111 protein-coding genes and 1 tRNA gene (2 of these 112 cut by a window edge) are annotated in these 114,660 nt (G+C 63.0%); 47 read left to right on the top strand and 65 right to left on the bottom strand.

Features of this window, described 5'->3' with window-relative positions:
• The 4 genes from H292_RS27045 to H292_RS0110165 all read right to left on the bottom strand — a co-directional run.
• Positions 1-1,040, bottom strand: partial view of an MFS transporter gene (locus H292_RS27045; RefSeq protein ID WP_051127740.1) — the 5' portion only. The gene continues 268 nt to the left of window position 1, outside the view; 1,040 of the gene's 1,308 nt are visible here — the first part of the coding sequence; it begins with the start codon at positions 1,038-1,040; its stop codon lies off the left edge, out of view.
• Positions 1,041-1,417: 377 nt separating this feature from the next.
• Positions 1,418-2,455 carry an alcohol dehydrogenase catalytic domain-containing protein gene (locus tag H292_RS0110175; RefSeq protein ID WP_027498727.1) on the bottom strand — a complete coding sequence of 346 codons (1,038 nt, stop codon included), beginning with the start codon at positions 2,453-2,455 and terminating at the stop codon, positions 1,418-1,420.
• Between the two features lie 117 nt (positions 2,456-2,572).
• Entirely contained in the window at positions 2,573-4,012 is a 1,440-nt protein-coding gene (locus tag H292_RS0110170) for a GntP family permease (RefSeq protein WP_020111342.1), read from the bottom strand.
• Between the two features lie 137 nt (positions 4,013-4,149).
• Complete coding sequence (locus H292_RS0110165) at positions 4,150-5,205, bottom strand: 2,3-butanediol dehydrogenase (RefSeq protein WP_020111341.1); 1,056 nt, start codon at positions 5,203-5,205, stop codon at positions 4,150-4,152.
• 509 nt (positions 5,206-5,714) lie between these two features.
• Between H292_RS0110165 and H292_RS28735 the strand changes: the two genes are divergently transcribed.
• Together H292_RS28735 and H292_RS28565 are read left to right on the top strand one after the other, a co-directional pair.
• The gene (locus tag H292_RS28735; RefSeq protein WP_155949785.1) at positions 5,715-6,776 is read left to right on the top strand and encodes an alcohol dehydrogenase catalytic domain-containing protein; all 1,062 of its coding nucleotides are present in this window, start codon (positions 5,715-5,717) and stop codon (positions 6,774-6,776) included.
• Between the two features lie 121 nt (positions 6,777-6,897).
• The gene (locus tag H292_RS28565) at positions 6,898-7,245 is read left to right on the top strand and encodes a helix-turn-helix domain-containing protein (protein ID WP_269210582.1); all 348 of its coding nucleotides are present in this window, start codon (positions 6,898-6,900) and stop codon (positions 7,243-7,245) included.
• A gap of 1,121 nt (positions 7,246-8,366) precedes the next feature.
• Here the strand turns inward: H292_RS28565 and H292_RS27040 are convergent.
• The 12 genes from H292_RS27040 to H292_RS0110090 form a co-directional block, all read right to left on the bottom strand.
• The gene (locus H292_RS27040) at positions 8,367-9,140 is read right to left on the bottom strand and encodes an IclR family transcriptional regulator (RefSeq protein WP_231383807.1); all 774 of its coding nucleotides are present in this window, start codon (positions 9,138-9,140) and stop codon (positions 8,367-8,369) included.
• 105 nt (positions 9,141-9,245) lie between these two features.
• Complete coding sequence (locus H292_RS27035; protein ID WP_037188186.1) at positions 9,246-10,736, bottom strand: 2-oxo acid dehydrogenase subunit E2; 1,491 nt, start codon at positions 10,734-10,736, stop codon at positions 9,246-9,248.
• A complete protein-coding gene (locus H292_RS0110135; protein ID WP_020111335.1) occupies positions 10,718-11,074 on the bottom strand; it encodes a muconolactone Delta-isomerase family protein in 357 nt (118 codons plus the stop codon). Before H292_RS0110135 ends, H292_RS27035 begins: the two co-directional genes overlap by 19 nt.
• Before the next feature lie 10 nt (positions 11,075-11,084).
• Positions 11,085-13,079: an alpha-ketoacid dehydrogenase subunit alpha/beta gene (locus tag H292_RS0110130; protein ID WP_020111334.1), complete on the bottom strand. Its 1,995-nt coding sequence runs from the start codon at positions 13,077-13,079 to the stop codon at positions 11,085-11,087.
• Between the two features lie 328 nt (positions 13,080-13,407).
• The gene (locus H292_RS27030) at positions 13,408-14,169 is read right to left on the bottom strand and encodes an IclR family transcriptional regulator (protein ID WP_051127739.1); all 762 of its coding nucleotides are present in this window, start codon (positions 14,167-14,169) and stop codon (positions 13,408-13,410) included.
• Between the two features lie 88 nt (positions 14,170-14,257).
• Positions 14,258-15,316: an NAD(P)-dependent alcohol dehydrogenase gene (locus H292_RS0110120; RefSeq protein WP_020111332.1), complete on the bottom strand. Its 1,059-nt coding sequence runs from the start codon at positions 15,314-15,316 to the stop codon at positions 14,258-14,260.
• A 70-nt stretch (positions 15,317-15,386) separates the two neighbouring features.
• Complete coding sequence (locus H292_RS27685; protein ID WP_020111331.1) at positions 15,387-16,391, bottom strand: hypothetical protein; 1,005 nt, start codon at positions 16,389-16,391, stop codon at positions 15,387-15,389.
• Positions 16,388-17,323, bottom strand: a complete 936-nt coding sequence (locus H292_RS27020) for an SMP-30/gluconolactonase/LRE family protein (protein WP_020111330.1) — start codon at positions 17,321-17,323, stop codon at positions 16,388-16,390. The genes H292_RS27685 and H292_RS27020 overlap by 4 nt, the downstream gene beginning before the upstream one ends.
• Positions 17,320-18,495, bottom strand: coding sequence for a mandelate racemase/muconate lactonizing enzyme family protein (locus H292_RS27015; protein ID WP_020111329.1), 1,176 nt, complete (start codon positions 18,493-18,495; stop codon positions 17,320-17,322). Before H292_RS27015 ends, H292_RS27020 begins: the two co-directional genes overlap by 4 nt.
• Positions 18,479-19,252, bottom strand: coding sequence for an SDR family NAD(P)-dependent oxidoreductase (locus tag H292_RS0110100; RefSeq protein WP_020111328.1), 774 nt, complete (start codon positions 19,250-19,252; stop codon positions 18,479-18,481). The genes H292_RS27015 and H292_RS0110100 overlap by 17 nt, the downstream gene beginning before the upstream one ends.
• A complete protein-coding gene (locus tag H292_RS0110095) occupies positions 19,249-20,367 on the bottom strand; it encodes a Gfo/Idh/MocA family protein (RefSeq protein WP_231383805.1) in 1,119 nt (372 codons plus the stop codon). The genes H292_RS0110100 and H292_RS0110095 overlap by 4 nt, the downstream gene beginning before the upstream one ends.
• Before the next feature lie 132 nt (positions 20,368-20,499).
• Positions 20,500-21,483, bottom strand: coding sequence for a sugar phosphate isomerase/epimerase family protein (locus H292_RS0110090; protein WP_020111326.1), 984 nt, complete (start codon positions 21,481-21,483; stop codon positions 20,500-20,502).
• A gap of 682 nt (positions 21,484-22,165) precedes the next feature.
• Here H292_RS0110090 and H292_RS0110080 point away from each other — a divergent pair.
• The 3 genes from H292_RS0110080 (at position 22,166) to H292_RS27010 (ending at position 24,939) form a co-directional block, all read left to right on the top strand.
• Complete coding sequence (locus H292_RS0110080) at positions 22,166-22,573, top strand: GntP family permease (RefSeq protein ID WP_231383810.1); 408 nt, start codon at positions 22,166-22,168, stop codon at positions 22,571-22,573.
• A gap of 175 nt (positions 22,574-22,748) precedes the next feature.
• On the top strand, positions 22,749-24,128 hold the full coding sequence (locus H292_RS0110075) for a sugar porter family MFS transporter (protein ID WP_155949783.1): 1,380 nt from the start codon (positions 22,749-22,751) through the stop codon (positions 24,126-24,128).
• A 565-nt stretch (positions 24,129-24,693) separates the two neighbouring features.
• A complete protein-coding gene (locus tag H292_RS27010; RefSeq protein ID WP_020111322.1) occupies positions 24,694-24,939 on the top strand; it encodes a hypothetical protein in 246 nt (81 codons plus the stop codon).
• 451 nt (positions 24,940-25,390) lie between these two features.
• On the opposite strand, the gene H292_RS27005 is transcribed toward H292_RS27010, so the two are convergent.
• From H292_RS27005 to H292_RS0110045, 4 genes are read right to left on the bottom strand one after another with little or no spacing between them, the layout of a single operon-like run.
• The gene (locus tag H292_RS27005) at positions 25,391-25,867 is read right to left on the bottom strand and encodes a GlcG/HbpS family heme-binding protein (RefSeq protein WP_020111320.1); all 477 of its coding nucleotides are present in this window, start codon (positions 25,865-25,867) and stop codon (positions 25,391-25,393) included.
• On the bottom strand, positions 25,864-26,619 hold the full coding sequence (locus H292_RS0110055) for an SDR family NAD(P)-dependent oxidoreductase (RefSeq protein WP_020111319.1): 756 nt from the start codon (positions 26,617-26,619) through the stop codon (positions 25,864-25,866). Before H292_RS0110055 ends, H292_RS27005 begins: the two co-directional genes overlap by 4 nt.
• A gap of 39 nt (positions 26,620-26,658) precedes the next feature.
• The gene (locus tag H292_RS0110050; RefSeq protein ID WP_020111318.1) at positions 26,659-27,426 is read right to left on the bottom strand and encodes an SDR family NAD(P)-dependent oxidoreductase; all 768 of its coding nucleotides are present in this window, start codon (positions 27,424-27,426) and stop codon (positions 26,659-26,661) included.
• Between the two features lie 30 nt (positions 27,427-27,456).
• Positions 27,457-28,176 (bottom strand): SDR family oxidoreductase, encoded by a 720-nt coding sequence (locus H292_RS0110045; protein WP_027498724.1) that lies wholly within the window; start codon positions 28,174-28,176, stop codon positions 27,457-27,459.
• Between the two features lie 168 nt (positions 28,177-28,344).
• Here H292_RS0110045 and H292_RS27000 point away from each other — a divergent pair, with 168 nt between their 5' ends.
• On the top strand, positions 28,345-29,013 hold the full coding sequence (locus H292_RS27000) for a GntR family transcriptional regulator (RefSeq protein WP_020111316.1): 669 nt from the start codon (positions 28,345-28,347) through the stop codon (positions 29,011-29,013).
• Between the two features lie 106 nt (positions 29,014-29,119).
• On the top strand, positions 29,120-29,980 hold the full coding sequence (locus tag H292_RS0110035) for an aldo/keto reductase (protein WP_051127738.1): 861 nt from the start codon (positions 29,120-29,122) through the stop codon (positions 29,978-29,980).
• Between the two features lie 98 nt (positions 29,981-30,078).
• On the opposite strand, the gene H292_RS0110030 is transcribed toward H292_RS0110035, so the two are convergent.
• Positions 30,079-30,957: an AraC family transcriptional regulator gene (locus H292_RS0110030; RefSeq protein ID WP_037188183.1), complete on the bottom strand. Its 879-nt coding sequence runs from the start codon at positions 30,955-30,957 to the stop codon at positions 30,079-30,081.
• Positions 30,958-31,083: 126 nt separating this feature from the next.
• Here H292_RS0110030 and H292_RS26995 point away from each other — a divergent pair, with 126 nt between their 5' ends.
• Positions 31,084-32,436 carry a DHA2 family efflux MFS transporter permease subunit gene (locus tag H292_RS26995; RefSeq protein ID WP_020111313.1) on the top strand — a complete coding sequence of 451 codons (1,353 nt, stop codon included), beginning with the start codon at positions 31,084-31,086 and terminating at the stop codon, positions 32,434-32,436.
• Between the two features lie 192 nt (positions 32,437-32,628).
• Here H292_RS26995 and H292_RS0110020 read toward each other — a convergent pair whose 3' ends face one another.
• Positions 32,629-33,300: a FadR/GntR family transcriptional regulator gene (locus tag H292_RS0110020; RefSeq protein WP_020111312.1), complete on the bottom strand. Its 672-nt coding sequence runs from the start codon at positions 33,298-33,300 to the stop codon at positions 32,629-32,631.
• Between the two features lie 170 nt (positions 33,301-33,470).
• Between H292_RS0110020 and H292_RS0110015 the strand changes: the two genes are divergently transcribed.
• The 7 genes from H292_RS0110015 to H292_RS28105 all read left to right on the top strand — a co-directional run bounded on the left by H292_RS0110015 (position 33,471) and on the right by H292_RS28105 (position 41,888).
• Positions 33,471-35,132, top strand: a complete 1,662-nt coding sequence (locus tag H292_RS0110015; protein WP_020111311.1) for a bifunctional fumarylacetoacetate hydrolase/alpha/beta hydrolase family protein — start codon at positions 33,471-33,473, stop codon at positions 35,130-35,132.
• Between the two features lie 25 nt (positions 35,133-35,157).
• Positions 35,158-36,462 carry a metal-dependent hydrolase family protein gene (locus tag H292_RS0110010; RefSeq protein ID WP_020111310.1) on the top strand — a complete coding sequence of 435 codons (1,305 nt, stop codon included), beginning with the start codon at positions 35,158-35,160 and terminating at the stop codon, positions 36,460-36,462.
• An 89-nt stretch (positions 36,463-36,551) separates the two neighbouring features.
• Positions 36,552-36,827 carry a WhiB family transcriptional regulator gene (locus H292_RS27850; protein ID WP_037188180.1) on the top strand — a complete coding sequence of 92 codons (276 nt, stop codon included), beginning with the start codon at positions 36,552-36,554 and terminating at the stop codon, positions 36,825-36,827.
• Between the two features lie 205 nt (positions 36,828-37,032).
• Positions 37,033-38,895: a beta-glucoside-specific PTS transporter subunit IIABC gene (locus tag H292_RS0110005; protein WP_020111309.1), complete on the top strand. Its 1,863-nt coding sequence runs from the start codon at positions 37,033-37,035 to the stop codon at positions 38,893-38,895.
• Between the two features lie 13 nt (positions 38,896-38,908).
• Complete coding sequence (locus H292_RS0110000) at positions 38,909-40,321, top strand: glycoside hydrolase family 1 protein (protein WP_027498722.1); 1,413 nt, start codon at positions 38,909-38,911, stop codon at positions 40,319-40,321.
• A gap of 11 nt (positions 40,322-40,332) precedes the next feature.
• A complete protein-coding gene (locus tag H292_RS0109995) occupies positions 40,333-41,187 on the top strand; it encodes a PRD domain-containing protein (RefSeq protein WP_020111307.1) in 855 nt (284 codons plus the stop codon).
• 606 nt (positions 41,188-41,793) lie between these two features.
• Positions 41,794-41,888: transfer RNA gene (locus H292_RS28105), tRNA-Leu, on the top strand.
• A 217-nt stretch (positions 41,889-42,105) separates the two neighbouring features.
• On the opposite strand, the gene H292_RS0109990 is transcribed toward H292_RS28105, so the two are convergent.
• On the bottom strand, positions 42,106-43,635 hold the full coding sequence (locus H292_RS0109990; RefSeq protein WP_020111306.1) for an MFS transporter: 1,530 nt from the start codon (positions 43,633-43,635) through the stop codon (positions 42,106-42,108).
• A 52-nt stretch (positions 43,636-43,687) separates the two neighbouring features.
• Here H292_RS0109990 and H292_RS26985 point away from each other — a divergent pair, with 52 nt between their 5' ends.
• Positions 43,688-44,341, top strand: a complete 654-nt coding sequence (locus H292_RS26985; RefSeq protein WP_020111305.1) for a winged helix-turn-helix transcriptional regulator — start codon at positions 43,688-43,690, stop codon at positions 44,339-44,341.
• A gap of 79 nt (positions 44,342-44,420) precedes the next feature.
• Here H292_RS26985 and H292_RS0109980 read toward each other — a convergent pair whose 3' ends face one another.
• Together H292_RS0109980 and H292_RS26980 are read right to left on the bottom strand one after the other, a co-directional pair.
• Positions 44,421-45,263: an SDR family NAD(P)-dependent oxidoreductase gene (locus H292_RS0109980; protein ID WP_020111304.1), complete on the bottom strand. Its 843-nt coding sequence runs from the start codon at positions 45,261-45,263 to the stop codon at positions 44,421-44,423.
• Entirely contained in the window at positions 45,260-46,198 is a 939-nt protein-coding gene (locus tag H292_RS26980) for an alpha/beta hydrolase (protein WP_020111303.1), read from the bottom strand. Before H292_RS26980 ends, H292_RS0109980 begins: the two co-directional genes overlap by 4 nt.
• A 73-nt stretch (positions 46,199-46,271) precedes the next feature.
• Between H292_RS26980 and H292_RS0109970 the strand changes: the two genes are divergently transcribed.
• On the top strand, positions 46,272-46,898 hold the full coding sequence (locus H292_RS0109970; protein ID WP_020111302.1) for a TetR/AcrR family transcriptional regulator: 627 nt from the start codon (positions 46,272-46,274) through the stop codon (positions 46,896-46,898).
• 51 nt (positions 46,899-46,949) lie between these two features.
• On the opposite strand, the gene H292_RS0109965 is transcribed toward H292_RS0109970, so the two are convergent.
• The gene (locus H292_RS0109965; protein ID WP_020111301.1) at positions 46,950-47,573 is read right to left on the bottom strand and encodes a TetR/AcrR family transcriptional regulator; all 624 of its coding nucleotides are present in this window, start codon (positions 47,571-47,573) and stop codon (positions 46,950-46,952) included.
• 232 nt (positions 47,574-47,805) lie between these two features.
• On the opposite strand from H292_RS0109965, the gene H292_RS0109960 reads away from it, so the two are divergent.
• The 4 genes from H292_RS0109960 (at position 47,806) to H292_RS0109945 (ending at position 53,015) form a co-directional block, all read left to right on the top strand.
• Complete coding sequence (locus H292_RS0109960) at positions 47,806-49,440, top strand: MFS transporter (RefSeq protein WP_027498721.1); 1,635 nt, start codon at positions 47,806-47,808, stop codon at positions 49,438-49,440.
• A gap of 35 nt (positions 49,441-49,475) precedes the next feature.
• Complete coding sequence (locus tag H292_RS0109955) at positions 49,476-50,477, top strand: NAD(P)/FAD-dependent oxidoreductase (protein WP_020111299.1); 1,002 nt, start codon at positions 49,476-49,478, stop codon at positions 50,475-50,477.
• Between the two features lie 110 nt (positions 50,478-50,587).
• Positions 50,588-51,808 (top strand): low temperature requirement protein A, encoded by a 1,221-nt coding sequence (locus H292_RS0109950; protein WP_020111298.1) that lies wholly within the window; start codon positions 50,588-50,590, stop codon positions 51,806-51,808.
• A gap of 133 nt (positions 51,809-51,941) precedes the next feature.
• Positions 51,942-53,015 (top strand): alkene reductase, encoded by a 1,074-nt coding sequence (locus tag H292_RS0109945; protein ID WP_020111297.1) that lies wholly within the window; start codon positions 51,942-51,944, stop codon positions 53,013-53,015.
• 105 nt (positions 53,016-53,120) lie between these two features.
• On the opposite strand, the gene H292_RS0109940 is transcribed toward H292_RS0109945, so the two are convergent.
• From H292_RS0109940 to H292_RS0109920, 5 genes are all read right to left on the bottom strand, one after another.
• A complete protein-coding gene (locus H292_RS0109940) occupies positions 53,121-54,146 on the bottom strand; it encodes a methionine synthase (protein ID WP_027498720.1) in 1,026 nt (341 codons plus the stop codon).
• A gap of 26 nt (positions 54,147-54,172) precedes the next feature.
• Complete coding sequence (locus H292_RS0109935; protein ID WP_020111295.1) at positions 54,173-55,144, bottom strand: putative oxygenase MesX; 972 nt, start codon at positions 55,142-55,144, stop codon at positions 54,173-54,175.
• A gap of 231 nt (positions 55,145-55,375) precedes the next feature.
• Positions 55,376-56,329: a LysR family transcriptional regulator gene (locus tag H292_RS0109930; RefSeq protein WP_019663369.1), complete on the bottom strand. Its 954-nt coding sequence runs from the start codon at positions 56,327-56,329 to the stop codon at positions 55,376-55,378.
• Positions 56,330-56,505: 176 nt separating this feature from the next.
• Positions 56,506-56,796 (bottom strand): winged helix-turn-helix transcriptional regulator, encoded by a 291-nt coding sequence (locus H292_RS0109925; protein ID WP_020111294.1) that lies wholly within the window; start codon positions 56,794-56,796, stop codon positions 56,506-56,508.
• Positions 56,793-57,197 (bottom strand): VOC family protein, encoded by a 405-nt coding sequence (locus tag H292_RS0109920; protein ID WP_020111293.1) that lies wholly within the window; start codon positions 57,195-57,197, stop codon positions 56,793-56,795. The genes H292_RS0109925 and H292_RS0109920 overlap by 4 nt, the downstream gene beginning before the upstream one ends.
• Positions 57,198-57,706: 509 nt before the next feature.
• Here H292_RS0109920 and H292_RS28560 point away from each other — a divergent pair.
• Together H292_RS28560 and H292_RS28555 are read left to right on the top strand one after the other, a co-directional pair.
• Positions 57,707-57,910 (top strand): hypothetical protein, encoded by a 204-nt coding sequence (locus H292_RS28560; protein WP_020111291.1) that lies wholly within the window; start codon positions 57,707-57,709, stop codon positions 57,908-57,910.
• Positions 57,911-58,282 carry a hypothetical protein gene (locus tag H292_RS28555; protein ID WP_020111290.1) on the top strand — a complete coding sequence of 124 codons (372 nt, stop codon included), beginning with the start codon at positions 57,911-57,913 and terminating at the stop codon, positions 58,280-58,282.
• A gap of 28 nt (positions 58,283-58,310) precedes the next feature.
• Here H292_RS28555 and H292_RS0109905 read toward each other — a convergent pair whose 3' ends face one another.
• Together H292_RS0109905 and H292_RS0109900 are read right to left on the bottom strand one after the other, a co-directional pair.
• Positions 58,311-59,153 (bottom strand): alpha/beta fold hydrolase, encoded by an 843-nt coding sequence (locus H292_RS0109905; RefSeq protein WP_020111289.1) that lies wholly within the window; start codon positions 59,151-59,153, stop codon positions 58,311-58,313.
• On the bottom strand, positions 59,140-59,787 hold the full coding sequence (locus H292_RS0109900; RefSeq protein ID WP_020111288.1) for a TetR/AcrR family transcriptional regulator: 648 nt from the start codon (positions 59,785-59,787) through the stop codon (positions 59,140-59,142). Before H292_RS0109900 ends, H292_RS0109905 begins: the two co-directional genes overlap by 14 nt.
• Positions 59,788-59,895: 108 nt before the next feature.
• On the opposite strand from H292_RS0109900, the gene H292_RS0109895 reads away from it, so the two are divergent.
• Entirely contained in the window at positions 59,896-60,954 is a 1,059-nt protein-coding gene (locus tag H292_RS0109895) for an aldo/keto reductase (RefSeq protein WP_027498719.1), read from the top strand.
• 76 nt (positions 60,955-61,030) lie between these two features.
• A complete protein-coding gene (locus H292_RS0109890; protein ID WP_027498718.1) occupies positions 61,031-61,630 on the top strand; it encodes a dihydrofolate reductase family protein in 600 nt (199 codons plus the stop codon).
• A 37-nt stretch (positions 61,631-61,667) separates the two neighbouring features.
• Here the strand turns inward: H292_RS0109890 and H292_RS0109885 are convergent, their stop codons facing one another.
• A complete protein-coding gene (locus tag H292_RS0109885) occupies positions 61,668-62,162 on the bottom strand; it encodes a MarR family winged helix-turn-helix transcriptional regulator (RefSeq protein ID WP_020111285.1) in 495 nt (164 codons plus the stop codon).
• A 112-nt stretch (positions 62,163-62,274) separates the two neighbouring features.
• On the opposite strand from H292_RS0109885, the gene H292_RS0109880 reads away from it, so the two are divergent.
• Positions 62,275-62,703 (top strand): Rid family hydrolase, encoded by a 429-nt coding sequence (locus tag H292_RS0109880; protein ID WP_020111284.1) that lies wholly within the window; start codon positions 62,275-62,277, stop codon positions 62,701-62,703.
• A gap of 15 nt (positions 62,704-62,718) precedes the next feature.
• On the opposite strand, the gene H292_RS0109875 is transcribed toward H292_RS0109880, so the two are convergent.
• The gene (locus tag H292_RS0109875; protein ID WP_143545033.1) at positions 62,719-63,957 is read right to left on the bottom strand and encodes a PP2C family protein-serine/threonine phosphatase; all 1,239 of its coding nucleotides are present in this window, start codon (positions 63,955-63,957) and stop codon (positions 62,719-62,721) included.
• A gap of 128 nt (positions 63,958-64,085) precedes the next feature.
• Complete coding sequence (locus H292_RS0109870) at positions 64,086-64,499, bottom strand: ATP-binding protein (RefSeq protein WP_020111282.1); 414 nt, start codon at positions 64,497-64,499, stop codon at positions 64,086-64,088.
• A 130-nt stretch (positions 64,500-64,629) separates the two neighbouring features.
• On the opposite strand from H292_RS0109870, the gene H292_RS0109865 reads away from it, so the two are divergent.
• From H292_RS0109865 to H292_RS0109825, 8 genes are all read left to right on the top strand, one after another.
• Positions 64,630-65,001: an STAS domain-containing protein gene (locus tag H292_RS0109865; RefSeq protein WP_019663381.1), complete on the top strand. Its 372-nt coding sequence runs from the start codon at positions 64,630-64,632 to the stop codon at positions 64,999-65,001.
• Between the two features lie 95 nt (positions 65,002-65,096).
• The gene (locus tag H292_RS0109860; RefSeq protein WP_019663382.1) at positions 65,097-65,462 is read left to right on the top strand and encodes an STAS domain-containing protein; all 366 of its coding nucleotides are present in this window, start codon (positions 65,097-65,099) and stop codon (positions 65,460-65,462) included.
• A 313-nt stretch (positions 65,463-65,775) separates the two neighbouring features.
• Complete coding sequence (locus tag H292_RS0109850) at positions 65,776-66,444, top strand: HAD family hydrolase (RefSeq protein WP_019663383.1); 669 nt, start codon at positions 65,776-65,778, stop codon at positions 66,442-66,444.
• Positions 66,445-66,475: 31 nt separating this feature from the next.
• Complete coding sequence (locus tag H292_RS0109845) at positions 66,476-67,690, top strand: sedoheptulose 7-phosphate cyclase (protein WP_020111281.1); 1,215 nt, start codon at positions 66,476-66,478, stop codon at positions 67,688-67,690.
• Positions 67,683-68,513, top strand: a complete 831-nt coding sequence (locus H292_RS0109840; RefSeq protein ID WP_026347484.1) for an O-methyltransferase — start codon at positions 67,683-67,685, stop codon at positions 68,511-68,513. The genes H292_RS0109845 and H292_RS0109840 overlap by 8 nt, the downstream gene beginning before the upstream one ends.
• A gap of 6 nt (positions 68,514-68,519) precedes the next feature.
• Positions 68,520-69,812, top strand: coding sequence for a hypothetical protein (locus H292_RS0109835; protein ID WP_020111280.1), 1,293 nt, complete (start codon positions 68,520-68,522; stop codon positions 69,810-69,812).
• A complete protein-coding gene (locus H292_RS0109830; RefSeq protein ID WP_020111279.1) occupies positions 69,812-70,837 on the top strand; it encodes a D-alanine--D-alanine ligase family protein in 1,026 nt (341 codons plus the stop codon). The genes H292_RS0109835 and H292_RS0109830 overlap by 1 nt, the downstream gene beginning before the upstream one ends.
• Positions 70,834-71,598, top strand: coding sequence for a TauD/TfdA dioxygenase family protein (locus H292_RS0109825; RefSeq protein ID WP_020111278.1), 765 nt, complete (start codon positions 70,834-70,836; stop codon positions 71,596-71,598). The genes H292_RS0109830 and H292_RS0109825 overlap by 4 nt, the downstream gene beginning before the upstream one ends.
• An 18-nt stretch (positions 71,599-71,616) precedes the next feature.
• Here H292_RS0109825 and H292_RS0109820 read toward each other — a convergent pair whose 3' ends face one another.
• Positions 71,617-72,003, bottom strand: coding sequence for a YciI family protein (locus H292_RS0109820; RefSeq protein ID WP_019663389.1), 387 nt, complete (start codon positions 72,001-72,003; stop codon positions 71,617-71,619).
• 179 nt (positions 72,004-72,182) lie between these two features.
• Between H292_RS0109820 and H292_RS0109815 the strand changes: the two genes are divergently transcribed.
• The 3 genes from H292_RS0109815 (at position 72,183) to H292_RS0109805 (ending at position 75,580) form a co-directional block, all read left to right on the top strand.
• Entirely contained in the window at positions 72,183-74,213 is a 2,031-nt protein-coding gene (locus tag H292_RS0109815; RefSeq protein WP_231383803.1) for a sensor histidine kinase, read from the top strand.
• A complete protein-coding gene (locus H292_RS0109810; protein ID WP_019663391.1) occupies positions 74,210-74,815 on the top strand; it encodes a response regulator transcription factor in 606 nt (201 codons plus the stop codon). Before H292_RS0109815 ends, H292_RS0109810 begins: the two co-directional genes overlap by 4 nt.
• Before the next feature lie 111 nt (positions 74,816-74,926).
• The gene (locus H292_RS0109805; RefSeq protein ID WP_020111277.1) at positions 74,927-75,580 is read left to right on the top strand and encodes a DNA alkylation repair protein; all 654 of its coding nucleotides are present in this window, start codon (positions 74,927-74,929) and stop codon (positions 75,578-75,580) included.
• 45 nt (positions 75,581-75,625) lie between these two features.
• Here H292_RS0109805 and H292_RS0109800 read toward each other — a convergent pair whose 3' ends face one another.
• The gene (locus H292_RS0109800) at positions 75,626-76,546 is read right to left on the bottom strand and encodes an ABC transporter ATP-binding protein (RefSeq protein WP_020111276.1); all 921 of its coding nucleotides are present in this window, start codon (positions 76,544-76,546) and stop codon (positions 75,626-75,628) included.
• 301 nt (positions 76,547-76,847) lie between these two features.
• Here H292_RS0109800 and H292_RS26970 point away from each other — a divergent pair, with 301 nt between their 5' ends.
• A complete protein-coding gene (locus tag H292_RS26970) occupies positions 76,848-77,699 on the top strand; it encodes a GntR family transcriptional regulator (RefSeq protein WP_020111275.1) in 852 nt (283 codons plus the stop codon).
• 73 nt (positions 77,700-77,772) lie between these two features.
• On the opposite strand, the gene H292_RS0109790 is transcribed toward H292_RS26970, so the two are convergent.
• The 12 genes from H292_RS0109790 to H292_RS0109735 form a co-directional block, all read right to left on the bottom strand.
• Positions 77,773-79,101 carry an NtaA/DmoA family FMN-dependent monooxygenase gene (locus H292_RS0109790; protein WP_020111274.1) on the bottom strand — a complete coding sequence of 443 codons (1,329 nt, stop codon included), beginning with the start codon at positions 79,099-79,101 and terminating at the stop codon, positions 77,773-77,775.
• Positions 79,098-80,294 carry an NtaA/DmoA family FMN-dependent monooxygenase gene (locus H292_RS0109785; protein WP_020111273.1) on the bottom strand — a complete coding sequence of 399 codons (1,197 nt, stop codon included), beginning with the start codon at positions 80,292-80,294 and terminating at the stop codon, positions 79,098-79,100. Before H292_RS0109785 ends, H292_RS0109790 begins: the two co-directional genes overlap by 4 nt.
• Positions 80,258-81,694 carry an MFS transporter gene (locus tag H292_RS28550; protein WP_442978559.1) on the bottom strand — a complete coding sequence of 479 codons (1,437 nt, stop codon included), beginning with the start codon at positions 81,692-81,694 and terminating at the stop codon, positions 80,258-80,260. The genes H292_RS0109785 and H292_RS28550 overlap by 37 nt, the downstream gene beginning before the upstream one ends.
• Before the next feature lie 26 nt (positions 81,695-81,720).
• Complete coding sequence (locus H292_RS0109775; RefSeq protein ID WP_020111271.1) at positions 81,721-83,010, bottom strand: NtaA/DmoA family FMN-dependent monooxygenase; 1,290 nt, start codon at positions 83,008-83,010, stop codon at positions 81,721-81,723.
• Entirely contained in the window at positions 83,007-84,449 is a 1,443-nt protein-coding gene (locus H292_RS26960) for an MFS transporter (RefSeq protein WP_155949782.1), read from the bottom strand. The genes H292_RS0109775 and H292_RS26960 overlap by 4 nt, the downstream gene beginning before the upstream one ends.
• A gap of 95 nt (positions 84,450-84,544) precedes the next feature.
• Positions 84,545-85,834, bottom strand: a complete 1,290-nt coding sequence (locus H292_RS0109765) for an NtaA/DmoA family FMN-dependent monooxygenase (protein WP_020111269.1) — start codon at positions 85,832-85,834, stop codon at positions 84,545-84,547.
• Between the two features lie 34 nt (positions 85,835-85,868).
• Positions 85,869-87,182, bottom strand: coding sequence for an NtaA/DmoA family FMN-dependent monooxygenase (locus H292_RS0109760; protein ID WP_020111268.1), 1,314 nt, complete (start codon positions 87,180-87,182; stop codon positions 85,869-85,871).
• Between the two features lie 30 nt (positions 87,183-87,212).
• Complete coding sequence (locus H292_RS0109755; RefSeq protein WP_020111267.1) at positions 87,213-88,520, bottom strand: NtaA/DmoA family FMN-dependent monooxygenase; 1,308 nt, start codon at positions 88,518-88,520, stop codon at positions 87,213-87,215.
• Positions 88,521-88,679: 159 nt separating this feature from the next.
• Positions 88,680-90,338 (bottom strand): ABC transporter substrate-binding protein, encoded by a 1,659-nt coding sequence (locus tag H292_RS0109750; RefSeq protein WP_020111266.1) that lies wholly within the window; start codon positions 90,336-90,338, stop codon positions 88,680-88,682.
• Positions 90,339-90,555: 217 nt separating this feature from the next.
• Complete coding sequence (locus H292_RS0109745; RefSeq protein WP_020111265.1) at positions 90,556-91,419, bottom strand: ABC transporter permease; 864 nt, start codon at positions 91,417-91,419, stop codon at positions 90,556-90,558.
• Positions 91,420-92,472, bottom strand: coding sequence for an ABC transporter permease (locus H292_RS0109740; RefSeq protein WP_020111264.1), 1,053 nt, complete (start codon positions 92,470-92,472; stop codon positions 91,420-91,422).
• Positions 92,469-93,296, bottom strand: coding sequence for an ABC transporter ATP-binding protein (locus tag H292_RS0109735; RefSeq protein WP_020111263.1), 828 nt, complete (start codon positions 93,294-93,296; stop codon positions 92,469-92,471). The genes H292_RS0109740 and H292_RS0109735 overlap by 4 nt, the downstream gene beginning before the upstream one ends.
• A gap of 385 nt (positions 93,297-93,681) precedes the next feature.
• Between H292_RS0109735 and H292_RS0109730 the strand changes: the two genes are divergently transcribed.
• A complete protein-coding gene (locus H292_RS0109730) occupies positions 93,682-94,974 on the top strand; it encodes an NtaA/DmoA family FMN-dependent monooxygenase (RefSeq protein ID WP_019663393.1) in 1,293 nt (430 codons plus the stop codon).
• Positions 94,975-95,015: 41 nt separating this feature from the next.
• Here the strand turns inward: H292_RS0109730 and H292_RS26955 are convergent, their stop codons facing one another.
• On the bottom strand, positions 95,016-95,414 hold the full coding sequence (locus tag H292_RS26955; protein ID WP_020111262.1) for a hypothetical protein: 399 nt from the start codon (positions 95,412-95,414) through the stop codon (positions 95,016-95,018).
• Complete coding sequence (locus H292_RS0109720; RefSeq protein WP_019663395.1) at positions 95,415-96,665, bottom strand: GGDEF domain-containing protein; 1,251 nt, start codon at positions 96,663-96,665, stop codon at positions 95,415-95,417.
• A 181-nt stretch (positions 96,666-96,846) separates the two neighbouring features.
• On the opposite strand from H292_RS0109720, the gene H292_RS0109715 reads away from it, so the two are divergent.
• Positions 96,847-97,596 (top strand): GntR family transcriptional regulator, encoded by a 750-nt coding sequence (locus H292_RS0109715; RefSeq protein WP_019663396.1) that lies wholly within the window; start codon positions 96,847-96,849, stop codon positions 97,594-97,596.
• A 9-nt stretch (positions 97,597-97,605) separates the two neighbouring features.
• Here H292_RS0109715 and H292_RS0109710 read toward each other — a convergent pair whose 3' ends face one another.
• The 6 genes from H292_RS0109710 to H292_RS0109685 form a co-directional block, all read right to left on the bottom strand.
• Positions 97,606-98,919 (bottom strand): MFS transporter, encoded by a 1,314-nt coding sequence (locus H292_RS0109710; protein WP_020111261.1) that lies wholly within the window; start codon positions 98,917-98,919, stop codon positions 97,606-97,608.
• A 256-nt stretch (positions 98,920-99,175) separates the two neighbouring features.
• Entirely contained in the window at positions 99,176-99,874 is a 699-nt protein-coding gene (locus tag H292_RS0109705; protein WP_019663398.1) for a phosphonatase-like hydrolase, read from the bottom strand.
• Positions 99,871-101,025 (bottom strand): TIGR03364 family FAD-dependent oxidoreductase, encoded by a 1,155-nt coding sequence (locus H292_RS0109700; RefSeq protein ID WP_019663399.1) that lies wholly within the window; start codon positions 101,023-101,025, stop codon positions 99,871-99,873. The genes H292_RS0109705 and H292_RS0109700 overlap by 4 nt, the downstream gene beginning before the upstream one ends.
• A gap of 276 nt (positions 101,026-101,301) precedes the next feature.
• The gene (locus H292_RS0109695) at positions 101,302-102,588 is read right to left on the bottom strand and encodes a competence/damage-inducible protein A (RefSeq protein ID WP_020111260.1); all 1,287 of its coding nucleotides are present in this window, start codon (positions 102,586-102,588) and stop codon (positions 101,302-101,304) included.
• A gap of 26 nt (positions 102,589-102,614) precedes the next feature.
• Positions 102,615-104,102: a HAMP domain-containing sensor histidine kinase gene (locus tag H292_RS26950; RefSeq protein WP_020111259.1), complete on the bottom strand. Its 1,488-nt coding sequence runs from the start codon at positions 104,100-104,102 to the stop codon at positions 102,615-102,617.
• Positions 104,099-104,782 carry a response regulator transcription factor gene (locus H292_RS0109685; protein ID WP_037188172.1) on the bottom strand — a complete coding sequence of 228 codons (684 nt, stop codon included), beginning with the start codon at positions 104,780-104,782 and terminating at the stop codon, positions 104,099-104,101. Before H292_RS0109685 ends, H292_RS26950 begins: the two co-directional genes overlap by 4 nt.
• A gap of 142 nt (positions 104,783-104,924) precedes the next feature.
• Between H292_RS0109685 and H292_RS28545 the strand changes: the two genes are divergently transcribed.
• Positions 104,925-105,368 carry a hypothetical protein gene (locus tag H292_RS28545; protein WP_231383802.1) on the top strand — a complete coding sequence of 148 codons (444 nt, stop codon included), beginning with the start codon at positions 104,925-104,927 and terminating at the stop codon, positions 105,366-105,368.
• 88 nt (positions 105,369-105,456) lie between these two features.
• Entirely contained in the window at positions 105,457-105,615 is a 159-nt protein-coding gene (locus H292_RS28395) for a hypothetical protein (RefSeq protein ID WP_019663404.1), read from the top strand.
• Positions 105,616-105,620: 5 nt separating this feature from the next.
• Here H292_RS28395 and H292_RS0109675 read toward each other — a convergent pair whose 3' ends face one another.
• The 5 genes from H292_RS0109675 to H292_RS0109655 form a co-directional block, all read right to left on the bottom strand.
• Positions 105,621-106,082 carry a hypothetical protein gene (locus H292_RS0109675; RefSeq protein WP_020111257.1) on the bottom strand — a complete coding sequence of 154 codons (462 nt, stop codon included), beginning with the start codon at positions 106,080-106,082 and terminating at the stop codon, positions 105,621-105,623.
• 16 nt (positions 106,083-106,098) lie between these two features.
• Positions 106,099-106,881 (bottom strand): twin-arginine translocase subunit TatC, encoded by a 783-nt coding sequence (gene tatC / locus H292_RS0109670; RefSeq protein WP_020111256.1) that lies wholly within the window; start codon positions 106,879-106,881, stop codon positions 106,099-106,101.
• Complete coding sequence (locus H292_RS0109665; RefSeq protein WP_019663407.1) at positions 106,878-107,096, bottom strand: twin-arginine translocase TatA/TatE family subunit; 219 nt, start codon at positions 107,094-107,096, stop codon at positions 106,878-106,880. The genes tatC and H292_RS0109665 overlap by 4 nt, the downstream gene beginning before the upstream one ends.
• Positions 107,097-107,131: 35 nt before the next feature.
• Entirely contained in the window at positions 107,132-108,145 is a 1,014-nt protein-coding gene (locus tag H292_RS0109660; RefSeq protein WP_020111255.1) for an intradiol ring-cleavage dioxygenase, read from the bottom strand.
• Between the two features lie 147 nt (positions 108,146-108,292).
• Complete coding sequence (locus H292_RS0109655; RefSeq protein WP_019663409.1) at positions 108,293-108,928, bottom strand: hypothetical protein; 636 nt, start codon at positions 108,926-108,928, stop codon at positions 108,293-108,295.
• A gap of 247 nt (positions 108,929-109,175) precedes the next feature.
• Here H292_RS0109655 and H292_RS0109650 point away from each other — a divergent pair, with 247 nt between their 5' ends.
• Complete coding sequence (locus H292_RS0109650) at positions 109,176-109,751, top strand: dihydrofolate reductase family protein (RefSeq protein WP_019663410.1); 576 nt, start codon at positions 109,176-109,178, stop codon at positions 109,749-109,751.
• A gap of 17 nt (positions 109,752-109,768) precedes the next feature.
• Here H292_RS0109650 and H292_RS0109645 read toward each other — a convergent pair whose 3' ends face one another.
• Positions 109,769-110,545 carry an SDR family NAD(P)-dependent oxidoreductase gene (locus tag H292_RS0109645; protein ID WP_026347487.1) on the bottom strand — a complete coding sequence of 259 codons (777 nt, stop codon included), beginning with the start codon at positions 110,543-110,545 and terminating at the stop codon, positions 109,769-109,771.
• Positions 110,546-110,673: 128 nt separating this feature from the next.
• Here H292_RS0109645 and H292_RS28390 point away from each other — a divergent pair, with 128 nt between their 5' ends.
• The 4 genes from H292_RS28390 (at position 110,674) to H292_RS0109625 (ending at position 113,572) form a co-directional block, all read left to right on the top strand.
• The gene (locus tag H292_RS28390; RefSeq protein WP_020111254.1) at positions 110,674-110,811 is read left to right on the top strand and encodes a hypothetical protein; all 138 of its coding nucleotides are present in this window, start codon (positions 110,674-110,676) and stop codon (positions 110,809-110,811) included.
• 136 nt (positions 110,812-110,947) lie between these two features.
• Complete coding sequence (locus H292_RS0109635; RefSeq protein ID WP_020111253.1) at positions 110,948-111,919, top strand: hypothetical protein; 972 nt, start codon at positions 110,948-110,950, stop codon at positions 111,917-111,919.
• Between the two features lie 9 nt (positions 111,920-111,928).
• The gene (locus H292_RS0109630) at positions 111,929-112,540 is read left to right on the top strand and encodes an NUDIX hydrolase (protein ID WP_020111252.1); all 612 of its coding nucleotides are present in this window, start codon (positions 111,929-111,931) and stop codon (positions 112,538-112,540) included.
• Between the two features lie 96 nt (positions 112,541-112,636).
• A complete protein-coding gene (locus H292_RS0109625) occupies positions 112,637-113,572 on the top strand; it encodes a sensor domain-containing diguanylate cyclase (protein ID WP_019663415.1) in 936 nt (311 codons plus the stop codon).
• A 1-nt stretch (position 113,573) separates the two neighbouring features.
• Here the strand turns inward: H292_RS0109625 and glsA are convergent, their stop codons facing one another.
• Positions 113,574-114,660, bottom strand: the 3' portion of a protein-coding gene (glsA, locus tag H292_RS0109620) for a glutaminase A (RefSeq protein ID WP_020111251.1). Its footprint extends 107 nt past the window's final position; the window shows 1,087 of its 1,194 coding nt (coding positions 108-1,194); its start codon lies beyond the right edge, outside the window; it ends in the stop codon at positions 113,574-113,576.

Genomic DNA, 114,660 nt, shown 5'->3' with positions numbered 1-114,660 from the left:
ATGAACCCGGCGAGAGAGATGCCGAAGGCGATGCCGGCGAGTAGCGCAACGGTGTAAGAACCAGTCCAGGCTGGCAGGTAGTAGAGACCGAGGATGCTCACGCCTGCGCAGACCGCGCCGAACCACCGGACGGTACGGACCCATCCCAAACGGTCGCCCATCATGCCGAACACGACATTGAAGGGGATGTTGGCGGCATAGATGACAGTGGTCAATATAAGCCACCGGGACAGCCCGAAGCCGAACTGTTCCGCAAACAGCACGGGAAAGAAGACGAACGAGCCGTACTGCGGCGCCGTTGCGATCATGCGGACGGTGACAGCACTGAGAACCCGGGGACGGGTCGCGATCAAGCGCAAACCGAGGAACAAGATGTCGAATGGTTTGGCGTCGGGTTCGGCGAGCCTGGACCGACCGGTTTTCTCTTTCACGCCGAACAATGCGAGCAGGCCACCGAGGACGACCAGGCCGACCGAAAGCCACAACGTGTTGTAACCACCGATGAGGGGGATCGTGCTGGACGCCACCAACGCTCCGAGCGTCGGCAGACCCGCGGTGAACATGACGTAGAACCACCCAATGGCTGTCGCGAGCCGACGTCTGTCAGCGACCGCCGCGATCCACACAAGGAATCCGAACGCAAACAGGGGGTATCCAAGACCGCGGAATGCGTAAGAGACAAACAGGACGACCTCGTTATCCCCGGCGACACCGAATGTCAGAAAGATCACCTCGAAGAAAACCCAGGTGGCGAAGCCGATCGTCATGACCCGCCTGGGTCCCCATAAGTCGGAGAGTGCGGCGGAAAGCCAGGAGGCAAATGCGACCACGATTCCGTACATGGCGACGAGAAGTCCCACGCGTTCGGTGTCAAGTCCGTTGTTGTCGCGCAGGAATGGCGCGAGGAAGTTCGATTCGACGCCGTCACCGATCATGAATAGGAGCAGGCCGAGATACCCGAACAGTAGGGGGCGAGGTAATCCCAATCGGTGCCACAAGGTTGTAGCGCCGTCCTGGGCCGGCTGAACAGATCTGGTCATTTCACGTTCCTCTGGGAATGCCAAAGTATGGCGTGGGTGCGCCCTACGGTGGGCGGGTGTGGTTGATGCGTAGGGGTGGTCACTACAGCAGCTGTGTGCGGGCTTGAGGGAGTCGTACGGAGCCCGATGAATTTCGGTGTTCGCGGCGCTTTCTGGATCCGGGGGACGATCGTACGAGGAACTTGGCACTCTTTTTGAGAGTTACATCGAGACTTGATGCAGTCCCCCGGTGTCTAACTCGACCATCGATGCGCTTGGTGATGTGGTTTTCGGACTTGGGGGCAGGATGTGCCCGAACCTGTTCAGGATGTGGCGACGATTTGCATTCAGACGGCGCGCCACGTCGTCTTGCCACCGGTCACGTTGTCGTGGGTGAGTTACGGCCAAGTGATGGTTGTTTTTCCGATACTGCCGCTGGCGAAGTCGGCGACAGCAGCCGGCGCGTCTTCCAAGCGACAGTGAACTGTGAGAATGGGGTCGAGATCGAGTCCTAGTTTCACCGCATCCGCGACAGCCTCCATCATCACCGGCATGCTGAAAACGAACGACCCCTTGATCGTCGACTGTCGCATGATCACGTCCGTAACTGGATCGATGTCGTACCCTGGCCCAAATCCGACCAGCACGACAGTGCCCCAGACTTTCGCGATGCGTGACGCCGTCCGGCGGCCATGAATGTTTCCTGAAGTGTCGATCACCGAATCCACACCGTCGGGTGCGATGGAAGCGATATCGAAATCGTTGGAATCGTGGCTCTCGAATCCGAGATCTGAGGCGAATTTCAAGCGCTCAGGAACCGGATCTATCCCGAATGCGCGGACCCCCAACGCTTTCGCCCAAGCCAGGGAAGCAAGTCCCACCGGCCCGAGGCCGATGACAGCGACAGTCCCGCCGAGCGGGATGTCAGCCCGACGCAACGCTTGATATGCAGTTGAGGCACCACAGGCTAGAAAGGCACCCGCTCCGAAACTCAGCTCGCTGGGAAGAGGCACGCAATCCCGTGCCTCGACGATTACTTTGTCCTGGTAGCCGCCGTCTCGGTCGAGCGAATATACGGTGTTGTTCTGGCAATGGTTGTCCCACCCTTTTCGACAAGACAGGCAGTTGCCGCAACCCGAGTAATGTTGCACGGCTATTCGGTCACCCGGCTTTAGATGGCTGACTCCCTCGCCTACGGCCTCGACGATGCCCGCGATCTCATGGCCGGGAGTCGTTGTGTGCTTTCGAGGTTGAGTATGGGACTCCATGGCCTCCGCCGAGATGTGGTAATAGTGCAAGTCGCTCCCGCAGACTCCCTCTGCCTTGACGTCGAGCAACACTTCCCCAAGGCGTGGTGACCTGACTTCTTTTTCAACCAGAGCCATTTCGGACAGCCCTGTGAAAATCGCGGCCTTAACTAGCTGGGTTTCGGGCATAATTGATACTTCCTTTAGGTTCGTGCGAAGGCGGAGACTCGATCAGTCGAACGAGACCATGCTGTGCCGGGTGAGGACAGAGTGCCGCTGCAGATTTTGACCAGCGGGAGCTGCAGATCAGCTTATGATCGTGAACAAGACAGCTGCTACTGCGAAGCTGACGACCGACAGCACGGTCTCCAACACTGTCCACGTTTGCAGTGTCTGCTTGACGGTCATGTTGAAGAACTTGGCGATGATCCAGAAACCGCCGTCGTTGACGTGGCCGAGGATGATGGATCCGGCGGCGATCGCCATGGCGATGAGGGCGATGGCGATCTGCGAGTAGTCCTGTTCGATGACGAGTGGTCCAACGATGCCGCCGGTCGTGACGATGGCAACCGTCGCGGACCCCTGTGCGATGCGGAGTGCGCAGCTGATGATGTACGCGAGGACGATGATCGGTAAGCCTGCAGCCGACATGGTGTCTGCGAGCGCGGTTCCGATTCCGGTGGCCGAAATAACCTTGCCGAAGAACGCGCCCGCGCCGACGACGAGGAGCAGCATGCCCACCGGTCTTAGCGATTCACCGGTCAGCGTGGACAGTTCCTGCACAGTCGATCCGCGGCGGATACCGAGGATGTAAAAAGCGATAAGAACCGTGATGAGCAAAGCAACTGCGGGCGTTCCGAAGAACGTCAGGACCTGAAGCAAATCGCCCTCGCCCAGCAATATGTTGCCGAAGGTTGCACCGAGGATCAGTACGAGCGGCACCGCGATGATGGCACCGATGGTGGCGACGGACGGGGGTGTGGTGACCACAGATCGTTTGGTTCCGACGGCGATGCCGCTCGAGCCCTGTGGCCCGTCGGTGGGGGCGTCGTTGATGAAATCCGGGGGTACCTCGACGAAGATTCGTTTGCCGATGTAGCTACTCCACAAGATTCCTGCTGCCAGGAACCCGGGGATGCCGCAGACAAAGCCCATCAGAATGAGCCAGCCGAGGTTGACCTCGAGGAGGCCGCCGAGCGCGACCGGACCGGGGTGCGGGGGGAGGAATGCGTGGGTCATGGACAGACCGGCGAGCATGGGCATCGCGTAGAGCACCAACGATTTTCCGCCCTGTCGTGCCGCGACGTACACGAGCGGTGCGAGGACGAAGATGCCGATATCGAAGAAGACCGGGATACCGAAGATGAGGCCGAGCAGACCCATGGCCAGCGGGGCACCGCGATCGCCGAAGACACCCAGCAGTTTTGCAGTCAGTGTCTGTGCGCCGCCGGACCTTTCGAGGATGGCACCGAGAACTGTGCCGAGTCCGATGATAACCGCGACGTGGCCGAGGATGCCGCCGAAACCGGTCTCGAGGAGCGAGTCGCTGCTCTTGATGGCAGTACCCACGATTTGTGACACCGGCAGACCTGCAGCAAGTGCGAGTCCGATGCCCGCTATGAGGAGAGCGATGAACGGTTCGAGTTTGATTCTGATGATGGCGACGAGCAGTATCGCGATAGCGACACCGCAGAGAACCAGGAGCCCGGGTGTGGACGTTCGCAACCAGTCGACGACGGAACCCATGAGGTTGCCTTTCTATTTTGCAGATGCACTAGCGGGTCCGACTGGCACATGTGGAGGTGCGTCGGATACCCGAGGGCCAATCGAACCGGTTCTTACCCGGGGCGATGAAAACTCGGGGTGTGGCGCGACCGCACTGCCTACAAGGTGGGTGATACCAGGATTTTGATCGATGACTCGGTGTCGTTGATCAGGGAGTTCAACCCGTCCTGCACCAGATCTTCTAGTCCGATCTTCTTGGTGATGAACGGCGCGAGATCGATCTTCCCGTCCTGTACCAGCGCAATGACCGCTCGGTGATTGTTCACGTACGCAAAGGTTCCCCGCAGGTCGATCTCTTTGAGAACAATTTTTTGCATATCGATTGAAGCTCGTGACCCCCAAATCGACACGTTGACAACAACACCCGCCGGTCGCACGGCATCGAGAACAGTGTCGAGCACAGCGTTGACGCCGGCGCATTCGAATGCAACATCCACACCGACTCCGTCGGTAAGCTCTCGAACTCGGTCTGCGATGTCGCCATCGGTCGGATTCAGAACGTGATCGGCCAGCTCCGCGGCTTGGGCCAGACGAGCGGCACTGACTTCGCTGATGATGGTTGTGACACCGATGCCCTTCAGAACCGCCGCCAGTAGCAGCCCGACCGGTCCCGCGCCGGCGACCAGAGCGGTCGTACCTGATCGAGCGCCACTGCGTTCTACGGCGTGGTAGGCCACGGCTAGGGGTTCGATGAGCGCCGCGTGATCCAACGGTATGTCCCCGACTGGGTGTACCCAGCGGGGGTCGACCACGATGCGTTCGCTCAGTCCACCGCCGTCGCCCGCGAGCCCGATCACTGCGATGCGTGTGCAGAGGTGATATTTGCCGAGTTGACAGGGAATGCACTCGTTACACACGACGTAGGGCTCGACCACGACCGCGTCTCCGACGCTCAAGCCTTCGACCCCGTCCCCGATCTCGGCGATCGTGCCGGAAAACTCGTGACCTAGCGTCACTGGCGGTACTTCCCCGGTCAGCGGATGCGGTGTATCAGCCGACGGAACAAAAATCGGTCCTTCGAGATACTCGTGTACGTCGGTGCCACAGATTCCACACCACGCGATATTCACCGCAACGGTGCCGGGCCGCACGGCGGGAACGGGTATGTCCTCTACGCGGATGTCGTTTCGAGCGTAGAAACGGGCGGCTTTCACATCTTCTCCTGGTCATTCGTCGAGATTCGGGATGGCCCCGGGCGACAGAGAGGGCCAGCCACCTCGGTAGCGATTTGCGGAACGACATGTGTTCCTGTGCACATCAGAGCATCAGTATGTCTGTCATCACTCCACAATGTCAACGATGAGATAGCTACTATCTCATTGCGATACAAACGAAGGTCCGCGAATCGACAGCGTTGGGCGGAGAAGAGGGTGGCCCCAATGGAACCGGAGCGCGACACGGAGCAGGGCAGGTTGCCAGACCTTCGATCCAACCGATGCCTTATCGCAATGCCATGGTGTAATCAGCAATGCGATAGTACGATTCGAGTTGCCTAAAAGATCATCACGCCATGCCAAGTACCGACATCGCCTATAACTGCCCAACTCTGCGACGTGCCCCGGAGTAGCCGATGCCGCTCCGCGCAACACTCTTGACGGCGTTGAATCAACCGAACCCGCGCAGACAACACTGATCGCACACACGAAACCGAGGACCAACTGATATGACTGAGAACGGCCCGCTACGGACATCTGATCTCGCGCAAGCTCTCGACACGAGGACTGTGACCGCTCTGGCGAAGTTGCGTACCGGGTCTGACGGTGTCGGGTTGGTGCAGAAGGAGGTCCCGGCTCCCCGGTCGGGGCAGGCCCTGGTGAGGGTTCGCGCGGCCGGTGTGTGCGGTACCGATCTGCATATTCAGGACGATGAATACGCTAGTGCTCCGCCGGTGACGATGGGGCACGAGATCGCCGGTGTCGTGGAAGCGGTTGGTGATGAGCTTGATTCGAGCTGGGTCGGACGTAGGGTAGCCGTCGAGACGTACTTCTCCACCTGCGGGAAATGCGTGCAGTGTCGCGCAGGCAGGGGAAACCTCTGCGCCGACCGGAAGTCCATCGGATCGTTCCGAGATGGCGGCTTCGCCGACTTCATGTTGATTCCCGTAATAAATCTGCATGAGATTCCGGACACGGTGGACATTCACGCAGCTGCGCTGACAGAGCCTTTGGCGTGCGTGTGCCACTGCCTGCTGGATCCGGCCATCGTCAACACCGGCGATCGTGTACTCGTCACCGGCCCCGGAGCTATGGGACTACTGTCCGCTCAGGTGGCCCGCGCGTCAGGAGGGCGCGTCGTCATCAGCGGGCTGGAGTCGGATCGGCCTCGACTCGACATCGCGGAGGGCTTGGGGATAAGCACCACCACACAGGTACCCGAAGTCGAAGCCTTCGATGTGGTCATCGAATGTTCCGGCAGCGCTGGAGGGGCGAATGCAGCGCTACGGGCTGCAAAGCGGTACGGCAACTACGTGTCAGTGGGAATCTTCGGACGCGCGGTGTCGATCGATTTCGACACCGTGCTATATAAGGAACTGACGGTCACGTCCGGATTCGCATCCACCCCGAAGTCGTGGGACCGCGCCGTGGAGTTACTCCGCCAAGGAGACGTGTCCTTGGACGTTCTGGTGGGTCGTGTCGTGTCGCTACACGAGTGGGAAGAGGTGTTCGAGGCCTTACGTCGCGGTCAAGGACTCAAGTCCGTATTCGATCCCACGCTCCGCCCCTGACCTAAGCCTGGCCTTGGGTGCACGACCGTATTGTCGCTGCTGAAGGCCGCTTTATACCTCTTCACGAATGTGCTGCGAGATTGCATTGCGATAAAGATGTCAGGAGTGCGACAATTTGGCCATGGCAAAGCGGAGTCCGCACATAGCCTCGGTGTCGCGTGCGTTCACGGTGGTGACCATGATCGCCGACAGTCCCGCCCCGCTTTCAGCGAAGGATCTCGCTGCCGCCGTTGGCACCCCGCTACCGACCATGTATCACATGATCAACACACTGTTGGCGGAAAATGTGTTGCTGCGCACGGGGATAGGCGGGTACCGGCTCGGACCACGACTAGGAGGCCTCTCCGGCGCGTTAAGTATCTCCGAACCGACCTCGCGCATCGTCCGGCAACAAGACGACGTGATTGGCGTGCCCACGCGCACTGCTGAATCGGCGAGACAATTGCCGGGATCACTCCGGTGCCCTTGACGACGCATGGCCTCACACCAGGCCTCGACTGTGCTCTTGAGGAGTCGCTGGTCGACGACATGCGAGCTCGCGGTCAAGAGGTAGGGGTAATTGCGGCCGGGCCACTCGTTCGCCTGCGATTTGAAGACTTAACAGCTGACGACTGGCGTATGCATCTCAATCGCGTATACCAGGCGATATCAGCGGCAGAACGTGTTGCTCTCGCTGCGAAAGCTACTCACAAATACGCGACAATCGTTTTCCTTGCACACCCGTCGAGCGCACTCTATGGGCAAGGATCGATGCTTAATACTGTGGGCGAAAGTGTGCTGCAGGGCTTCGTAAGTTCAGGGGGGATCAGGTCAGTCAACACTCAAGCTATCTGTAACATCGCATCACTGCGCTACACGGGGTGGGGATTCAGCCAGTCCGACTTGGATTCCGTCGACGACTCGGAGATTGTCGAGTTGATTCACTTCCTACTGTCCCCGGCTGCACGCCACATCGACAAAGCTGTGATCAGCCTCGACCGCCGGGGGCATGTTGTCAGCAGCATCGGAAGTAGCAGTCCTCTCCTCGGACTCGGGAATGACTAACTCGCGAATACCACACTAGTCGGGTTCTCGAAACGGATCCCTCGGAGCCGGGACAACCGGGGAGATCGTCCGAGACGGCAGCCAAAAAGCCCATGGCAGTGGTTTGCGAGGTTGCCTATACCGCTTTGCATCCGTCCTGTTGCAATAGTCGAAGCAGGTAGAAGTCGTTGGTGGTGGGGTAGAACCCAAACTGGTTGTCGACGATCGCTATTGGGAGGCGACGGAATGCCTGTATCCGAGCATCCCTGCGGCACGTGGACGCAGAACTTGCGACGGGGGTTCAATCGGGCGGTATTGAATTGCTAACACGACACCATGTCGCCCGGTGTGCTGTCGGAGCTGGAGTACGCCCGGAGCGCTTCGTCGAGATCCGGAATGAGCCCGAACGTTGTCAATGACATCGGTGAGCCGCCTCTTTGGTGACATTGCCCCCACCCGAAACCTGCGGAGTCGGTCGCGAGTTCTTGGTGCACGCCGCTCATCCAACGCTTTACCGCACCACGATCCTCGGTCCGACGTCGGCGCTTTTGTGTGGGCCGACGACATCTAGCCCGCAGCCGCCTCGCTGACGAGCAACCGCCGAGCTGCGTCAGCCGTTTCAAGTGCCACCGCGATCATTTCTTCTCGATGTCGTTCGAACCTGGAGGTGGGACTGGAGATTGTGAAGGCGGCGATGATGCGTCCGTTGATCAAGACCGGCACCGCGATGCACGACACGTCCTGGGTGAATTCCTCGAGATCGGTGGCGTATCCGCGTACCCGAATTGTCTCGAAGTCTTCGTACAGCTCGGCTGCGTCGATGATGGTGTGCTCGGTGAGCGCGTCGAGGGGGTGTTCGCGTAGGTATTGCGCACGCAGACCGGGGCGTGCGTAGGCCAGCAGTACCTTGCCCGAGGCTCTGGCGTGTGCCTGACCGTGAGCTCCCCGTTGGAGTTGCGTTACGCGTACCGCATGGCGACCCTCGGCCGTAGTCACGACTTCGATTTCACCGTTGCGCCACGCGCTGACATAGGCGGTTTCGCCCGTAGCACCGGCCAGTTCTTTCAACGCTGTCTCAAGCAGGGCCACTGGCTCGCCCTGTTCGAGGTAGGCATCGGAGAGGACTCCTAGTCGTGGTCCGAGCCGGTACCCGCCTATCCCCGTGCGCAGCAACACATTTTCCGCCAACAGTGTGTTGATCATGTGATACATGGTCGGTAGCGGGGTGCCAACGGCGGCAGCGAGATCCTTCGCTGAAAGCGGGGCGGCACTGTCGGCGATCATGGTCACCACCGTGAACGCACGCGACACCGAGGCGATGTGCGGACTCCGCTTTGCCATGGCCAAATTGTCGCACTCCTGACATCTTTATCGCAATGCAATCGAACAGCACCTTGGTGAAGAGGGTCTTATGCATCGCGAGACATCGACATCGGTTCCGCCCCCTTAGGCAGTGGGGACCGGCAACACGTCGAATTCGCATGCTTCGAGTCGCTTCTTGACCGCGCCGAGGTACAACGCTGCAGTGGCTCCGTCGATCAGTCGATGATCGTAGGTCAGCGCGAGGTAGACCACCGACCTGATCTCCACGGTCTTGTAGTCGTACTCATCGGTGACGACTCGCGGTCGTTCCACGACTGCGCCCGCGCCCAGGATCGCGACCTGGGGCTGATTGATGATTGGTGTGTCGAATAGCGCACCGCGCGATCCGGTGTTGGTCAACGTGAAGGTTCCACCGGTCAGTTCATCGGCACCGATGGTGTTATCCGTCGTGCGGCCGGCGACGTCGGCGGTCTGTACTGCCAATTGTTCGATGTCGAGGCTCGATGCCCCGGTGATGACGGGCGCGAGAAGTCCTCGGTCAGTGTCAACTGCGAGGGCGAGATGGACTTCGGGATGGTAGGTGACGGTCCCGGCGTCGGTGTCGATGGACGCATTGATCACGGGGAATTCACTGATCGAGTCTACGGCGGCGGCGGCGAAGAACGGCGTGAATGTCAGTTTGGTCCCAACGCGTGCTAGGAAGTCGTCCTTCAGTCGTGATCGCAGCGCGGCAAGATCGGTGACGTCCGCCTCGACGACCGTGGTCAACTGGGCAGAAACACGCAGGGACTCGACCATCCTTGAAGCAATGACGCTGCGCAGTCGGGTCAGTTTCTCGGTGCGCGACTGCGGCACCGACGTGGGGCGGGCATTGCCCGCCGCGATGTCGGACAAGCGAATGCGCCCCCTGTGGCCGGTTCCGGTCACTTCGGACAAGTCACGCCCGGTGCGTTCGGCCACGATACTCACTAGTGGGCTGATGTAGTCGGTGGTGTACTGCACCTCGGTGGGCATTTCGGCGAGCGGCGTGGCGGCCTCGTCGGTGCGCTTGGCGACGTGAGCGAGTAGGTCACTCTTGCGTATCCGGCCGCCGAGACCTGTGGCCTGCACTTGGCTCAGATCGACGTCGAGTTCCGCGGCCAGGCGCCGAACAAGAGGTGTGAGGTATCTCGACGTGTCGGGTAGTTGCATCACCTTCGCGGGCTCGGGAGCATCCTCGTCGTCGCCGGATGTTGTCGTAGGGGTCGACACCGGCTCGGGACGGGAGCCATCGTCTCCCGTCTCGCGGAGAGGGTCGCCGGAGACGTCGCGCGGTAGGTTGTCGGTGGCGTCGACCGTGCCGACCGAGTCCTCGGTGGGCGTCGCATGAGGCTGGACGTCGTCGATGACTGCGATCTCGCTGCCGACTGCGATGACGTCGTCCTCGGCTGCCGCGAGCGTGGTGATGCGCCCTGCTACCGGGGAGGGTACTTCCGTGTCGACTTTGTCCGTGGCGACCTCGAGAAGTGGTTCGTCCTTCTCCACGAGGTCACCCTCGGCTTTGAGCCACCGGGTGATGGTTCCTTCGGTGACGCTCTCGCCGAGGTTAGGCAGGGTCACTGAGATTGCGGCCATGTCTGCCGTCCTTCGTTCGTGGGTGGCTGGTTAAAGAAGCCCCGCAGTGGGTCGTTCGGATGCGTCTCGGTGGCGTATACAGCGATGGTCGCCAGGGGAAACAACGGTAGGCTTGCCAGGATCTCATCGAGTTCCGTGCGGTTGGCCGCGCGCCACAGTCCCCAGTTCGCCCATCGCCCCGGAATGCGCCACAGGCGCACGAGGTGACCGGACTCGCTCAGCTCACTGGCTCGCTGCGCCTCTGCTCGTCGCAAGGCGTCGAGGTCAGGTTCACCCATGTCCGTGGGAACGGTGAAGTCGATGGTGACCAGGAACTCGGCCGAGTCGGAGATGCTCATTGTCGGCCCATCAGGCTGGAGTGAGAGACGCGAGCTTGCGGGCTGCGTCCTCGATGTCCGCCGCGCCGGGGAGAACGGCCGCCTGGAGGGCGGGCGCGGAGGGCATCCTGAGTTCGTCGAGCCCGATCCGATGGACGGGGCCGCGGAGAGTTCCGAAATGGCGTTCGGTGATGCGGGCCGATACCTCTGCGCCGAATCCGCCACTGACGTTTGCCTCGTGCACGACGAGTACGCGGCCGCTGGTCGCTGAGACGACGCGGGCGATCGCGTCGTCGTCGAGGGGACGCAGCCACCGCAGGTCCAGCACGGTTGCCTCGATGCCGTCAACGGCGAGGTTCTCGGCTGCGGTCAGCGCGGCTCCGAGCATCGCGCCCCACGTGATGATCGCGACATCTGCCCCCGTCCGGTGAGTCCGTGCCCCGGCAGCCGCTTCGACGCGTCCGCCCGCGGTAACCGATCCGGATTCCTGGTACAGCGACCGGTGTTCGATCAGCACGGTGGGATCGGGGTCGCCGATCGCGGCACGGGTCATCGAGTACGCGTCCTGGGCTGTGGCGGGAAGTCCCACCTTGATGCCGGGGATATGCGCCAGGATGGCTTCGATGGACTGGGAGTGCTGCGCGCACGAACCTGGTGTCACACCCTGCTGCATGCGGATGGTCAACGGTGCGGACAACCGCGACCGGTTGACGTAGCGAACGTTCGCGGCCTGATTGATGATCTGATCGAGCGCAACGAAGACGAAGTCTGCCCACATGATCTCCACGACCGGCCGCATGCCCTCCATCGCCGCACCGACGGCGGCGCCGAGAATCGCCGCCTCGGCGATCGGGGTATCGAAGATACGCGTGTCACCGAACTCCTTGTGCAGTCCTCGGGTGACTCCGAAGATGCCGCCGGCGAAGCCGACGTCTTCACCCCAGATCGCCACCTCGGGGCGGCTCACCATCTCCGTGCGCAGCGCCAAATTGATCGCGCGCAGGTAGGTGAGCTCCTTCGTCGGCTCATCCGGCGCATCGCTGATCGCATCGTCGGAGGTCTCGGCGGGTGCGTAGACGTGTTCGGTGACGTCGTCGGTGGTGGGCTCGGGCATCTGCCGCACCTTGTCAGCTATCTGGTCGATCGTGGTGTAGACATCTTCGTCGATCGCGTCGATCTCGTCTTCGGACAACGACCCCTTCTTGACTGCTGAGTGCACCAGCAGGGCCAGCGGGTCACCGGCACGCGCCGCTTCCGAGTCCTCCTTTGGGCGGTAGTGCTGGACGTCCTTGTTGTAGTGACCGGAGAGTCGGACCGTCTTGCATTCCAGTAGAACGGGTCCCTCGCCGCGACGGCATGCCGCGGCCGCAGAGGCCACGGCCTCCTGCACGGCAAATGGGTCGCCACCGTCGACTACCCGACTGTCGATGTGCAGGCCCTTACCGCGGTCGATCAAGTCTTCGCCGCGCGTGACGGCGGCGGTGGGCGTCATTTCGGCCCAGCCGTTGTTCTCGCAGAGAAAGATCACCGGCAGTTTCCGGGCTGCTGCGAAGATCATTCCCTCGGTGGTGGACCCCTGGTTCATCGCACCGTCACCGATAGACGTGACCACGACGCGGTCCGTTCCCTGAAATTGCGAGGCGAGCGCGACACCGGCGGCAATCGGGACTCCGGCACCCACGATGGAGTTTTCGCCAAGGAAGCCGTGGTCGGGATCGCTAAGCAAAGGAGATCCAGCGCGCCCACCGTTAACTCCGGCACCGCGCTGTGCGATTTCGGCCATCAGCGCTGTCGGATTGCTACCGCAGGCCAACGCCCACCCGTGTCCGCGGTAGGTGGACAGGACTCGATCCTGCGGCTGAAGGGCCGCCAGTGTTCCGACAGGGATCGCTTCTTGGCCGAGACACAGGTGGATCGAGCCGGCGATCAGCCCTTCCCTGCCGAGATCGAGAATTTGCTCCTCGAACCGGCGGATGAGGGCCATACCGCGGTACGCGGCGGCGGGGGAGAAGGTGTCGGTGGGCACTGGTTAGCTCCTTGGGATGAGTGACAACGGGTCTCGGCTGCAAGCGCCGAGCGAGGTGTGTCAAATTTCGGCGAGCCACGGGCCATGAACAGGTTGGCTACCGGACAACTCGTGTCGACCGTCACCTTCGACACTAGATCTTTCAACACTATGGAGTCAAGTATCGCAATGCGATAATAATCTACAGAGGCGCGGACGCAGCCATTTCCATGGACGCCACCACCAGGCGCAGGCACTAGGCACTAGGCACCGGAGCACGTCAGGCGTCGCCGAGCATCGACGGCTCGACACCGGCCGCACAATCAATCGTCGAGCAGAGCTTGCTCAATCAATCGTCGAGCAGAGCTCGCTCGGCCGAACGAGCTATACCCAAGGCGGTGGTGACCAGAGTGTCGCGGGACCGCTCGAAACGGCTGGTAGGGCACGAGACGGTGAGTGCGGCGATGATGCGGTCGCCGACGAGAACGGGGACTGCGATGCAGGATACGTCCTCGGAGAATTCTTCGAGATCCGTGGAATATCCCCGCTCGCGGATGGCATCGAAATCTGCCTGCAGGCAGTCGGGTTCAACGATGGTGGTCTTGGTTCGGCGTTCGAGTGGGTGTTCGCGAAGATACTGCTCACGCAGACCGGGGCGCGCGAAAGCAAGCAGCAGCTTTCCCGACGCCCGCGCGTGGGCGTAGCCGTGCGCGCCACGCTGCAGTTGCATCACACGCACCGCATGAGACCCCTCCGCCGTCGCCACTACCTCGATCTCCCCGTTGTGCCAGGCACTGACGTATGCGGTCTCGCCGGTGACGTCCGCCAGTTCCTTGAGTGAACCCTCCAGCATCGCGACCGGTTCGCCCTGCTCCAGGTATGCATCGGAGAGCATGCCGATGGTGGGCCCGAGCCGGTATCCGCGCGAACCGCTCTTCACCAAGGCACCTTCCGCAACCAACGTGTTAAGCATGTGGTACGTGGTCGGCAACGGCGAACCGAGGGTCTCGGCAACATGCTTGGCCGACACCGACTCTCTCGACGCGACGGTAGACAGCACAGTGAAGGCCTTGCTCACTGAAGCGATATACGGACTACGGCGCTCGACCATGGCTACATCATCGCATCGTCAGAGCGTGTTCGAGCACTGCGGCACAAGCTTCGGCTCCAGTACCGGTCCCAGTTACTTCGATCATGGGTCAGAAGGTGATGAGGGGTTTGATGACGCCATCCTTCTTGTGTCGCATTACGTCGAAGGCCTCCTCGGCAGCTTCGAAGGGAAAGCGGTGCGTCGTCATCGGTGTCGGGTCGATACGTCCACCTTCGATCAGTCGAAGGATGCGCGAGAGTCGCTCGTTGCCTCCAGGACACAGACCGCCGCGGATCTTCTGGTCCCCGTGACCGAGTCCGAAAGCTGCGATGTCGATCGGGAGAGGGTCGGATCCTTCGTGATAGCCGACGTTGGAAAGCCGACCTCGCGGTTTGAGGATGCGGAAGGCCGCATCGAAGGTCTCCTTGGTGCCGAGCGCTTCGACAGCCGCATCGACGCCTGCCCCGTCGGTAAGCGCGAGGATCTGATCCACGGTGTCGCCGAGGGTGTAGTCGACGATTTCGTCGGCGCCGAACTTGCGGGCGAGGTCCTGCCGTGCCGGTACGGATTCGACCACGATGATTCGGCCGGCGCCAAGCAGGCGTGCACCGATGGTGGCGGAAAGGCCGACTGGTCCACCGCCGATGATTGCGACGGTCTCACCGAGCTGCAGCTCGCAATTTTCGGCGCCCATCAAGCCGGTGGTGAGCATGTCCGTGACGTAGACGGCCTGCTCGTCGGTAACCGCGTCCGGGATCGGGGTCAGGTTGCCCCGTGCATTGTTGACAAGGAAGTACTCAGCCATATTGCCGTCTCTGGCACCGGTCGCACGGTAGCCGCCCAGCATTCCTTGGCAATGCGAACTGTGCCCGGTCTGGCACGCGTCGCACTCGAAGCACGGAGTGATGGCCGAAACTGCAACGCGCTGACCGACTTCGATATTGTCGACCTCGGATCCAATGGCGTGGACGACACCCACCGACTCGTGACCGAGTGTGCGCCCGTCGGAAACGGTAATGCCGCCGCCGACGGTGTGCACATCCGACGTACAGATCATCGCCGCAGTCGTCCGCACGACGGCATCGTTGGGGCCGGGGACAGGAATGGGCTTGGACTTGAGTGCGACTCGCCCTATTTCAGCCAGAACGAGCGCTCGCATCTCGGACATGAGGTTGTCTCTCCTTCGGTCGAATTCGTGTGGGCCTGCGATGTAGCTGCTAGACGTTGTCGCAGGTCTGTCAGGTGCCCGATGGGGTGTCCGTGATCGTTCGAGTAAGCGTTCCGTCACGACCGACGAAACTGACGGGAACATCGAATTGGTCGGTGAGCAGTCGCAGCGTCAGCCAACTCGTCTGTACCGCGCCTGGATCGAGTCGCAGCTGTTGTCCGCGCGTGCGCGCTCCGTCCAGTCCGTCGAACGGCCAAGCGCGGTTGGGTTCGACGCCCATCATGCTGGCTCGGCCGAACCACGGGAATTCATTGGTGCGGGTCAGAGTCCACAACCACAGCGCCGGCCACGTCTCGAGGTCCCACGCCATAGCGATGCCGGGAGTGTTCTTCGCAGCCGGGGGCCGGTAGGCGACCCATCCTTCGGCGAGCGCGTGTTGGTAGGTCAGGCGGTGTTCGGGCTCGGCGTTGACGACACTGAGGTCGACGGTTGTGCCGCTGGAACCGGGAACGTGTGGCCAGCTGCCACCGCGGCCGTCGAGTCCGCCGGGGGCGGTGGGTTCGACATCGACTGTGCAGGCCGGGAGATCGATTCTGCTCCCGTCGAAGGTGGGAACCACGGGGTGATGGCCCCAGACGAAGTCCGCTGGCTCGGTACCGTCGTTGACCACAGTCTCTTCCAGAAACAGGCATGGAGAGGCGTCGTCGAGTCGCATCGATCGCGTGAGAGTCAGCGGGGTCCGGGCACCCACCTGCAGGCTACAGCTGGTGGAGGTCCGCTCGAGTACGTCCCATTCCGACACGGAGGCTTCGCCGTGAAACGGGGTGGCGATGCCGTTCACGGAGGATTCTGCTCCGCTGTTTGGGAACAGTTCCTGCCAGCCGCCGCGGTAGTCGCTCAACCAGTCGGTGCCGCTGTCACCGTAGCGATGGCCGTCACGTGCGCGTGTCGGTGAGCGCCAGTTGTAGTGAGCGAGTGCGTTGGCGGTCGAACCCGCTGCGGTGATCGACAGGATCTGCGCGCCGTGTTCGGGTTCGAGCTCGATCTCGATGTGGTCGTTGCCGAGGTGGATCATGCGGTTCCGACCGGCTGCGCGGAGCGGGGGCGAGCCGTCGGCACCACTGCAGGTGCGCCGATCTCGGCCCGCAGGAGTGCGGCGTTGCGGGACACCGTGGGGTCGTCTGTTCCGAAAGGTGGTGCGCAGCAAAGGTAGAGCGTCGTACCGTCGTCGCCGCCGATGCATGCGGAGTAGACGGCAAGGTCACCGGTGTCGACGAAGTCTGTGACGTCGCCGTGTTCGCGGATCCGTGCGATGCCGTGACCGGACGCGTCCGCGACCCACAGACCGCCCGCTCGATCCGCCGCGAGTCCGTCGGGAAGAACGTCCAGTGCGTCGACGCCGACGCCTGTGTTCCAGTGGTCGGACTCGTTGCCGAACCGAGCCCACTCTCGGCGCCCGCTCAAGTCACCGGAAGAGGAGATGTCGAAAGCCGTGATGCGGTTGGCGAAGGTCTCGGCGACCAGCAGCACGGTCTCGTTGTCGGTCAGTGCCATCCCGTTCGGAAAGTTCAGTCCATCGGCGGCGACGCGGGTCGACCCGTCGGCACCGACGCGGACGATGACGGTTGGTGCGATCGCGTCCTCGCCTGGTTCGTCGTCGCCGAAACATCCGATATAGGCGTTACCGCGGGAGTCGATCACCATGTCGTTGGCGGTGCCGTTGAGCAGGCTGGACAGGTCGGCGACCGTGTCGAACCCGTTACCGGTCCATTCCAGCAGCGAGCGGGTGAGCATAGAGACGACTCTGAGTCGGCCGTTGGGCATGAATCCCAGGCCGGAGGGTTGTCCGGGGACGTGGCACACTTCCTCGATGTCGTCGCCGCGTAGGCGTAGCACGCGGTGGGTGTAGAAATCGGACAGGAACAGGCTGCCTTCGAACCAGCGAGGTGCTTCGAGGAAGGAGAATCCGTCCGCGATCTTCTCGGAACTGATGTGGGTGATCGTCATGCGGGACCTCCGGCGGTGACGGGTGCGGGGTCGAGATGGTTCGGTGACGACCAGGAGTCGACGGCGTGGAAGGACACCGCGTCCATGTCGAGAGGAAGCGCCAGGCCCGGCGCAGTGGGGGTGAGCCAGGTTCCACCATGGATGGGCGCTGGTTCGCTGAGCAGGTGCCACAGGGGGTCCGCACCGACATGGTCGGGTATGACTTCGATCGTCGCGACCGACGACGATGCTGCGGCCAACGGCGCGTGAAAGTGCGGCCAGACGTGGGGTGCGACGTGGGCGGAGTGACGTTCCGCAGCCTGCAGGGCGGCCAGTCCGGTGGTGTAACCGCCGCTCGCGGTGACGTCGACGCGCAGGTATCGCACGCCGGCACCCAGCAGATCGTCGAACCCGGTGAGGTTGACCAGGTCCTCGCCCGACGCAACCGGGGTCGGCGAACGGGACGTGAAGTCGGCGACGTTGTGCCAGTCCAGGCTGGGGAAGGGGTCTTCGATGAAGCGAACACCACGCTGGTGAATGTCCTCGCAGTAGGACATCGCATCGGGCACGGAGTCGAAGGCACCGTGAAAATCCACCGCGATGGAGATGTGATCGGGGTGCGCTGCCCGCATCGTGTCGAGCAGGTGCAGATCGGCGCGGTGGTCGTGGCCTGGGAGGATCAGTTTCAGGGTGGTGTATCCGTCGTCGACGAAACGCAGTGTCTCCTCGACGAGTTCGGCGACGGTGCGGTTGTCGGAGAAGTAACCGGCGACCGCCATCAACGGTGCATCAGCAGTACCGGACCCGAGGACTGCGGTCAGCGGCAGGCCTTGTCGCTGGGCGTGGATGTCCCAGAGCGCGATGTCTACCAAGGACGCTGCTCGGGCGAAGGCAGCCCAGCCTGGGGCCAGGCGTTTCTTGAGTGCCGTGTGGGTAGCTTCCGGGCATGCCGGGAGATCGCCGAGGTGACCGCATATGACCCTGGTGGCTTCGAGAAGAGGTGTCCCGCGGGTGTATCCGACGGCATATCCGGTGTACCCATCACTTGTCGTCAGGCGTAGAACAACGTAATCGCGAGTCGTGTACGAGATTGCTCCGAGGTTCAGCGGAACCGGCAGTGGCAGCGCGCACAGCCACGCCTGCGCCCCCGTGACCGTTCCGACGTCCTTGGCGGGGTCAGGGTGTCTGTTCATGACCCACGCTTCCGTCTAGCACGAGACCTCCGTCGGCACGAATGACCTGCCCCGTGACGTAGCGGGCACCTGGGTCGGCGAGCAGCGCGACGGCGGCAGCAACTTCCTCGGGTGACCCGATCCGGCGGGCGGGAATGCGCTTGAGGTAATTCTCACGTACTGCATCTGTCCAGGCGGCATCGTTGAGAGGGGTGTCGGTGGCACCCGGCGATACCGCGTTCACAACGATCCCGGCCGGACCGAGTTCGACGGCCAACGCGCGGGTCAGACCGGTCACCGCTCCCTTGGCGCTGACATATGCGGATAGATCGGTGGGCGGCTGCTCGAACACGACGGAGCTGACGTTGACGATGCTGCCCGACTGCTGACGAGTCATGTGCTGAGCGGCGACCTGACACCCCCACACGTAGCCGAGGAAGTTGATCGAGAAGAGAGATGACCAGTCATCCTCCGTGGTCTCTAGAAACGGTTTGACCATCAGCCGGGCTGCATTGTTGACCCAGAAGTCGATACCGCCGAAGGCGTCGGCTGCCTCGTTACCGAAGGCGACCACCGCGGCTCGATCGCTGACGTCCACACTACGCAGCAGCGCCCGCCCGCCTGCATCGCGAATCTCGCTGGCAAAAGCTTCGCGGGCGTCGTCGTCGCCACGGAAGGTGCCCGCGACGCTTGCTCCTCGTGCGGCGAGATGCAGTGCGAGTGCTCGCCCGATGCCACCGGAGGCTCCGGTAACAACGGCACGCAATGGTTCGGTCATCGCGGTAACTCCCGGTAGCTGATCGTCTGGCGTTCGCCTGTTTGTGCTGCCCGCAGGATCGCATCAGCGACCTCTGCGCAGCGGTATCCGTCCTCAAGCGTGGCACCATGCGGACCGATCGGGGTGTCGTTCCTGATGGCCGAAAGCAGGTGTTCCATCTCGTGAACGAAACTGTCCTCCCACCCGATCATGTGTCCGTGCGGCCACCAGTTTTCCCAGTAGGGATGATAGGTCTCCGATACGAGCACTGTCCGAAATCCTTGGGCCCTGTCACCCGGTGTAGTGCCGGCCAGGTGTAGCTCGAGTTCGTTCATCCGCTCCTGGTCGAAGATGACCGTGCCTTTGGTAGTGCTGATCTCGAAGCGCATGTGGTTCTTGCGCCCCGGCGCCACTCGCGTGGCCTCGAGGGTTCCCAGGGCACCACCTTCGAACTGCAGGACTGCGTCGAAGGCGTCGTCGACGTCGACGGTGCCGCCGGGTCGTTCCTGGGTGAAAGTCACGGTGTTGGCCGAGATGGTGCTGGGCTCCCCGACTAGGTATCGGGCGAGATCGATGATGTGTGCGCCGAGGTCGCCGAGCGCACCGGAGCCGGCGGTCTCCTTGTTCAGACGCCATGATGTCGGTGCTTGTGGATCGACAAGCCATTCCTGGTGGTATCGGGCACGGAAATGTCGCACCTCTCCCAGGGTTCCGTCCTCAAGCATTTCTTTGACAAGTCGGATGGCGGGGAAGAAGCGGTAGTTGAAGGCGGTCATGGCCTTCACTCCGGTCTCTGCCACCCCGGACCACACCGCGAACGCTTCCTCTGCGGTGCGCCCCAGTGGTTTTTCGCAAATAACGTGTTTTCCGGCCTGCGCAGCGGCGATCGTAGGCTCGAGGTGCTGGTCGTTAGGGCCGCCGTTGTCGAAGATCAACACGTCGGGGTCGTTGACGATGTCCCGCCAGTCCGTCGTGTGCTTGGAATAGCCGTAGCGTCTGGCGGCTTCCTCCACACCTTCTTCGTTGCGGCCAGCGATGTGAACAAGTTCGACGTTCATCGGCGGCGGCCAGAAGGTGTACGCGATCTTTTTGTAGGCGTTGGTGTGTGCCCTGCCCATGAACGCGTACCCGAGCATTCCGACGCCGGCGGTAGGGATGTCGGTCGCCTCGGACCTCTTGTCGCCCTGGGTGAAGAAAGAAGGGGAACTCATAGTCAATAACTCCGAAATCGTTGTGCAGCAGAGGGCGGGGTATTTGCTGGACCGATGTCACACCAGCCAGAAATGCTTCGCTTCCGGATCCATCGGCTCCTTGACGATGAGCGGCCGCAGGTACGCCGCTGCCTTCTCCGCACCGTCGCGCTCACTCATGACCGGGTCCTCGTGCTCGTAGGACATCACGTAGTCGTACCCCACCTCGAGCAAAGCAGTAATGATGCGCTTCCACGGCACCTGACCCCAACCGACAACCCGATAGCGGGCCGCGCGGCGGGGGTTGCGCCACGATCCGGTCGATAGCACACCGTCGCGGCGGATCTCGTCCTCCTGGACCTCGAAGTCCTTCGCGTGCACGTGCAAGATTCGGTCACCGAAAGTCTTGACGAAGATCACCGGATCGATCTGCTGCCAGATGAAGTGGCTGGGGTCGAAATTGAAGCCCCAGTCGTCACGGTCGAGCTTGTCGACGGCCATCTGAGCGGTGGTGATGTTGTAAGCAATCTCGGTGGGGTGCGTCTCGTGAGCGAACTTCACGCCCAGCTTGGCGAACTCGTCGAGAATTGGATTCCACCGCTCCACGAACAGATCCCACCCCGCGTTGTAGATCTCAAGGTGCTTCGGCGGCCAGGTGTACCACGATCCCCACACTGTGGAGCCGAAGAAGCCATTCACGACCGGAATCTCGAGGTCAGATGCCGCGCGTGCCGTGCGGATGAGGTGATCGCGTCCGTACTCGAACATCTCCTGTTTGTCCGTCACGGGTGACCAGTCGTCGAAGCTGGCGTCGTTCGGCGGAAGCACCTGCTGGGCGGACAGGTGATCGGAGAGTGCTGAAATGGTCAGACCCCGCGAGGCGAGCATCTTCTTCAAATTCCTGCCGTACTGAGCGTCCGAGCTTGCCCGGTCGAGATCAAAGTGCCCGGATCCCATCCAGGTGGTCAGTTCGACTGCTTCGTACCCGAGCTCCGAGACGTAATCTGCAACGTCCTCAAGCGGCTGCGAATCGAAGAGAGCTGTCAGAATTCCGAGTTTCATGTCAATCCTCACGTGAGAACAGCGGTGGTCCGAGACAAACCAACCTGATCGACGACGAAAGTTGCTATCCGTCAACGCAAATCGACGATTCGATGACGTCAAGCGTTCAGGTTGGGATCTGAATCACTATGACGCACGTCGCACTGAGTTGTCAATATGCTGAGCTGATTGTCGCACTGCGATAACTAGTCGAGGTTTTCGTCGCACGTCCCGACGGGCTGTAGTCGCATTTTGCGAACCAGGGCAGCGGATCGGTCGACCGCCCGTCGAACGAGCAGCGGGGGCGTTCTACCCGCAGGACCGCACTCCGCGCAGCGTTTTGCGACCTCTCGGACTCTGGACCCAGATTTATCGCATTGCGACACACATAACAGCCAGTTGACAATTTGGCCGCGATCGCCGATGGTGATCCGTATCTCACGGTGCGCGCAGCACGCGGTTCCCGCTCAGGCGACCAATTTTCGGTCCGCTACTGATTGCGTTGCGTCCATTCATCTTTGATCCGCAATAGCAACAGGAGAATCGTGAAAGCCGCCATCGCCGCGCCCCTGGTGCTCATCATCGGTGCCACGTTCGGCACCAACCTCCTGACGAGGGCAACCTGCTTCTTACGTTCTTCTGCACCCCCGTGGTCGCCCTCCTCATCGCGTTCTACGTCCCGGGCATACGCTGCGGGTCGACAATGCAGGAGTTGTCCACTCTCGCCGGCAAATTGGTCCGCCCGGTGGGAATGCTGCTCCTCGTCGTCGGTGCGGGTCCCGCACTCACGGACAACACGTCCGCCGCGGGACTGCCGATCATCGTGCTCGCCCAGATCATCAGCTGTGCACTGCGCACGGCTCAGGGGTCGGCGACCGGCGGCGTGGTCGGACCACTCATCACCGCGCAGGACTACTCGAAGATGTCCGTCACCCTCAACGCCATGGCGATCGAGGCCGCCTCCATCATCATCGGCCACGTCAACGACGGCGAGTTCTGGATCATCGCCGAGTTCTCCAACGTGGCCGTCAAGCAGACGTTGCTCACGTGGACCGAGCTGTCGATCGTCAACTCCGCCGTTCCGGCCCAGCTGTTCACGATCGTGAGCTGATCTCCAACCCCGCGACGGGGCGGACCGCCTGAAGTGGCACCGACTCTGCACCCTTCACCTGGGTTGAGCCAAACGTCCGGGGCCAGAAAATTACGAGTCACAACCACGCAGCTGTAGTGCGCCCGTCGGGCTCACTTGCCACATCGGCCACACGGCCCTTCCCAAGGAAAGCACCATGACCAAACCTATATCTACCGGATCCGTTCACCCGACGGAGCATTCCGGACCCAACTCTGTTGTCAAACTCGCAGCCAGCGTTGCAGCGCTCGGCGGATTCCTCTTCGGGTACGACACCGGCGTTATATCCGCAGCTCTACTTTACATTACGCCGGAATTCAGTCTGAGCGAGGGCGGGCAGCAGATCGTAGTGGCGTCACTGCTGCTTGGCGCGATGGGCGGCGTACTGGTGGGCAGCCCATTAGTTGACCGAGTCGGGCGAAAGTTGACCCTACTCTTCACCTCTGCGGTATTCGCACTCGGTGCCGTAGCCGCCGCGTTGGCTATGTCAGTCGAGATGCTCGTCGTTGCCCGAGTTGCACTCGGCGTCGCGGTAGGCGCGTCATCGGTGGTCGTCCCCACCTACATCGCTGAAATCGCGCCCAAGGCCAGCCGTGGATGGCTGGTGTCGTTGAACCAGCTGATGCTGACCGCCGGGATATTCGTGTCCTATCTCGTCGGCTATGCGTTGGCGGAGTCCCAGAACTGGCGCTGGATGGTCGGGCTGGCCGCGATTCCCTCCGCAATAATGTTCTTTGGCTTGTTCACCCTGCCTGAAAGCCCGAGATGGCTGGCAAATCACGGGCGACGAGATGAAGCGCGAGCTGTGCTGATGCGGTCGCGTACCGAAGCCGAAGCAATCGAGGAACTCGCCGAGATCGAAGAAGCATCCAGGGCGGAGGCTCGTTTCACTTTTCGCGATCTTCTGTCCCCTCGCCTGCGCCCAGCTGTCATTCTTGGCGTCACCGTCGCTGCTGCCAGCCAACTGGTAGGAGTGAACGCCGTCATCTACTACACGCCGACGCTGCTCAAGCAGTCCGGATTCGGCGACTCGGCTGCCATCCTCTCCTCGGTCGGAATCGGTGCCGTGCTGATGGTGGTGACCGGTCTGGCTCTCGTCTTCATCGATCGCGTCGGACGTCGCCCTTTGCTTCTAGGCGGGATCGGCACGATTGTCGCGTCACTGGCGTACCTCGGAACCCTTTACCTGGTGTACGGAGCTGAAGAAGTCCCCAAACTGCCTCTGGTGATCGGACTGTGCGTTTACATCGCTGCGTTCGCCGCCAGCCTCGGTGTGGCCATCTGGCTGATCAACAGTGAAATCTTCCCCACAGCAGTGCGAGGAAAAGCAGCAGGGTTCGGGATCATGACGCACTGGGGTCTGGACTTCCTTGTTTCTCTGACCGTCCTCACTGCTATCAGCGCCATGACAGCCACCGGCGTGTTCTGGATGTACGCAGTCTTCGGAGTCATCAGCTTTGTGATCTTGCAGCGCAAACTGCCCGAAACCAAAGGCCGGAGCCTCGAAGAAATCGAACAGTCCTTGCAGAAACACTGATGCTGACGCCACCTCTGGCATCAGCCGGCCACGATTGCCTGATGCCAGGGGTGCGCACCTGTCACACTTGATCGGACTCAATTTGAGAGCTGTGCATGGCCGGCGGCGGCAGGCAATTGATTCAGCGAAAGCAACTTGCAGTCGTTCACTGGACAATGGATCTTATCTGAGTTGGACATATTGGTCGATGGCGGTGGGGCATTCGGTGATCCGACGCATAGGTGCGTTACGGGCTCCAGGGGGTAGGGCTCGCGGGCAGGCCGACCATCGGGACGCCCGAACGTGAGCGGTGAGGTGTGGTGTTGTCCCGCCAATGTCCCCGGAATCAGCCCGGAGACTGGTTACTGGTTGTGCCCTCGCTGGCGCGCCTGAAGTCAAGTACTCATGGAACAGGAGGAGTGGTGGTGTGGCATTGGCGCAGGGTAATTCACCAGCCCACAGGCGATCGTTCGGGGCGGGACTGGGCGCACCCACTACTGTGGGCAATCGCCCTTGGTACGGGTGTTCTGGTGTTTGATGACAGCGACCTCAGCGCCAGCGGCACTGCCGCGGCGTGGTGAAAACAATGGCCGTGGAGAAGTCAGGTGATGCCATGGTGGATTTCGCCGTGATGTGGGAGCCGTTCGGCGGGGCACCGCCCGAAGACGTCTTCGTCAAATTCGGTGTACCACTGGCCGAATACAAGCGTCGCCTGCTCACCCGATTGAGTAGCGCGGACCGCGCCGAACTGATGGGCCCTGCACTCCGCGCCCGCCTTATCGAATACTGCGTGCACGCGACCGGCACCACACGGCAAAACCCCTATCTATAGGCCATTTTTATCCGTCAGCGGCGGGCTCCTGAAAGGAGACTCCTTAGCCCAAGTGGGGAGTGTCGATCATCGCGACGCCGCGAACACGGCCGGGGGCTGCCGCAGCAAGCGCACGCCGAGCTCCCGAAGCGGTGCCTCAGGCCAGTCCAACCTAAAAGTCATTGAGCGCCCGCGACGGGCCGGTGATGGGCCAGTTTGTCAGCGGGTCCGCGGTACGCGGCTGTCCAACGCAAGCCTTGCTCGCCGAAGGTCGGGCGGTCAAGGTGTAACGGCCGGTGCGGTGCGGTGTTCTGCGCCGTGGACGGTGGTCCCAAGGCTAACGGACTTGAGGCGCGCCCTATCCCTGCTCGTTGCCGGCGTAACCGGCGACGGTGGAGGCGATCGTGAGATCGTTACCGGGCACGTGCCCGGCCGTCAGTAGCAGCACTTCTGGCGTGACGAGTTATCCGGACTAAGCCGGGTTGGCAAATTGGCCAGCCTGCCCTTCCTGACGGTGTCCCCGTCCCAGGCTGTCCACCGCAGCTTGCGCGATGGCTTCGTCCTCGTCGGGTGACCCACCGGAGATTCCGATCGCACCCAACAGTGACTGCTGTGATCGGTCCTGATTCGCCTTGTGGATGGGCAGCCCGCCTTGTACGGCGAGCACTTCGCCGAGCATCGATGGCAGGCCCAGCAGCGCCGGACGGCCGGCGGTCGAGACCAATGCCTCGATGTCGGCGGACGGCCGGTTGAACAGAGCGGCTGCGCGTGCTTTCGCGGCACTGACCTTCGTGGCTGCGGCATGTACGCCGTCGTGGCGATGCTGGAGCACGATGTTGCCGCCGGTGTCGACGATCGTGATCGCTACGGGTTTGCCCAGCCGGAGTGCACTTGCAAGTGCCACTTGTGCTGCGGCAGTTGCTGAGTCGAAGGTCAGGTGCGTGCTCATCGGGGGAGCAGTCCGCCGTCGAGGGTGATGATCTTGTCTGTGAGGTAGGCGTTGGTCACCATGCTGGCCGCCATGGCGGCGACCTCGTCGGGCTGACCGAGCCGACCGACGGGGATGGGCATGGGGAGCTTGTCGCTTCCGCCTGGACCGGTTGGGAGGATGCGAGTGTTGCCGATCAGTGCGGGAGCCAGTGTGTTGACTGTGACACCGTGCGGTGCAGCAGATTTCGACAACGAGTGCATCAGTCCGTGGAGTGCGGCCTTGCTCGAAGCGTAGTGAGCGCCGATTACGCCGCCGTTGAGTGCTGCGATCGACGAGACGAACAAGATTCGTCCGTAGGACCGCTCGATCATCGAGGGAAGTGCCTTCTGGGCGAGAAGGAAAGGGGCGGTGACGTTGACTGCGAATGTCTCGTTCCACTGGGAGAGGCCGATGTCGGCCAGATCGGTCTTCGTTCCGATGCCGGCGTTGGCTACCAACAGATCGACGGAGCCGAATGCCTCGCTTGCGTCGTCCACCAGCTGGGAGGCAACGGTGGGGTCCGACAGGTCACCCGGAGCCAGCTCGACGCGTCGCCCCAGCCTTTCGGCATATGTCGCGACCTTCTTCGCGTCCTCGATGTGGTGTCCGTGAGCAAGAAAAAGATCGGCACCGAGCGCAGCGAGGCGATGGGCGATTGCCCCACCGATTCCTCCGGACGCACCGGTGATGAGCGCGGTTCGTCCTCGCAACGGAGTTGAGTTGTCTGACATGGTATTTCCTTGGTTAGGTGGATGAGGCGAAGGTTGCGTTCAGCCGAGGCGCGGCTGGCCATTGGATGCTCCGAGGCCGCCGTCGACCGGCAGGATCGCGCCGGTGATGAAGGACGCGTCAGCGCTGGCGAGGAAGGCGATCGCGGCTGCAACCTCCGCGGGCTCGGCACCGCGGCCGAGTGGAAGGCGGTCGATGAAACGGTTCATCAGATCGGTGTCGTCGTGCATGTCGGCCGTCATCGGAGTTTCGGTGAAGCTGGGTGCGACAGCATTGACTCGGACTCCGGCCAGTGCGTGGTCGAGGGCCAGAGCGCGGGTGAAGTTCGTCAGTCCGCCCTTGGCCGCGTTGTAACTCGCCGCACCCCAATCGCCGCCGACACCGGACACGGAGGTGACGTTGACGATGTTGCCCCTGGAGGCCTCGAGGAAAGGCATGGCAGCTTTCGCGGTGTGAAAAGCCCCGGTCAAGACGGTCCCGATCATCGCGTTCCAGTCCTGAGCACTGGTGGTGGAGATGGTGCCGGACGGTCCGATGCCGGCACTGTTGACGACCAGGTCCAGTCGCCCGAACTCGTCGACGATTGCGGTGATCAGCGCCTGTACGGCGTCGTAGTCGGTGACGTCGAGCTGGCGAGAAACGATAGTGCCCGGCAAGTCGTCGGTGACGATCTCGTCGAGCTTCGAAACTGTCCTGCCGGTGATCACCACCAGGGCACCCTCTGTCGCGAGACGGCGGGCTGTGGCGGCGCCGATGCCGGAACCCCCACCGGTCACCAGCGCGACCTGCTTGTCGAATCGTGTAGTCATGTTGCTCCTTCGGATAAGAGGGATCGGGCATCACACGAGGCGTGCGCCGCCGTCGACCGTGAGTACCTCGCCGGTCGTGTACCCGTTGTCGATCAAAAAAAGCACTGCTTTTGCGACATCCTCGGGGGTGCCCACTCGGCCCGCCGGAAGTGACGTTGCCGTGCTGTCGAACATGTCCCGCTTTTCGGACTCACTCAAGTGCGCCCAGCTCGGAGAGTCGACGACACCCGGATCGACGGCATTCGCGCGACGTGGCGCGAGCTCGACTGCAAGTGAGCGCGCGAGGCCCTCTACGGCTGAGTTGGTGGCGGTCACTGCGACGGTGCCTACTCCCGGACGGCTCGAGGCGACACCGGAGAACATGGTCACCGATCCGTGTGCGGGGAGTGTGGGTTCGAATGCGAGCACGGTGCGGTAGTAGCCCCAGAACTTGCTCTCCATGACGGCGTGCGCATCGTCGATCGAGAGCTCTCGGAACGGCGCGTAGGTCAGCGCTGCGGCGGAGAGAACCAGGTGATCGACGGTGCCGGTACGGGTGGGGAGTGAGGCGATGGAGGCGGGATCGGTGAGGTCGACGACCGCGCCGCGTGCGGTGCCGCCGAGGTCGGCTGTTACGGCGTCGACGTTGGCTTGGTTGCGCCCTGCGACGATCGGTATTCCGCCCTGCGCGAGTACGAGTCGGGCGACGGCGAGTCCGATCCCCGAGGTTCCGCCAACGATGAGCGTGGTGGTTTCTCGGAAGGAATTCATGGTCTCCTCTTGCATGATTATCGATAATTTGGCGACGCCCCAAGCATGACACGGTTCGATTCCGGACGAAATCGAATGAGGCGCGCATCACCACAGGTGTAGCGCTGAGGCCTTATTATCGATAATCTGTGCAACGGCATGCGCGTTCGAGGTACACAGGAGATGGTTATGGCACCACGTCAACCACTGCGAAACAAGATTCGTGAACACTTGCTGACGCGCGTCCTCGACGGCGTCTACAGCCCCGGGGACCCAATCCGTGAGCTCGACGTCGCTGCCTCGCTCGGTGTGTCGCAGGCACCGGTCCGGGAGGCTCTGCGAGAACTCGCAGCCACGGGCCTCGTCGAGTACGTGCCCAATCGAGGTACCCGGGTGCGCGCGCTGCGCAGTGAAGACCTCGAACAGTATTACCCGGTTCGGGCGGCCCTCGAAGGCCTCGCGGGAACGTTTGCTGCTCCTCGAATGAAAGGTGCCACAGAACAACTCGATCGCCACATCGACGCGATGGGTACCGCATCCGAATCGGGTGACCTCGTCCGCTTCGCGCGCGCCAGTGCCGCGTTCCATCGGCACATTGTCGAAGCAGCAGAGAATCGGGCGTTGTTGGACGCCTGGCAAGCACTCGGAATCGAAATTCTCACGACAGTCAGCCTGGCCACCAGCACTATTCCGCTCGCACGCATTGCGGACGAACACCGGCCCATCGCGGCGGCCCTGAACTCCGGCGACGCCAAGAAGGCCTCCACGTTGCTGCGCAACCACGTCGGCGATTACGGGACGAGGGCGAGGCACATCACGCGCAGGCCCCTTCGTGATCCTGCGTCCCCTGTTCCGTGACCGCTGCCCCCATCACGAAAGCTCATATCGCAGAATGTAATTCGACTGCGGTATCGAGGTGGTCCACGCTGAAGAACACTCAGCTCGCACAATCTTGGAGAATACGATGAACGCGCCCTCTGCTCCGACGCTGACACTGAACAACGGCATCGAGATGCCCCGTCTGGGCCTTGGCACCTGGCCGATGAAAGGCCGCCAGGCATCCGATGCCGTGACGGCGGCACTCGCCTCCGGATACCGATTGATCGACACAGCCGCCGCGTACGGCAACGAGCAGGCTGTCGGCACGGGAATGCGGGACTGCGGCATTGCCCGCAGTGAGCTGTTCGTGACCACGAAGCTCGCAAATGCCCACCATGGGTACGAGTCGGCCCTGCGCGCCTATGACGCGTCGGCATCCGCGCTCGGGCTCGACTACATCGACCTCTACTTGATCCATTGGCCTATGCCAGGACTCGGGTTGTATGTCGAGACGTGGCGCGCTCTCGAGCACTTGTTCGACACCGGCGCAGTACGTGCGATCGGGGTATCGAACTTCAAGCCCGCTCATCTCGACACGCTGATCGACGCCACCGAGATCGTGCCTGCGGTCAATCAGATCGAACTCAACCCGCGTACCAATCGACGCGACTCGCGCGACCACCACAGTCGAACAGGCATCATCACCGAGTCGTGGAGCCCCCTCGGCCACCCCGGCTCGGACCTGCTCAGCGAGCCGGTGATCCGGCGACTCGCAACGAAGTACGAGAAATCTCCTGGCCAGATCGTATTGCGATGGCATATCGAGCTGGGCTTGATAGCCACGCCGAAGTCGGCAACTCCTCAGCGCATTGCCGAAAACATCGAGATCTTCGATTTCGAGATGACGGATTCGGATGTGCACGCGATCAGTGCGCTCGATACGGGAGCCGTCCAGGCCGTGGATTCGGATCAGCCGCTCTCACCGCCACCCGGTGTGGTCTCCTGAATAGATTCCCGTCTCAATCATTCTGTTGCGCTACCGATCTGCGGACAGCCCTTGCTCGTCGGCGATCAGCGGGCACGGCCGAGCGCCCTGGCAGAGCGCTACCGGCGTCGCCAAGATCCAGGGGGTGTGCCATGAAGTTCGCGGAACCGCCGGTTGAAGTACGCGGGATCGGTGAACCCGACTCGGCCGGAGATGGTCTCGACAGTCAGATCCGTACTGGTCAACAGCCAGCGGGCTTCGGTCATCCGCCGTTCGAGGATCCAATCACCGACCGTCCTGCCGGTCCGCTCGCGGACAAGCGTGGTCAGATGTCCCGATGACATGCCCACCGCGTCCGCCACATCACCTGTCGACAACGGACGACCGAATCTTTTCTCGATAACCCCGAACGTGTGCGCCAGGATCGGCTCACGGCGCTGCATCAGCGTGCCCTCGACGTCACCGGCCGCTCGCGCGACCTCGAGCAGCAGCAGGAACAGATACGACCGCATCGCTTGATCCGCGCCGGGATCTTGATCCCGCAGTTCACTTTCGAGGCCGGTGAGGATCATCTCCCACCGCGGTCGAGCGGCGTCGACCACACGGAAATTCCCCGCTTCGGACCTATGCTCCGCGACGAGAAAAGTGCTCAACAGTGGATTCGATCGCCACAGTTGTAATGCCTGGCCGCCGTCAGCCGCATTCTCGAGCACGGCAGGGGAGAACTGCACCGCCCATCCCTTCGCATCGGCTATCCCGGACAGGTCGTGCACCATTCGCGGAGGGATCACTGCGGCATCACCGGGGCCGACGGGCCACCTTCGTCCTGCCCATTCGTGCACCCCGGAGCCGGAGGAAAAGTACAAAATCTCCAAGTCGTGGTGGCCGTGGGCGCCGTTGCGGACCCGAGGGTGGGCGGGAGTGATCCGCTGCACATCAAGCGCCGGAAGACGTCGGTTTGACCTGTCCAGCTCGAAGATTGGTGGAGAACGGTACATTGTCGGATAGCCTCCCCTGATAACGCTGTCGCAGATCAGGCATGCGAAAGCTAAATCGGAGAATAGTCCAAGAATGTCCGACCGAGGTCTACAGCGTCCGCGTCGCGGGCTTCGTAGCGTGAAGTCATGCCTCTCAAGTACAAGGTCGCCGTTGTCACCGTCGCGGCGCTGTTCATCGACCTGTTGGACCTGACAATCGTCAATATCGCTGTTCCTGCGCTGCGGGGCGAGTTCGACACTCCTATCGCACGGGTGCAGTGGGCAGTGACTGCGTATGTCCTCGTCGTCGCCGCGATCATGCCGGCCAGTGGATGGGCCGCCGACCGGTTCGGTTCCAAACGGATCTTTCTGTTCGCGCTGGCCATATTCACCGCGGGTTCGGCGCTGTGCGCCTCTGCCTGGGACGTCGACGCCCTCATCACCGCTCGTGCTCTTCAAGGTGTCGGCGGCGGAATGCTCGTACCGGTGGGAATGGCGCTTCTGTTCCGCGCCTTCCCCGAGGACGAACGCGCCAAAGCTTCGGCAATCCTCTCCGTTCCCGCCGCGGCGGCTCCAGCCCTAGGCCCGCTCCTCGGTGGCGCGTTCGTCGACACCATCGGCTGGCGCTGGGTCTTCGTGATCAACGTGCCGATCGGGATACTCGCGTTCGTGTTGGCACTGTTCTGGCTCGACGAGCACAGGGTCGAGCGGGTCGGGCGCCTCGATGTGCCAGGCTGGATGGCTGGTGCCACTGGTCTTGCTCTGGTGACATTGGCACTGTCCAACGCATCCGACGGATCCTTCGTGCAACCGGTCGTGCTCGGGCCCTTCAGCTTTGGCCTCGTCGCCCTTGCCCTCTTCATCCGAATCGAACTGAGAACCGACGCTCCGATGGTTGACCTGGGTATGTTCACCCGTCGACCCTTCGCGCTGGGTAACGCGACGATGTTCCTCGCCTCTGCCGGATTCGGTGCACTGCTCTTCGCGCTCCCGCTGTTCCTGCAGGGCCCCTACGGGCTGAGTGTCCGCGCCACTGGGCTGCTGCTGGCCTGCCATGCTGTGGGAATCATCCTCTCGACGATCACAGCGCCGAAGTTGTTGCGGCTGATCGAAACACGCGCACTTCTCGGTTCCGGTCTCACAGGTTCCGCGGTCGCCACCGCAGCATTCGCGATGTTCTCGGAGAACACACCGCCACCGGCACTAGGTGTGGTTCTTCTCGTTGGCGGGGCATCGTTCGGATTGCTGATCGTCCCACTGCAGACCGTGCCGTTCGACTGCATGAACAATGACTCCATCGCCCGCGGTACCGGCATTCTCGGTGTGGTGCGCCAACTCGGCGTCGCGCTCGGTACCGCCGCTGTTTCCGTGCCCCTCGGCCACGCCCTGGCAGGGCAAGGATTCCCCAGCGCCTTCGTCCTCGCTGCCGTCCTTACTCTTGTCGCACTGCCCACCGCGATCGCCATACCGAGATTCGTTCGGCAGTCCGCACATCAGTAGGACCTCCACCGCGGCTGCAGTCCGAGGGTGTGTGGACTCGGTCCCGCTTGTCAGGCAATATCACGGAGTTGTGAGGAGGACGACGGGATGATGTCCGACGCGGGCCAGCCGTTCTCACGGCCACTCGATGTAGTCCCCTGAATCGATTCCCGTCTCAATCATTCTGTTGCACTATCGATCTGCGTAAACTGGTCAGCCATCGACGCCGAGCAGTGTTGTGCGCACGTGGCGAAGATGCTCACGCATCGCCTCGCTGGCCGCAGTGGGGTCCCTGTCTTCGAGGGCAGCGACGATGGCTTCGTGTTCGGTGCAGTAACACTGCTTCAGTTCCGGATTGAAGCTCCGGCGTTTGAGCGAGCCCCAGATCGGCTGGCTACGGCTGTCGATGAGCAGTTTGCTGACCCCGATCAGCACCATATTGTGAGTGGCGAGCGCAAAACTGTGATGCAACAACGTATCCCAGCGCTCGAACTCTTCCGACGTGGTTGCGTCGTGACCGCCGCGAAGGCAGCGATGCATCTCGTCTATGTCGGCGCGGGTCGCAGCATTGACCGCCAGCGGGAGGAGTTCGGGTTCGAGCACGAAACGGGATGCCATGATCTCGGCCGGACTCGGGTGATCGGCCACCTCGAGCTCGGTCGAAGCGCGAGGTGTGAGGAACGTTCCGCGGCCGACGTGGCGAACCACAGCGCCCCGCTCTTCGAGCGTATCCAGAGCAGCGCGGACCACCGCGCGGCTCACTCCCGCGGCGGCCGAGAGTTCCCGCTCGGTCGGCAGCTTGTCCCCGGGGCCGAGACCGCCGTCTGCGACGAGTCCATCGATGAACCGAAGGGTGGCCGCATGAGGACCGACTGCCAGCGTCACAACAACCTCCCACCTGTAGCCATACCAATGTGAACCAATGTTAGACGATGAACCTCCTGTGAGGTCGGCCTATGGATTCGAGATCGAGTGTTGACGGTCACAGTTCCTCGACCTATCGTAACCAATACGGACCGAATAACGGTTTGGTTCACATTGGTTTGGGAGGCTCAGTGCGATTCGCACGAATTCAGACGAAAAACGGCGCACAGATCTGTGCCGTCGACCAGAACGGGGCTGCCCGCGCAGTCCGATTCGCCGATACCGGCGAATCCATCACCACGCTGCAGCAGGTCATCGACGCAGGCGCGGCCGCCACGGACCGACTGACAGCCGCCACGACAGCCGAGGGCGGCAAGCTCCTCGCCCCGATCGTCCCGCGCCGCAACGTGTTCTGCGTAGGCCGCAACTACAGCGAGCACGCCGCCGAGTTCGCCAAGAGCGGCTTCGACGCAACCGGATCCGCTGATGGACAGCACGTTCCCCAGCATCCGGTGGTGTTCACCAAACCGGCCGCGACGGTCATCGCCTCGGGCGATGCGATCGATCCCCACACCGATATCACCTCTGCGCTCGATTACGAGGGCGAGATCGGCGTCATCATCGGCAAACGCGCATCCAAGGTGAGCAAAGAGGACGCCATGGAATACGTGTGGGGTTACACCCTGATCAACGACATGACTGCTCGCGACCTGCAGCGTGATCACAAGCAGTGGTTCATCGGCAAGTCGCTCGACACGTTCTGCCCGCTCGGACCGTGGGCAGTGACCGCCGATGAAATCGACATCGACGACCTGCAGCTGCAGACTCGCATCAACGGCGAGCTCCGCCAGGACACCAACACCTCGCAACTGATCTTCGACGTCCCCACGATCATCGAAACCCTTTCCGCAGGAATCACTCTCGAAGCCGGTGATGTCATCGCAACCGGAACTCCGGTCGGTGTCGGAATCGGCTTCGACCCACCGAAGTACCTCGTCCCCGGGGACGAGGTCGTCATCTCTGCACCGGGCCTCGGTGAACTGCGCAATGTCATCGGCGAACCCAGCGACCCCGATCATCTCGTCGCGGCCGGCACCAGCCGGTTGTTCGTCGAGAAGACCGGCACCGGCCCCGCCGTTGTGCTCATCCATGGTCTCGGCGGATCCACCACTGTCTACGAACCGCAGGTTGCCGCTCTCGCCGAAACGCACACCGTGCTGCGGTACGACTTGTCCGGACACGGTCGTTCACCCGTCGCCGGCCCCAATTCGATCACCGGGTGGGTCGAGGAACTCAAAGCCCTGCTCGACGCCGAGGGCATCGAGCAGGCAGCACTGGTTGCGCATTCGATGGGGACTCTCGTGGCGGCGACCTTCGCTGCGACTTACCCGGACCGCGTCAGCAAGCTCGCTCTGCTCGGCCCGGTCAAGGCACAACCAGACGCCGCCAAGACTGCGACCCGGGCACGCGCGCGCACCGTGCGTGAAGGGGGAATGTCTGCTGTCGCCGACACCATTCTCGGTGCGGCACTGTCGTCGACCACACACGAGAGCAAGCCGGTCACCGTTGCAGCAGTTCGTGAATTGCTCCTCGGCCAGGACCCCGCAGGCTATGCCTTTGCCTGCGAAGCACTCGCTGCGGCCGAGAACCCGGACTTTGCGTCGATCTCCGTCCCGGTCCTGCTGTTGACCGGAGACGGCGACAAGGTCAGCCCGGTCGCGGTCAACGAAGAATTGCTCGGAACCTACCCCAGTGCCCAACTGAACGTTCTCGAGGGCGTCGGACATTGGCACTCGCTCGAAGACTCCGCTTCGGTCACCCACCGGCTCCAGGACTTCCTGGTCAAGCCCTGATTTTACTCAGAAAGGAGATCCGACAATGACGTCGTCACCGTCCACGGATCAGGCAGTTCTCTTCACCAACGTACGAATTTTCGATTCCTCCGGCTCCGACCCGTTCGAGGGAGAGGTCCTCGTTCACGGCGAACGTATCGTCGAGGTCCGCAAGGGAGCCGGCGATCTACCGCAAGACGGTGCTCGGGTCGTCGACGGGCAGGGCAAGTTTCTGATGTCCGGTCTCTGCGATGCACACACCCACTTCTCCTGGGTCAACTCCGCTGATCTGCCCGGCCTGGGCACCATGGGCGTCGAGGAACACACGTTGTTGTGCGCTCGCTCGGCGCAGACGTACATCGACTCCGGCTACACCATGTGCGTCGGTGCCGCTGCAGCAAAGCCTCGCCTGGACGTGGTGATCCGCAACGCCATCAACGACGGTCAGATCCCCGGCCCGCGTTACCTGGCGAACTGTCAGGAAATCGCCGTCACCGGTGGTGCATTGGTCGATGGCATCACCGCCTTCGCCGACGGACCCGAGGAAATGCGCAAGCAAGTGCGTCGCAACGTCGAAATGGGCGCGGACCTGGTCAAGCTGTCGATGTCCGGTGAGGAGATCACCGGCAACCAGCACGCGGAGGACAACTACTTCTCCGACGAAGAGACCCTCGCTGCTGTCACCGAAGCTCATCGCCGCGGGCTACGTGTCTGCTCCCACGCACGCTCGGGTGAATCGGTGAAGATGTCACTGCGCAACGGCGTCGACATCATCTATCACGCCTCGTTCATCGACGACGAAGGTCTCGACATGCTCGAAGAGCAGAAAGACCGAGTATTCGTCGCACCGGGACTGAACTGGCTCGTCGCCACTCTCGAGGACGCAGCCGCGTTCGGCTACCCACCCGAGGCCGCCGAAGCAGCGGGGTACAAGCACGAACTCGAATGCGCCATCGACGGTCTGAAGAAAATGAAGGAGCGCGGTATCCGCGTTCTGCCCGGCGGCGACTACGGGTTCGCGTGGACACCGCACGGCACGTACGCCCGCGATCTCGCGCACTTCGTCAACCTTCTCGGCTACACGACGAAGGAAACGTTGCTCGCTGCCACTGCGTTCGGCGGCCAGATCATGCGTATGCCCGATGATCTCGGTCAGGTTGCGCCCGGCTTCTACGCCGACCTGATCCTCATCGACGGTGATCCGCTCGAGGACATCACCATCCTGCAGGATCAATCCAAGATCGTCGGCATCATGAAAGATGGCCGTTTCCACAAAGATCCGACCAACGGCATAGAAGCACGGCCACGCGAGCTGGACGAAATTCACCGTGGGTCGCCCGTTCCCGCCTGACACACGACAGCATTGACCAGAGTCGAGAACAGGGGTCGAGCGCCTACGTGCGCCCACCCCTGTTCTCGGCATGGAGAGAGGAAGCTGCCATGACCATTCGTGCGTCCTCGCCGACCAGCGCAACGCCCTGGCAGTGGCAACAACACGGTGACTGCGGCTTCTACGGCCCATCGGTCTTCTTCGGCCCCGAAACCGAAAGCAGATCCGCCCGCCGACGCCGCGAGCACGAAGCCAAGACAATATGCAGAACCTGCCCGGTCCGCGACCCCTGCCGCGACTACGCAACTGCCAACGCAGAACGCCACGGAATCTGGGGCGGACTGTCTTTCGCCGAACGCACCACACGCAAACGAGTCTCCGGCTGATCGCTCGACCGAACCTGAGAACCCATGCGACCGTCGCCTTGTCGTCCCCCTTGCGCATCAAGTCGAGTGCCGTTAGTGTTCTCGATCACAAGCTTTACCAGGATTGTTACTCGGTCACGAGGCAAGACCTGAGCTACACGCATTTGGACGCGTGCGGCTCAGGTCTTTTTTTGTGCCGTAACACGGAAACGCGACAGGGAAAATCATGGCAATCATCGACCACAGGTCGCTCGCATCGGACATTCTCGAGGGGGTGGGCGGGCAGAGCAATGTCGACTCGGTCGTGCACTGCGCCACTCGCCTTCGCTTCAAACTGCGCGACAGCGCGAAAGCGAACACCGACGCGGTCAAGGCGCTCCCTGGTGTGCTGGTGGTGATGAAAGCAGGCGGCCAGTACCAGGTGGTCATCGGTGACGACGTACCGACCGTGCACGCCGAAATCACGAAACTGACCGGTAACGCCTCGACAGAGGAACGGACCGGAGCGGTAGTCGAGGGCTCCGCGTGGTCGCCGAAGCGCCTGCTCAACGGGTTCATCGACGTTGTGTCCTCGATCTTTCAGCCGATCGTCTGGCCTCTGGCCGGCGCAGGATTGCTCAAAGCTCTGCTGAGCCTCGTAGTGCAGTTCGGTTGGCTCGACGCCTCCAGCCAGACGTATGTCATCCTGGCCGCCACGGCCGACTCGATCTTCTACTTCCTTCCCATCTTCTTGGGCTATACAGCGGCGAATCGGTTCGGGGCCAACAAGTTCACCTCGATGGCGATAGCTGGGGCTTTGGTGTATCCGTCGATAGTCGAATTGAGTGCGTCCGGTGAGTCGGTGAGATTCTTCGCTGTTCCGGTCACGATGTTCAACTACACGAGCTCGGTGATTCCCATCATCGTGGCCGTCCTGATTCAGGCACGGCTCGAGAAGATATTGATGCGATTCCTACCGAAGATGTTGCGCAACTTCGCGACACCGATGATGTCGATCATCGTCATGGTTCCGCTGATCCTACTGACGGTCGGCCCGGTCACTTCCTTCCTGGCCAATGCCCTCTCTACGGGTATCGGGAACGTCTTCGTCTTCGCTCCGTGGCTGGCCGGCGGCGTCCTGGGCGGCCTGTGGCAGGTGTTCGTGCTCTTCGGGCTGCACTGGGGCCTCATACCGACGATGCTCAACGACATCGCGATCTCCGGAAGTTCGATCCTGCTCGGCCCGCTGCTCAGCGCCGTACTCGCTCAGGCAGCCGCCACCCTGGCCGTGTTCTTCCGAACTCGCAACAGTCTCCGACGCAGCGTCGCCGGACCCGCCGCCGCATCAGGCTTCCTTGCGGGGGTGACGGAGCCGGCGATCTACGGTGTGAATCTGCCACTGAAGAAGCCGTTCTTCTTCGGCATCGTGGGCGGTACCGTGGGCGGAGCGATCGCGTCGTCCGGCGGCAGTGCTGCGACTGCATTCGTCTTCCCGTCAATCCTGGCGCTTCCTGCTTTCACCACAGTGGGTAACTTTGCCCTACAGGTAACCGGAGTCGTCATCGCGGTGAGCGTCTCGTTCGCGCTGACCTTCGCGTTCGTGGATCGCGAGAAGGCGGCGGAGGTCGACTCTTCCGATGCGACCGTCACGGTGGGGACGGTGGAGATAACGTCACCGGTCGACGGAACGATCGTCCCGCTCGCCGATGTGCCCGATCGTGTATTTTCCTCCGGCGTACTGGGGCAAGGATTCGGCGTGGTACCCAGCGAAGGTGTTGTGCGCGCGCCTATTTCCGGCACCGTGATCACCGCTATGAAGACCGGTCACGCGTACGGGATCAGGTCCTCCGACGGTGTCGAGGTGCTGGTTCACATCGGCATCGACACCGTTCGTATGAACGGGGAGGGATTCACGCCCTCGGTCGCCCGCGGTGACGTCGTGACGGCCGGCGACATCATCGCCGAGTTCGACGTCACGGCAGTGCAGAAGGCGGGCTTCGACCCGATGACGCTGGTGGTGGTCACCAATTCCAAGCAGCTCGCATCGATCGAATCCATCTCGTCGGGTGCCGTCTCACATGGCACGCCCGCCATCGCAATCACAGTCTGAGAAGGGAACCGCAATGACGAACAACAACTTTCCCGAGGGGTTCCTCTGGGGCGGTGCTACGGCAGCGAATCAGATCGAAGGCGCGTACGACGAAGGAGGCAAGGGTCTTTCGATCCAGGACGTGATGCCCCGCGGCATCACCGCAGCACCATCCGACGCGCCGACCGCAGACAATCTGAAGCTGCACGCCATCGACTTCTACAACCGATATGCCGAGGACATCGCGCTCTTCGCCGAGATGGGGTTCAAGGTCTTCCGATTCTCCATCGCGTGGAGTCGCATCTTCCCGATGGGGGACGAGGACAAGCCCAACGAAGAAGGACTCGCGTTCTACGATCGGGTGCTCGACGAGCTGGAACGGCACGGGATCGAACCGCTCGTCACCATCAGCCACTACGAGACTCCACTGCATCTCGCTCGCACGTACGACGGGTGGAGCAGTCGCAAGCTGATCGGCTTCTACGAGCGCTACTGCGAGACCCTGTTCACCCGGTACGGTGCTCGCGTCAAGTATTGGCTCACCTTCAACGAGATCAATTCCGTTCTGCACGAGCCGTTCTTGTCCGGCGGTATCGAGACGCCGAAAGATGAACTGACACAGAGGGATCTGTATCAGGCGGTTCACCACGAACTGGTGGCATCGGCACGGGCGACGCGACTGGCCCGCGAGATCATGCCCGACGCGCAGATCGGTTGCATGATTCTGGCGCTACCGGCGTACCCGTTGACGCCGGCTCCAGCGGACGTGGTCGCGGCGATGAAAACACAGCACGAAAGTTATGCGTTCGGTGACATTCACTGCCGCGGTGAGTATCCGGGGTATCTGCTTCGTTACTTCCGAGACAACGGGATCGAGCTCGATATCACCGACCAGGATCGCAACGACCTCAGCAACACCGTCGACTTCGTCTCGTTCAGTTACTACATGAGCATGTGCGAGACGGCTGATACCTCAGCGCGAGTGACAGGTGCAGGCAACATCTTCGGAGGTGTCGCCAATCCGACGCTCGAGGCGTCGGAATGGGGCTGGCAGATCGATCCCCAAGGGCTGCGCGTTGTCATGAACGACTACTGGGAGCGTTGGCAGAAGCCGTTGTTCGTCGTCGAGAACGGTCTGGGGGCCAAGGATGTCCTGGTCGAGGTCGACGGCGTTCCGACAGTCGAGGACGACTACCGCATCGACTACCTGAACCAGCACCTGCTTCAGGTCGGCGAAGCGTTGGCCGACGGCGTCGATGTTCTCGGTTACACCACCTGGGGTTGCATCGACCTGGTGAGCGCATCGACAGCGCAGATGAGCAAACGGTACGGGTTCGTCTACGTCGACCGTGATGACGATGGGACCGGATCGCTCGATCGGTACCGGAAGAAGTCCTTCGTCTGGTATCGAGATGTGATCAGTAGCAACGGCGCGTCACTCGGCTGAAGGGAAGCCTCATGGAGATCCTGCGGATCTTCAACAACAACGTCGTGTTGGCGCGCGCGGACAATGGTGGCGAAGTTATCGTGACCGGGCGAGGTCTGGGTTTTCAGGCCAAGCCCGGTCATCGGGTCGATCAGGAGCGGGTGGCCAGAGTTTTCGTGCCGGAGGACGGCCGGGATCCCGACAACTTCGGTGCCTTGGTCGCCGCTGTTCCACCGGAGCATCTCGTGTTGGCCGACCGAGCGCTCGACGTAGCGCGTGCAGAGTTGGGCACAACGCTGGGGTCGACGACGGTGATCGCCCTTGCCGACCACCTCAGCTTCGCGGTCGTCCGCCACGAGAAGAACATGCCCATGAGCTACCCGCTGCGCGGCGAGGTTGTTCACATGTATCCGCGTGAATATGCAGCCGCCACAAAGGTTCTTGAATACGTGAACACCCAACTCGACCAGCCGCTGGTAGTGGACGAAGCCGTCGCCATTGCGCTACACCTGGTGAATGCCGGATTTGCTAGCGGCGACCTGTCGTTCACGTACCAGATGACGGGTGTGTTCACTCAGCTCTTCGACATCATGGGTGCCGAATATGACAGGGTGTTCGACCGAGATTCGGTCAACGCAGCGAGATTCATCACGCATCTTCGCTACTTCTTCGTCCGAGCCTGCACGGGTCGGCAACTCGAGGAGCGATTGGGGAAGCTCCGTGACGCTATTCGTGACGTGTACCCAGATGCGCACGCGACCGCGGTCAAGCTGCAGACGGTATTGGAGCTGCGTCTCGGTGTTCCGCTGACGGACGACGAGGTCACTTATCTGACGCTGCACGTCGCACGCATGGTCGACGAAGTTCGTCCGACCGTCACCGGCTGAAACGACGACCAACCCGGGTCGTCGTCATCGATCGCAACGACCATGCGGGCGGAATCACCGTGTTGCAAGGTAGACGTCAGTTGCCTCGACATGAGATAACTGTCGTTTCCGCACGATGTCGTGGACGCTTTCCTGTCTGTTGTCGCCGATCTTGGTAGCTTTTCGGCTTCGTCGGCGTCATCGCCGCAGCGAACTCCCGGCCTCCATCTGGGTGGCGTCACCGCGTACCACTGCGATGGCTATCGTCCGGCTCTGCAAATCCAAGACGGACCAAGCAGGCAGCCAGTCAGCGAAATCCTGGCCGTACAACGAGAGTTACGAAACTTGCCCGCTCGACGCCGAAAAGCGTTGGCGACACATAGATGCAGTTGCCTACCGACTCCATGGCGATGTCGGCTTGCGGCGAATCAGTCTCGTTGTCACGAGTCCCCACATAGCGCCGATGCGGGATGGCGCGCTCGTCCACCCGAAACTGTAGTCGTCCACGGGTGATCACGACTGTCCGGTGCCGCAGCGCCGGCGGTAGCTCGGTGTCACGACAGTGTCACAAGTCGGTACGATCGAGCATGGACTCGTCCGGACTACGATGCACGAAAACCGTTGCAAATAAACAAATATGAGGTCCATGGAAGTTCATGCAGATTCACTTCTAGGGACTTAAAATCCGCACAGTGTCGGTTCGAGTCCGACTGGGGGCACCAGGGTCCATATGGATTCGGATTTCTCGATCGGGACAGTGGTTTTCGGATGCAGCAAAACAGACTCGCTATCCCGGGTGTTCAGCAACGGGCACAGTGACGACGGCGTGGGTTCGAAGCCTCCACTCGGGCACTCTCACCCCGAGGGTTGGTGGACACTCGACTGCCGCAGCAGTGATTCTCCGCCACTGTTTCTGAAGTGCACGTGGATGCGCCAAGGCTATTGGGGGCGCGATGGCAGGAATATTGCTGCGATGACGGCGCCGACTGCTGTGACTGTTGCTGCGACGTAGGAGCCTGCGGTGAGGCCGTCGAGAAATGCGGTGTTGGCAGCGGTGGTGATTGCGTCCGCTGTGGACGAATCGCCCGCTGCGCGTATCTGTTCGGAGGCGATGACGGCGCCGCCTATGGAGTCTTGTACGGCGGATGTGGCGTCGTCGGGCAGGTTCGATGCGGTGTCGGTGGCGGTCAGGCCGGAGGTGTACAGCGAGGCGTAGACGCTGCCGATGACCGCGACGCCGAGAGTGCCGCCCACCTCTCTGGTGGCGTCGTTCATGCCGGAGCCGATGCCTGCTTTCTCTTTCGGGACGGCGCCCATGATGGCTTCGGTTGCCGGTGCCGATGTCAGGCCTAGTCCGAGTCCGAGGGGAATCATCTGACCGGCGATTTCGAGGTAGCTGGTGGCGGTGCTGAGCGTGGAGATCCATGCGAAAGCCGAGGTGAACAGGATCAGGCCGACGGAGACGACGATTTTGTTGCCGATGCGCACTGCCAGGACTGTGCCGAGGACGGAGCCGACAGCGATCGATGCTGCGACGGGTATGAACTTCAGGCCCGTCTCCAGTGGACCGTATCCGCGTACGAGTTGGAAGTACTGCGATATGAGGAATATGAAGCCGAACAACGCGAAGTAGGCGAAGGTTACCGACGCGCTTGCGGCGGTGAATCGCATGTTGGCGAAGAGGGTGACGTCGATCATCGGGTCGGTGTGATTGCGTTCCCACAACACGAGAGCGACGAAGAGCGCGGCTGCGAGGGTGAATCCTGCCAATGAGGCGATACTGGCCCAGCCGTGTTCGGGGGCTTCGATGACGGTGTAGACGAGGGTGCCGACCGCGAGCACGGACAGGACGAGGCCGCCGACGTCGATGCGCGGTGTGCTCGGGTCACGAGAGGTCGTCACGATGACGAGCACTGCGGTGATGGCTCCGAGGGCTGCAACGGCAAGCGCCAGGAAGACGCTGCCCCACCAGTAGTGTTCGAGTAGCCAGCCGCCGAGGATCGGTCCACCTGCGACGCCGACTCCGGTTGTTGCGCCCCAGATTCCGATCGCTTTTGCTTTGGCTGCTCGTTCGGTGAAGACGTTCGAGAGGATGGACAGGGTCGTTGGGTAGACGAATGCGGCACCGAGGCCCATCAGAGCTTGCCAGGCGATCAACTGTGCGGCGCTGTCGGCGAACGAGGCCCCTACTGCTCCGCCGCCGAAGATCGACAGGCCGAGGATGAGGGCGCCTTTGCGGCCGTAGCGGTCACTGAGGCTGCCGAATGCGAGGACGAAGGTCGCGAACAGGAGATTGTAGGCATCGACGATCCATTGGAGCTGTCGGTTGTCGGCGCGCAGTTCGAGCGCCAGAGAGGGGAGCGCGACGTTGATGGCGGTTGTGGCGAGGCTGATGGCCAGCGTCGCCGAGCACAGCACGATCAGTACCGGTAGGCGGGAGGGGGCTCGCAGATGCAATGGGTAGGTCACTGCTTGATTATTTCAAGTACAAGGTTCAGAAAGTCAAGTGTAAGCTTCGATCGTGAAGTCCTACGGTGAATTCTGTGCACTCGCTCGAGGTCTCGATGTGGTCGGTGATCGATGGACGATGTTGGTGGTGCGGGAGTTGCTGATCGGGCCGAGCAGATATTCGGACTTGCATCGGTCCCTGCCTGGTATTGCCACGAATTTGCTGGTTCAGCGGCTTCGCAGTTTGGAAGAAGCGGGAATTGTGGTGTCCACCGAGGAGGCGGCGCCGGTGTCGTCGCGGGTCTACTCGTTGACCGAGTGGGGTCGAGGTTTGCAGGCGCCGTTGGTCGAACTCGCCAGGTGGGCGTCGCCGCTCATGTCCGCCGGTGCAGGCGCGGATCACAGCCGCGGTCGCTGGCTGGTGTTCTCGGTCATGGCGCTGTTTCCGAAGCCCGAAGCCCTCCCTGCGAAGAAGCGGTTTCCGACGGTCACTGCGCGCATCGACGCGGACGGTGAAAGCGTGCTTGTGACGTCGGACGTGTCGGGAGTGAACGCGACCGTCACCTGTTCTGGTGCGCCCGCTGACGTCACCGTGACCGGAACGTCGGAACAGGTTTTCGCGACGCTGTCGGGTTCGACCGCGCGGCGCTCGCAGGCTGTGGTGTCTGGACCGGAAACCAAAGTCGGACTGCTACGCCAGCTGACGGCGCTCGCTCTGACGGCATAGCCTGCGTCACCGCGTCGCGTCTCGCGCGGTGTGCACGGCTCTTTCGCTCGCCCCCGATCTTGGCGCGTTGTGCCGGGCTTCATGACGGTGATGCGTGCGAAGCGAGTTCTACTGCTCGTGGGATCACGTTGTGGCGAAACCCGATTCGGTCGGTGATGGGACGGATGAGTCCGGGTATGCGGGCGGCGAGGGCGTTCGAGCGGGTGGGGACGATCATGTCGGATCGATTCTCGATTCCCGTCACCGCGGCGGCGACGACGGTGTCCAGTGGGATCATCTTGAACAGGCCCGCGCGGTTGCCTCCCCACAATGTGGTGGCGACTGGATCCGTTTGCACGGCGTCCATCATCGGTGTCTGGAAGAACGTCGGGTGAAGGCTTCCGACCCCGACGCCATGGTGACGCAGTTCGAGCCGAGTCGCGTCGCACAGCGCCCAGACGCCCGCTTTGCTCGCGACGTACGGGCCGTTCAGTGGCGAGTGGACGAAGGCGGCCATCGAGGAGATCGCCAGTAGATATCCGCGCCGCTCGACGACGTGGGGCAGCGATGCTTTGAACGTTCGCCAGACTCCACTGAGGTTGACGTCGATGATTCGTTCCCACAGGGCAGGGTCCATCGATTCGAGCGGTTGCACAGCGGCGATGCCCGCGTTGGCAATCACAACATCGATTCGCCCGAAATGGCGGGCCGCCGAGCCGATCGCCGACTGGATGCTGTCGAGGTCGGTGACGTCCACGGCCCACCCCCGGGCAACGGACGCCGGGCCGAGAGTGCGAGCTTGTAGGGCTGCCGCGTCGCCGTCCAAATCGAGAAGGGCCAGATTGGCGCCGCGCGAGCGCAGTGCTGTCGCCAGGGCGGAACCGAGTCCGCCGGTGGATCCTGTGATGACGACGGTGCGGCCGGCAAGGTTGTAGTCGATCACGCTCGTGTGCCTTTGGTTTCGGTGTCATTCTTTTCGGTGACAGAAACGTGCCGACCCAGGAAGTCGAGTTGGTCGGCGATGTTGCGCTCGAAATCGGCACCGACGTAGATGTCGAAGTGGCCGGCGTCGTAGAGCTTTATCTCCGCGCGCGGAGAGCGTGCGGCGTACCGCTGGGTCGGGATCGGCGGTGCAACGCTGTCGCGCTCGCAGATGGCGTAGAAGATCGGGCACTTCACCTTGCTCGCACTGCGTCCCGGGAAATGGCGGACGATGTCGAGTCCGAATCGAGCTGCGACGTCTCGGCGTACGTCCATGCCCGGTGGGATCAGCGCAGTGATACCGGCAGCGCTGTCCGGACTGGTCATGAGCGAGGTCGACCCAGGCGGGCCGTAGGTGTCGATCATCACCGGCGGTCGGCCGAACTTGGCCCCGACGGCATCACGCACCGCGCGGCCGGTCACTTTCGCGGCGACAGGGAGGGGGATGGCTCGTGCTGCGGCGAGGCCGTCGGTGAACGGGCACTGAGTGATCACTGCGGCGACATCGGGGTTGCGTGCGGCGGTGACGATGACGTGTCCGCCGCCGAAGGAGGTTCCCCACAACACGATGCAGGCGGGGTCGACGGTGTCCAGGGTGCGCGCGTGGGCGATTGCGGCGTTCCAGTCGCTGAGTTGCGTATCGATGTCGAGAAGTTGCCGCGGCTCGCCGGTGCTTTCACCGAAGTGGCGGTAGTCGAACACGAGGCACAGGTAGCCCATGGCGGTGAACCGTCGAGCGAAAGCGTCGAGTCCCATCTCCTTGATTCCCCCGAGGCCGTGGCCCATCACGATGATCGGACGGCTTCTGCCGCCCTGGTGGGGCTCGTCGGTCGGTGTGTACAGCCAGGCGGCGCACTGGCCGTCGCCGGACGGGAATCGGTCGTCGGTGCGTGTCATAGGCACACAATATGTAAGAGGTTCCAAAAATGGAAGTAGTTACATGAATTGAATGGGCTACAGTTACGCGGTGATGGCCGAAACAGGAACGACGCGCACTCAACGGCGCGCAGCTGCCAACCGCCGGTCGGTGCTCGAGGCCGCACGCAGCATCATCGCTGCTCATGGCGTCGGGGCGCTCACCCTCGAGGCGGTAGCCGAGCAGGCGGATGTCGCTGTACAGACCATCTACAACCGTGTCGGGGGCCGCTCGGCGCTACTCACCGCAGTAGCGGAGGAGGCGCTCGACGAAAGTCGCGTCTACATGGACGCTGCGTACGAATCGGAAGGGACGGTGGAGGAACGCCTCCTGCTTGTCGCCGCCGCCTACGCACGGTTCGCGCGAGAACGTCCTCACGAATTCCGGATTCTGGTCGAACCGCCCGATGAATCCGACGCGGTCGAGCGGATCGCAGCGCTCACCCAGGCTCAGAACGCCCGCCTCGCAGAGGTTCTGAGGGAGGGCGCCCGCTCCGGATCGGTCAGAGCCGACTTGGATCCGGACGACCTCGCCACCACCCTGTGGGCGGCGTTGAACGGTCTGCTCTCGCTCGCCTGGCGACCAGGAAACCTGGGAGCCGATCCCACGACGATCGACAGGCTCCTCGCCGTCTACCTCATGGCCGTTCGCGACGGGCTACGGGATCACGACCCGAGCTAGCAAAGTCCCGACGCACGATCCTTTGCGGCGGCTGTGGCGTACGTGCGCGCCCTACCGGTGTCGAGGGCGGGGCAGTAGCGCGAACGCATTTTCGGCGATCGATGTCATCCGGGCGGGGCTGTGGCCATGTGCGCCAACCACATCGAGTCCGCGGACGATGCTGATCAGAAGGTAGGCGAGGTCGTCGGGGTCCGCGTCGGCGTCGATGTCGCCGTGGCGTTGAGCGGCGCGCACGCATTCGGATACCGCGGTCACCATCGTCGAGAAGCAGGCGTTGGCAACGCGTTCCAGCTCGGGGTTGGAGCTGCCCAGCTCGAGGGCTATTTTGGCGGCGAAGCACGCCGCCGCTGCTCGGTCGGGCGCGGGCGGAACGTCGGCAGCGAGAGGGACGCCGTTGACGGCGCGCAGCAAGAATTGGTGCAGCCGTTCCAGAGCACCGTCGTCCGGTCCGGCGAGCGCCTTGGGGACGAAATGCGCCAGCCGAGCGGAGTATCCGGACAGGGCTTGAAGCAACACGCCGTGCTTGCCGTCGAACGCGGCGTACAAGCTGCCGCGGCCCAGGCCGGTAGCGGCGCTGATGTCGTCGACACTCGTGCCGTTGTAGCCGGTGGTGCGGAACTGACGCTCCGCGGCATTGAGGACGTGTTCTCGGTCGAACGTTCGTGGTCGTGCCATGCCTCGAAGGTAGGCCGCGACCGAGTAATTGACAAGTCAGTACAGAACCGCCTACGTTATGGAACATTGAGTACATAACCGAACGGGACCGACTCGCCCTGGTTTGGGTCCACGGTCCGGCCGACCGCATCGGCCGCTGCACCGGTTCGCGCCCTCATGTGATTCGACCCCCGATACGCACTGTCAACCGACTGGCCCGCAGATTCGGACCCTTCTATCTCAGGAGTAACTGATGCCTTTACTTGCGAGAACACCCGTCACAGATATGTCGACTCCCTACCCGCGGCGGTGGTGGGCTCTGCTGGTGCTGTGTCTCAGTCTGCTGATCACGGTCATGGCGAACACGTCGCTGATCGTCGCCGCCCCCGATCTGACTGCGGATCTGGGCTTGAGCAGTAGCGATCTGCAGTGGGTCGTCGATGGATACACCGTCCCGTACGCGGCGCTCATGCTGGTGCTGGGCTCGATCGGGGACAAATACAGTCGACGTGGTGCGCTGGTGCTGGGGCTGTCGGTGTTCGCCGGTGGTTCGGTTATCGGCAGCATGGTCGACGAGACCACGATGCTGATCGCAGCCCGGGCAATCATGGGTGTCGGAGCCGCTGTCGTGATGCCGGCCACGCTGTCACTGCTGGTAGCGACGTTTCCCCGCGACGAACGAGGTAAGGCCGTCACCGCATGGGCCGCAACATCCGGGGTGGCGGTTGCTGTTGGACCCCTGGTCTCGGGCTGGTTGCTGGAGGACCACGGTTGGGGTTCGACGTTCTTGATCAACGTCCCGATCGCGGTCCTCGCCGTCGTTGCAGCGCTCGTCCTGGTTCCGCCGTCGAAGGCCGAGAACATGGGCCGCATCGACTACGTGGGTGGTCTGCTGTCCATCGTCACCCTCGGTTCCTTGATCTACGGCGCCATCGAGGGTCCGCATTCGGGTTGGGACGCAGGCCCCGTCGCGGCCATCGTCGTTGCCGCTGTCGGTCTGGCGGGGTTCGTTGCCTGGGAGTTGCGTCATCCGCATCCGATGCTGAACGTCCGTAAATTCGCGCTGCGGCCGTTCACCGGTTCGATGCTCGCGGTGCTGGTCTTTTTCTTCGGAATGTTCGCGGTGCTCTACTATTCGACGCAATTTCTGCAGTTCGTCCTCGGTTACGACGCTCTCGCTACGGGCGTACGCCTGCTGCCGTTGGGCGCCGCTGTTTTTCTCGGATCTGCGATCACCGGGAAGTTCACTCCACAGTTGGGGGTCAGGGCGATGGTCGTCGGCGGATTGATCATCGGAACGGCAGGGATGTTCCTGCTCACCAGGATCGACGATGGCTCGACGTATATCGACTTCCTCACTCCGTTGCTGATGCTGGGTTTGGCTCTTGGCGTGAGCATCGCGCCGGCGACCGACACGATCATGGGGACCTTCCCAGAATCCGAGTTGGGCGTCGCAGGAGGTGCCAACGACACAGCGCTCGAACTGGGCGGGGCGCTGGGCATCGCAGTGCTGGGATCGGTGCTGGGCACCGCATATCGCGACGAACTGACCGACCTGGCGGCAGATCGGCTTCCTGCCGAAGCGATGCAGATCGCCAAGGACTCGGTCGGTGGTGGATTGGCGGTCGCAGAGCAGGTCGCGCAGAGTTCCGCTGCCGGACCCGAGACTGCCCGAGCAATCGTCGAGGCCGTCCAACAGTCCTTCGCCTACGCTGTCTCCCACACCAGCCTCATCGGTGGCATCGTCATGGCCACCGGAACAATGATCGTCCTCGCTGCTCTACCGGGCCAACGAACCCTCACGCCCACGAGCGTCGAGCCTCCCGTCGAGAGCGCTGCGACCGCTCGCCCAACCGACCCGACGCCCACCACACCAGTCAGAGGGTGACCCTGGATATGTCGAACAACCGGAGGCAGGAAACCATGACCGCTACGACACCGACTTACCAGAGTGATGCCGTTGCCGAGGAAATCGTCGATGTGGTGGTGATCGGCGGAGGCGCCGCGGGGCTCAACGGAGCACTGATACTCGCTCGTTCCCGGCGCTCGGTCGTCGTGATCGACAGCGGATCCCCGCGCAATGCACCTGCAGCGTCGATGCACGGGTTCATCGTCCTGGACGGAATGGCGCCGCAGGAGATTCTCCGCCGGGGCCGAGAGCAGGTGCGCCAGTACGGCGGCCTCGTCGTCGACGCCGAGGTGATGGCAGCCGAGCCTGCGCCCCCGTCCGCGCGCGGGGACCTGCGGTTCACTGTGACTCTCGCCGACGGTCGAACCATCACTTCCCGTCGCATTCTGATCGCCACCGGACTCACCGACGTGTTGCCGGAATTGCCCGGTCTGGCCGAACACTGGGGCGATAGTGTGCTGCATTGTCCGTACTGCCACGGATGGGAGGTGCGCGATCAGCCCATCGGCATCCTCGCCACCGGTCCGGTATCGATCGTTCACACGTTTCTGTTCCGCCAGCTGACCGAGGACCTGATCTATTTCACCCAGGGCACCGACCTCGACGACGACGACCGTGATCGTTTCGCAGCCCGCGGTATTCGCATCGTCGACACTCCTGTCACCGAGATCGTCGACGACGACAATGGTGCGCTCGCCGGGCTGCGACTGGCCGACGGACAGATCGTGGCCCGGAGTGTGGTGGCCGTACTCGCACAACTGCGAGCCCGCATCCAGGGACTGGAAGGTCTGGGCCTGCCGGTGCATGAACCGCCGAACATAGGTGTCGGTTTCGCCTCCGGCATCGCCGGCGCTACCGAAGTGCCGGGTGTGTGGGTGGCGGGGAACGCCACCGATCTGACTGCCCAGGTCGGTCCCTCGGCGGCGGCCGGTGCACTGGCCGGCGCGGACATCAACAGAATGTTGGCCATCGCCGACACCGATGCTGCCCTGCACGAGAAACGCCGGGAAGCTTGACGACTCGAACGCTGTCTACAGCTTCTCACGGCACAGTTCGAGGCAGTAATGGCGGGATGTGCTCCAACTCTGGTCGAGGTTGAGTTGGACCGAGTGGGGTATGTGTCGGCATGGACGATTACCCCGAAACACACGCGGACGGTGATTCCGGGGCCGACCAATCCACCCCGGTGTTTCAGCCGCCTCGACTTCGAACCAAGGACGATCGTGCCGCAACGCGGCTGGAGCTGTTCTTCGATCTCGCTTATGTGCTGGTTGTTCATCAGCTCGCGATCGGCTTGAAGGACGACCTGGGGTGGCACGGGGTAGCGGTGTTCACCGGACTGTTCGCTGTCACCTGGTGGTCGTGGGTGACGACTACGTTGTACGCCAACAGATTCGACACGAACGACGTTCTCTATCGGGTGCTCAAACTGGCCGCGACGTTCGCGGTCGCGGTGATGGCGGCGAGTGCGACCACGGCCATCGGTGGTAGCGGCACCGTCGCGTTCGGCATCGGATACATCGCGACCCGAGTGCTTCTCGCCGGTCTCTACTTCCGTGCGTGGCGCCATATCGCCGACGTACGGGGCACCATCGATCTCTATCTCGCGGCGACGGTCATCAGCATCGTGATCTGGACGATTTCGCTGTTCATCCCGTCGCCGCTCACCTACGTCCTGTGGGCGGTAGGCATCGCTGTCGAGGCGGCTGCTCCGTTCGCAGCGACCCGGTGGGGTCAGAATGTGCCGCTACACCTCGACCATCTTCCGGAACGCTTCGGACTCTTCGTCATTCTCGTCCTGGGTGAATCGGTTTCGGCCGTCGTGCTCGGGATGCGTGACACTTCGTGGGCCTGGTCGTCATTGTCGGTGGCAGCACTGGGATTCACCATTGCGGCTGCCGTGTGGTGGATGTACTTCGACATCGCCGGTGCGGAAGCCAAGTTCGAGATCCAGGACGACGATCGGGCGGTGGAAAGTGGTCGCGCCGATGGGTATGTCTACGGCCATCTTCCTGTTGCTCTGGGGGTTGCGCTGCTCGGGGTCGGGATTCAGCAGTATGTTCTGCATCCCGTCGGGGAGCTGACCGACGCGGGCCGTTGGATCCTGTGCGGCGGGGTCGTGCTGTTCGTCGTCGGGATCTGTTCCATCCTCGGGTGGAGCTCGGGTGATTGGAAGACTGTGATGCCATGGCCGGGGCTGGCGATCCCCGCCGTCCTGGCGGTGGGCGCCGTGGACAACGCACTCCCGTTCGCATCGGCCGTCGTGCTCGCTGTCGGTGCCATCATCGCCGTGGTCACGGGGATCGTCCGGCGCCAGCGAAGTCCGATCGAGACAACGGAAACCTGACGCGCCGGCAGCGACACGCGACGTCCCGTCGCACACCCCTCGATGGTGACGATCATCTCTGACCGGAATACCTGACTGTTCTCCGACGGTTAGCCGATGTAAGTATCGCCCCCGTCTGGAAAGAGTCGAATCAGTGAAGTTGTTTTCTCCGTTGACGCTAGGTGCCCTCGACCTCGAGAACAGGCTTGTGATGGCTCCGCTCACGCGGGTGCGGTCCGGGCGTGACGGAGTTCCCGGCCCGCTGGTGGTCGAGCACTACCGTCAGCGTTCTTCGCTCGGTCTGATCGTCACCGAAGGCACGTATCCGTCGCACGCGGGTCAGGGATTCCCCGGCCAACCTGGCCTCGTCACGCCCGAGCAGATCGACGGCTGGAAGAATGTCGCCGACGCCGTGCACGCCGAGGGTGGTCTGATCGTTGCTCAGGTCATGCACGCAGGCCGTGTCACGCACGAGGCGACAACAGGCGGCTACGAGGTCGTCGCCCCGAGCGCGATCGCCATCGACGGTGAGACACGGACCTACGACGGGAAGAAGCCGTACCCCGTGCCTCGCGCCCTGACGACCGACGAACTTCCTTCGGTGATCGAGGAATTCGTCCAAGGAGCCAAGAACGCCATCGCAGCAGGATTGGACGGCGTCGAGATTCACTCCGCCAACGGTTACCTGCTGCACGAGTTCCTTTCGCCCGCATCGAATCAGCGTGACGATGCCTACGGCGGCACACCCGAGAACCGCGCGAAGTTCGTCGTGGAGGTCGCGCAAGCGGTCGCCGACGCCATCGGAGCCGACCGCGTCGGAATCCGAATCTCACCCGAGCACAACATCCAGGATGCGCTCGAAACCGACCGCAACGACGTGCACGCGACCTACACCGCCCTGGTGAAGGGGATCGCTCCGCTGGGTCTGGCGTTCCTGAGTGTGCTGCACAAGGATCCGTCGGGTGAGCTCGTCCAGGATCTGCGCCGCACCTTCGGCGGTCCGGTTCTCGTCAACAGTGGATTCGGCGAAATCACCAGCAGGGACGAAGCTCTGTCCCTGGTCGACGACGGATTCGGCGACGCTGTCGTGGTCGGCCGTCCCGCCATCGCCAACCCGGATCTGGCCCGCCGATGGAAGGAAGACCTTCCACTGAACACTCCGGACCAGAGCACCTTCTACTCGGACGGTGCAGAGGGATACACCGACTACCCGGCACTACAACACTGAAACGACCTGGGGGGAGGAGCACCCGTTCCTCCTCCCAGGTTTGCACTGGGACTGGACGTGCCTTGCAACGGATGTGTCGCAAGGTATTCGGGTGCCGTCGCGCCGCTAGGACAGCTCGCGTCGCACGAGGTCGGTCCCGGCGGCGAGAGTGCGTATCTTTTCTCGCGCGACCCGTCGATCGAGAGGCGCCATACCGCAATTGGTGCTCGGATACAGTTTGTCCGCGTCGACGAACGGGAGGGCGCGTCGAAGGGTGGCGGCGACTTCCTCGGGCGTCTCGATGGTGCTACTCGCAACATCGATCGCTCCCAGCATGACTTTCTTGCCCCGAAGCAATTCGATCACGTCGACCGGTACCCGCGAATTGTGGCTCTCCAGCGACACGATGTCGATCGAAGACCGTCGCAGCAGTGGAAACGACTGCTCGTATTGACGCCACTCTGCCCCGAGCGTCGCCTTCCAATCGGTGTTGGCCTTGATGCCGTACCCGTAGCAGATGTGCACGGCAGTCTGGCAGCTCAACCCGTCCGTGGCACGCTCGAGCATCGCCACGCCCCAGTCCTTCAGTTCATCGAAGAACACGTTGAACGCAGGCTCGTCGATCTGGATGATGTCCACGCCTGCCGCTTCCAGGTCCTTCGCTTCCTGATTCAGCGCCGTCGCGAACTCCCATGCAAGCTTTTCGCGGCTCTTGTAGTGGTCGTCGTAGAGTGTGTCGACCATTGTCATCGGACCGGGCAGGGCCCACTTGATCGGCTGGTCGGTTGTCGCTCTGAGGCGGGCGGCGTCGTCGGCGAACACGGGCTTTTCGCGGCTGACTTCGCCGATTACCGTTGGAACACTTGCGTCGTAGCGGTCTCGAATTCGCACGGTCTCGCGTCGATCGAAGTCGACGCCGCTGAGGTGCTCGATGAACGTGGTCACAAAGTGTTGACGGGTTTGTTCACCGTCGCTGACTATGTCGAGCCCGGCTTGCTTTTGTTCGAGCGCCGCAAGGGCTTGGGCGTCGAGTTTCCCTTCGCGCAGTTCGTCGTCTCGCAACTTCCATGGGGACCACAGCTTTCCGGGCTCGGATAGCCAGGAGGGCTTGGGCAGGCTACCGACGATCGAGGTGGGTAGGAGGGTGTTCATCTCTGGTACCTTTCGGTTCTGCGGGCTCAGGCCGTCTGCTCGAAAGCCCACCGTTCGAGAACGGCGCCGTACGGTTCGATGAGATTCACCTCGGTGAACTTTCCTTGGGTGGCTGCGAGGCCGGTGCGCTCGACACGGTCGTAACTCACCTGTGGCAGTGAGTAGTTGCCGTTGTCGAGGCTGGGCCGATATACCTGCGCCGCTGCGGTATTCGAATTGTAGATTTCCGGACGGTAGATCTTCTGAAACGTTTCCATCGTCGCGATCGTTCCTGCAAGCGCGAGTAACGAGTAGTCATTGAGCAAGTCGCCACGGTGGTAGAAGGCAAGTGGAGCGGCGGAACCGCGAGGCATGAAGTATCGCGCGCGGAGCCCCATCTTCTCGAAGTACCGGTCGGTGAGCGACTGCTCGTCCGCCACGTACTCCACCCCGAGAATCGGATGGTGATTGGTAAGACGGCGGTACGTCATGGACGTCGACACACTGATGCAGATGACCGGCGGCTGCGAGAATCGTTCGCGATACTCGTCCGACTCGACGAAACGCTGGAACACCTGCCCGTGCAGGTCGCCGAAGTCGCTGGGAATTCCCGTTGCTCGGTGCCCCGGGAGCCGAACACTGAAATCGTAATCACGAATGTACGAGGAGAAGTTGTTCCCGACGATTCCCTCGGTGCGGGATCCGGTCTCGATGTCGACGATGTCGACATCGAGCACTTCGATCACCGGGAATGCGGATCCATCCCCGGCCGATGCGAGATGCAGGTCGACGGAAACGATGTCGAGGTCGAGGCTGTAGCGGTCACCACGTGGGTTGTCCCAGTGCACCAACTCGTTGACACGGGTATTCATCATCGTCACCGCATTGCGCAGATTCTGTCGGCGACCCTCGCCCCGTGCGAGATTCGCGAAATTCGTCGTACTGCGCGAGCTGGTCGACGGTGTGTAGTCCTCGTCGAAGCGTGTCGTATCGATGCTGAAGGCACAGTCGTTCGTCATTGTGGAGAGTTGCCCCGATCATGTGCGGTAACTACAGCGACGAGGGCGTCGCCGCACGGCTGATTGCTTGGTTCTGTGCAGCACTTCGGCCCACCGCATCCTCGCGCCCCAGATGGACTCTCGGGCCGAGATACTCGAAGATCGGGGGCGCAAAGTGACGCGAAAATGAGTGTAGACAGACCGACCGTCATAGGCTAATTGCTTCGAACGATAGCTGGATATAGCGAATGGCTATCCCAGTAGATCGACTCCGAATCCTGAGACGACGTCGCGCATCTCCAGCACGAATCGCCGGGCCTGAGCGGTCAAGGACACCGAGGCATGACCGATCCAACCGATCTCGATTCGTTCGTCCACGTCCAACGGCACGGCGACGATGGACGGATCGAGATCGTCCGAGACGATGCCGGTAGAGATCGTGTATCCAGCCAGACTGATCATGAGGTTGAAGATGGTCGCCCGATCACTCACCCGGATGTCCTGCTTCGACGAACGGGTGGAGAGGATCTCTTCAGCCAGGTAAAAGGAGTTGTTGGCGCCCTGGTCGAAGGTGAGCCGGGGCAGATCCTCCAGATCGCTCAGCGTCACGCTCGTTCGTTCTGCGAGCGGATTCGTGCGGGCGACGAAAATGTGCGGCGACGCCAGAAACAGCGGCGTGAACACCAGTCCGGCTTCGCGAATCAACTTGTCGATCACGTTTGCGTTGAACTCGTTGCGATACAGCACACCGAGCTCACTTCGCAGTGTGCGAACGTCCTCGATGATGTCCCACGTACGGGTCTCGCGAAGAGTGAACGCATATTCTGCCGCTTCGGATGCCTTCACCATCCGGGCAAAGGCGTCGACGACGAACGAGTAGTGCTGAGTCGACACGGCCAGCAGCCGCCGGGAGGGTCCGCGGCCCAGATAGCGTTGTTCCAAGAGCTCTGCTTGCTCGACCACTTGACGCGCATAGCCTAGGAATTCCGCCCCGTCCTCGGTGAGCGTCACGCCGCGGGTCGAGCGAAGGAAGAGCGTCCGCCCTACGCGATTCTCGATGTCTTTCAATGCGGACGACAGGGTCGGTTGCGCGACGTAGAGAAGGTCGGCCGCGGCACTGATGGATCCCTCGGCGGCCACTTCCACGAAGTACCGCAACTGCTGAAGGGTGATTCCCCGCGCCGTCCCTGCGATGCCACGCGCCATAGCGAGAACTTATCGCATTGGTACACGACGCGGACGCTGGTGCTGGAGTCACGCTGTGTTCGTGTCCGCGGGTTCTCGAAGGCGTCCATCTCGATTGCGATACGCCGCGCGAGTAAGGGTGGACTCGGCAAGTCGAACCTCGCCCGACGACACCGCTGCGAACCCAAACGGCCGACTCATCCTCGGCGTTCTGTGTGCACTGCCCAACGTCCGAGCGCGTCGATCGCTGTGCGCAGGGCATGTCCGCGTTCGGTGAGTGCGTAGGCTCTTGTGTTGTGCTTCAACGGAAGACGGGTCAACACGCCTGCGGCTTCGAGTTCGCGCAGACGGGTCGCGAGCATGTTCGTCGGCGTTCCGAGATCGCGCTGGAGATCGCCGTAGCGTTGCGGCCCGTCGAGCAGTCGCTCCACGATCAGTAAAGCCCACCGAGCGCCGACGACGTCGAGCGCTGCGGCCAGGTCGCTCACGCGGGCGAGTCGACGTCCGGCTTCATCCAGAACGGGGAGTAGTGATAGCCGTCGGGATCGTCGAACTGGCGCTGGTACATGAACGGGTAGTCGTCGGTGTCACCGATTCGACCACCGGCGGCGCCTGCACGTTCGACGAGTTCGTCGACGGCCTCGCGGCTGGCGAGGTCGAAGGAAACGGTGACTTTCGACGGGGTACCCGGCCCGCCGATCAACTCCTCGGTACCTCCCACGCTTGCGTACATCTCGCGGCTGCCGAGCATGACGTACTGCCCGGGTGTGATTGCGAAGCACGAGACGTTGTGGTCGGACATCTCTGCGTTGAGGGTCCAGCCGAGGGCGGTGTAGAAGGTGGTGGCGCGCTCGACGTCGTCGACGGGGCAGGTGATGAACAGGCTCATGCGAGAACACTTGCAAAATGCAAGTGCGCTGTCAAGGGTGCTATCGGCTTCTGCGGTTGCGTCAGAGAGGTGAGCGGGCGGATCCGGCTGAACCGCAGTGCTCGGTCGAGGTGTGCGGGCCGGTGGATCGAGACTCCGATACGCCCGAAGATGCGTTGGCGTCGTCGATGGTGGTCAGATCTCGACCCTGGGTTTCGGGTGTGAAGAACGTCGTCGCTGGGCACGGACAGAAGTCGTGCGTGCGTCGACGTTGCGTGGCGAGTGGGCGGTGACGACTTCGCCGTCTCAGCGCGGACACCGACGACGACGTCACGGCGCTCGCCGAACGGGTCGGCCAGCGGCTCAAACGGTCACCCGAGAAGCGTTCGGGAGGCCCGAGGAACGAGATACCGGGCAGCCGGTAGTGGACGAGTAACGAGACCTTCAATGTTTTCGCCTCCGACGTGCACCAGAGTTCTTCTTGTCGAACAAGTCGCCGGATGACCGGCTCAACTCGAAAGAAGAACACCATGAGCGCAACTCCTCGTCCCGATCTTCAACTCTCGCATGCGGTGGTCACCGCCGACGTCACCGCGCCGCTCGACTTCGTCGATATCGAGCAGTGGCTCAAAACCCTTCCCACGCATGAGTATCAGCGCTGCGCACCCGGGGATCACAAGGCCGCCGGTTGCACCGTCGACGACGACGGCACCCCGATGTCGATCAATGTCTAGATGATCGGCACCGGTCTCGTCATCCAGCAGTATCGTTTCGAGGTCGCCAGCAGGCACTACTGCAAGATGGTCTCGATCTCCGACGTCTTCTCGGCTGCGGGATGGACTACCACTCAAGTGATCTGGGAGCTCGGCATCGAACAACTCGACGGCGACAATCTGCGCTACATCAACACGGTCACCTCGCACCCCACCGAGGAATTCCTCGAGTTCATCACCTCGAGCGGACAGACCTTCGAAGATGCCGCAGCAGCGCGGCAGAAGGCGTCGGGGCAGCACTGCGAACTCGAAACCCCGCACTACGCCCAGAGCATCGCCAACTTCGCCAAGGCTCGCGCGGCTGAAGCCGCCGCGACGGGCAACGCCGGGTAGCACGCACATACGTCGACGGACCCGATCATCAACGGATCCAACCGTCGACGGCCCTGCATACGTCGGCCGAGGACTCGATCGGCGCCAGGTGTCCGACGCCGTCGAGTGTGATCACGGCCGGTTCGCCCGGTAGCGATTGCCGAAGCCGGGTTGCTTGCTCCACCGGTATCCAGGGATCATCGGTGCCCCAGCCGATTCGAGTCCGACAGCGAACTTCCGCCAGCTTGCGGACCAAGGGCTGGGTGTGGTCGGGGCGTAGGGCGGCGATCTGTCGGTAGAACCCGGGCTGTCCGACCTCCCCGAGCCAGGGCCCGGTCAGGGCCTCGAGCCACTCGGAACTCAGCGGCCGCCGGGCAGCACCGGCGATGTATTCGCGCACGAGCGCAGCGTGCAATGGTGCGGGAAGCGCGCCGAACACTTCGGTGTGCTCGGCGACGAGCTTGAAGAATGGCGACCCCCAGGGGTCCAGTGTGACGATGTCCCACAGAAACAACGATGCATAGTCGATGCCATGCAGTACATGTGCACCGAGTGCGACCGCGCCGCCGATGTCGTGGGCGATGACGTGCGGACGGTTCACGCCCCACAGTGACAGCAGCCGAGCCAATCTCGACATCTGGGTGTCGAGATCGACTGCCGCGTCCAGGGTTCCGGACCGGCCGTAGCCTGGCATGTCCCAGAGGTGAACCCGATGATCCCGGCTCAGGTGGTGGGCGACGCCTGCCCATACTGCTGCAGACCACGGCGTCCCATGGCAGATGACCACATCGCCGACGGCTTCTGTCGGCGGTTCGATCACGTACGTCGCGATCGAGACTCCATCCACGACGACTGTCTCGGGTTGCGGCAACGTGCCGTCAGGAGTTTCCACGGGTGTCCTGTTCTCGTCCGCCGAATACGCCCGCGCGTGCCGCTGCTGCTGTTGCTCGCACTGCTCGGTCGGCGTCTGCTGCATCGAGTGGCTTCGTGGTGGTCATGAATTGGTAGTACAGCGGTGCCGACAGATATCGAACGACTTCGTCGGCGTCGGTGTCGGAAGGCAGGTCGCCACGTTCGACGGCGTCGGTCACTGCTGCCGCCCACTCCGACACTCGCGTTCGATAGAAATTCGCCAATGCTTGCTTGGTGTCCGCGTCGTGCGTCGAGGCGGCGATGAGCGCGGAGAAGAGTCTGCCGGTGCGGTGATCGGTCAGGGTTTTCACGACCAGTTCGGCGTTTGCCGACAGGTCGGCAGTGAAATCGCCTGTCCGCGTTGCACTGACCGATCGAGCAGCCATGTCGTCGAGAAGGTCCGACACCAACGCTTGCGGAGATCCCCATCGTCGATACACCGTCGTCTTGCCTACCTTCGCGGCGTCGGCGACGGCGGGGAGCTCGACACCGGCGAACCCGTGCTCGATCAGCGCATCCTCGGTGGCTGCGAGCACTGCGCGGCGCACAAGGGCGGTGCGGCCGCCCGGGCGCGCTGTCGCGGTTGCGGGTTTGCTTTTCGTCGCAACGGTCATGGTGCCCGATCGTACGGCATTGCAGCCACTAACGGTACTGCAGTTCCGTTTTGTTGCGAACCGTTGTATGGTCTTAACGGAAATACAGTCCCGTTAGAAAGGTTCGATATGAGGTATCGACGAGTTGGAAGCTCCGATTTGGTGGTGTCCGAGTACGGTTTCGGCGCCGCCACGTTCGGCGGACGCGGTGATTTCTTCGGAGCGTGGGGGACTACCGGCGTCGACGCCGCCCGTGCACTGATCGATCAGTGCCTCGACGCCGGCGTGAACCTGTTCGACACCGCGGACGTCTACTCGGACGGTGCATCCGAGGAGGTTCTCGGTGCCGCGCTTCGTGGACGACGGGACAAGGTCGTGATCTCCACCAAGGCAGCGCTCCCGACCGGGGACGGTGCCGGCGATTACGGCACCTCGCGTCGGCGACTCGTTCAGGCGGTGGAATCGGCGCTACGCCGACTGGGAACCGATCGGATCGACCTGTTCCAGCTCCACGCCTACGACGCCTCGACGCCGATGGAGGAAGTCGTCGACGTACTCGACGAGCTGGTCCGGAGCGGCAAGATTCTGTACACGGGGGTGTCGAACTTCTCGGGATGGCAGCTGATGAAGATGCTGTCGACCGCCGACGAGCGTGGAGCTGCACGGCCGGTGGCTCACCAGGTGTACTACTCGCTGATCGGTCGGGACTACGAGTGGGAACTGATGCCGCTCGCGGTCGAAGAGCGAGTCGGGGCGATCGTATGGAGCCCATTGGGGTGGGGTCGAATGACTGGACGTGTCCGCCGTGGTGTCCCGCTCCCGTCGTCCAGCAGGCTGCACGCCACCGCCTCTGCCGGGCCGCCGGTCGACGACGAGCGCCTCTACCGCGTCGTCGACGCGCTGGATCGCGTTGCTCACGACACCGCCAAAACCGTTGCGCAAGTGGCCCTGAACTGGCTGAGCGATCGGCACAGTGTCTCCAGCGTGATCATCGGCGCGCGCAACCGGGAACAACTCAACGAGAACCTCGGAGCTGCCGGATGGTCGCTGAGTGCTCCGCATCGCGAGTTGCTCGACAACGTCTCCGACACCGACGCGCCGTACCCCTATTTCCCGTACTACCGGCAGGACGGATTCGCGCGTCTGAATCCACCGCTGTACCCGGCGGTGGCTCGGGATTGCTCCTGAAACGTCGGTACCGACGAATTCCGTGCTGGTTCGAAGTCGGAACTCACGAGAATGTCACCGTGGACGGAGGAACAGTATGAACGCAATGCGACGCACGATAGCCAACGTCTCCCTGACTCTGGATGGACGAATCACCGGCCCCGGGGGTAACGACGATATGGAGTGGGTAATACCCCACGCGTTCAGCGACGCCATTCGGGAATCTTTGGTCGATACCGTTTCCGGGGCCGACGCAGTTCTTGTCGGGCGCACCAATTACGACGGTTTCAGGTCGGTGTGGCCAGCCGTTGCCGAAGACCCGGACGCCGACGACCGGGACCGAGCATTTTCCACGTGGCTCAACGGTGTTCGGAAGATCTTGTTCTCGCACACGGACGCGAATGCGGATTGGACCAACACCGAACGGCGAGAATGCAGCCCGGTCGACGTCGTACGAGAGCTACGCTCCGAACCTAGCGGTGACATACTGATCTTGGCGAGCATCAGCATCATTCACGAGCTGCTCGACGCAGGTGAACTGGACCGACTCGTCGTGTCGTTGATGCCCGAGCTGGTGGGAGGAGGGCGGCGATTCCTCGACCTCGGCGACGTGTCGCGCAGTCGGTGGCGGCTGACCGACCACGCCGTCGGCGACACGGGGGCGATTTCGTTGTGTTACGACCGCGTCGATTGTTGACACCTTCCGAATTCACCGATCTTGGAAGGGTGGCTCGTCAGGCCAAGTCCTCGGGCCTGATTTTCAGTTTTTCCGAAATGCGTGCCAGGGCTTGCTGATCCTCGTCTGTCAGTGGGTCCAGCACGAACTGTCGAACGGCAGCGACGTGTGTCGGGGCTGCGGCGACGACGACGTCGTAGCCTTTCTGGGTCAGTGCGGCCGTGGTGTAACGACCGTCTTCGGGGTCGGGTGAGCGTTCGACCCACCCTTTGTGCTCGAATCGCTTGACCACGTTGGACAAGCGTGACAACGATCCGTTTGCCAGATACGCGAGTTCGCTCATTCGAATTCGCCGATCCTGCGCCTCGGAGATGTGGCTGAGGGTCAGGTAATCGAAGAGAGTCAAGCCCGCCTCCTGCTGGAGTGGTGCCTCGAGCCGTCCGGGCATCAGCAGGACGAGCGAGACAAGGCCGGTCCATGCTTCCTTTTCCGACGCGGTGAGCCACAGCGACTGCTTGCCGTCGCTCTCACCCGAAATCTCCATCTGCGCCATCCGCTCACCATACCGATCGGGCCCCGTCGGCCATTTGACTTCAAGCATGAAGTGATGCACTGTGGAAATTGACTTCAAGATTGAAGTCAATACACACGCGAAAGGTCGAATCGTGACTACACCTCAGTTCTTCGCCACCCCGGGTTACGGAGACACTCAGCTGACGAACATGCACTACAACCAGGCCGTTCGTATCGGCAACCGCGTCGAGATCTCCGGGCAGGGCGGGTGGGACGACGAGTTCAACTTCCCTTCCGATCTCGAGGAAGAGATCGTCGCGGCATTCGACAACGTCGAACGCACATTGCAGCAGGCAGGTGCCACGTGGCGCGACGTCGTGTCGGTCGACTCTTTCCACGTGCCCGAGGTTGCGGGATACATCGGCGAGACCCACGGACGGGTGATGGTGGAGCAGATGCGTCGACGTATGGGCGACCGTGCACCGATCTGGACCGAAATCGGTGTGCAGGCCTTGGGAGCCTACGGAATGCGTGTGGAAATCCGCGTTGCCGCAATCCTGGACGAGGACCCGGCGCGGTGAGCTGATCCGCCGTTCTCAGGGCGCGCCGAGAGCGAGGACCGCAACGTCGTCCTGAAGCCCGGACCCGAAGCTGTTCAACAGGCCGATCAAATCGTCGACGATTCTCGCCGCGGTTGTCGGGGCCGCGTCGTTCGCGAACGTTTCGAGTGCTCCGGCGTCGTCGTAGCGCGCCTTCCCCGGTCCGACGTGCGCCTCGGTGAGACCGTCGGTGTAGAGCAGAAGCACGTCTCCAGCTTCCAGGATTACGTCGGCGGCCCTGAATTGTGCGGTTCGAAGTGCTCCGACGAGTTGGCCACCGATGGTGTCGATGTACTCGGCACTGCCGTCGGCCCGCAGGTGCAATGCCGGGGGGTGACCGCCGCTCGCGAGCCGGATGGTTGTCGTCTTTTCGTCGACTGCTGGGGTGATGGTGCCGAAAAGCACTGTGCAGAAGCGTGGGTCGTCCCCGCGAAACTCGTGGTACAGAACGGTGTTGAGATTTTGAAGAACAGTGATCGGGTCGCGGTCGAACACAGCCGCCGCCCGGAGCGTGTAGCGAGTCAACGACGTCACCGCTGCCGCTCCTGGGCCTTTGCCGCTCACGTCTCCGAGGAAGAATCCCCACGTGGACTCGTCGAGGGGAAAGACGTCGTAGAAGTCGCCGCCGACTTCCTCGATGACCGCGTGGTGATAGTAGGCCGCGACGTCGGTTCCTGGCGGGGAACTCAACACCGGAGGAAGAAGGGTGCGCTGCAGGGTCGTCGCGAGAATCTGTATCTGCGTGCGTTCGGCCTCGGCGACCTTGCGCGCGTCCTCAGCAGCTTCGAGCGCGTCCTGCGACCGTGTCAACGCGTCGGCGGTGGTGGCCTGTGCGGTGAGCGCCCCGTCGCGGGCCTCGATGAGGGTCTGTTCTCGAATTCGGTGCGAGGTCGCACTGTGCAGAGTGAATCTGATGGTGCTGTCGTCATCCTGGATGTCTCGATTGGCCATGACCAACATCGACAGGACCGAATCCGGACCCGTGACCAAGTCCGCGGTGGCGCCGATGGGAGTCTCGGTGTCGGCGTCAGGGCTCGCGGTGAGCAGGGCCGTCACGGTATCTGCACTGGAGTCCGCGAAAAGATCGTGAACGCGGCGCCCGACGACGTCGGACGGTGCTCGGCCGATCGTCCGGCACACCGTCGCATTGGCGTATACGACGCACTGGCTGCTCGCCCGTATCGCCAGGTAGCCTGCCGGGGCGGTATCCAGAAAGCGCAGCGTGTCTGCGGGCATCACAGAAAGTCACTTCTGTACTGACAGCACTGGCTGGGCCCGCTGGTGCCGAGCGCACGAATTCGATACGCGTTCACACATTTGTTCTATCAGATCGGCGTGTGTGACAGCAGCCGACTGGCAAGGCGTCATCGCTGGGAGCGGTCGAGGTTCCAGGTCAGAGTGGTCGAAGTGCCGGATCCGTGATCGACGGCAACGTGATCGGTGATCGCGTCGGCGAGTTCCAGCCCGCGCCCGCGATGCGGGGTCGGCTCGGCGGGCTTCCAGGAACCGGTATCGGACACCGTCACCGTGAGCGCGGAGGCCTCGTGCACGGCGGTGAGTGTGAGCGGGCCAGGTGACGACAAGTCGCGGTAAGCATGTTCGACGCTGTTGGCCATCACCTCGTACGACGCGAGCACCACGTCAGGGGCGATATCGGAGAGATGTCGCGCGTCGAGCCATTCATGGAGATTACGCCGCAGCTGGGCGGCGAGGTCGGCGGTCGCGGGGTCACTGTGGGTCCACCGAGCCGAGGTCGGCTCGGGTGGTTCGACAATCACACGGGGCCGGACGGAGATGTTCGTAAAGAAGCCATGACGCCCGGTTACCCGAAAGTCGGCATTCGACGCATCGAGCGTGCGTGCAATCCGAAGAGCGTGTGCAGAAACTCGCTACGCGTAGCGTCGAGTCATGGTGAACGAGCCTGCGGGCGAGGCATTGGCCGTCGAATCGTCCGAGCAGGACGGTGTCACGGTGCTCGCCGTCACGGGCGAGCTGGATCTTGTCGGTGCGCCGATGTTAGCGGACCGCGCCTATTCGGTCGCTGCGCAGGCGGTGCACGGACTCGTGATCGATCTCACCGGCGTGCATTTTCTGTCCTCGAGCGGAGTCAGCGTGCTGGTTCGTACCGTCGATTCGTTACCGTCCGGCGCCATGGGCGTATTGGTAGCCCCACATGCGGTTGTGCAGCGACCCATCCTGCTCAGTGGCCTGGATCGGGTGATCACGACAGTCGCCGACCGCCCCGCAGCGTTCGCGGCGATCGCCGCCACTCGGACGTAGATGTCGGCACCTCCTTGTAGGCTTGTTCGCGCGTGGTCTAGCCCGGTGCCCGCATCCTCAGACCCGACACGCTTCATCGCCACAAGGGAGTACACGTGCCCGCTCGAGACAGCACAGCTCGCTTCGACATCGGACGCGAGGTCGTCGGCAACGCCGTCGTCGTCGCCGTCACCGGCGACATCGACCTGGGTACCGCACCGTCCTTCGCGTCGGAGATCGACTCCGCGCTGACGCCCACACCGGCAGCACTGATCGTCGATCTCACCGGCGTGGGATTTCTCGGATCGAGCGCGATGACCGTCCTGGCGGCAGCGCACGACCGAATGGGCGAGCTCACCACCATTACCGTGGTCGCCGACGGCACCGCCACTCGTCGCCCTCTCGAACTGCTCGGGCTGGGGTCCGTGATGGCCATTCACTCGACGCGCGAGGACGCGCTCGCTGCTGTCGAAGCCGGCTGATATCTCGGCTCGCCACGCCGAAACTCATTCATCCTGAACCTGGCCGCGTACTGCGCGACCACATCATCGCGGCAACCCGCCGCGGACTTTCGTATGCCCAGCTTCAATGGGCGTTATCGTTCCGTTATTTTTCGTTATACATCTGTTACATACGTAGAGACGAGTCCGACATGCCGCGTCGACACAGTTGGTGGGGAAGAACGAAGTTGGTCGGCGATCGATACAAGTCCGATGCCGGCTTCATCCGAACGCCCCGTGCGAATACGGGAAACGAGACCGACTACGGCACATGACATCTCGCTAGGAGTCCTACATGACTGCAGTTCTTTTCGGGTCCATCAGCACGCTGGCCGACACGTCGGAACTTCAGCGCCGAGCATTCAACGAGGCGTTCGCGTCGCACGACCTGGATTGGAACTGGTCGCGCGAGGACTACTCGGCGATGCTGACGAGTAACGGCGGCGCCGGACGGATCGCCCAGTTCGCCTCGTCTCGTGGGGAGCAAGTCGATTCCGACGCCGTCCACGCAACCAAATCCGATATCTTTCAACGTCTTCTGGCAACCGAAGGTATCGAGCCCCGCCCAGGCGTCCTCGACACCGTAGCCGGCGCGCGAGAGCACGGGTACAAGCTCGGCCTCGTCACGACCACATCCACGGAAAATGTCAGTGCGCTGCTGAATGCATTCGAGAAACTCGGCACCGAGTCCTTCGACATCGTCGTGGACAAAACCTCCGTGTCCGAGGTCAAGCCCGACCCCGAGGTGTACCGGTTCGCCATCGACGGCCTCGGCGAGAAGGCAGACGATTGTATTGCCATAGAGGACAACGTCGGTGGAGTCGAGTCGGCGACGGCGGCGTCCATCCGATGCGTCGCTTTCCCGAATGCGAACACCGTCGGCGGAGACTTCTCGGCAGCGTTGAAGACTGTCGATCGGCTCGAACCCGACCAGCTCGCTCAGTGGGCCAAGGGCGGCGCGTGAACGTTCGACGCGAGAACGAAAGGACATCCCGATGAGCAACATGCAAGCTAGCGTGACGGCATCCGACCGGGCGTTTCACGTCGAAGGGTACGAGCGGATCGAATACGATCTGGTGTACGTCGACGGCGTCTTCGATGTCGCCAATACCGAACTGGCCGAGAGCTATCAGCCGTACGGTCGGTGCCTGATGGTTGTGGACGAGGCTGTTCGTTCGCTGTACGGCGACCGCGCCCAGGCGTATTTCGATCACCACGGCATCGCGCTGACCGTCGTACCGGTCACCATTGCCGAGACCGCCAAGTCGCTCGAGACCTTCGAGCGCATCGTGGGCGAATTCGATGCGTTCGGACTGGTCCGCACCGAACCCGTGCTCGTGGTCGGAGGTGGCCTCACCACCGACGTTGCCGGGTTCGCGTGCGCCAGTTATCGACGCAACACCCCGTACATCCGCATACCCACCACGCTGATCGGCCTGATCGACGCGAGCGTGTCCATCAAGGTCGCCGTCAACTACAACAAGCACAAGAATCGCCTCGGCGCTTACCATGCGTCGCAGAAGGTTTTGCTGGACTTTTCGTTCCTCGCGACCTTGCCCGAGGACCAGATCCGCAACGGCATGGCGGAATTGATCAAGATCTCGGTGGTCGGCAACCAGACCATCTTCGACATGCTCGACGAGCACGGACCCGAATTGTTGGCAACGAAGTTCGGGCACTCGGGCGGTACGCCGGAGATGCGCGACATCGCACATCGCCTGACCTACCAGGCGATCGAGACGATGCTCGAGCTCGAGGCGCCCAACCTGCACGAGATCGAACTGGACCGTGTCATCGCCTTCGGCCACACCTGGAGCCCGACGCTCGAACTGACGCCTCCCCAGCCCTTCTTCCACGGGCACGCGATCAACATCGACATGGCGTTGTCCACCACCGTCGCCGAGCAACGAGGTCTGATCTCGACGGCCGACAGAGATCGCATCCTGGGCGTCATGAACCGGCTTGGTCTGGCGTTGGACAGCGATCATCTGACGCCCGAGCTGCTGACCGCGGCCACCGCGTCGATCCTGAAGACCAGGGACGGCATCCTGCGCGCCGCGGTTCCCGATCCCATCGGTTCGTGTCGATTCCTCAACGACCTGACCACCGACGAGCTGGCGGACGCCTTGGCCTTGCACAAGAAGGTCTGCCTCGATTTCGACCGTGGGGGAGAGGGAATCGCCATGTTCACCGGTGGTTCCGATGACTGATGGGGTTCTGCGTACCTCTCGACCGGTGACACCGACGACGATCCTGGGCAGGGAGCTGCGCGAACTCGTCGAGGCCTACGACAGCGGAGAGACCGGCGAGGACTTCGCACAGCGGTTGCGTCGCGCCCGGGACCTGGCAGACGGTCTCGATCCGTACCTCGACACGCACACCACTCCCGAATCGCCCGCTCTCCAGGACCTTTCCCGGCGTACGCAGGGAATGGACTGGGATTCCCGGACAGTGGTGTCCGGATCCGGTCCGTTGGAGCAGGAGATGCTGTCCGGGCACGTCGAAGGTCAGGTGCTCAAGTTCCTGGTGCACACGACCGGCGCTCGACGGGTCCTGGAGATCGGTATGTTCACCGGATACTCCGCGCTGGCCATGGCGGAGGCGTTGCCCGACGGCGGCACGGTGGTCGCGTGCGAGGTCGACCGGTTCGTTGCGGACTTCGCACGTGAGTGCTTTTCGTCGTCGCCGGTCGGTCACCGGATATCGGTCGAGGTAGGGCCGGCACTGGACACCCTCGGCAGACTTGCAGCAGAGTCGGCTCAGTTCGACCTGGTGTTCATCGACGCGGACAAGACCGGATACCTCGAGTACTACCGTCGTCTTCTGGACACCGATCTACTGGCACCGGGGGCGGTGATCGCAGTCGACAACACGCTGCTTCAGGGCACTCCCTATGCGGACCCGGCGCACCGGACCGTCAACGGCGACGCCGTCGACGCGTTCAACACCTTCGTGACCGAGGATTCGCGCGTCGAGCAGGTTCTCCTTCCGCTACGCGACGGTGTCACGTTGATACGACGAGTGGAGGCTTAGCCCACCATGCAGTTCAGAGCCTTGGCTCGCACGGTCGGTGCACTCGGTGCGCTGACGGTCACCCTCCCCATCGATCTGATCGTCGTGGCGTTCGCGCTGCTCGATCAGCGTCGCGTCGCCGCCCCGACGTCGGGACGCACGGTCATGGTGAGCGGTGGAAAAATGACCAAGGCTCTGAGCTTGGCGCGCGCTTTCCACCGCGCGGGCCATCGTGTGGTCCTCGTCGAGTCGTCGAAGTATCGGTTCACCGGCCACCGGTTCTCGCGCGCGGTGGACGCGTTCCACTGTGTTCCCGAACCGACGGACCCCGGGTATGCGCGCGCCCTGCGAGATGTGGTGCTTCGTGAGCAAGTCGACGTCTTCGTCCCGGTCGCGAGCCCTGCCTCCAGCGTGCCGGACGCCGATGCTGCGGCGCTGCTCGGCGATCTCTGCGAGGTGGTGCACGCCGACCCCGAGACTGTGCGCATGTTGGACGACAAATCCACCTTCTCGGAGGCAGCCGCGTCTATGGGTCTGTCGGTGCCGGATTGGAGGCGCATCACGTCGGTCGACGACATCGCCTCGTTCGACTTTCCTCCCGGGCGCGAATACATCCTGAAACAGATCGCGTACAACCCCGTCGGCAGAATGGATTTGACGCGTCTGTCGAGCGCGACACCGCAGCGAAACATCGAATTCGCACGCACCCTGGACATCTCCGAGAGCAACGCGTGGATCCTGCAGGAATTCATCTCGGGACAGGAGTACTGCACCCACGGCACCGCCCGCGACGGGAATCTCACCGTGTACGCGTGCTGCACATCATCCGCGTTCCAGGTGAATTACGAAATGGTCGACGTGCCCGACATCCGGTCCTGGGTCGAGACTTTCGTCGGCGAACTCGGTGTCACCGGGCAGCTGTCCTTCGATTTCATCCAGGCCGCGGACGGCCGGGTGTACGCGATCGAGTGCAACCCGCGCACGCACTCCGCGATCACGATGTTCTACGACCAGGACTTGCTGGCCCAGGGATATCTGGGACGAGTCGAGTCGGCAGTGCTTCCGACGCGCGAATCCAAGCCGACGTTCTGGACCTACCACGAGGTGTGGCGATTGCTGACCGAGCCGAATCGTCGGCACCGGCTTCGCATCATCGTGGAGGGGACAGACGCCATCTTCGCGCGGTGGGATCCACTCCCGTACTTGCTCGTTCACCACCTACAGATTCCGGTCCTGCTGGTGAAGAATGCAGTGTCCGGGCGCAGTTGGTCTCGAATCGACTTCAACATCGGAAAACTCGTCGAGCAGGGAGGAGACTGATGCCGACGACTGTGCTCGTACTGGCGGGCTCGCCCGTCGACCAGTTCCACGTCGATCTCTCCACGGTCTACGCTAAGGGATTTCTGAACGCGATCGACGGTAATCCCGACTACCGCGTTCACATCGCCGTCGTGACACCGGGCGGTCACTGGCAGATCGTCGATCGTCTCGACGCGCTGAATCAGGCCGAGGTGAGGACCGTCGGGCAAACAATGGAGTGGGTGAACACAGCAGGCATCGACGTCGTCGTTCCACAGATGTTCTGCCGACCCGGAATGACCAGCTACCGAGCGATGTTCGACTTGCTGTCCATCCCGGTTCTCGGCAATCGACCGGAGACAATGGCCATGACCGCGGACAAGGACGTCGCGCGAGCGATCGTGGAGGCGGCAGGCGTTGCGGTACCGCGCGGTGAAGTCCTCCGATCGGCCGGAAGCACCACGGTGCCGTTCCCGGTGGTCGTCAAACCGGTGGACGCCGACAACTCGGTAGGTGTCGAGTTGGTCAGGGATGCCGGAGGTCTCGATGATGCCGTTCGTGCTGCGCTGGGTCACTCGGACGGTGCTCTGGTGGAAACGTACGTTCCGCTCGGCCGGGAGGTCCGCTGTGGAATCCTCTCTCGTGACGGTGAATTGATGTGTCTGGCGCTGGAGGAGTACGCAGTCGGTGAGTCGAACCCGATTCGAAGTTCCGCGGACAAGCTGAACCGCACCGACGAGGGTGACCTGTACCTGGTCGCCAAGGATTCGAGCAAGGCCTGGATCGTCGACGTCGACGACCCGATCACGGAAAAGGTATGGGCGGCTGCCCGTGTCGCCTATCGCGCTCTCGGTTGTCGACACTACGGATTGTTCGATTTCCGCATCGATCCCGACGGCAATCCCTGGTTTCTGGAAGCCGGGCTGTATTGCTCCTACTCGCCGGGCAGCGTCGTTGCGGTCATGGCTCGCGAAGCAGGGATCTCGGTGACCGAACTGTTCGAGCTGTCGCTGCGCGAACTCGACAGAGAAAGGGTCCGATCGTGAACAGTGAAGTTCTGCACCCTCTGGGAGTGCGCGTCACCGACGTTGCGGTCGGCCCACTCGGCCCCTCGGACGTCGATGCTCTACGGCACCTGCTCGCCGAGCACGGCGCCGCCGTACTGCCGGGCCAGCATGTCGGGAACGACGAATTCGCGGCCTTCCTCGAAAGCCTCGGGGACTTGATGTTCACCGAAGGCGAGACGCCCGTCGAGGGATACCCGGACCTCAATGTCATCACCAACGTCGGGCGGACAACCCCGCCGAAATCGACCTTTCACGTCGACACCACCTACATCCCCGTCCCACCGGCGTACACCGCTCTTCGAGCGGTCGAAGTACCGAGGGACGGTGGGCAGACACTGTTCAGCAACCAGTATCGCGCCTACGACACACTCACCGCCGAGGACAAGAAACTCGTCGAACACGCGACCGTCACCCACACCGTCACCGGACTCGACGGCATCGAAGGATCAGCCGAGCATCCACTGGTTCTGAGGCACCCGGTGACAGGTCGCACAGCGCTGTACCTCACCGCTCCCGCGCGTTGTACTGCCGTGTCCGGGTCGACGGCCGACGAAGCGTCGCATCTCATCAGGCGCCTCGTCGACCACTCGACCCGTGAGGACAACGTCCTGCGCCATTCCTGGTCCCCTGACGACGTCGTCATCTGGGACAACCGATGCGTCATGCACAAAGCCGATCACACCGGCGTCGTCGGGAACCGGGTCATGCACCGCGGCATGGCCGGCGATCGACATATCTGATTACGCCAAGGGTGGCCCTCAGGCCGCGCCGGCCTCCGGTTCGGCCGGTTCTTCCTGCAGCGCCCGCACTTCGACGCGACTGTCGAGCGCGTGGGACGCCTTGCCTGCCCAGTCGACGGCAATGTCCTCGTCTGCAGCCTCGATGACCCAGAACCCGCCCAGATACTCGGGCGCTGTCACGTAGGGGCCCGCTGTGCGATCGCGTCGGTCCCCTCGGTGATCGACGGTTACTGCCGTTGCGGGCGGGTGAAGCCCACCGGCGAAAACGAACGCACCCGTCGTCATCAGCTCTTCGATGAACGACCCGGCGGCCGCCATCGCGGCTTCGGCTTCGGCGGGATCCATCGTCTCGAGGGTAGGAGCATCGGCTGCGTCGTGTGGAAGGGAGAGCAGGTACTGAGGCATCGAATCGTCCTTCGTCGTAGTGGGTGGTTGTACGGGAATCAGCCTGCTCGACGGGCGGAGAGTTCGGCAGACTCCGATGTCACCGCTCGTGCATGACGAATGTCATCGGTCGTGTCGATTTCCGAACCGATGACAACCGTCACTGCCACAATGTGATGCCGATACTCGACAATGGTTCGGTGATCACAACGGAGCAATGGGAGCGGCGTGCACGCGTCGGTGCGCTCGTGGTTGCCACCGCGTTGCCGCTCGCGGAACTCACTCGCGTCGCCGCGCTACTCGGCCCGCGGAGCCTGTGGATCGCGGCAGTAGCGACGGCGATAGTGCTACCGCTGCACCTTCGGCACGTCGTGGCGGCACTGCGGGGTACTTCCGCACCCCATGGGCGGTGGACTCTGGTCGTGATGGCGTCGGTCGCGCTGGCGGCGACTGCAGCACTCGGCACCGTGTATGCCTTCAGCCTCGCGTCGTTGGTCGTGTCCTGCTTTCTGGTGCTTCGCCCGCCGTGGTCGTACATTGCTGCGGGCGCTGCGATTCTCGCGGGGGTCGGTGCAGAGGTCTGGTCACTCGGGCCGGAGTCGGCCCAGGTGGGAAACTGGCTCTACGTCGCAATTGCCCTGATGTTCAGGGCAACGGCGCAGTTGGTGATCATCGCGTTCGCCGCGATGTTGCACGAACTGTCCAGTACACGTGACGTACTGGAGGAAACTGCGGTTCTGGACCAACGGGATCGCGTCGAACATCATCTTCGAGACGTGCTCACCGGACCGATGACGGAACTGGCGACGCAGGCACATCGCGTCGACGCCTCCATGGCGACGCCGTCCGCTGTTCCTGCCGTGGAGATCACCGACATCAGTCGACGGTCCCGCGAGTTGCTCGAGCGTACGCGGGAGGTCGTGGCAGGCTACCGCGGCCGGAACGACCACGAGCAACTCCAGGCAGCCGGGCAGCTTCTGCGCGGGATCTCACCCCACGCCGCGGCGCCGATCCCGGTGTCGCCCCTCGAGGACGTCGCATCCACGCGGCGGCAGGCAATGACGCTTCTCGGTCTCGTCCTGCTACCGGTGAACATTTTCCTTCTGAGCGTGCCTGCCGGCCTCTTTCAGAACGCGCCCGTGTCTCCGACGATTGCAGGTCCGTGGCTGGCGACGACGGCGGTGACTGTCGTACTCGGATCGTGGGCGGCGTTCGACGCAGCGGCCGAACGGCACTCCCGTTCGGCTGAAGTGCGATTCGTCGTGCTGGTGGCGGTTCTACTGGTCTCGATCTTCGCGGTCGGCGTCGATCCGGGCGACGCCAGCCTGGGATTGTGGCTCGTCCTGCCGGCTGCGGCGTATTCGCTTCGCGGACACGCTCGAACCGTCGCCGTCGTCGTACTCGGGACATCGATGGTGGTGGGGTGGATCCTCATGGCGACGGTCGTGTACGGACTGCCGGTCATCGAGATGGTCTGGTTCTTTGCGTACTTCCCTCTGGTGACGGCTGTCGGTGCAGGCGGAATCTATGCCGCAGCATCGATGGTGCCCGTCGTCGGCGTGCTCAGCCGAGACCGCGCCACGCTGGCGGCACGTGCGATCGAACAGGAGAATCACCGGGTGTCCCGCGACCTCCACGACTCGCTCGGTCAGACACTGTCGGCCATCTCCCTCAAAGGTGATCTCGCACTGGCCCTCTTGGGCCGAGACCGCGACGCAGCCAGGCGGGAGATCGCGGAGATCGCGATGCTCTCCTCGTCGCTCACCGACGATCTCGCTCGGGTAGCTGCAGGAGACCGCGCTGTGACGCTCAGGGACGAACTCTTCGGTGCCGTCAAGCTCCTCGAAGGCTCCGGCATCGAGACGCGGGTGGACACCGACCTCCCGGTCGAAATCGGATCCGACGCCGACGCCCTGCTGGGATGGGCTGTCCGAGAGGGCGCCACCAACGTCCTGCGGCACTCGTACGCCGGTGTCGTGACGATTCGCCTGGCGACCGAAGGGCATCGCGTCGCGTTGACGATGACGAACGATGGGGCCGCAGGTCTCGGTGGACTGACCGGGAGTCGTGGATCCGGTCTGGCGGGCCTCGCCGAACGGGTCGGCGCACACCACGGTGCCGTCCAGACGTCGTTCGACACAGGGGAGTTCTCGCTGCGGGTCCTCATTCCACCGACCGAGTCGCACCCGGCCGTCGAACTACCCGTCGAGTCCGATTCGAGTGCATCATGATTCGAGTGCTCCTGGCCGAGGATCAGCACATGATTCGCGGTGCTCTCATTGCGTTGCTCGGTCTGGAAGACGACATCGAGATAGTTGCCGAGCTCGACCGTGGTGACGGCATCGTCGAGGCTGCAGGCAGAACGACGCCGGACGTCGCTGTCCTCGACATCGAACTTCCCGGAATCGACGGGTTGACAGCGGCGGGCGAACTTCGTCATGTGGTTCCCGACTGCCGCGTATTGATACTGACCGGCCTGGCCCAACCGAGTCACTTGCTGCGGGCACTCGAACTTCAGGTGCGGGGATTCGTCCCCAAGGATGCGCCCGCACACGAACTTGCGTCAGCCATCCGTCGGGTTCATGCCGGTGAACGCGTACTCGACCCGACCATGGTGTCTGCGGCCCTCGCCACAGGGCAGAGCCCTCTCACCGAGCGCGAGTCCGACGTACTCCGCGCTGCATCGGGTGGCGGCACCACTGCCGACATCGGCGCTCAGCTGCATCTCTCACCCGCAACCGTTCGTAACTACATCTCCAATTCGGTCGCCAAATTGGGCGCTCGCAACCGACTCGACGCCATCCGCATAGCGCAGGACGCCGGCTGGCTGTGAGTCAGAATCCCACGCGACGACGATCCTCCTCGTTCACCGACGAGTTCTGCCGTCGGTGCCGGTCGGTACCAGCACGGAACAAGTGGCTGCACGCTGTAGGGAGTGAATGTAATGGGTGACGTGGAGAGGATCGAACAGGAGCTTCGTGCTCTGTCGAGTCCGGACCAGGTGGATCTGATTGCCCGTCGTGTCGATCGGAACCAGATCATCGGGGTTCGCATGGGATCGGTCTTCGGTCTGGCGAAGGCGAACTGGCGGCTGGACTTGGGCACGGTCCGAGAACTCGTGCAGTCCAACTGGTTCGAGGTTCGCATGGTCGGGGTCAGCATTCTCGACGCACGTGCACGGAAAGGCAGTGCGGCCGATACCGAGCGGACGGACTTGTACGAGCTGTACCTGGACGAGCACGCGCACATCGATACATGGGATCTGGTGGATCGAGCTGCGCCGCGCGTGGTCGGACAGTATCTGCTCGACAGGCCGAAGGCGCCTCTGTACGTCCTCGCCGACTCGGCCAACCTGTGGGAACGGCGAACGTCGATCGTCGCCTGTTACTGGCTGATCCGAAACGGCGAACTCGACGATCCATTGCGCATTCTGGAAGCCCTGATCGACGACCCGGAAGTGTTCGTCCACACCGCGCTCGGAACTGCGTTGCGGGAAGTGAAGCGCGCAGACCCGGCAAGGGCGGACGAGTTCCATCGGGCGCTCGGCAGCCGCCTGCACCCGGCCGCTCGACGTGCGATGAAGGTCGGCCGCACATGAGCTGTCCGTCGGCGTTGTGTTCTCGGCACGAGGTCAGGGCGTGGATCAGTTCGTGACGAAGTCCCCGAGTACGGGTAACCGTGACGCCGACCGGTTTGCCAACGTAGGCACGCACCCGAGAAGTCCCTTCGTGTAGGGGTGGGTAGCGCCCGAGACGATGGTGGTCGACGATTTCTGCTCGACGAGCTCTCCTCGGTACATCACGAGCATCGTGTCGGAGAATTCCAAGCAGAGTTTGATGTCGTGGCTGACGACCAGGAGCGCTGTTCCCTCCTCGCGCGTGAGATCCTGCAACAACTCCATCGTTCCGCGCGCAAGTGACGCGTCGAGCGCGCTGGTTGGTTCGTCGGCGATCAGGAGCCTGGGTGACCCGCACAGCGCCAGCGCCGTCATGACCCGCTGCCTCATTCCTCCGGACAGCTCGTAGGGACGACTGCGCATCACTCGGCCGACGTCGTGCAGACCGACCTTGTCGAGCCAATGCGCGGTGACATCTGCACGTGCGCGACGACCGGTGACACCTGCCCCGGCGAGAACGTGGCTGAACTGGCCGCCGATGGTCCACACAGGATCGAGAGCGGTCATCGCATCCTGGAACACCATGGCGATACCGTCGGTCCGGCTCGGAACGCTGCGCCTCGTACTCGGCTGTTGCGGCACACCCTCGAATTCGAGGGTGTCCGACACGACGGACGCGCCACTCGATGCGCCGATCAGCCCGGCGATCGTCATGGCCAGTGTCGACTTCCCCGAACCCGACTCGCCGACCAGGGCAACCCGCTCACCGGGAGCGATGTCGAACGAGACGTCCTTCACCGCGGCGACGGCCGACGTCCCCGTGCCGTATGTCACAGAAAGATTCTTGATGCTGAGTACAGAATTGCTCGACGTGGACGTGTCAACCGCGTCGATTACTCGGTCCTGCACCGTGTTCGAGGAAATCGAGCGTTCCGCTGTTGTCGTCATTCATGCTCCCACCGAGGCGTCCGAAGAGGTCGATTACGTCGGTAATGCTTCATCAGGGGTGTTTCCCAGACCGATCCCGTTGGTAAACAACGTATTACGCGGACCGAATCGGTCGCTTGATGCTGTGCTGACCTGGGAAATCGCACATACTCGTGCGTTCATGTGCCGCTGGATGACCAGCGGCACTGCGGCCCCATTCCGATAGACTCGTCGAACCGGTTGATCTCATCGTCGCGGCCAACCCGTCTCCCTGTCGTTCGATTCTGCGTGCGAACGTTTATCACCGAAAGGCCTCGACAGCATGACCCGTCCCTTTTTCGACAACGAGTTCGGCATCGTCGCAGCGCATCGCCGTCGCCAGGCGGACGAGCAGCGCGCACGGTATCTGCGTGCCCAAGCTGCACGTCAGGAGAAGTTCGTCACGTCGCCGCGCCGCGTCTACGAGCTGATTCGTTCAGGAATTCGTCGCGGAACGATGCCGCACGACGAGACCCTGTCGGAGCAGCATTTGATCGACACGCTCGGGGCGACCCGAAACGCGGTGCGCAAGGCATTGCAGATGCTGGCCGACGATGGTGTGGTGCTCCGTGCCCGTCGAGCTGGGACGTCTGTCGCTCACGACATCGTTGCGGTCCGCGATGGAGAGGTCGGCCCGCGTGCCTGGGCTGGAATGCCGGACGAAGGCCGACTGACCGTGGATACACTCGAATGCCGCAGGATTGCCGCGCCTGCGGTACTGCAGAACTTCATCGGCACCGAGGTGGACACTGTGGTGTTGCTCGAGCAGGTGGGGCGGATGGGGGGCAACCCGTTGTATCTCCGCGTTGGGTACTGCATCACCGATTTCGAGATCGAAGAATTCATCACCCGTATCGAGAGCAACCATTCCGAGTACCCGCCGATAGCTGTGGCGCACAATCGGATCTTCGGCACCGTCTACGGCGGCAGCAGTTCGGTTGTGGAGGCGATCTCATGCCAGGAACGTGCGGCGGAGCTGCTGGACATGCAGGTCGGTGCGCCGGTGCTGTTGCGGGAACTGATCACCAGAGACTCCGAGGGACGCCCGGCAGAGCTGAGCTTCACACACTTTCGTGCCGATCGCGTGGCGATAATCGGATCCGCCGACCAACACGGAATGTCTCCGCACCTGTGATCGACAGCAACGGAGCCGGCACTGGTGCCGGCTCCGTTGCTGTCCAGTAGGACAGCGGCTTTCGAGACGTGGGTCAGAAGTCCAGCAGGTTGCTTCGGAAGTGCCTGTGCGCGTAGCCGTCACGCACCAATCCTCGACGCCGCAGCGCTGGCACGAGCCCGTCGGTGACCTCGGTGTAGTAACGCCGACCGAGCCTTCCGGTCATCAGGAAACCGTCACCCCCGACAGCGTCGATCACCTCTTCCATTCGTTCGGCCACTGTCTCCAAAGTTCCGACCAGGGGGACCGACGTGATCGACCACGTCGCCGCGAGTTGCCGGAGCGTCTTCTCGGAGCCGTCCTCGTTGAACTTGCTGCCTCCGGATCCGGCGAGAAAATCCGCCAACGTGGTGCGGTGACCGTTGGTGGACAACGGCGGCGGGGGAGCGTCGATGTCCATGGTCGACAGATCGTTGCCCGTCACAGCCGACAGGTGCGCCAATGCCGCGTGCACTCGGCCGTCGGTCGCTTCCCTGGACCGAGCATCGAGCTCGGCTGCCTCGGCATCGGTTTCACCCAGGACCGGAGAAACGATGTACATGATCTTGATCGAGTCGGGATCGCGACCGGCGTCGGATGCCATCGTTCGTACGTCGTCGCGGTAGGCCTTCATCGCCTCGATGCCTTGAGCCTGACAGATGATGGTGTCCGCGTTGCGTGCCGCGAACGCGCGTCCACGGGGTGAACCGCCTGCCTGGCATATCACCGGACGCCCCTGCGGCATCGGGAGCGTGTTCAGCGGCCCCCGCGTGCGATGAAACTTTCCGACGTAGTTCGCATCGTGGACCTTGGTGTGGTCCGCGTACGTACCCGACTCGCGGTCCAGTACCACCGCGTCCGGTTCCCACGACTTCCACAACGCGTCGACTGCTTCGACGAACTCCTCCGCGCGCTCGTATCGTTCGTCGTGCGGTGGCAGGGCGTCCATTCCGAAGTTCTGCGCAGCGCGATCCTCGCTGGAGGTCACCACGTTCCACCCGACTCGTCCGTGCGACATGTGATCCAGCGTCGAGACGGTGCGCGCGAGCAGATACGGGGGATAGAAACTTGTCGACATCGTCGCGACGATCCCGAGCCGGGAGGTCGCGGCTGCGAGCATCGGAACGAGGGCTACCGGATCGTGTTTGGGCGCGTACTGAGCCTTGGCGAGGTCGAACTCGGTTGTCCCACCGTAGATGTCGGACACCATCGATGAGTCCTCGAGCATCAGGTAATCGAAGCCCGCGCGTTCGAGAGCCCGCGCCATCTCCACATGGAAGCGTCCGTCCGCCCAGGAATCGGCGTCGGACCCGGTCCAATGCGATGTCCACACCGGAGGACGGAAGCTGGTGAACCAACCGAGGTGCATCCGCGGCGTGCTCATCGCGCACCTGCCAGGTGCTCACGGAGGCTCTGGCCTCGGAACCCGGTGCCCGCGACGCCGCGGCGACGAAGCTCTGGCATCAATCCGTCGCACACGTCGTCGACGTATCGCCGGTTCAGCACACCGCCACCACCGCCGAAGAACAGGAACCCGTCACCACCGACCTCCTCGATGACGCTTTCCATTTCGTCGGCTACCGATGCAGGCGTCCCGACGAGCCTGAGCGACTCTGTTCGTTCTGCCGCGACAGTCTCGCGGATGGTCCGTCCTGCCGCCCAGGTACGTAGATTCTCCAAGATGCTGGTGCTCCCCTCGGTGTGCAGATCGTCCGGAATCGGCTGGTCGACGTCGAACCGAGAGAAGTCGATGTCGCCGGACAGCATGATCAGACGCCGCGCAATCGCGGCGTCGGTGGGCTCGTAGTAACGCTCCGCGCGACGGCGTGCGTCCTTCTCGGTCTCGCCCAGGATGGGCGTCACCATGTACAGAACCTTGACATCGTCCGGATTTCGGCCGAAACCAGCTGCGCGCGAGCGAATCGTGTCTCGATACGTACGCATCGCAGCGCGGCCCTTCGGCGCGGACACCACGAGATCGGCGACACGGGCAGCCAGATCGATGCCCGACGGGGACGCTCCCGCCTGACAGATGACGGGTTTGCCCTGAGGACTCGGCAGTGTGTTCAGCGGACCGCGAACCTTGAAGTGCTTACCGGCGTGGTCGATGGTGCGAACTTTGGTGTGATCGACGTAGGACTCCAAGCCAGGGTGAATCGGCGACGCGGCGTCGCCGTCCCAGGACGCCCACAGGGCGTTGGCCACGTCGACGAATTCCTCGGCGATCTCGTATCGTTCGTCGTGGCCAGGGAGGGTGTCGTGGCCGAAGTTCTGAGCCGCTCGGTCGCCGGTCGAGGTGACGATATTCCAGCCGATTCGGCCGTGACTGAGGTGATCGAGGGTGGAGAGCAACCGTGTCAGCAGAAATGGGGGATAGAAGCTCGTCGATGCGGTGACGACGATGCCGATGTCGTCGGTCTCGTACGCGAGTCTCGATGCCAGAGCCATCGGATCATGCTTGGGTGCCCTCGGTGTCCACTTGAGTTCGGATTCGAACGTGCCCCCGTAGATGTCGGTGAGCGCGGTCGAGTCCTCGAGCATCACGAAGTCGATTCCCGCTCGCTCGAACTTCCGCACGATGTCGACAGCGAAAGATCCGTCTGCCCAGTCCGTTCCGCCGGTTCCTGCCCACGGGCCCGTCCAGTCCGGGACGAGATAGTTGGTGAACCAGCCGAGGGTGAACGGTGTTGACATCTCTCCTCATTTCTCGAGCGGTGCTCGCGATGTTCCTTGGTCGGTAAAGATCTGATGGACGACGCCGAGGTCGCGGATTCGTCGGTGACGACCACCTTGGAATCCGGGGTCGCCGTTCCGTTGGTTCGCCATGGCCGGAGCGCAAGCAGAACGGCCAGTATTGCCACGGGAACGCTTGCGGTGAATGCCAGGGAGTAGGAGGTCTGCGCGGCCACTGCACCGGCGACGAGTGGGCCGAGCATGGTTCCGACGTCGAAGGTCACCTGGTACACGGCGATCGGCGTTCCTCCCCGCCCGTGCAGTACGTCTCCTACCGTTGCAGCACTCGCCACCATTGCGAATGTTCCGCCGATACCCCACAGGATCATGGTCGAGACGAGCACCAACAGGGTCGGGAAGACAGCGAGCAGAACGATGCCGAGCAAGATCAAGGCCGATCCTGCGGCCAGCATCGGGCGACGCCCCCATCGGTCGACGAGGATCCCGGCGGGTTTGACCACGACGATCTGTACGATCGCGCCGACGACCAGGACCAACCCCGAGACGAACGGGCTCCCACCGATGACGGTTGCGACGAACAGTGGAACGAGAGTGAAGCGAACGCCGTTGCCTATCCACCCGTTGGCGAAGTTGGACGAGATCGCCGCGCGAAAGCCTGGATGACGAAGTGCGTCCAGCAGACTCATCCGCTCGGGTCGCGTGGACAGGTCGTGCTCGACGCCGGCTGCCGCGTCCTTGCGGTCGCTGGATCGGAACGCCAGCCACACCACTGCAACTCCGACGATCAGGGTGATCGCGTGCGTCAGGAAGGGGGCTCGCAGTGATACCACGGCGACGGCACCCCCGATAACCGGACCGAGTACCCCGCCGATCAGGAAACCCGACTGGAACACCGACGCCGTACGCCCTCCGCTCTCTGCTGTGCTGTAACGGAACAGCAGTTGCTGCCCCGATACGGTGAACATCGCCGTCCCGATTCCCCCGACCGCTCGGAGCAACAGCAGAGCCAGGAACGTGGGTGCGAAGGCCGCAGCCAGTGACGATGCCGCAGCGAGGAGCAGGCCGATCGTGAGTACCGTCCGCTCGTCGAAGCGGAGCAGGATGCGGCTCGCACCGAACGAGGCCAGCACGCGAGTGAACGCGTAGATGCTGACCACGGACGATGCAGCGAGGTCGCTGACACCGAAGTCCCGTGCGAACACGGGGATGACCGGTGCGACGACGCCGTACCCGAGCCCGATACACACGTTGACGAACGCCAATGCGTACACCGGGCCCGGCACGACCGAATCGCGTCGAGGGAAGCACATCAGAACGACAGGAGGTTGTCACGGAAGTGCGCGTGCTCGTACTTCGTGCGTACGAGGCCGCGTCGCTGCAGTGCAGGCACCAACCCCTCGGTGATCTCGCCGACGTAGCGTCGTCCGATGCTGCCCGTGATGAGGAAGCCGTCGCCTCCGACGAAGTCCATCGTCTCGCCCATCTGCTCGGCGACCGAGTCGGGCGTTCCCACGTAGTGCACGTTCTTCATCGACCATCCGAGAGCAGCCTTGCGCGGCGTATTTCCGTAGGAGAGGAAGTCGCCCAACGTCGTTCGATGTCCGTTGGTGGACAGTTCGGGAAACTCCTCGTCCAGTTCGTAACTCGAGAGGTCGATTTCGGTGAGGGCCGAGATGTGACCGAGTGCGGACTCGATACGTGAGTCGACGTCCGCAGTCATTCGTTCGACCTTCGCCCTCGCGTCGGCGTCGGTATCGGCAAGCACGGGTTGGGTGATGAACATGATCTTGCAGCTGTCAGGATCGCGTCCTGCCTTCTCCATTCGCATCCGGATGTCGTCCCGGAACGCCTTCATCGCGACAGGATCCTTGGCCGCGCTCAGAATGGTCTCGGCGTTGCGCGCGGCGAACTCCCGGCCGCGCGGTGAGCCGCCGGCTTGGCAGATCACCGGTTCACCTTGCGGGGACTTCGGAAGGTTCAGGGGGCCGCGCGAGGCGTGAAACTTGCCACGGAAATTGGTGACGTGCACCTTGGTGTGATCGACGTACGTGCCGCTCTCGCGGTCGAGCACCATCGCGTCGTCCTCCCACGATGCCCAGAGTTGCTTGACCAGATCGACGAATTCGTCCGCGCGTTCGTATCGTTGGTCGTGCTCGGCCAGCTTGTCCATACCGTAGTTCTGCGCAGCACGATCTTCGCTGGAGGTGACGACGTTCCAGCCGACACGGCCCTTGCTGACGTGGTCGAGCGTCGAGAAGCGGCGAGCGAGCAGCCACGGTGGGTAGAAGGATGTGGAGCAGGTTGCGATGACTCCGATGTGCTTGGTCGCGGCCGTCAGCACCGGCACCAGCGTGACCGGGTCGTGTTTGGGGGCGTAGAGGCCGTACTTCAGGTCGACGCGGGACGAGTTCTCGAAAGCATCCGAGACCATCGACGAATCCTCGAGCATGATGTAGTCGAAGCAGGCCCGCTCGAGTGCTCGCGCGAAGTCGACGTGCAGCTCACCGTTCGCCCACGTCTTGCCCTCGTCGCCGGCCCACGTGGTGTTCCACGGCGGATTGGAGAAGTTGGTGAACCACCCCAGATGAAATTTGGTCATTGCCGTGTACTCCTTGTTCTCGATTGTCGTTCGGATGAAAGGCGACGGACTCTCCGGATTTCCGACGGTTCGTCGTCTCGGACTCCGCGCAGTGTCGACGGAACACTGGCGGCGAGGGCGCTGCCCGCCATCATTGCGATTGCTACGACGAACCCTGTTGTCAGGGAGCTTGTTTCCGATGCCGGCAGCATGAGGGCGTCCCCGGAGTAGACGAGTTCGCGGAGCGCAGGAGGCAATGCCGACACGGCCAGGACCAACGCAAGCGCAGTGCTGACCGTCACCGCCGTGTTGTCCAGCGATACACGGAGCCCGTTCGCCATGCCGGATCGGTTGGGCGGTACGCCGACGTTGATTGCAGCAGCATTTGCGGTCTTGAAGATCGCACCGGTCAGTCCGAGCGCGAAGAGTACGACGACGACAGGCACATCCGCTGCAGGTCCGCCGATGTGCAGAGCCAACACCGTGAGTACGGCGGCCGTGCCGAGCGTGGAGGCCGTGGTCAGCACTCGCGTCCGTACGCGAGTCGCCAGCCGACCGGCGATCGGCGACATCATCGTCGTGCCGACCGCCAGTGCCGTGATCTGCAGTCCTGCCTCGATCGGACTCCGTCCTTCGACACTCTGGAGGTACAGGGACATCGTCACCGCCACTGCACCCTCGGCGATGGTAACGAGAAACGACGCGCTGTAGGCGCAGCCGCGGAAGCGGCTGGTCAGCAAGGCGGGATCGACGATCGGGTCGACGGTGCGCCGTTCCCACCACCAGAACAAGGGAAGGCCCAGGACGACCACGGTTAAGGGGAACAACGCGTGCACCGAACCGAACCCGACACTGCCACCACGGTTCACCCCGTAGACGAGGCATCCGAGCACAACCATCGATCCCACCGCACCGGCGTAGTCGAACCTCGCGACGCGGGGTGGCCGATCGGTCCGGCGCAATGTGATCGCGGCCCAGACCGTCCCGAGCACTCCGAGGGGTACGACGACTCCGAAGACGCCGCGCCACCCTGACGTTTCGGTCAGAACACCGCCCAGGAGCGGGCCGATCGAAACGGCGAGCGACATGATCGTGATGTTCCAACCGATTCCGATCGCCAGTTGCGCTGGCGCGAAGGCCTCGACCAGCAGCGCGGTGGTGTTGGTGATCACCGCGGCAGCGCCGACGCCCTGCACGACCCGTAACGCGATCACCAGAGCTGGATCGCTCGACAGTGAGATCACCGCACCACTGACCGTCAGCAGTGCGAGGCCCGCAAGGTAGACCGGCCGTCGGCCGAGGATGTCGGCTACCTTTCCCAGAACCAGAATGAAGACGGCGGTCGTCAGCAGATACGCGAGCATGAACCAATCGGTCTGCGCTGCAGAGGCGTTCAAGCCTGCGCTCATGTCCGGCAAGGCCACCGGCAGCATGCTCACCGAGACGAAGGTGATGCTCATGCCTAGCCCGGTGACGGACAGCACTCGCCACGGATAGTTGTCGGGGCGCGACGGTGGCCGCGCATCCACCGGCGTGTACGCCCCTGCAGCGTCGATCAGAAGTCCATCAGGTTGTCGCGGAACAACTCGTGCGCGTAGCCGTCGCGGATCAAGCCTCGCTTGCGCAGCTCGGGCGCCAGGCCGTCGGTGATCTCGCTGATGTACCTGCGGTGCACACTGCCGGCGATCAAGAATCCGTCCCCGCCGACCTCCGCTGCGATCTCACCCATCTGCTCGGCCACGGCGTCGGCCGTCCCGATCAGGTCTACTGACTTGCGGATGTCCGAGCTCGCTGCCTCGCGCAGAGTCATTCCGGTCGTGTTCGCTCCGATCAACGCCATCGTGCCGCGGCCTGCGTTGGTCTCCACCGAAGGAATCGGCGCGTCCAGATCGAATTTCGAGAAGTCGATTCCGCTGGCGTAGGACATCGAGGCGAGGTTGACGTCGATGTCGTTGCGGAAGCCGGCGAGGATGCGTTCGTGCTTGTCCTCGGCCTCGCGCTGGGTCTCACCGAGAACGGGACTGACGATGAACATGATCTTGCACGAGTCGGGATCTCGGCCCTCAGCGACCATTCGTGCGCGAACGTCGTCACGGTACGTCTTCATCGCCTCGACGTTTTCGACCTGAGCCAAGATGGTTTCGGCGTGCTTGGCGGCGAATCCGCGTCCCGCCGGAGAGCCACCGGCTTGGCAGATCACCGGACGGCCTTGCGGCGTCGGCGTCGTGTTCAGCGGTCCGCGAGACGAGTGATACGTGCCCTTGAAGTCGATGGCGTGGACCTTCTCGAAATCTGCGAACACTCCGGCCTCACGGTCGAGGCGCACGGAGTCCGGCTCCCACGATGCCCACAGCTGCTTGACGAGATCGATCCACTCGTCCGCCATCTCGTACCGGTGGTCGTGCTCGAACATCTCCTCGAACCCGAAATTCTGCGCGGTGCGCACGTTGTGCGAGGTGACGAGGTTGATGCCTGCTCGGCCGTGGCTGAGATGATCGAGCGTCGCAGCCGTGCGAGCTGCCATGTAGGGCGGATGGAAGGACGTCGTCATCGTGCCGATGAGCCCCAGGTGCTCTGTGAACTGGCTGAGGATGGGGAGCAGGGAGTGCGGATCCTGCTTCGGGACCGACCGTGCGTTGGCCAACCACCATTTAGCGTTGCCGCCGAACGAGTCCGGTACGAACGAGCCGTCCTCGAACATGATGTAGTCGAAGCCTGCACGTTCGAGTGCCCGCGTCATGTCGATGTAGAGTTCGGGGTGGTTCCATTCGGTACCGCCCTCACCCGACCACATCTGGTTCCACGACTGTACCTGCCAGCTCAGAAACCAACCCAAGTGGAACATGTGTCCTCTTTCTCACGTGTATGCGATCGACAGATCAGAATGCGCGAAGGTTGTCGCGGAAGTGCTTGTGCTCATAGGAGATACGGGTCAACCCGCGACGCTTGAGTGCGGGGACGAGCCCGTCGGTGATCTCGGCGACGTATCTGCGGTTCATCGGCGCCCCGGCAATGAGGAACCCGTCGCCACCGACGTCCTGCATCACGCCGTCCATCATGTCGGCGACATCGTCCGGGGTGCCGACGAATTCGAGCGTGTCGATTGCACTGTGGCTGGTGATCCGCTCGCGCAGGGTCTGTGTCCCGTCTCCCTTGAACTCGGCGAAACTGCTTCGGTGGCCGTTGCTTTCGAGGTCCGCAGGCAACGGTGCATCGAGGTCGAACTGGCTGAGGTCGATACCGGACAGATGAGACCGGCCGGCCAGCAGGCCATCGATGTTGCGCGATGCTGCGTCCTGGCGTCGCTGGTGCTTTGCCTTGGCCTCGGCAGTCGTCTCACCCAGGATCGGCGAGATCAGATACATGACCTTGACGTCATCGGGGTTACGCCCGGCTTCGGCGGCGCCCTGGCGAATGTCCTCGCGGTAGCGGCGCATCTTGTCGGTGCCGTGCGGGTTGGAGATGATGGCATCGGCGTGTTCGGCGGCGAACTCCTTGCCTTTGTCCGAGCCTCCTGCCTGCAGGAACACCGGTCGTCGCTGTGGGCTGGGAACGGTGTTGAGCGGTCCTCGGGACTTGTAGAACTTGCCCTCGAAGTCGATCCGGTTCACTTTCTCGTGGTCGGCGTAGATGCCACCTGGCGCGGTGTCGGCCACCACCGCGCCCTCCTGCCACGAGTCCCACAGCTTGCGAGTCAGTTCGACGAATTCGTCGGCCATGTCGTACCGAAGATCGTGCTCGGGCATGTCGAAGCCGTAGTTCTGTGCTGCACGGGTGTTGCTGCCGGTCACGATGTTCCAGCCGATGCGACCCTCCGCGATGTGATCGAGCGTCGACATCAAACGGGCGACGGTGTACGGGTGGTAGAACGTCGTGGTGAGCGTCGGCACGATGCCGAGGTGCTTGGTGGTGTAGGAGAGGATTGCCGCGAGTGCAGCGGGATCGTGTTTGGGCGCGGCAGATGCCGTCGCGAGGTAGTACTCCATCGACCCCTTGTAGGTGTCGGAGACCTGCACGGAATCCTCCATGATCAGGAAGTCGAAACACGCGCGTTCGAGCGAGTGTGCAAGGTCGACGTACTGATCGGGCATCATCCAGTCGGTGGCACCGGTACCGGACCACGGCTGGTTCCAGGATTGGACACCGAACCCGGCGCCGAGGAACCAGCCCAGATGAAACTTGTTGGCAGTCATGTTGTTCTCCAGTGATCGAGACGTGTCGAGTCAGAATTCGAGAAGATGATCGCGAAGGTGTTCGCCCGTGTACTCGGTTCGCATCAGTCCACGTCGTTGCAGGGCGGGAACCAGTCCGTCGGCGATTTCTCCTATGTAGCGTCGGTTGTGGGGTTGGCTCCAGATGAGGAATCCGTCACCGCCGATCTCGTCCATGGCCTCGCCCATCTGCTCGGCCACCTCGTCGGGAGTGCCGACCAGCTCCATGGATTCGGTGCGGTAGGCGACGCATGCTTCGCGGAGTGTCCGTCCGTCTGCCCACTTGCGGAAGTTCTCAAGCGTGGACTGATGACCGTTCGTGTGGACGTCCTCGGGAAGTGGTTTGTCGAGATCGAACGTGGAGAAGTCGATCTCCATGCTCGCCGACCATCCGATGAGCGGACCCATCGGATTGGCGCGCACCGCGTCGGCTTTGCGCTCCTTGCGGTCGAGAGCATCCTGATGTGTCTCGCCGAGAATCGGTGAGACGACGTACATCACCTTCGCCGAATCCGGGTCGCGTCCGTGTTCGACCATGCGCCTCCGGATGTCGGCGCGGTACTCCTTCATCGCGGGAACGCCCTTGGGCAGCGCCATGACCATGTCGGCGTGCTTGGCCGCGAAATCGCGGCCGGCGGGGGAGCCGCCTGCTTGCGTGATCACCGGACGGCCCTGGGGGGACGGGAGGGTGTTGAGGGGGCCGCGTGACGAGTAGTACTTGCCCCGGAAGTCGATGGTGTGGACCTTGGTGTGGTCCACGTAGGTGGATGTCGCGCGGTCCATCACCACCGCGTCGGCATCCCAGGAATCCCAGAGTTGTTCGACCAGTCCGACGTATTCGTCGGCGCGGGCATATCTCTCGTCGTGGGGCGGAAGTGTGTCCATTCCGAAGTTCTGCGCGGCGCGATCCTCGCTGGAGGTGACGACATTCCACGCGATACGCCCCGACGAGAGATGATCGAGCGACGCGATCGACCGAGCCAGCAGGTAAGGAGGATAGAACGACGTGGACGCCGTGATGGAGATTCCCAATCGCTCCGTCGCACGCGTCAGGAGCGGCGCAAGAGCCATGGGGTCACCCTTCGGAGCCCATCCACCCGTGCGGAGTGTCGCCTCCGAGCTCCCGCCGTAGGTGTCCGAGACCATCGACGAGTCCTCGAGCAGAAGGAAATCGAAGCATGCGCGCTCGAGCGTACGGGCGAAGTCGACGTAGAAGTCGCCGTTCAACCAGTCTTCGCTGTCGGTGCCTTCGAAAGTGGTGTTCCAGGCGGCCGGGACGAAGCTGCCGAACCAGCCGAGATGAAATCTTTTGTCTGTCATAGTCCGTTCGTTTCTGCCGGTGTGTGAGTCGACTTCACCGCGGGGATGTTTCGAGAAGCGGCGCGGTTGGTAGCCGCCCGATTTCGCCGCGTATCTTCTGCGTTCTCGCACGCAGTTCGGTCGGTTGGCGGGATATGACCACCGACCGAACGGGCGGAGCTACTGCGAGAACGACAGGTTCGAGTAGTCGATACGGAAATCGGTGCGTTGAACGAAGCCGTCGATGCCTGCCTCCAAGGCCACCGACGGGCGCACACGAGCAATGAAGATGTACGGCGCCTGCTCGGTCATACGAAGCTCTGCCGCGTTCCAGTACTCCCCGGCCTCCGGGCTCAGAGCGTCGCCTGCATTCAGTCCCTGATCGACGAGACCCAGGAATTCGGGATCGTTCCACAGTGCGGTGTTCGAGCCACCACCCGGCTGAGTGAGCAACTGCAGCGAGTACGGCGGGGTCATGGTCACCGATGCGCCGATCGAGAGGCTGGCCTGGATCTTCCCGTCGAGCTGCTCAGCGTTGAGTTGAGCCGCAGGAACTTCGGAGATGGTGACGTCGATGCCGGCTTCGGCAGCGTACGACTGAATCTGAATTGCAGTGTCCTGCGCAGCGGGGAGCTGGTTGTTGACGCTGAGCGTGAACGCGAAGCCGTCCGGCATGCCGGCCTCCGCGAGCATCTGCTTCGCACGTTCCGGATCACCGTCGTACTGCGGTAGGGCGGATCCATCCCAGTTGGGCGCTTTGTCGTCCAGAACGTGGTTGTACTTGTACGCGCGGTCGAAGAAGACGTCGGACATGATCTGGTCGTAGGGGATCGCGTAGGCCATGGCCTGGCGCACCCGCACGTCGTAGAATGGGGCAGTGGTGGTGTTCATCGCGTACAGCAGGTACTGGTTCGAGGTGGTCGTCGGTACCGTGACCGCCTCGTTTCCCTCGAGCGTTGCCTGGTCCGAGGAACGCAGCGCGAGCGCAACATCGGCGTCCCCGCGGGTGACCATGTTGGCGCGCGTTGCAGGATCGGCGACTACTCGTCGAATCATCCGCTTCACCTCGGGCTCGCCGAGGACGAAGTCGGGGTTAGCCTTCATGACGATCTCCTGGCCCGGAGTCACCGACTCCAACATGTAAGCGCCGTAACCGAAATTGCCGCGCATCATGTCCTCGGCACCCCACTGCACGGCGTAAGGGTCGTCGGGAGTGGCGTTCTCGATGAGATAGTTGCTGTCGTAGATCGATCCGATGTTCTCGGTCAGGTTAGCCAGCAACGTCAGGCCGTAGCCCGCTTTCTCCACGGTGAAACTGACCGTGTAGTCGTCGATTTTCTGAATTTGAGTGACCGGGTCGGTCAGCATCGGCTTGAAGTAACCGGCCATACCGCCACCCGGAGTCGCGAACTTGCGCTCGAAGGACCACAGCACGTCGTCGGCGTCGAGTTCGTTACCTTGTTGGCTCGACACACCTTGCTTCAGCTTGAAGGTGTAGACGAGTTGATCCTCGCTGACGTCGTAACTCTCGGCCAAGTACGGCTCGAAGTTGTAGTAGTCCTGCACCAGAGCGTCCGAGCCGTCCTCTTCCACGTACGGTTTGCGGATGAGCTGCGCGTGCATGTTGTTCGTGACGTCCTGGTTGTCCGTACCCGCGGTGTAGCCGTAGTCACGGACGACGTTCGACGCCTGGTCGGGGGTCACGACGATGATTTCGCCGGTGCTGGCCGCGTCGGATCCTGCGGACCCACCGTCGGAGCACGCACTCAGCGCGAGCGCGCCCGCGAGAAGCGGGATGGACCACTTGAGCCCGAAAGGTAGGCGATGGGAGTATTTCACTACGAGTGTCTCCTTCGTCGATGCATGGGGGATCGACGGGTGTCGCGTGTCAATTTGTCGACGCCCGTGAAAATGGGAGGTGCACGTGCTCGGACAGCGCTGTCCGTGTGCTGATGGGGTCACTCCGCCGGCTGCGCTCCCGCGCGTGAATGGGTCACTCCGCCGGCTGCGCTCCCGCGCGTGAATGGGTCACTCCGCCGGCTGCGCTCCCGCCGCGTCAGTGGGAGCGGCGCGTGTCTTTCGTGAGATGACGGCCGACGATGGCGACGGAAGCCACTGTCGCGCACAGAGCGAACGCGGGTGCGCCGGCGGCCCAGAGCTTTCCGATCGCCGCATCGCCGGCGCCGCGCGTGATCATCGATCCCCATTCCGGTGTGGGAGGTGCGAGACCCACTCCGAGGAAGCCGAGAGCCGCGGTCAGGATGATCGTCAGTCCGAACACCACCGACGCGTTCTGCAACGCAGGGACGGACGAGTTGGGAAGCACGTGCCGGAAGACGAGTTGGGTCTCGCTGAGACCGGCCTGCCGGGCAGCGTCGAGGTAGGCGTCTCCTCGAACCCGCAAGACCTCGGTGCGCACCAACCGTGCCTGAATCGGTGCGAGAATCACCGACAACGTGAAGATCATCGTCAACGACGAAGTGCCGAAGAACGAGACGACGACGAGTGCGACGATCACGGTGGGTACTGCCTCGAGGAGGTCCAGGAACCGGGCGGCGCCGCGCGCCAGGAATCCGCCGAGCCCACGTCCTGACTCGTTCATTCCGATCGTGAGGCCGATGAGAATGCCACCCACTGTCGATGCGATCGTGACGAACAACGCGATGGTGACGTCGATCCGTGCGCCGGCGATGGTTCGAGAGAACACGTCGAGTCCCGTGGAATCGGTGCCCAGCAGGAACTCCGAGTTCGGTGAAAGCGACGGCGCGCCGACAACTTTCGTCGGATCGAACGGTACGATCCACGGTCCGACGAGCGCTACCAGAAGCACGAGGGCGACGGGCACGAACAGCAGGAGGGTCTTGGGTGAGGCGCGCTTCGTCTTTCGAGTCTCGCGTGCAGAAGTCGTGACGCCGGCCATCTAGGAAGCACCTCCTTGCCGACCCGGCTTGCGCCGAGGGTCGAGCAGCATGTTGATCAGGTCTACACACAGGAACACGATCAGCGATATCGCGGCAACCACCAACAGGAAGCCCTGTAGAGCAATGAGATCCGTTGCGGCAACGGCCTCCACGGCATAGGTGCCCATTCCGCCGAGGCCGAAGAGAGTCTCGAGAATCACGGCACCGCCCAGCAGCGAACCGAAGACCATGCCGAACAGTGACACCGTCGGAGGGAGGGCCCGCCGATAGGCACTGAGATAGATGTACTTGCGCGCCGATCCCGTAGCAACCTTGAACAGCGTCGGGCCCGCGGTCAGGCTCGAATCCAACGCAGTCAGAAGCTGTTTGAGAAGAATGGGCGTAACCGAGACCACGAGAACCGAGATCGGCAACAACAGGTGTGAGGCCATCGAGGACACCACCACGGTGTCGCCGCGTAGGACGGCGTCGAGCAAAGGGAGAGAAGTGATCGGATCGGGTTCGGTCAGCCCAGGTCGCACCCGCCCCGAGGGGGCCGGGACGACCTGAAGCGTCGCATAGAAAAGGAAGATTCCGACGACGCCCACGACGAACTCGGGCACCGCGCCCGCTGCCTGGGCGTAACCGCGCACGGCGCGCGATGCGAGAGAGCCGGGCCACGCCACGACAATGGCTGACAACAGCAGAGTCACCGCGACGAGAAAAGTGAACGCGATGCCGGCCAGTTCGAGTGTGCCGGGTAAGCGGTCAGCGATGTCAGTGGTCACCGGTCTACCCGTCATGATGGCGTTTCCGAGATCGAAGTGCAGGAGGTTACCCAGATAGGACATGAGTTGGCTCCACAGACTTCCGTCGAGTCCCAGCTCGACCTTGGTGGCCAGATAGTCTGCTTCGGTGGCCTCAGGTCCGACTACTTCACGCGCAGGGTCGCCGGGGATCGCTCGCACCAGGAAGAAGGCCGCAACTGCGAACACCAGCAGGTGTAGAGGTAGCACCGCCACACGCCCCAGCCACCAACGCTGGCGGCCGACGAAATTCTGCAGCGCGTTCATCGGGCTGCTGCCACGGCTAGCTGCTCGACTTCGTCGAGTCCTCGGTACGCCTCGAGCAACTGCTCGGTGTACGGGTCCTGCGGTCGCTCGACCACGTCGTCGGTGGTGCCCTGTTCGACGATGACGCCGCTACGCATGACGACGATGTCGTCGGCGATGAAGGCTGTGGCGGGCAAACCATGCGACACGAACACCAAGCCGCAGTCCTCGGCCGCGCAGTAACTCTTGAGCATGTTCAGTATTGCTCCCTGGACCGACACATCGAGCGCGGAGACCACTTCGTCGCACAACAGAATCCGCGGTTTCACCACGAGCGCACGTGCGATCGAGAAGCGTTGCCGCTGACCTCCCGAGACTTCGGCGGGGTACCGATCTGCCATCGACGGGTCCAGTTCGAGAGACGCGAGTGTCTCGTCGACGCGGACGTTCGCTGTCTCGGTGTCCATACCGAGCAAACGCTGCGCAGGTAGCCGCACGGCGTCACGCAGCGTTCGCCTCGGATCGAACGACGACGTCGTGTCCTGAGCGACGTACTGTATGCGGGAACGAAATTCGCGGCGTCCTCCTCGGGTCGACAACACGCCGGGTAATGCTGCGCCGTTGTACGCCACAGTGCCATCGGTGGGCTCCAGCAGCCCGCACATCATTCGGACCAACGTCGACTTGCCCGACCCGGACTCACCGACGATTCCGATGGCCGACGCAGACGTGACCTTCATGCTGATGTCGTTCACAGCAGCCTTGCCGGACCCACGGCGATGGAAACTCTTGCCGAGGTGCCTGGCGTCGATCTCGGCGTATGCACCGCGCACAGTGCCACTCATCACGATCCTCCAACCCGTTCGTCATCAGCAGATGTACTGCCTTGACCGCAGAGCTTTCTTCAGACTCGTTACTGAAAGCGCCTCGAGGCGTAACCGAAGTATTACGCCAGGTGAAATGCCTGGTCAGAGCCTTGAGAATCCTCTAAACGCCATTGTGATCTACCTCTCTGTGGCGTTATCGGCGTCCGAAACGGCCCCCAGCAGGCCGAGTGCGCGGCGTAATCGGTCAGTTACGCCTGGGCCATGTTCGTTAATCCGATTCCCCCAAGCTGGTGCGCACGCAGCGTTACCGCTGCCCATGGAAACCCGAGAGGACTTCGATGAACGTACTTCTGCCCCGCGATCTCGCCGAACCCGAACAAGGACCGACCAGAGGTGCAGGCGCATGATGCATCTCGGGTGGTTCTTCACAACCGGATTCGGTGTCTACGGCTGGAATCAGCCATGGTCCGGCAATGTACCTGCCGACGTCGGGCGGCCGGATCTGTTCGTCGACGCGGCGCGCAGTCTCGAACGGGCGGGCTTCGACTACATCATGCTGGAGGACTCCTCCGTTCTGTCGGACGTGTATCGCGGAACGTTCGAAAGTTCGGTGCGTCGCGGCACCACCGTCCGATTCGATCCGATGCCGCTCGTACCTCTGATGGCCCAGGCAACCGAGCGAATCGGAATTATCGCCACCGTCGCAACGACCTTCTATCCGCCTTTTCTCGCTGCTCGCTTGATGGCAACGCTCGATCATGTGACCAAGGGCAGGATCGGCATCAATCTGGTGACGGCAAGTGCTGACGGTGCTGCCCAGAACTACGGCTTGCCGAAGCAGATCGAACACGGCCTGCGGTACGAGATGGCCGACGAATGGATCGACGTCGTGTCTCAGCTGTGGGACTCGTGGGAGGAGGACGCCCTGGTTCTCGATGCCGAATCCGGCGTCTTCGCTGACCACGAGAAGATTCACAAGGTGGGGTTCGAAGGGAAATATTACGCCTCCCGCGGTCCCCTCAACGTCCCACGTGGACCACAAGGGCGTCCGGTCATCTGTCAGGCGGGCGGCTCGCCTGCAGGTCGCGCGTTCGGAGCCAAGCATGCCGACACGATCATTGCCAACGTGCGCGGACTCGATGCGATGCGCGAGTATCGCGAGGACATCAGCAAGAGGTTGCTCGAGTACGGACGCAAACCGGACGATGTCAAGGTGCTGTTTCTGGTCAGCCCGATCATGGCCGACACCGACCAAGAAGCGGCAGTCAAACGGGACAGAATGCGCGAGGTCCAGAAGAACAACATCGACGGAGTATTGGCTGCGATGTCCTACCTTTCGAGCACCGACTTCTCACAATTCGACATCGACGCGCCTGTACCGGATCTGACGAAGTACAACGGGCACAAGAGCACCCTCGAGGACATGGCAAAGTCAGGCAAGACATTACGCGAGATCATCGCCAACTACCCGACCGTGGAGTCCATCGAACTCGTGGGCACCACCGAATCCGTTGCAGCACAAATGGACGAGGCGATGGACTACGTGGGCGGCGACGGATTCCTCATCGCGTCTCCGGTCACTCGCAAGGTGATCTCCGAGATCAGCGACGGGCTCGCGCCGGCTCTCCGGCGCCGCGGTGCGATCCGAGACGGTTATTCGAAGCCGACCTTTCGCGAGAATCTCGCAGCGTTCTAGCCGGCGCCGAGTGCGCAGAGGGCTCCGCGCTGGCGGAACGGTTACATGTACGAGGCGGCGAACATCAGGAACACCACGAACAACGCCGTTCCGCCGAGTGCGGCGCCGATCATTGCCTCGCGCCCATTGGTGGCCGTTCCGTCGACGGCGCGGCTGAGGCCGACCCATCCGCACACGACGGCTACCAGGCCCGCGGGGATCGCGAGATAGTCGCCGATGAAGGGGACGAACGCGCAGACGACTGCAACGATGCCTGCAATCAGCGCGACGCTCCCGGCGCCATCACGGTACAGGGACCGTGCAGCCGGTTTCTTGCCCACAGCTCCTCCAACGGGTTGCACCGAGTCGTGCGTTGCCGCCGAGCGGGTTCTTTCGGCACCCTCGGCGATCTCGAAGATACGCGCATTCGGGACAGCCGGCCGCTCGATGAGCGCGAGCACTCACTGCCGGTCTATGTGGCGTATTCCGGCTTTGGCTTCGTACAGCGCGATGTCCGCTCGGGTGAGCAGGTCTTCGAGAGTGGAGAGGCCGGTGTTGCGGGCGATGCCGATGCTCAGTTCGATGTTGATGGTGCACTTCATGAGCTGAATCGGTGCCCGCGCTGCGATGCGAAGGCAGTCCGCGATGTCGGCCGGGTCGACGTGGCTGCCGAGTTCCGTGTCCGGGAACAAAGCGGCGACGAATTCGTCGCCGCCTATTCGGCCCAGGACGATGTCGGTGCCACACTGCTCGGAGAGTCGGGCGGCGGTGATCCGTAGCACCTGGTCGCCGATGAGGTGGCCGTGTGTGTCGTTGATCGTCTTGAAGTCGTCGACGTCGATGAACAGGACGGCTGCGGGGGCGCCGATCTCGGTGCTGATGCGATCGATCCGCTCGAACAGTGCGGCCCTGTTGAGGACACCGGTGAGGTCGTCCAGTCGAGACGCGCTCAGCAACTCTCGGTAAGCGCCGAGCAGGTGGTCCATCGTGACGGTCACGGCGGTGATGTCCCGGAAGCTGACGGCGACGACTCCGTCGACGTAATTGGCCGTGACCTCCATGATCGTGCCGGGAATGAAGAGCGAGGGCACTTCGATCCTGATTTCTCCTCGTGTTCGGACTGCGTCACGGTGAAGGTCGTCGAAGTACGAGCCCTTCGTGGTGGGGAGTGCCTCGTGGAGATGTCGGCCGAGCAACTCGGACCGATGGGCACCGAGGTGGTGCTCTGTCTGCGCGTTCACGTACCGGATGATCAGGTCGGTGTCGAAGATGGCGAAACCGAGGGACACACTGTCCAACGCGGCGCTGAGCTGGTGGGTGGGTTCGTGCGGGTGAACTCTCGACACCACGCCGGTCAGGACCTCCGGAGTGCCGTCGGGGGTGTACTCGATGGACACGCTGCGGGTCAGGACGTGCCCGATACTTCCGTCAGGCAGAACGATCCGGTAGATGCACTCGGCACCGATGTTCTCGCTGGCGTCGCCGTAAAGATCGACCAGTAATTGGGCATCGTCGGGGTGCACCCGATCGCGCCAGATGTCGATCGGGGGCCGAGGATCGGCTCCCGCAGCGAAGATGTCGGTGGCACGGGCGTCCCATTCGAGGAGTCCGTCCGCGATCCGAAAACGAGTGATCCCGATCGAGGCGGTGTGGGCATCGATGTCGGATACGCGCGGCCCCAGGCCAGTGAATTCTCGACGTGACTCGGCCACGATGCGTACCCTCCTTCACTTCACCGACCCGGTACGAAGTCTGCACCACACCTGCCCTCTCGCACGGCGAAACAAGCGCACGAAGCGCCCGACGTCGACGGCCACGGTGTGGTTACCGGTGCGTGCCTGGGCGCGGATTACGATGAGGATCGGATCAAAGCATGGTGGGAGGTGATCGGACGTGGCCGAGGCAAGGCACGAGTTCGTTGCTCGGCAACTCCGTTCGGCCATCACCAACGGTGAATACGCTGTCGGAGATTCCTTGCCGAGCGAGAGTGCACTGTGCGCCCAGTACGAGGTCTCACGAGGCCCGGTCCGTCAGGCACTGGCGTCGTTGTCGGCCGAAGGCCTCGTGCAACTGTCGCAAGGCCGCCCCGCAGTGGTGCGGAGCAACGATGCGGCGCAAACCCTGGACACCTTCACCCCGTTCTCCCAATGGGCCAGGAGAACGGGGCGCGAGGCGGGAAGCAAAACCCTGGAAGTGTCGCGTCGTCGGGCATCTCCATCGGCCGTCACGGCGCTCGGAATCGAGCCCGACGATTTCGTCGTCGAGGTGGTGCGTGTTCGGTACCTGGACGGCGAACCGACGATGATCGAGAGAAGCGTCTTCGTCGACGCCGTCGGCTCACTGCTGTTCGAATTCGAGACCGACTCGGGCTCGATCACCGATTACCTCACCGGTCGGGGAGTGCGTTTCGAGTCGATGTCACATGTGCTCGACGCTGTCTCGGCCGATTCGGTCGATGCCGACAGCCTCGGGATCGCCGAGGGTAGTCCGTTGCTCCGAGAGCGTCGGACCTCGCGTGACCAGTACGGGATCGCGTTCGAATACGCGGACGATCGCTATCGGTCGGATCAAGTGGTGTTCAGCATCGTCAACTCACGAACCGTCGACCCGCGGATGATCGCTCCCGACAACTCCGGTAGCTGACCGAGCCGCTCAGTCGGCGGCAGGCATGCGATTCCAGTGCGGCAGCAGGAGCAGCATCGCCAGGAACGCTGCGCCGGCGAAGCCGTAGAACAGTGTTGTCGTGTCGAGGTAGCCGGGCAGGAGCCCACCGAAGATCGCACCGATGGATCCACAACCGTTGACGATGCCTGCGGCTGCTCCAGCATGTTTCGAAGTTCCGAAATCCACCGCGGACACACACGAGATCATGGCGTCGGCACCGTAAATGGTCAATCCGATGACTGCGAGAACGGCCACCATGATCCAGACGTTGCCCGCTGCGGTCAGTGGTGTGAACAGTGCCAGGACCATTGTCAGGGCAACGAGACTCAGTACGCACGCAGGTATACGTCGTGCTTTGAACACCTTGTCGGAGATCCTGCCGATCAGAATGGGCGCGAGCACGCCTGCGATGCCGAATGCGATGGGTACGGTGATGGCGACGAAGTTGTCCGCACCCTGCAGCCGTTCGGCGACGATGACCGGACCCCACAACAGGATTGCGTAGCGAGCGGGTTTGAGCAGGAAGTAGGCCGCGCCGAGTGTCATCACCATACGGTCCTTGATCACCACGGCGAAGGTTTCACGAACGGACCGGGTCGGTTCGGCAACAGCGGATTCGGCCTCGAGTGGGGCAATGTCCGCACTGGGGTGATAGTCCTCGATCGGTGGCAGCCCCACATCTGTCGGACTGTTTCGTTGGAACACCAACACGAGAACGAAGACCGCGGCCACGATGAGCGCACCTGTCGTGAACGCCGCCCGCCAGCTGTCGAAGAGACTGTAAGCGAACCACCCCAGCACGGGCGCGGCGACGAGGCCACCGAATGCGTAGTTGGTGCTCCACAAGCCCAGGACGCGGCCGCGTTCGGAGATGGAGAAGAACTGCGACATGTTCTTCAAGGTTCCTGACCATCCCGTGGATTGCGACAGGCCTTGAACGATCATGAGCGGCAGCAGAAACACAAGCGCGGGAAGCAGTCCCATGAACAAAGTCGCGACAGCGGAGATGGCCAGACCTCCGAGGACGACAATCCTCGGCCCGTACCGGTCGGAGACCGATCCCCACAAGAATTGGCCGGCCGCGTACGCAGCCAGGTAGACAGCGTCGAGATTGGCCAGGGTGGACTTGGTGAGAGTCACGGACAGCACGGGGTCTTCGAGAATCCCCAGTTTGGCAACGGAGAACGCCTGTCTGGTGAAGTAGAAACCGGCGTAGGCAATCCAGGTGATCGCAAAGATCTGGAACCGCCAACGTTCGTAACGGGCGATCTTCTCGTGGGTCGAGCTCAGGGCTTTCGTCATCGTGTGCACCTTGGTTCGGACGTGCGAGAGCTCTCGCAGCGTCGTGCGAAATGAGCGTAGAAGAAAGTTGCGCCCTGGTCGCGAGAAGCGACGAACGGGCGAGAATCGTGAGAGACCTTCACGACACGGACGGAGTGGCCTTGGGTTCGTCCTACCGGAGCCCGGCCGATGGATTCGGCGGACAGGGCCGGTCGGGCCCTGCTCCGCGGAAACCTGAGAAAAGTCGTACCTGAGAGAGAATGTCGAATGGAGCCGATCAGCGCAGCGTGTCGAGTACAGACGGGAGGTCGGCGACGCTGTCGACGACGTGGCTTGCTCCCGCTGCACGGAGCTGGTCTGCGTTGTGCGCACCAGTCAGAACTCCGACGACAGCCCGAGCGCCCGATCGAATTCCGCTGGTGATGTCGGACGTGGTGTCACCGACCACGAGCATCGACTGAACCGATGACGCGCCCGAACGGAGGAGCGCAGTCAGCGGCATGTCGGGGAACGGCCGTCCGCGTACACCGTCACCTGGGCACAGCACGATGTCCGCGACGTCCTGCCAGCCGAGAGCGGCCAGGATGGCCTGCTGAGTCTCGTGGGCGAATCCTGTTGTCAGAGCGGTGGCGACCCCGGTCGACCGCAACTCCGCCAAGAGATGCTCGGCCCCTGGAACAGCACTGCAGGCGCCGTCGGCGACCAGTTGGCCGTAGCACCGTTCGAAAGCCTTGTTGGCGGACTGCGCTTGTTCTTCGTTGCCCCCACTCAGGTGTCTGAACACCTCGATCTTGGATTGGCCCATGGTGTCGGTGACGTACTGCAGCATGCGTGCCTTCTCATCCGAATCGTGGGAGAGGCCCGCATGCTCGTCGGCAGCAGCGAACGATCGTTGGACCAGACCACTGTCTTCGACGGTGGTTCCTGCCATGTCGAACACGACAAGATCGATCGGGTGGGTGTGCGAGGTGTTCATGCGTCTACTCCTATCGAGGTAACGATGGGTTGTGCGAGTGCGTGATCGAGGCTGGACTGGGCCAGCCCCATGCTCGTGGTCATGCCTATACCGGTGGTGACGGTGACGACGTGCACACCCGGGATCGGTTCGACGCGTAGGAACTCCGAGTCGGGCGCAGAACTGTAGACGCCTTGCCAACGCTCGGAGACATCGATCGCGGCGACGCCGAACATGGCTTTCGCCTCGGTGATCAGGGCGTCGAACCCGGCTTCACTCTGGAACGGTGAGGTGGAGATGTCTCGAACGTGTGTGTCTCCGAGGAGGATCGATCCATCGGGTTGCGGTGTGTACATCTGATGTAGATCGAGGGCCGTGTAGGCGGGGTACTGCTCTGCGAGCCGGGCTGCGACGTCGGTGGTCGCGGGCAAGTCGTCGAAACCCGAGTAGCGAAGCAACGACCAACCGGTGAACAGGGGAGTGGGCAGTGGCGTCGGTAATTCGATCCGCGCCCGCATCATGTGCAGGCGGCACCTCAGAAGGCCGCCGCGCTCTGCGTACTCGGGGAACAGTCGATCGATGTCGTAGTTCACCGTCACGAAGATGGTGTCGGCACGAAGATCTCCCCGCGACGTGTGGACGGTGCCGGTATCGAACGACGTTGCAGCGGTTCGCCAGTGGAAGTCCACGCCGGAAGACTCGAGCCAGGCGGCGATCGCCGGTGCTGCCTGACGGGGATCCACCTGGAGGTCGAGAGGCATGTACAGGCCGCCGGTCACGCCGTCGGCGGCAATGGGCAGTCGCTCCAGGATCTGGCCCCGGTCGAGAAGTCGAGCCTCTTCGGGGCCGCGAACGGCAGCGAACTGTCGAAGAACCTCGAGCTCGTCGTCGTGCTTGGCGACGCAGTGTGTTCCCGATTCGCGAGCCCAGAAGCCGGCGGATGCGGCCAGGTCCAGCCAATGGCTGCGTCCGGCTCGGGCGTAGTCCGATGCCTCGCCCGATTGCGCCGTGATGCAGGCATGTCCGAAGTTCTGGACCGACGCGCCGGCAATGGTGTCCGCGTGATCGACGACGGCGACCGTCAGTCCCCGCCGATGGGCGTGATAGGCGTGAGCGAGCCCGACGATGCCCGAGCCGACGATCACGACGTCGTAGTTTCGTTGTGAGTGCATGCATCGACTGTCGACCCTGACAGGGCCACTTGTCAATACAGGTTACGAAAATTTACTTCTTGTATATATAACGGTTGTTCGAGGTCAGTTCGGATCGGGCGCATAGAACTTGGTAGTGGCCTCGACAGCGGATGCGACGTGATCGGCGTTGCCGCCCGAAGCCAGATGCGCTTCACCCCATCCCGCGGCGCTCCGACGAATAAACTCGCGGCCTTCCGGGGAAGCCTGCAGCGCATCGTGATCGACGGTGTCGCCGGACGTGCTTTCTGGCTACTTTCACCGGGCGGGTGCCAGGGCGTCGGCGATCATGTGCATGGCTGCGGTCGTGGACAGTGCTCGTACACTCGCCCGGTCGCCGGGGAGCCGAAGGGTGCGGGTGCGGGTCGGTCGACCGGTTTCGGCGATGGCGAAGCAGACGGTGCCGACCGGCTTGAGGTCGGTGCCACCCCCAGGACCCGCGATCCCGCTGGTGGAGACCGCGATATCGACGCCGACTCGCCTCAATGCCCCCTCCGCCATCGCGGCCGCCACCGGTTCGCTGACGGCGCCGTGCTCGTCGATCATGTCGGCGGGGACGTCGAGAAGACCGATCTTGGTCTCGTTCGCGTAAGACACAACGGCGCCGACGACATAGGCCGACGAGCCCGCTCGATCGGTGAGGCGGGCGGCGATCATTCCACCTGTGCACGATTCTGCGGTGCCGATTCGGCGGCCGGCCAGCCGGTCGGCCACGATGTCGTCGATCGTGGACCCGTCGTCGGAAAAGACTCGAGCACCATGATGTTCGTCGATCAGCGCCACGAGCTCCGCGTACGACGACACTGCACTCTCCGCGTAGCGGGTCACGATTTCGAGTTCTCCGAGTCGTAAGCAGGTGGTGATCTCGAGATCGTCGAATCCCGCGATCCGACGTTCAGCGGTCCGCAGAGTGGCGGCGAGGTCGGCCTCGGACAAGGTGTACGCACGGATGGTGCTCTGACGGATCTGCGTGCGTCGGGCCAGAACCTCGGCGACCGGCTCGGTCTCGAGCGCAGCGGGCCACATCGCCTGGAGCTCACGAGGAGGCCCGGGCAGGATCAGCACAGCAGGCAAGCCCCCGGCTCGGTCGGCCGGCACGACGACACCCGGTGCGGTTCCGGTCGGCGGAATGGACAGTGCGCCAACCGGAACCAACGCTTGCTTTCGGATACCTGCCTGCAACGGCTCGGAGTCGATCGCGGAACTCATCCGGCTTCGCCATCTCTCGACGATCGCGTCGATGTGCCGTTCGAGTTCCGGATCGAGATGCAATTCGCGGCCGTACAGTGCGGCGACCGTCGCTACGGTCAGATCGTCGGCTGTCGGACCCAGGCCGCCGGTCGTGATGATCAGATCGACATGTTGGTCGGCAAGAAATTGCACCTGCGCTGTCAGGTCGGCGGGTCGGTCACCGCAGACCGTGATGTGCGCGACGTCCACGCCCATCTCCAGCAGCTGTTGCGCTACCCATGGCCCGTTCCTGTCGGTCACCCGACCGGACAGAACTTCGGTTCCGGTGACCACCACACCCGCTCGCACAGTCATTCGTCGACCATACTGCCCAGGTGGCATCAGCCGAGGGCGCGCCTTCCTGCCTGCTGCGGGGACGCCACGCGGTGCTGGGACGCCCTCGACGGTGCAGACGTCGTCACGAGCCCTCGGGGCAACAGGAGTACGAACGTCGATCCGTTCTCCGGTCCGTTTCCGTGGCATTCGAGCTCTCCTCCGTGGGCGCGGGCGAGATCACGTGCGATGGACAGCCCGAGTCCTGATCCGGACCCGATCGTTCGGGCCCGATCCAGCCTGACGAGGCGCTCGAAGACGCGTTCTCGTTCTCCGGCTGGTATGCCGATACCGTTGTCACGTACTGCAAGTCGGATGTCGTGGACGGTGTGCGAGATCGTGATGGACACGGGTTCGTCGTGCGGAGAATAGGCGACTGCATTGTTGGTCAGATTGGCGAGAATCTGTGCAAGTCTGAGCGGATCGCCCTCCGCAACGACGCCCTTCCTGCCGTGCGCCTCGATGGTCCTGCCCGGGGCTGCGACGGAAAGTCGTTCGATGTCCGCCGCGACGAGTGCGTCGAGATCCACCGGCCGACGGTCGACTACGACGCCCTCGTCGATTCGTGCCAGCGACAGCAGGTCGTCGACGAGGCGCGCGGCTCGACCCGACTCACGAACCAGCAGCACTTCCAATTCTTCTCTCACGTTCGCGTCGGCGTCGGCGCCGGCGCGGATCAAGGTCTCCGCAGCGGCGCGAATGCCGGCAATCGGTGTTCTCAGTTCATGGGCTGCATCGTCGAAGAACTGTCGTGTTCTCGCCGAGGTGGTCCGTTCTCTCTGTTCCGCGGCCTCGACCGAATCGAGCATCTCGTCGAAAGCTGCGGCAGCGCTCCCGATTTCGGTGTTCGTCCGGTCCGGGTCGAGCCGGTCGCCTCGAGCGCCGCTCGCGATGCGTCGGGCAAGTACGGTCATGTGATGCAGCGGTCTCAGTGACGTTCGAACGATGACCACGACGGCGAGGCCGACGAGAACGAGCGCAACCAAGAACACGGCGACGAGTACGGATCGGAGTTGGTCTCGAACATCGGAGATGGCTGCGGTGTCCACCGCGACCGTGAGCAGGGAACCGTCGGACAGCTGGGTCGTCACGGACTCCGAGTCGGTACCCGACGGCGGGGGGCCGGGAGGCTGAAGCGGAGCGGCCGGGGGAGCCGCGGGGTCTCCCGGCTGCGGGGGATCAGGAGTGGGCGCCTCCGCATCGAGATCGGGGTTTCCGTACGTTCGTCCGTCGGTGGTGACCAATCGAGCGGTGGTTCCCCCGCCTTGGGCCGCTGTGACGACGGCGGCCGGGTCGGCACCCGTGTCGTGGATCGACCGGGCTCGCTGCACGCGGTCGTCCAGCTGCGCGGTGGCCGTTGCCTTCAACTGTGCACCGACGAGTATCTCCGTCGCTGCTACCGCTGCCCCCAGCACGAGAATCACCGCGACGATCGTCGAGATGACGAGACGGCGTCGCAGCGACGCGGTCCGCAACCCCGTTCCGGTTCTCGTCATGAGAGCAGCACGTACCCGATGCCTCGGACGGTGTCGATCACGCGGGGTCCGTGCAGCTCGAGCTTCTTGCGCAGCGAACTGATGTGGACCTCGACCAGGTTGGGATCGTAGTTCTCGTATCCCCACACCTGCGTCAGGATCTGGACTTTGCTCACGGTGCGCCCCCGTTGGCGGGCCAGGTAGGTGAGTAGTCGCCATTCGGTGGAAGTGAGTTGAAGATCGACTCCTGCCCGCGACGCCGATCCAGCCTCGGAGTCGATCAACACGTCGCCGCTCCGGATGGTGCTCGGAGTTCGTCCGAGCCTGCGCAGCAGCGCGACGGCGCGAGCAAGCAGTTCCGCCATGTCGAAAGGTTTGACGAGGTAGTCGTCGGCCCCGCCGCGAAGCCCGTCGACTCGGTCGGCCACCGCGTCCCTGGCGGTCAACAGCAGCACTGCCGCATCACATTTCGACTTGATGGTCGGCAGTAGCTCGATGCCGCTGCGTCCAGGCAACATGATGTCCAGAATGACCAGGTCCGGAGCGAACTGGGTCAGCGTCGATTCCAGGTCGCTACCGTCCGGGCGACGCAGCGCGATGTGTCCGTCGTGCTCCAGCGCAGCAACGACCGACATGCCGATGGTGTCGCTGTCCTCGACGACCAGCACCCGGGCAGCACCGGCGTTTCGACTTTCGTTCACCCTCCCATCATGCGGCAGCGTCGGATGTCGCTCCTGAAGACTGGCTGAAGGAACAGTGTCGTCCGGCCACTCTTCAGCCGTACTTCAGTTTCGCCGACGAGGTTGTCTCTTGGACCGAATCACGGACCGAGAGAGGACAACGATGAAGATCAAGCACTTCGACGCTCGGCGAGTCACCCTGGGTGCGGGAATTCTGGCGCTGGCAACGATCTCCGGGGCGGGTATCGCCGCCGCCGACGGGCCGCCTTCCGCCCCGCCGCCGGTGACGACCGACAAGTCGCACGCCGACGACTCGTCACGGCCGGTGCCGCCGCAACCACCGCTGTCGCCACCTGACGACTGCGCGACGCCACCAACGCCTCCCGCAGTCCCTGAGGACGGCGTGCCTCCGGTGCCTCCGGTGCCTCCGACGCCACCGGGCGGCGGGGAACTTCCTCCTCCGCCCGCGCCTCCGGTAGCGCCGTCCGGCGAGTGTGCGCCGACACCTCCTGCTGGACCACCCGCACCCCCACTCGGGGCCCCACACCCGCCCCAGAAAACGCCCCAGCCTCCGCTCGCCGCTCCCGGTGGTGAAGGTACGGCGTAGCGGGCGTGCTACCCCGAAGGTTTGATGCGATGCCGGGGAGGTAAGCAGCACTACCGACAACAGCAGTACCGACACAGGGAGTTCGACGATGAGCACCAGCGAGACACCCACCGACAAGAACACCGGCAGCGGCGACGACGGATTGGGCAAGGACGGGTCCATCCCGGACACCGACGACGGAGTGGCCGTCGGGCACACCGACCAATCGTCCTTCGAACCCGAAGAGGACGAGCAGGCGGAGGGGTGAAAATCTCAGGTTTTCTCGACTGTCACCACAGACTCGCACTTTGCAGGGTCCACCTCGGCAGCGATGCGCCGCGGGTCGCTCTCGGGAAGAGAGGCGATGAGTATTCGCTTCGGGTGCGACGAGGTCCCCGTCACGAGGTACTTCTGACCCGGCCGCACGGTGACCGCCTCGGCGAACGGTGCGTCTTCCGGTAGTGCATCCGAGGGCTGTGCGTCCATCTCGTTCAACGCATCGCGGACGATTCGCCGGGGATCGTACTGCCGCAGATCGATCGATTCCCATTCGCTGCGTCGCAACTTGACCCCCATTTCCTGCTCTGCCTCGGTGCGCGTGGTGTCGACGAAGTCACGAAGCGAGCGGACCCCGTGAGCTAACTTGCGCGCGTAGCCGGGTAGGCGCGAGGGGCCGAGAAGGAATCCGGCGATGACTGCGACCAGGAAGAGTTTTTCGAAGGTCAAACCGAACATGGTGGTGCTCCGGGTTTCAGGAGTGCGTGGACAGTGGTGTGTCGTGGAGTGTGCGTCGGGAAGCTCTCTTGTCGTGCACCGCTGTGATGGCGAGGGCTGCACCGAACAGCCCCGACATCGGGAGCGCGACGAGGAACATGGACAGAACGTCGGCCGCCGGGGTGACGAGCGCGCTGAAAAGCGCGATGACGACGACCATTACGCGCCAGCTGCGCCGCAGGGCGTGCGCAGACACGATCCCCAGGCAGTTCAGCATGACCAGAAACGCCGGAAGTACGAAAGCGATTCCGGTCGCAAGGACGATCTTCATGACGAAGTCCACGTAGTAGGACGCGTTCAGGATGGTGCTGTCCTGGTCGGACGAAAAGCCGGCCAGCACGCTGACCATGCGCGGGAACAACAGGAACCCGAAGGCGCAACCAGCGGCGAAGAGCGGCGCGGCCGCAGCCGAGAATCCGACGACGTATTTCTTCTCGCGTTTGTTCAACCCCGGTGCGAGATAGGCGAACAGCTCGCGCAGCCAGACCGGGCTGGACACGATGATTCCCGCGAACAGGGCAATTCTCAGCTGGAGATCGAACGCGCCGGTCACAGTGTCGTAGTTCAAACTGGCAGCCCGTGTCGCGGCCAACTCTTCGACCGGGGTGCGCAGAACGTCGAGTATCGAATCGGACAGCAGAAACCCGATCACGATGCCGATCAGCAGCGACACCGCCGCGCGCGTCGCGCGGCGTCGAGCCTCGCGAAGATGACCGGCCAGCGGCATCGTGCCGCGCACGGTGGTAGTCGCTGCGGTCATGATGCGTGTCGGTACGGAACGGTCGTGGTGTCGTTCTCGGCACCGGTGCGGTCACGAGTCGACGAGCCGGCCGTCTCCTCACGCACCTCGTCCTTGAGGATCCGCAGAGATTGGCCGACGCCCTTGGCGAGCGACGGAAGTTTGGTGGAGCCGAAGACGAGCAGGAGAATGGCGAGGACGATGAGTGCGTGCCATCCGGTCAGGTTGTGCAACATGGTGTTTTCCTAATTGTCGAAGTGAAGTAGCGAGATCAGTTGGAGCCCTGGGAGCCGACGTTCGGCGGTCCGCCTGCGGGCGGGGTGCCGCCGCCCATCGGCGGCTGGCCACCTCCTCCCGGTCCGCCGCCGCCGGGAGGTGCACTCATCGTGGGTTCGGTGCCGGCATCCACGGCTACTGCCAACGATCCGACGTACCCGGAAGCGGCGTCTCCGGAGAACGTTCCCATCTGCAGGTCGTAGCCGTCACCGAACACGTTGTCGTTGTCGAGGCTGCCGATCTGAGCGAGGTTCTCGGCCGAGCCGGGGTAGGTGTCGAGCTGATAGATCGTGTCGAGCATGTCCTGAGGAAATGCAATCTGGGATGTGGCGATTGCATTCTCGGCAGTCGTTGCGGAGGCCGCGTCCGGATAGACCTCGAAGTGGATGTGCGTCCAGCGTCCGCTGTAGCAACCGGGGACGATGGTCTGGAAGGTGGCCTGTCCGTTGGAATCGGCGACCTGGATTCCGCGAAGATAAGTCTCGTCCTCGACGCCTTCGGAATACATCGAGTAGAGGCCGGCTGCATCGCACTGCCACATGTAGACGGCGACTCCGTCGTACGGGTTGTTGCCGTTCGCCAGGTCCGTGACCGAGAAGGTCAGCGACAGAGGCACTCCCGACACAGTGGTGCCGCCGTCGAGGCTCGACGTCACATCGCTGCGAACGATGCCGGACTCCTCGAGGACATTGACACCGTTGGTGCCGTCGGCCGGGTAAGGGCCGTTGGTCTCCTCGGGAATTTCGTCGGTGGCGGTCGCCGTCGTGGAACCGGCCGATGTCGTCGTGGACGCGGCTGCACTGCCGGTATCCGACGAGGTGGAACACGCTGCCAACGCGAACGCGCCTGCCCCGGCGCCCACGACGCTGAGAACTCTACGACGAGTCATCAACGTGGTCATGTCGAAGCGGGCACCTTGATCGACGACCTCCTCGGTGGGCCGATCGAGAAGGCGCCCTTCGTAAGCCGGGCCGTCGGGCGTATCGGTGGGTTCTGGTACTCGGGTCATGTCTATTGCTCCTCTGGGGCACTCGGTGGCTCAGTAGGTTCAATAGTGGGTGTCGATCCGGTGAGAACCCTGGCTCTCGGCTGGAAGGTTCCTGTGAACGAGAAAGACCCGGTGCCGTCACGGCACCGGGTCTTTCGTTCTCGTCGCTCAGGCGGCGTCGCCGAGGCGGGCGGCGGCCTGGGCGCTTGCTTTGTCCGGGTAGGTGTTCGTCACGTGCACCATGACCACGATCAGGATGATCGGTACCGCCCAATTGAGGAAGAAGTCGATCAGATAGGGGCTGTCGGTTCCGGTGGCGTGCGCGTCGAGGGCGGTGACGAGTACGGACGCGGCGCCCATCACGGTGATCGCGACGCCCCAGGTGGCGGACAGGACGAAGTTGATGCGTCGGAACAGCGGCGAGGACCAGTACTCCTGAGGAGTAGACCGTTTCGCGTACTCGGCGGTGAACGGGCGCGTGGATGCCGTGGCCAGCAGGATGAGGCCGAGTACGACGCCGACGAGCGGCCGGCCCCACTCGAAGAGCCAGTTGTCGATGTTCTCGCCGCCGACGAAGCCGACGACGGCGATCAGGGAGAAGAGGACCAGCGAGTACATGTCCATCATCGTGGGGTTGCCCGTGCGTCGGCCTCGGACGACGAACACCAGACCGATGGCCGCGGCCAACAGTGCGCTCCAGGCGACGCCGTTGGCCGCCATTCTCTGCGCGACCAGAGAGAACGCGATCCAGGGAATGAAGCCGGTGAATATGGAGAGCGGATTGAGGTTCTTCGGCTCGGACATGTGGTTTCTCGCTCTCCGGTGTGAGGGTGCCGTTGCGGTCTTCGGCAGGGCGTGCAGGGTGTTCGAAGACGATCATGCGCGACGGGCGGGCTGCGGAACATCGGTCACGACGCGTAGATTTTTCTGCCGTTCACGTTCCACTCGGCACTTCTGGAATGGGTGGTCCGGTTTGTACAGTGATCCGGTGGGGCGTGACAGGGTGCCTCGCGGGATCACACAGGACCAACGAGAACTGGGGAAATATCGGATGGCACGTGAATTGGTGTGGACGGGTTTCATGTCGGTCGACGGCGTGCTGGATTCGCCGGGCGGTGAAGAGGAAGGACACCCCAGCGGTGGTTGGGTCGTACGCACCGAGTTCGTACCCGAGGCGTTCTCGCTGAAGGGCGAGGAACTGCAGGAGACGACGGCACTGATGTTCGGCCGCCGCAGCTACGAGGTCTTCGCGCCGGTCTGGGTCGGGTCCGAGGACCACGCGAGCTACAAGGACCTCCCCAAGTACGTCGTGTCGACGACTCTCGGCGAGACGGCTCTGGTCGACGGTTGGGGCGAGACGACCATCCTGAGATCGGCCGAGGACGTCGCAGCTCTCAAGGAATCCGACGGGGGAGCCATCTTCATCCACGGCAGCGGCGAACTCGCCCGCAGTCTGGCCGACGCCGGACTCATCGACCGCTACAACCTGCTGGTGTTCCCCGTCGTCCTCGGGTCCGGCAAAAATCTTTTCGGCCACGACTCACGCCCGGAGCAGCGTCTCGTTCTCCGCGAATCCGAGGCGTACTCCAACGGCGTCGTCAAGGTCGTGTACGACGTGGTGCGGTGACCGTTCCATCCATGCACTCACGGATGTAGGTACGACGCCCCGTTGACGTCGACCACGGTGCCGCTGCACCAGGCGGCTTCGGGTGAGGCGAGAAAGACGATCGTCGACGCTATCTCCTCCGGTGTGCCTACTCGGCCGAACGGACTCTGGCGACGGATGTCGTCGCCGCGTTCTCCGGCCAGTGTGGCCGCCTGGCGTTCGCTGGACACGAACCCGGGCGCGACAGCGGTGACCGAAATATCGTGCGGTGCAAGCGCTGCCGCCATCGATTGGCTGAACGCATGCAGTCCGGCCTTGCTTGCACCGTACGCAGGGTAGTCCGGCTCCCCTTTGAGTGCGCCCCTCGAGCCGACCGAGACTATCGATCCTGGCCTGCCCCTGTTTACGAGGTGGCGGGCAAAGGCCCATGTCGTATGAGCCGCTCCGATGAGATTGACCTGCAGCATCTCTCGCCAGGCCGACTCCCATTCCTCGAACGACCCCTCGGTGATGGGATGCCGGTTCGTTTCGGTCGGCCCGACGGCGGCGTTGTTGATCAACACGTCCACACTTCCGAAGCGGTCGATCACCTCGTCGACAATCCCCGGCCCACCCGTCGGCGACGAGAGATCACCGGCGACGGTGATGTGTCCGGTGCCGTCGAGGAGTTCCACTGTGTTCGCCGCAGCGTCGACTGCCGTCGAACAGTGCACGGCCACGCGATGTCCAGCTGCTGCGAATGCTCGTGCCGTGGCCCGGCCGATGCCCCCGGACGCGCCGGTAACCAGGACATTCGGATAAGCAGGAGTGTGCATGGGTGCACTGTATCGAGCGTCGGCCTCGACATTCGGGTTCACGGTGGAGTTTGGAAGCACTGCGAGCGGGTACCTAGGTCCTCGTGCAAATTGGAGACAGAGCTAGGTTCACAGCGGGGGAGAGCACGGTGGTCGTGACCATCGGCGACGTTCGGGACGACGGATTGGTGTTGGTTCAGAACGAGCCGACGGGTGCGGGCGCGTATTCGTTCCTGGTACGAGGAGAGCTGCTGGACGCGTTCGACGACGTCCCGGCGACGGTGTAGCCGCACACTCCTCACAACGCTCTCGGTGCGTTCACAACGGTGACAGCCGTTGTGAACGCACTTTTTTGTTGTAACGATTACCAAGGTCCATGCGGAAGTGACCCCCCGACGCGCGTCTACGGGGATACTCCTGACGGTGAAGCCGACTGCGCGTCCAGGTCCCGCCGCTCTGTGGACGGTCCTCTGCCTGGTCCTGGGACTGACGGTGGCAGGGGCGGGCATCGGTGAGGCACAGCCCGGCGCTGTTCGGTACACCATCGTGGGCTTCAGTACCTCCAGTGACCGCGATATGGACGTGTACGAATCCACCGACGGCAGCGCCTTTCGATCCGTTCGTGACGCCGCGTTCCGGCCGCCGTCCGGACTGATTCGCGACCCCAGCATCTTCCGGCATTCCGACGGCCAGTACTACGTCGCGTACACGACGGGCGGTGGAGCGAACATCGGTTTCGCGCGCAGTAGCAATCGCGTCGACTGGACGCCCATGGGCAACTATCCCGTCCCGTTGTGTTGCGCGTTTCTGCCGGGCACCGGAGACGGCACCGGCTCGGCAGGTCCTCCCGGTCTGACGGGTTCCGCGGGGTCGTCGGACGGACCTTCTCTTTCACCGTTCACCACGAAGGCGTGGGCACCGGAGTGGTTCGTCGACGGGGATCGGGTCAACTTGATCTTGTCCATGTCGACAGGGGGCGGGTTCGTCCCGTATCTGATGACCGCGCTCGACCCGTCGCTGACGCAGTGGAGCTTTCCGCTTCCCATTGCAGGCCTCGGTGCCGATCGCATCGATACGACCGTGGTCAAAGCAGGAGCGGTCTATCACGCGTTCACGAAGAACGAGACGAACAAGGTGCTCGAACACGCGATAGCGCCCACTCTCGCCGGGCCCTACACGTTCGTTCCGCCGGGGGACTGGGGCGCGCTGGTCGAAGGACCCGCCGTCGTCCAGTTGCCGAACGGACACTGGCGAATCTACTTCGACGCCTACACCGAGGGAAAGTATTTCTACTCCGACAGCGCGGACGGACTTCTGACGTGGAGTCCCCGGCAGGAAGTGCAAGGGTTGTCCGGCACGGTGCGTCACTTCGGTGTGCTGACCGAACCTGTCTAGGCTTCGCAGATGGCCGAAGAATCGAGACTGGAACGCGACGCCATGGTGGCCGCGCTCGCGGACTTCGAATATCGGGAACTCCGCGTCGACGGTAGGCGAGCGGCGGTGGCCGTCGCGATCGGCGGGGCGGCCGGCGACCGCCGGATGATCCTGACGAAGAGGCCCTCGAGGCTCCGCGCGCACCCAGGACAATTCGCGCTGCCAGGCGGCAGCCTCGACCCAGGTGAGACCGCGCCGCAGGCGTGTCTGCGGGAGTTGGCCGAGGAGGTCGGATTGACGGCCGAGCCGTCGGACATCCTGGGCCGCCTCGACGATTACGGCACCCGGTCCGGATACGTCATCACTCCGTTCGTGGTGTGGGTCGGAGACACGTTGTCGACGATGACCATCGACCCCGGTGAGGTCGCCACCGTCTACGAGGTCGACGCCGCCGAGATCGATTCCGACCCTCGATTCGTCTCCATCGAGGAATCGGACAAGCCCGTGGTTCAGTGGCCGTTCCGCACCTCGCTGGTGCATGCGCCGACAGGCGCCATCGTGCACCAGTTCAGGGAAGTCGTGCTGCACCGGCGGCACACTCGGGTCGCGGATTTCGAGCAACCCGTGTTCGCCTGGCGTTGACCGCATCAGGCGAAGCGTTCTGTTCGACTGCCGCGGACCGGTTCGCTCTGTAGTGTTGACGGCTGTTCACTGGACACGGCGGCGGGGCGGTTTTCGATGGGCGGTACCAGCGGGGCAGGACTCGGCGATACGCCGACCCGTCGTCCCGATGTCCGAGGCTTCACCGAGGACGAGGTCATCGCGATAGACGCAGTGGTGGCTCAGCTCCCCATCGCCGTCGTGGTGCACAGCTTGGATTCGGTGATCGTCGCCGCGAACGGGGAATGCCGTGAGCTGCTCGGGTACGACGCGGGCGATCTCACCGGCGCGCCCGTCACCGATTTCATTCCGGATTCCGAGCGAGTGTCGGCCCGCCGGATGGCGCTGGACATTGCGTCGTCGCCGGTGGACGTCAACGGACGCACCGAACCGAGAAGGGCGCTGCGGCAGCTGCGTCGCAAGGACGGTGTGATCGTCTCCTGCTGGATGCACGTGGGTGTCGGCGTGCTGGCGGGGCACGAGGTCTTCATCGTGTGCATGGATCTGGTCAACCCCGTGGTGCACGACGCCCATCTGTGGCGGAGTCGAGCCGAGCGCGACGATCTGACCGGACTGTCCAGGCGGGCAGTGTTTCTCGACCATCTGAACAGTTGGATTGCCGACGATGGCGCGGTGACCTTGGCGTTCATCGACGTCGACAATCTCAAGATCGTCAACGACACCCACGGGCACAGTGCCGGCGACAGCCTCCTGGAAGCCGTCGCGCTCCGATTACGAGAGTGGTTGCCCGGCAACGCGATCGCAGGCCGATTCGCGGGCGACGAGTTCGTCGTCGCGCTGCCGCAGCCTTCCCCCGAACCGTCACTCGATGCCCTGTGCATCGTGCTCGACCGCGCACTGACGGGTGAGCCGGTCGCCTGGAACGGCAGGTTGTTGACCCTGGCGGTCAGCGTCGGTGCCGTCGAGCGTCTCGACGACGAGGACTGCGCGGCCCTCGTGGCGCGAGCGGATCAACAGATGTACGCGGCCAAGACCAAGCGCCGACGGGACTAGCTCAGGGCGCCGACATCAGGTTCTGCGGATCTCTGATCGTCACGTCTCGGTTCTCCTCGCGCAGTCGATCCACGGCATGCTGCAGAAGCGACCGGGCGGCGTCGTCGATTGCCCGGACGTGTTCGAAGTCGAGCACCAATGCTCGCGCTGTCGTCCGAGAGAGTGCGACCAGTATCGACTCCGCTCCGGCGAAGCGGAGGTCACCCTGCAACTCGACGGTCGCCTCGTTTTCGCCGTCGGCAGTGGTTCGGACAGCAGAGTCACCGGTCGGAGAGACGTGCATCATGTGCAGTTCGAGATCCTTCGACAGCCGTTCGAACACGGCCACTCCGCGCACACTGTTGCCGTGCTCGTTCAGGTTCGGTGACACGACAGCGATGCCGACCTGCCCGGGCAGTACTCCGATGATCGCGCCCGCCACTCCGCTCTTCGCCGGAATCCCGACCGTGGAGATCCAACTTCCGGTGCCGTCGTACATTCCACACGTCGCCATCACCGACAGCACGTGCCGGTTGTGCTGGGTGTCGAGCAGTCGTTCTCCGGTCTGCGGGCTGATACCGCCGTTTGCCATGACCGCCGCGATGGTCGCGAGGTCGCGGCAGTTCACGGAGATCGCGCACTGGCGGGCGTAACCGTCGACGACCTCGGCGGGGTCGGCCCCGAGGACTCCCACTGCCTTCAACAGGTGTGCGATACCGGTGTTGCGGTCGTCGGCCTCCAACTCGGCTTCGTGGACCGCGGCGTCGATGGACAGCTCGCGGCCGGCAAGCCGACTGTGCAGCAACCGGACTCGTTCGGCGCGATTTTCGGAGGACGCACCTTCGATCATCGAATGAACCGCGAGCGCGCCCGCATTGATCAACGCATTGCGCGGCCTGCCCGTCTCGGGTTCCAGCGAGATCTCGTTGAACGAATCACCGGACGGTTCGGTGTCCACGACCTCGGCCATCGCGTCGCGGCCACGGTCGTCGAGGGCCAACGCGTATGCGAGGGTCTTGGCGATGGACTGAACCGAGAACTCGTACTCGGCGTCGCCCGCGGTGTAGACCGAGCCGCCGACGGTGGCGAGCGCGATACCGAACAAATCT

This window comes from Rhodococcus sp. 114MFTsu3.1 (assembly GCF_000383555.1).
Classification (GTDB): Bacteria; Actinomycetota; Actinomycetes; order Mycobacteriales; family Mycobacteriaceae; genus Rhodococcoides; species Rhodococcoides fascians_E.
This window is presented reverse-complemented; position numbering and strand designations above follow the sequence as displayed.

Excerpts from the sequence above, each read along its gene's own strand:
- H292_RS0110175 (WP_027498727.1), bottom strand. The coding sequence starts at position 2,455 with ATGCCCGAAACCCAGCTAGTTAAGGCCGCGATTTTCACAGGGCTGTCC.
- H292_RS0110170 (WP_020111342.1), bottom strand. The coding sequence starts at position 4,012 with ATGGGTTCCGTCGTCGACTGGTTGCGAACGTCCACACCCGGGCTCCTG.
- H292_RS28735 (WP_155949785.1), top strand. The coding sequence starts at position 5,715 with ATGACTGAGAACGGCCCGCTACGGACATCTGATCTCGCGCAAGCTCTC.
- H292_RS28565 (WP_269210582.1), top strand. The coding sequence starts at position 6,898 with ATGGCAAAGCGGAGTCCGCACATAGCCTCGGTGTCGCGTGCGTTCACG.
- H292_RS27040 (WP_231383807.1), bottom strand. The coding sequence starts at position 9,140 with ATGGCAAAGCGGAGTCCGCACATCGCCTCGGTGTCGCGTGCGTTCACG.
- H292_RS27035 (WP_037188186.1), bottom strand. The coding sequence starts at position 10,736 with ATGGCCGCAATCTCAGTGACCCTGCCTAACCTCGGCGAGAGCGTCACC.
- H292_RS0110135 (WP_020111335.1), bottom strand. The coding sequence starts at position 11,074 with ATGAGCATCTCCGACTCGGCCGAGTTCCTGGTCACCATCGACTTCACC.
- H292_RS27030 (WP_051127739.1), bottom strand. The coding sequence starts at position 14,169 with ATGGTCGAGCGCCGTAGTCCGTATATCGCTTCAGTGAGCAAGGCCTTC.
- H292_RS0110120 (WP_020111332.1), bottom strand. The coding sequence starts at position 15,316 with ATGTCCGAGATGCGAGCGCTCGTTCTGGCTGAAATAGGGCGAGTCGCA.
- H292_RS27685 (WP_020111331.1), bottom strand. The coding sequence starts at position 16,391 with ATGATCCACCTCGGCAACGACCACATCGAGATCGAGCTCGAACCCGAA.
- H292_RS27020 (WP_020111330.1), bottom strand. The coding sequence starts at position 17,323 with ATGACGATCACCCACATCAGTTCCGAGAAGATCGCGGACGGATTCTCC.
- H292_RS27015 (WP_020111329.1), bottom strand. The coding sequence starts at position 18,495 with ATGAACAGACACCCTGACCCCGCCAAGGACGTCGGAACGGTCACGGGG.
- H292_RS0110100 (WP_020111328.1), bottom strand. The coding sequence starts at position 19,252 with ATGACCGAACCATTGCGTGCCGTTGTTACCGGAGCCTCCGGTGGCATC.
- H292_RS0110095 (WP_231383805.1), bottom strand. The coding sequence starts at position 20,367 with ATGCTCGGGTACGCGTTCATGGGCAGGGCACACACCAACGCCTACAAA.
- H292_RS0110090 (WP_020111326.1), bottom strand. The coding sequence starts at position 21,483 with ATGAAACTCGGAATTCTGACAGCTCTCTTCGATTCGCAGCCGCTTGAG.
- H292_RS0110080 (WP_231383810.1), top strand. The coding sequence starts at position 22,166 with ATGCAGGAGTTGTCCACTCTCGCCGGCAAATTGGTCCGCCCGGTGGGA.
- H292_RS0110075 (WP_155949783.1), top strand. The coding sequence starts at position 22,749 with ATGACCAAACCTATATCTACCGGATCCGTTCACCCGACGGAGCATTCC.
- H292_RS27010 (WP_020111322.1), top strand. The coding sequence starts at position 24,694 with ATGGCCGTGGAGAAGTCAGGTGATGCCATGGTGGATTTCGCCGTGATG.
- H292_RS27005 (WP_020111320.1), bottom strand. The coding sequence starts at position 25,867 with ATGAGCACGCACCTGACCTTCGACTCAGCAACTGCCGCAGCACAAGTG.
- H292_RS0110055 (WP_020111319.1), bottom strand. The coding sequence starts at position 26,619 with ATGTCAGACAACTCAACTCCGTTGCGAGGACGAACCGCGCTCATCACC.
- H292_RS0110050 (WP_020111318.1), bottom strand. The coding sequence starts at position 27,426 with ATGACTACACGATTCGACAAGCAGGTCGCGCTGGTGACCGGTGGGGGT.
- H292_RS0110045 (WP_027498724.1), bottom strand. The coding sequence starts at position 28,176 with ATGAATTCCTTCCGAGAAACCACCACGCTCATCGTTGGCGGAACCTCG.
- H292_RS27000 (WP_020111316.1), top strand. The coding sequence starts at position 28,345 with ATGGCACCACGTCAACCACTGCGAAACAAGATTCGTGAACACTTGCTG.
- H292_RS0110035 (WP_051127738.1), top strand. The coding sequence starts at position 29,120 with ATGAACGCGCCCTCTGCTCCGACGCTGACACTGAACAACGGCATCGAG.
- H292_RS0110030 (WP_037188183.1), bottom strand. The coding sequence starts at position 30,957 with ATGTACCGTTCTCCACCAATCTTCGAGCTGGACAGGTCAAACCGACGT.
- H292_RS26995 (WP_020111313.1), top strand. The coding sequence starts at position 31,084 with ATGCCTCTCAAGTACAAGGTCGCCGTTGTCACCGTCGCGGCGCTGTTC.
- H292_RS0110010 (WP_020111310.1), top strand. The coding sequence starts at position 35,158 with ATGACGTCGTCACCGTCCACGGATCAGGCAGTTCTCTTCACCAACGTA.
- H292_RS27850 (WP_037188180.1), top strand. The coding sequence starts at position 36,552 with ATGACCATTCGTGCGTCCTCGCCGACCAGCGCAACGCCCTGGCAGTGG.
- H292_RS0110005 (WP_020111309.1), top strand. The coding sequence starts at position 37,033 with ATGGCAATCATCGACCACAGGTCGCTCGCATCGGACATTCTCGAGGGG.
- H292_RS0110000 (WP_027498722.1), top strand. The coding sequence starts at position 38,909 with ATGACGAACAACAACTTTCCCGAGGGGTTCCTCTGGGGCGGTGCTACG.
- H292_RS0109995 (WP_020111307.1), top strand. The coding sequence starts at position 40,333 with ATGGAGATCCTGCGGATCTTCAACAACAACGTCGTGTTGGCGCGCGCG.
- H292_RS26980 (WP_020111303.1), bottom strand. The coding sequence starts at position 46,198 with ATGACACGCACCGACGACCGATTCCCGTCCGGCGACGGCCAGTGCGCC.
- H292_RS0109970 (WP_020111302.1), top strand. The coding sequence starts at position 46,272 with ATGGCCGAAACAGGAACGACGCGCACTCAACGGCGCGCAGCTGCCAAC.
- H292_RS0109965 (WP_020111301.1), bottom strand. The coding sequence starts at position 47,573 with ATGGCACGACCACGAACGTTCGACCGAGAACACGTCCTCAATGCCGCG.
- H292_RS0109960 (WP_027498721.1), top strand. The coding sequence starts at position 47,806 with ATGCCTTTACTTGCGAGAACACCCGTCACAGATATGTCGACTCCCTAC.
- H292_RS0109955 (WP_020111299.1), top strand. The coding sequence starts at position 49,476 with ATGACCGCTACGACACCGACTTACCAGAGTGATGCCGTTGCCGAGGAA.
- H292_RS0109950 (WP_020111298.1), top strand. The coding sequence starts at position 50,588 with ATGGACGATTACCCCGAAACACACGCGGACGGTGATTCCGGGGCCGAC.
- H292_RS0109940 (WP_027498720.1), bottom strand. The coding sequence starts at position 54,146 with ATGAACACCCTCCTACCCACCTCGATCGTCGGTAGCCTGCCCAAGCCC.
- H292_RS0109935 (WP_020111295.1), bottom strand. The coding sequence starts at position 55,144 with ATGACGAACGACTGTGCCTTCAGCATCGATACGACACGCTTCGACGAG.
- H292_RS0109930 (WP_019663369.1), bottom strand. The coding sequence starts at position 56,329 with ATGGCGCGTGGCATCGCAGGGACGGCGCGGGGAATCACCCTTCAGCAG.
- H292_RS0109920 (WP_020111293.1), bottom strand. The coding sequence starts at position 57,197 with ATGAGCCTGTTCATCACCTGCCCCGTCGACGACGTCGAGCGCGCCACC.
- H292_RS28560 (WP_020111291.1), top strand. The coding sequence starts at position 57,707 with ATGAGCGCAACTCCTCGTCCCGATCTTCAACTCTCGCATGCGGTGGTC.
- H292_RS28555 (WP_020111290.1), top strand. The coding sequence starts at position 57,911 with ATGATCGGCACCGGTCTCGTCATCCAGCAGTATCGTTTCGAGGTCGCC.
- H292_RS0109900 (WP_020111288.1), bottom strand. The coding sequence starts at position 59,787 with ATGACCGTTGCGACGAAAAGCAAACCCGCAACCGCGACAGCGCGCCCG.
- H292_RS0109895 (WP_027498719.1), top strand. The coding sequence starts at position 59,896 with ATGAGGTATCGACGAGTTGGAAGCTCCGATTTGGTGGTGTCCGAGTAC.
- H292_RS0109890 (WP_027498718.1), top strand. The coding sequence starts at position 61,031 with ATGAACGCAATGCGACGCACGATAGCCAACGTCTCCCTGACTCTGGAT.
- H292_RS0109885 (WP_020111285.1), bottom strand. The coding sequence starts at position 62,162 with ATGGCGCAGATGGAGATTTCGGGTGAGAGCGACGGCAAGCAGTCGCTG.
- H292_RS0109875 (WP_143545033.1), bottom strand. The coding sequence starts at position 63,957 with ATGCCCGCAGACACGCTGCGCTTTCTGGATACCGCCCCGGCAGGCTAC.
- H292_RS0109865 (WP_019663381.1), top strand. The coding sequence starts at position 64,630 with ATGGTGAACGAGCCTGCGGGCGAGGCATTGGCCGTCGAATCGTCCGAG.
- H292_RS0109850 (WP_019663383.1), top strand. The coding sequence starts at position 65,776 with ATGACTGCAGTTCTTTTCGGGTCCATCAGCACGCTGGCCGACACGTCG.
- H292_RS0109845 (WP_020111281.1), top strand. The coding sequence starts at position 66,476 with ATGAGCAACATGCAAGCTAGCGTGACGGCATCCGACCGGGCGTTTCAC.
- H292_RS0109840 (WP_026347484.1), top strand. The coding sequence starts at position 67,683 with ATGACTGATGGGGTTCTGCGTACCTCTCGACCGGTGACACCGACGACG.
- H292_RS0109835 (WP_020111280.1), top strand. The coding sequence starts at position 68,520 with ATGCAGTTCAGAGCCTTGGCTCGCACGGTCGGTGCACTCGGTGCGCTG.
- H292_RS0109830 (WP_020111279.1), top strand. The coding sequence starts at position 69,812 with ATGCCGACGACTGTGCTCGTACTGGCGGGCTCGCCCGTCGACCAGTTC.
- H292_RS0109820 (WP_019663389.1), bottom strand. The coding sequence starts at position 72,003 with ATGCCTCAGTACCTGCTCTCCCTTCCACACGACGCAGCCGATGCTCCT.
- H292_RS0109810 (WP_019663391.1), top strand. The coding sequence starts at position 74,210 with ATGATTCGAGTGCTCCTGGCCGAGGATCAGCACATGATTCGCGGTGCT.
- H292_RS0109805 (WP_020111277.1), top strand. The coding sequence starts at position 74,927 with ATGGGTGACGTGGAGAGGATCGAACAGGAGCTTCGTGCTCTGTCGAGT.
- H292_RS0109800 (WP_020111276.1), bottom strand. The coding sequence starts at position 76,546 with ATGACGACAACAGCGGAACGCTCGATTTCCTCGAACACGGTGCAGGAC.
- H292_RS26970 (WP_020111275.1), top strand. The coding sequence starts at position 76,848 with ATGACCCGTCCCTTTTTCGACAACGAGTTCGGCATCGTCGCAGCGCAT.
- H292_RS0109790 (WP_020111274.1), bottom strand. The coding sequence starts at position 79,101 with ATGAGCACGCCGCGGATGCACCTCGGTTGGTTCACCAGCTTCCGTCCT.
- H292_RS0109775 (WP_020111271.1), bottom strand. The coding sequence starts at position 83,010 with ATGACCAAATTTCATCTGGGGTGGTTCACCAACTTCTCCAATCCGCCG.
- H292_RS26960 (WP_155949782.1), bottom strand. The coding sequence starts at position 84,449 with ATGAGCATCACCTTCGTCTCGGTGAGCATGCTGCCGGTGGCCTTGCCG.
- H292_RS0109765 (WP_020111269.1), bottom strand. The coding sequence starts at position 85,834 with ATGTTCCACTTGGGTTGGTTTCTGAGCTGGCAGGTACAGTCGTGGAAC.
- H292_RS0109760 (WP_020111268.1), bottom strand. The coding sequence starts at position 87,182 with ATGACTGCCAACAAGTTTCATCTGGGCTGGTTCCTCGGCGCCGGGTTC.
- H292_RS0109755 (WP_020111267.1), bottom strand. The coding sequence starts at position 88,520 with ATGACAGACAAAAGATTTCATCTCGGCTGGTTCGGCAGCTTCGTCCCG.
- H292_RS0109745 (WP_020111265.1), bottom strand. The coding sequence starts at position 91,419 with ATGGCCGGCGTCACGACTTCTGCACGCGAGACTCGAAAGACGAAGCGC.
- H292_RS0109740 (WP_020111264.1), bottom strand. The coding sequence starts at position 92,472 with ATGAACGCGCTGCAGAATTTCGTCGGCCGCCAGCGTTGGTGGCTGGGG.
- H292_RS0109735 (WP_020111263.1), bottom strand. The coding sequence starts at position 93,296 with ATGAGTGGCACTGTGCGCGGTGCATACGCCGAGATCGACGCCAGGCAC.
- H292_RS0109730 (WP_019663393.1), top strand. The coding sequence starts at position 93,682 with ATGATGCATCTCGGGTGGTTCTTCACAACCGGATTCGGTGTCTACGGC.
- H292_RS0109710 (WP_020111261.1), bottom strand. The coding sequence starts at position 98,919 with ATGACGAAAGCCCTGAGCTCGACCCACGAGAAGATCGCCCGTTACGAA.
- H292_RS0109705 (WP_019663398.1), bottom strand. The coding sequence starts at position 99,874 with ATGAACACCTCGCACACCCACCCGATCGATCTTGTCGTGTTCGACATG.
- H292_RS0109700 (WP_019663399.1), bottom strand. The coding sequence starts at position 101,025 with ATGCACTCACAACGAAACTACGACGTCGTGATCGTCGGCTCGGGCATC.
- H292_RS0109695 (WP_020111260.1), bottom strand. The coding sequence starts at position 102,588 with ATGACTGTGCGAGCGGGTGTGGTGGTCACCGGAACCGAAGTTCTGTCC.
- H292_RS26950 (WP_020111259.1), bottom strand. The coding sequence starts at position 104,102 with ATGACGAGAACCGGAACGGGGTTGCGGACCGCGTCGCTGCGACGCCGT.
- H292_RS28545 (WP_231383802.1), top strand. The coding sequence starts at position 104,925 with ATGAAGATCAAGCACTTCGACGCTCGGCGAGTCACCCTGGGTGCGGGA.
- H292_RS28395 (WP_019663404.1), top strand. The coding sequence starts at position 105,457 with ATGAGCACCAGCGAGACACCCACCGACAAGAACACCGGCAGCGGCGAC.
- H292_RS0109675 (WP_020111257.1), bottom strand. The coding sequence starts at position 106,082 with ATGTTCGGTTTGACCTTCGAAAAACTCTTCCTGGTCGCAGTCATCGCC.
- tatC (WP_020111256.1), bottom strand. The coding sequence starts at position 106,881 with ATGACCGCAGCGACTACCACCGTGCGCGGCACGATGCCGCTGGCCGGT.
- H292_RS0109665 (WP_019663407.1), bottom strand. The coding sequence starts at position 107,096 with ATGTTGCACAACCTGACCGGATGGCACGCACTCATCGTCCTCGCCATT.
- H292_RS0109660 (WP_020111255.1), bottom strand. The coding sequence starts at position 108,145 with ATGACCCGAGTACCAGAACCCACCGATACGCCCGACGGCCCGGCTTAC.
- H292_RS0109655 (WP_019663409.1), bottom strand. The coding sequence starts at position 108,928 with ATGTCCGAGCCGAAGAACCTCAATCCGCTCTCCATATTCACCGGCTTC.
- H292_RS0109650 (WP_019663410.1), top strand. The coding sequence starts at position 109,176 with ATGGCACGTGAATTGGTGTGGACGGGTTTCATGTCGGTCGACGGCGTG.
- H292_RS0109645 (WP_026347487.1), bottom strand. The coding sequence starts at position 110,545 with ATGCACACTCCTGCTTATCCGAATGTCCTGGTTACCGGCGCGTCCGGG.
- H292_RS0109630 (WP_020111252.1), top strand. The coding sequence starts at position 111,929 with ATGGCCGAAGAATCGAGACTGGAACGCGACGCCATGGTGGCCGCGCTC.
- H292_RS0109625 (WP_019663415.1), top strand. The coding sequence starts at position 112,637 with ATGGGCGGTACCAGCGGGGCAGGACTCGGCGATACGCCGACCCGTCGT.